The sequence below is a fragment of the Enterococcus sp. B2E4 genome (assembly GCF_030499455.1).
GTDB classification, from domain to species: Bacteria; Bacillota; Bacilli; order Lactobacillales; family Enterococcaceae; genus Enterococcus_D; species Enterococcus_D casseliflavus.
This window is the reverse complement of sequence record NZ_JAUKPK010000011.1, coordinates 173,015-260,535: the sequence shown is the minus strand read 5'-3', so window position 1 is coordinate 260,535 and position 87,521 is coordinate 173,015. Positions and strand designations below refer to the sequence as shown.

67 protein-coding genes and 1 riboswitch (1 of these 68 cut by a window edge) are annotated in these 87,521 nt (G+C 42.4%); of the genes, 10 read left to right on the top strand and 57 right to left on the bottom strand.

What is annotated here, in order from left to right; translation table 11 throughout:
- Window positions 1-64: 64 nt before the first annotated feature.
- The 5 genes from pepF to Q1X33_RS09230 form a co-directional block, all read right to left on the bottom strand.
- Window positions 65-1,882: an oligoendopeptidase F gene (gene pepF, locus Q1X33_RS09250; protein WP_005229703.1), complete on the bottom strand. Its 1,818-nt coding sequence runs from the start codon at window positions 1,880-1,882 to the stop codon at window positions 65-67.
- Between the two features lie 68 nt (window positions 1,883-1,950).
- Window positions 1,951-2,940 (bottom strand): competence protein CoiA, encoded by a 990-nt coding sequence (locus Q1X33_RS09245; protein WP_005229700.1) that lies wholly within the window; start codon window positions 2,938-2,940, stop codon window positions 1,951-1,953.
- A 100-nt stretch (window positions 2,941-3,040) separates the two neighbouring features.
- Window positions 3,041-3,691 (bottom strand): adaptor protein MecA, encoded by a 651-nt coding sequence (locus Q1X33_RS09240; RefSeq protein ID WP_005229698.1) that lies wholly within the window; start codon window positions 3,689-3,691, stop codon window positions 3,041-3,043.
- A gap of 152 nt (window positions 3,692-3,843) precedes the next feature.
- Window positions 3,844-4,242 carry a transcriptional regulator SpxA gene (gene spxA, locus Q1X33_RS09235; RefSeq protein WP_003127030.1) on the bottom strand — a complete coding sequence of 133 codons (399 nt, stop codon included), beginning with the start codon at window positions 4,240-4,242 and terminating at the stop codon, window positions 3,844-3,846.
- A gap of 709 nt (window positions 4,243-4,951) precedes the next feature.
- The gene (locus tag Q1X33_RS09230; protein WP_270787833.1) at window positions 4,952-6,688 is read right to left on the bottom strand and encodes an ABC transporter ATP-binding protein; all 1,737 of its coding nucleotides are present in this window, start codon (window positions 6,686-6,688) and stop codon (window positions 4,952-4,954) included.
- A gap of 244 nt (window positions 6,689-6,932) precedes the next feature.
- Here Q1X33_RS09230 and Q1X33_RS09225 point away from each other — a divergent pair, with 244 nt between their 5' ends.
- A complete protein-coding gene (locus tag Q1X33_RS09225) occupies window positions 6,933-7,667 on the top strand; it encodes an HAD family hydrolase (protein ID WP_270787834.1) in 735 nt (244 codons plus the stop codon).
- A 45-nt stretch (window positions 7,668-7,712) separates the two neighbouring features.
- Here the strand turns inward: Q1X33_RS09225 and Q1X33_RS09220 are convergent, their stop codons facing one another.
- Genes Q1X33_RS09220 through Q1X33_RS09210 form a run of 3 tightly spaced genes read right to left on the bottom strand, consistent with a single transcriptional unit; the run spans window position 7,713 to window position 15,146 of the window.
- The gene (locus Q1X33_RS09220; RefSeq protein ID WP_005229690.1) at window positions 7,713-10,877 is read right to left on the bottom strand and encodes a DEAD/DEAH box helicase; all 3,165 of its coding nucleotides are present in this window, start codon (window positions 10,875-10,877) and stop codon (window positions 7,713-7,715) included.
- Window positions 10,878-10,893: 16 nt separating this feature from the next.
- On the bottom strand, window positions 10,894-14,022 hold the full coding sequence (locus tag Q1X33_RS09215) for an AAA family ATPase (RefSeq protein ID WP_005229689.1): 3,129 nt from the start codon (window positions 14,020-14,022) through the stop codon (window positions 10,894-10,896).
- A 2-nt stretch (window positions 14,023-14,024) separates the two neighbouring features.
- The gene (locus tag Q1X33_RS09210) at window positions 14,025-15,146 is read right to left on the bottom strand and encodes an exonuclease SbcCD subunit D (protein WP_005229687.1); all 1,122 of its coding nucleotides are present in this window, start codon (window positions 15,144-15,146) and stop codon (window positions 14,025-14,027) included.
- A gap of 254 nt (window positions 15,147-15,400) precedes the next feature.
- Here Q1X33_RS09210 and anmK point away from each other — a divergent pair, with 254 nt between their 5' ends.
- From anmK to Q1X33_RS09195, 3 genes are all read left to right on the top strand, one after another.
- On the top strand, window positions 15,401-16,561 hold the full coding sequence (gene anmK, locus Q1X33_RS09205) for an anhydro-N-acetylmuramic acid kinase AnmK (RefSeq protein WP_005229685.1): 1,161 nt from the start codon (window positions 15,401-15,403) through the stop codon (window positions 16,559-16,561).
- Between the two features lie 21 nt (window positions 16,562-16,582).
- The gene (locus Q1X33_RS09200) at window positions 16,583-17,878 is read left to right on the top strand and encodes a PTS sugar transporter subunit IIC (RefSeq protein WP_005229683.1); all 1,296 of its coding nucleotides are present in this window, start codon (window positions 16,583-16,585) and stop codon (window positions 17,876-17,878) included.
- A gap of 117 nt (window positions 17,879-17,995) precedes the next feature.
- Window positions 17,996-19,087, top strand: a complete 1,092-nt coding sequence (locus Q1X33_RS09195) for a DUF871 domain-containing protein (protein ID WP_201689510.1) — start codon at window positions 17,996-17,998, stop codon at window positions 19,085-19,087.
- A gap of 53 nt (window positions 19,088-19,140) precedes the next feature.
- Here Q1X33_RS09195 and Q1X33_RS09190 read toward each other — a convergent pair whose 3' ends face one another.
- Window positions 19,141-19,776 carry a 1-acyl-sn-glycerol-3-phosphate acyltransferase gene (locus tag Q1X33_RS09190; protein ID WP_005229679.1) on the bottom strand — a complete coding sequence of 212 codons (636 nt, stop codon included), beginning with the start codon at window positions 19,774-19,776 and terminating at the stop codon, window positions 19,141-19,143.
- A 137-nt stretch (window positions 19,777-19,913) separates the two neighbouring features.
- Here Q1X33_RS09190 and Q1X33_RS09185 point away from each other — a divergent pair, with 137 nt between their 5' ends.
- Both Q1X33_RS09185 and Q1X33_RS09180 read left to right on the top strand, forming a co-directional pair.
- On the top strand, window positions 19,914-20,648 hold the full coding sequence (locus tag Q1X33_RS09185) for a tRNA1(Val) (adenine(37)-N6)-methyltransferase (RefSeq protein WP_005229677.1): 735 nt from the start codon (window positions 19,914-19,916) through the stop codon (window positions 20,646-20,648).
- Complete coding sequence (locus Q1X33_RS09180) at window positions 20,638-20,916, top strand: GIY-YIG nuclease family protein (protein WP_005229675.1); 279 nt, start codon at window positions 20,638-20,640, stop codon at window positions 20,914-20,916. Before Q1X33_RS09185 ends, Q1X33_RS09180 begins: the two co-directional genes overlap by 11 nt.
- Window positions 20,917-21,002: 86 nt before the next feature.
- Here the strand turns inward: Q1X33_RS09180 and Q1X33_RS09175 are convergent, their stop codons facing one another.
- Window positions 21,003-21,695, bottom strand: coding sequence for a hypothetical protein (locus Q1X33_RS09175; protein ID WP_005229673.1), 693 nt, complete (start codon window positions 21,693-21,695; stop codon window positions 21,003-21,005).
- A 231-nt stretch (window positions 21,696-21,926) separates the two neighbouring features.
- A riboswitch (Fluoride riboswitch) is annotated at window positions 21,927-21,999 on the top strand.
- 93 nt (window positions 22,000-22,092) lie between these two features.
- On the opposite strand from Q1X33_RS09175, the gene Q1X33_RS09170 reads away from it, so the two are divergent.
- Window positions 22,093-23,304, top strand: coding sequence for a chloride channel protein (locus Q1X33_RS09170; protein ID WP_034869329.1), 1,212 nt, complete (start codon window positions 22,093-22,095; stop codon window positions 23,302-23,304).
- A gap of 58 nt (window positions 23,305-23,362) precedes the next feature.
- Here the strand turns inward: Q1X33_RS09170 and efp are convergent, their stop codons facing one another.
- The 18 genes from efp to parE all read right to left on the bottom strand — a co-directional run bounded on the left by efp (window position 23,363) and on the right by parE (window position 49,604).
- A complete protein-coding gene (efp, locus tag Q1X33_RS09165) occupies window positions 23,363-23,923 on the bottom strand; it encodes an elongation factor P (RefSeq protein WP_005229668.1) in 561 nt (186 codons plus the stop codon).
- Between the two features lie 74 nt (window positions 23,924-23,997).
- Window positions 23,998-24,957, bottom strand: a complete 960-nt coding sequence (locus tag Q1X33_RS09160; protein ID WP_016610815.1) for a cation diffusion facilitator family transporter — start codon at window positions 24,955-24,957, stop codon at window positions 23,998-24,000.
- Between the two features lie 82 nt (window positions 24,958-25,039).
- Window positions 25,040-25,609, bottom strand: coding sequence for a DUF2179 domain-containing protein (locus Q1X33_RS09155; RefSeq protein WP_005229664.1), 570 nt, complete (start codon window positions 25,607-25,609; stop codon window positions 25,040-25,042).
- A 363-nt stretch (window positions 25,610-25,972) separates the two neighbouring features.
- Window positions 25,973-28,963 carry a WxL domain-containing protein gene (locus Q1X33_RS09150; protein WP_301969638.1) on the bottom strand — a complete coding sequence of 997 codons (2,991 nt, stop codon included), beginning with the start codon at window positions 28,961-28,963 and terminating at the stop codon, window positions 25,973-25,975.
- Window positions 28,964-29,387: 424 nt separating this feature from the next.
- Complete coding sequence (locus Q1X33_RS09145) at window positions 29,388-30,149, bottom strand: hypothetical protein (RefSeq protein ID WP_005229660.1); 762 nt, start codon at window positions 30,147-30,149, stop codon at window positions 29,388-29,390.
- A gap of 81 nt (window positions 30,150-30,230) precedes the next feature.
- Window positions 30,231-32,684, bottom strand: a complete 2,454-nt coding sequence (locus Q1X33_RS09140) for a glycogen/starch/alpha-glucan phosphorylase (RefSeq protein WP_005231919.1) — start codon at window positions 32,682-32,684, stop codon at window positions 30,231-30,233.
- A gap of 117 nt (window positions 32,685-32,801) precedes the next feature.
- A complete protein-coding gene (gene glgA / locus Q1X33_RS09135) occupies window positions 32,802-34,235 on the bottom strand; it encodes a glycogen synthase GlgA (RefSeq protein WP_005229657.1) in 1,434 nt (477 codons plus the stop codon).
- Entirely contained in the window at window positions 34,232-35,383 is a 1,152-nt protein-coding gene (gene glgD / locus Q1X33_RS09130; RefSeq protein WP_301969637.1) for a glucose-1-phosphate adenylyltransferase subunit GlgD, read from the bottom strand. Before glgD ends, glgA begins: the two co-directional genes overlap by 4 nt.
- A complete protein-coding gene (locus tag Q1X33_RS09125) occupies window positions 35,373-36,515 on the bottom strand; it encodes a glucose-1-phosphate adenylyltransferase (RefSeq protein ID WP_016610807.1) in 1,143 nt (380 codons plus the stop codon). The genes glgD and Q1X33_RS09125 overlap by 11 nt, the downstream gene beginning before the upstream one ends.
- 31 nt (window positions 36,516-36,546) lie before the next feature.
- Window positions 36,547-38,493, bottom strand: a complete 1,947-nt coding sequence (glgB, locus tag Q1X33_RS09120) for a 1,4-alpha-glucan branching protein GlgB (RefSeq protein WP_005229652.1) — start codon at window positions 38,491-38,493, stop codon at window positions 36,547-36,549.
- 178 nt (window positions 38,494-38,671) lie between these two features.
- The gene (locus tag Q1X33_RS09115) at window positions 38,672-39,079 is read right to left on the bottom strand and encodes a hypothetical protein (RefSeq protein WP_005229650.1); all 408 of its coding nucleotides are present in this window, start codon (window positions 39,077-39,079) and stop codon (window positions 38,672-38,674) included.
- Between the two features lie 98 nt (window positions 39,080-39,177).
- Complete coding sequence (locus Q1X33_RS09110; protein ID WP_005229648.1) at window positions 39,178-39,624, bottom strand: hypothetical protein; 447 nt, start codon at window positions 39,622-39,624, stop codon at window positions 39,178-39,180.
- Between the two features lie 197 nt (window positions 39,625-39,821).
- A complete protein-coding gene (locus Q1X33_RS09105) occupies window positions 39,822-40,631 on the bottom strand; it encodes a DUF1803 domain-containing protein (RefSeq protein ID WP_005229646.1) in 810 nt (269 codons plus the stop codon).
- A gap of 88 nt (window positions 40,632-40,719) precedes the next feature.
- Complete coding sequence (locus Q1X33_RS09100) at window positions 40,720-41,649, bottom strand: manganese-dependent inorganic pyrophosphatase (protein ID WP_005229644.1); 930 nt, start codon at window positions 41,647-41,649, stop codon at window positions 40,720-40,722.
- A gap of 94 nt (window positions 41,650-41,743) precedes the next feature.
- The gene (pflA, locus tag Q1X33_RS09095; RefSeq protein WP_005229643.1) at window positions 41,744-42,499 is read right to left on the bottom strand and encodes a pyruvate formate-lyase-activating protein; all 756 of its coding nucleotides are present in this window, start codon (window positions 42,497-42,499) and stop codon (window positions 41,744-41,746) included.
- 104 nt (window positions 42,500-42,603) lie between these two features.
- A complete protein-coding gene (gene pflB / locus Q1X33_RS09090; protein WP_270787837.1) occupies window positions 42,604-44,832 on the bottom strand; it encodes a formate C-acetyltransferase in 2,229 nt (742 codons plus the stop codon).
- Between the two features lie 270 nt (window positions 44,833-45,102).
- Window positions 45,103-47,565: a DNA topoisomerase IV subunit A gene (gene parC / locus Q1X33_RS09085; protein ID WP_201689539.1), complete on the bottom strand. Its 2,463-nt coding sequence runs from the start codon at window positions 47,563-47,565 to the stop codon at window positions 45,103-45,105.
- An 11-nt stretch (window positions 47,566-47,576) separates the two neighbouring features.
- Entirely contained in the window at window positions 47,577-49,604 is a 2,028-nt protein-coding gene (gene parE, locus Q1X33_RS09080; protein WP_034869325.1) for a DNA topoisomerase IV subunit B, read from the bottom strand.
- A gap of 284 nt (window positions 49,605-49,888) precedes the next feature.
- On the opposite strand from parE, the gene plsY reads away from it, so the two are divergent.
- Window positions 49,889-50,527, top strand: coding sequence for a glycerol-3-phosphate 1-O-acyltransferase PlsY (plsY, locus tag Q1X33_RS09075; protein ID WP_005229637.1), 639 nt, complete (start codon window positions 49,889-49,891; stop codon window positions 50,525-50,527).
- Between the two features lie 52 nt (window positions 50,528-50,579).
- Here plsY and Q1X33_RS09070 read toward each other — a convergent pair whose 3' ends face one another.
- The 15 genes from Q1X33_RS09070 to Q1X33_RS09000 form a co-directional block, all read right to left on the bottom strand.
- On the bottom strand, window positions 50,580-51,455 hold the full coding sequence (locus Q1X33_RS09070; protein ID WP_005229634.1) for an aldose 1-epimerase family protein: 876 nt from the start codon (window positions 51,453-51,455) through the stop codon (window positions 50,580-50,582).
- Window positions 51,456-51,466: 11 nt separating this feature from the next.
- Window positions 51,467-52,258, bottom strand: a complete 792-nt coding sequence (codY, locus tag Q1X33_RS09065) for a GTP-sensing pleiotropic transcriptional regulator CodY (protein WP_005229632.1) — start codon at window positions 52,256-52,258, stop codon at window positions 51,467-51,469.
- Window positions 52,259-52,271: 13 nt separating this feature from the next.
- The gene (hslU, locus tag Q1X33_RS09060; RefSeq protein WP_301969636.1) at window positions 52,272-53,669 is read right to left on the bottom strand and encodes an ATP-dependent protease ATPase subunit HslU; all 1,398 of its coding nucleotides are present in this window, start codon (window positions 53,667-53,669) and stop codon (window positions 52,272-52,274) included.
- A 14-nt stretch (window positions 53,670-53,683) separates the two neighbouring features.
- Window positions 53,684-54,226, bottom strand: a complete 543-nt coding sequence (gene hslV, locus Q1X33_RS09055; protein WP_005229630.1) for an ATP-dependent protease subunit HslV — start codon at window positions 54,224-54,226, stop codon at window positions 53,684-53,686.
- A 22-nt stretch (window positions 54,227-54,248) separates the two neighbouring features.
- Entirely contained in the window at window positions 54,249-55,187 is a 939-nt protein-coding gene (gene xerC, locus Q1X33_RS09050; RefSeq protein WP_080544137.1) for a tyrosine recombinase XerC, read from the bottom strand.
- 195 nt (window positions 55,188-55,382) lie between these two features.
- The gene (locus Q1X33_RS09045; RefSeq protein WP_301969635.1) at window positions 55,383-56,819 is read right to left on the bottom strand and encodes a flotillin family protein; all 1,437 of its coding nucleotides are present in this window, start codon (window positions 56,817-56,819) and stop codon (window positions 55,383-55,385) included.
- Window positions 56,820-56,832: 13 nt separating this feature from the next.
- Window positions 56,833-57,258, bottom strand: coding sequence for a hypothetical protein (locus tag Q1X33_RS09040; RefSeq protein WP_010749390.1), 426 nt, complete (start codon window positions 57,256-57,258; stop codon window positions 56,833-56,835).
- A 119-nt stretch (window positions 57,259-57,377) separates the two neighbouring features.
- Window positions 57,378-58,679 (bottom strand): FADH(2)-oxidizing methylenetetrahydrofolate--tRNA-(uracil(54)-C(5))-methyltransferase TrmFO, encoded by a 1,302-nt coding sequence (trmFO, locus tag Q1X33_RS09035; protein WP_005229622.1) that lies wholly within the window; start codon window positions 58,677-58,679, stop codon window positions 57,378-57,380.
- Window positions 58,680-58,830: 151 nt separating this feature from the next.
- The gene (topA, locus tag Q1X33_RS09030) at window positions 58,831-60,909 is read right to left on the bottom strand and encodes a type I DNA topoisomerase (RefSeq protein ID WP_005229621.1); all 2,079 of its coding nucleotides are present in this window, start codon (window positions 60,907-60,909) and stop codon (window positions 58,831-58,833) included.
- 142 nt (window positions 60,910-61,051) lie between these two features.
- A complete protein-coding gene (dprA, locus tag Q1X33_RS09025) occupies window positions 61,052-61,930 on the bottom strand; it encodes a DNA-processing protein DprA (protein WP_005229619.1) in 879 nt (292 codons plus the stop codon).
- Window positions 61,931-61,998: 68 nt separating this feature from the next.
- Window positions 61,999-62,763, bottom strand: coding sequence for a ribonuclease HII (locus Q1X33_RS09020; RefSeq protein WP_005229617.1), 765 nt, complete (start codon window positions 62,761-62,763; stop codon window positions 61,999-62,001).
- Window positions 62,747-63,613 (bottom strand): ribosome biogenesis GTPase YlqF, encoded by an 867-nt coding sequence (gene ylqF / locus Q1X33_RS09015; protein WP_005229614.1) that lies wholly within the window; start codon window positions 63,611-63,613, stop codon window positions 62,747-62,749. Before ylqF ends, Q1X33_RS09020 begins: the two co-directional genes overlap by 17 nt.
- A 420-nt stretch (window positions 63,614-64,033) precedes the next feature.
- The gene (locus Q1X33_RS09010) at window positions 64,034-64,930 is read right to left on the bottom strand and encodes a class C sortase (protein WP_005229613.1); all 897 of its coding nucleotides are present in this window, start codon (window positions 64,928-64,930) and stop codon (window positions 64,034-64,036) included.
- 22 nt (window positions 64,931-64,952) lie between these two features.
- A complete protein-coding gene (locus Q1X33_RS09005; RefSeq protein WP_201689541.1) occupies window positions 64,953-66,821 on the bottom strand; it encodes a SpaH/EbpB family LPXTG-anchored major pilin in 1,869 nt (622 codons plus the stop codon).
- Between the two features lie 64 nt (window positions 66,822-66,885).
- Window positions 66,886-70,461: a SpaA isopeptide-forming pilin-related protein gene (locus tag Q1X33_RS09000; RefSeq protein ID WP_301969634.1), complete on the bottom strand. Its 3,576-nt coding sequence runs from the start codon at window positions 70,459-70,461 to the stop codon at window positions 66,886-66,888.
- Window positions 70,462-70,802: 341 nt separating this feature from the next.
- On the opposite strand from Q1X33_RS09000, the gene Q1X33_RS08995 reads away from it, so the two are divergent.
- A complete protein-coding gene (locus Q1X33_RS08995; protein WP_034869322.1) occupies window positions 70,803-72,296 on the top strand; it encodes a helix-turn-helix domain-containing protein in 1,494 nt (497 codons plus the stop codon).
- Between the two features lie 128 nt (window positions 72,297-72,424).
- Here Q1X33_RS08995 and lepB read toward each other — a convergent pair whose 3' ends face one another.
- From lepB to Q1X33_RS08960, 7 genes are all read right to left on the bottom strand, one after another.
- The gene (gene lepB, locus Q1X33_RS08990; protein WP_005229602.1) at window positions 72,425-72,973 is read right to left on the bottom strand and encodes a signal peptidase I; all 549 of its coding nucleotides are present in this window, start codon (window positions 72,971-72,973) and stop codon (window positions 72,425-72,427) included.
- A gap of 31 nt (window positions 72,974-73,004) precedes the next feature.
- A complete protein-coding gene (locus Q1X33_RS08985) occupies window positions 73,005-74,435 on the bottom strand; it encodes a S41 family peptidase (RefSeq protein WP_005229601.1) in 1,431 nt (476 codons plus the stop codon).
- Window positions 74,436-74,503: 68 nt separating this feature from the next.
- On the bottom strand, window positions 74,504-74,725 hold the full coding sequence (locus Q1X33_RS08980) for a YozE family protein (protein WP_005229600.1): 222 nt from the start codon (window positions 74,723-74,725) through the stop codon (window positions 74,504-74,506).
- On the bottom strand, window positions 74,718-75,239 hold the full coding sequence (gene msrA, locus Q1X33_RS08975) for a peptide-methionine (S)-S-oxide reductase MsrA (protein ID WP_005229599.1): 522 nt from the start codon (window positions 75,237-75,239) through the stop codon (window positions 74,718-74,720). Before msrA ends, Q1X33_RS08980 begins: the two co-directional genes overlap by 8 nt.
- A complete protein-coding gene (locus Q1X33_RS08970) occupies window positions 75,239-75,889 on the bottom strand; it encodes a YpmS family protein (RefSeq protein ID WP_005229598.1) in 651 nt (216 codons plus the stop codon). Before Q1X33_RS08970 ends, msrA begins: the two co-directional genes overlap by 1 nt.
- Window positions 75,886-76,872 (bottom strand): SGNH/GDSL hydrolase family protein, encoded by a 987-nt coding sequence (locus Q1X33_RS08965; protein ID WP_010749380.1) that lies wholly within the window; start codon window positions 76,870-76,872, stop codon window positions 75,886-75,888. Before Q1X33_RS08965 ends, Q1X33_RS08970 begins: the two co-directional genes overlap by 4 nt.
- A 212-nt stretch (window positions 76,873-77,084) precedes the next feature.
- Window positions 77,085-77,927 (bottom strand): DegV family protein, encoded by an 843-nt coding sequence (locus Q1X33_RS08960; protein ID WP_026008095.1) that lies wholly within the window; start codon window positions 77,925-77,927, stop codon window positions 77,085-77,087.
- Window positions 77,928-78,053: 126 nt separating this feature from the next.
- Between Q1X33_RS08960 and Q1X33_RS08955 the strand changes: the two genes are divergently transcribed.
- Complete coding sequence (locus Q1X33_RS08955) at window positions 78,054-78,707, top strand: hemolysin III family protein (RefSeq protein WP_005229593.1); 654 nt, start codon at window positions 78,054-78,056, stop codon at window positions 78,705-78,707.
- Window positions 78,708-78,770: 63 nt separating this feature from the next.
- On the opposite strand, the gene Q1X33_RS08950 is transcribed toward Q1X33_RS08955, so the two are convergent.
- The 7 genes from Q1X33_RS08950 to Q1X33_RS08920 form a co-directional block, all read right to left on the bottom strand.
- Window positions 78,771-79,259 carry a dihydrofolate reductase gene (locus Q1X33_RS08950; RefSeq protein WP_005229592.1) on the bottom strand — a complete coding sequence of 163 codons (489 nt, stop codon included), beginning with the start codon at window positions 79,257-79,259 and terminating at the stop codon, window positions 78,771-78,773.
- 5 nt (window positions 79,260-79,264) lie between these two features.
- Window positions 79,265-80,011, bottom strand: a complete 747-nt coding sequence (locus Q1X33_RS08945) for a hypothetical protein (RefSeq protein ID WP_005229590.1) — start codon at window positions 80,009-80,011, stop codon at window positions 79,265-79,267.
- A 44-nt stretch (window positions 80,012-80,055) separates the two neighbouring features.
- Window positions 80,056-81,003: a thymidylate synthase gene (locus Q1X33_RS08940; RefSeq protein ID WP_005229588.1), complete on the bottom strand. Its 948-nt coding sequence runs from the start codon at window positions 81,001-81,003 to the stop codon at window positions 80,056-80,058.
- A gap of 16 nt (window positions 81,004-81,019) precedes the next feature.
- Window positions 81,020-82,927, bottom strand: a complete 1,908-nt coding sequence (locus Q1X33_RS08935; protein ID WP_005229586.1) for an ABC-F family ATP-binding cassette domain-containing protein — start codon at window positions 82,925-82,927, stop codon at window positions 81,020-81,022.
- A 202-nt stretch (window positions 82,928-83,129) separates the two neighbouring features.
- Complete coding sequence (locus Q1X33_RS08930) at window positions 83,130-85,166, bottom strand: sodium:proton antiporter (protein WP_005229585.1); 2,037 nt, start codon at window positions 85,164-85,166, stop codon at window positions 83,130-83,132.
- Window positions 85,167-85,169: 3 nt separating this feature from the next.
- A complete protein-coding gene (locus Q1X33_RS08925) occupies window positions 85,170-85,451 on the bottom strand; it encodes a hypothetical protein (RefSeq protein WP_015510017.1) in 282 nt (93 codons plus the stop codon).
- A gap of 188 nt (window positions 85,452-85,639) precedes the next feature.
- Window positions 85,640-87,521: the 3' portion of a penicillin-binding protein 2 gene (locus Q1X33_RS08920; RefSeq protein ID WP_005229581.1), read on the bottom strand. 239 nt of this gene lie beyond the right edge of the window; only the last 1,882 of its 2,121 coding nucleotides appear in the window; the start codon falls outside the window, past its right edge — the gene reads right to left on this strand; the stop codon is at window positions 85,640-85,642.

Here is an 87,521-nt window from a genome sequence, read left to right as displayed (position 1 = left end):
GATTTGATTTTACACAACTCATCAGTCCTTATTGACAAAGAGCCCGGATTGGTTCGCTTTTCAATTATGCTTCAATTTCTTTGACGAGTTCTTCCAATTCATTCAAGCGTTGCTCAAATACTTTCATCGCGTCTTCAATATAATCTGCTTTTGTCATATCGACGCCCGCTTTTTTCATGACTTCGATTGGATAATCACTGCGTCCAGCTTTCAAATAGTTCAAATAGTTGGTTAAGGCATCTGGTTCACCTGCTAAGATTTTCTTCGCTAAAGCAGAAGCTGCCGAAAATCCGGTTGAATACTGGTAAACATAGTAATTGTAATAGAAATGCGGAATGCGTGACCACTCAAGACGAATCTCAGGATCTTTTTCAACAGAAGGTCCGTAGTATTTTGCATTTAACTCGGCATAGTTCTCGCTTAAGAACTCACTGGTCAACGGCGTTCCTTTCGCATCTTCCACGTGCATGAAGTGTTCAAACTCGGCAAATTGCGTTTGACGGAAAATCGTTCCTTTGAAGCCATCAAGAAAATGATTCAAGACATAAGCTTTGACCCGTGGATCTGTTTCAGTCTGCAGCATATACTCTGTCAAAATATTTTCATTGGTGGTTGAAGCGATTTCTGCTAAGAAAATCGAATAATCGCCATAGGCATAAGGCTGGTTATTACGTGTAAAGTAACTATGCACACTGTGTCCCATTTCATGAACAAGAGTAAAGAGTTGATCCAATCGATCATTCCAGTTCATCAGGATATATGGCAGCGTATCATAGGCACCAGAAGAATACGCGCCACTGCGTTTGCCTTTGTTTTCAACGACATCGATCCACCGATTGCTGAAGGCTTCTTCAACCACCGCAAGGTATTCTTCACCTAATGGTTTTAACGCTTCTTTCGCTTTTCCGACTGCTTCTTCATAGGTATATCGAATGGGTGCTTCCCCTAAAATCGGCGTATAAACATCATACATATGCAACGTATCGACAGCCAACAGGCGTTTTCTTAATGCCATGTAACGATGCAACAATGGCAGGTGCTGATTGACGACATCCACTAATGTATCGTAGACACTTTCAGGAATGTGGTTGGCACTCAAAGCGGCTTGCCGTGCCGAATCAAATTTGCGGGCTTTTGCTTTAAAGTTATGGGCTTTGATATTGGTGCTTAATGTTTGGGCAAAGGTATTGCGGAATTGCTCATAGACACCATAAAGACCTTTAAAGGCTGCTTCACGGACAGACCGATCCGTGCTTTCCATCAACTCACCGTATACACCATGAGATAACTGTACTTTTTCCCCGTTTTCATCTTCAACTACTGGAAAATCCAAATCAGCATTGTTTAAAACAGAAAAAATGTTGCCAGGTGCCCCAAAAATTTCGCCAGCACCAGCTAATAACGCTTCTTGCTCCGCTGGCAAGACATGTGGACGTTCGTTGATGGTTTTTTCGATCATATGACGATAAACAGCTAGTTTCGGCTCTTGATCGAAATAGCCCCAAATCGTTTCATCAGACATTGTCAATAGCTCAGGATCAAACCAAGCAACGGCTTCACTTACTTGCGCAACTAAGTTACTTGCTTTTGCATACAAGCCTTGATACGTCGTATTGGCAGTATCTTGATCGTTTTTCAAATGACTGTATACATAGAGTTTCTCTAAACGACGAGAAAGCGCTAAAACAAATTCTAATGCGGATAAGAAGGCTTGCGGCCCATCGGCTAAAGTACCTTGGTAACGACTTGCTTCTTTGACTTGTGCTTGGATCTCTTGAAATTCTATGTCAAAAGCCGCATCATCGGCATAGATTTTCGTTAAGTCCCACGTTTTTTCGACTGGAATCGATTCACGTGCTGGTAATTGTTTTGTTTCTGACATTCCCTTCACTCCTTGTTCATTGGTTAAAAATATCTTATCATACTTTTCAGTGAAACCAAATCATTGGCTTAAAAAGAAACCGAATTTACTAAATATTGGCATTCTTGAAAGAGCCCGCGCAAAATTTCCCGTTGATCCAGTAACGGGAACTGCCATTGCCAATCCAGCTGCCGCAGCCGTGCTACCCATTGATCAAAACGAAGTGGACAGTCACTTAAATAAAGAAAGCGAAAAACCAATATTCGATGCTCAAATAAAATGCCAAAGCTGCTTGCACAATAGCACCACATAGGCAGCTGGGAGACATTGCCTTTTAACGGATACAATATTTCTTGGATCACACGGATTTTTGGCAGGTTCTTTCGCAGTTTTTGTATCAACCAGACCTGATAGTCTGCAGCAAGCCATTCAGGAGGACGGTGATGGTTTGAGCTTTGTCCTTTGCACAAAGGGCGAAGAGTTTCTTTATGGTAAGGCGCCCCTTTTCGAGCATCGCTTTGTTGACTGCTGACTCCTTCTTGATAGTGCCAGTTGATTTGATCTAACTTCATTAAGGATTGATTTTGCGTATCAATCAGCCACAAACAAAAACCAGTTGCCTGATAACTACAGCAGGCTTTTGCCAAAAGTGACCATTGGCGTTTCGGATGCAATTTCTCCCCTAAGATCCACCATGGTCGATAGCCGTTTGCTAAATACGTGCTGGTTCTTTCAAGAAATCGTGAAAACTTGAGGGAAGAACACTGTACTTCAATGGCGATATTCTTATAACAAAGGTCAGGACGCTGTTGGAGTTTAGGCAAAAAGGCTTCGATCTCAATCCCTGTATCTTGAAACCATTCAACCAATAGTTGTTTGGCTTCCAAGTGTTCCTTCGTCTCCCCTTCGCTGTAAGTCTGACAATCAGCAGTTGCTTGATGGGCAAAGTGGGGCTGTCGTTTGGTTCCTTGCCGCAAAGTCACTTCTTGGTGACACCCTGGGCAATAAAAAGGACCTGATGCTTTCTTTCTCCCTTTCGCTGCAATGACTTCTTTTCTTTGGTTCAATGCTTTCAGCATCTAACTCACCTCAATAAAAGATACGCCATTTTTATCAAACACAATTGAAAAAGCCAAGAACATTAGCAACATGTTCTTGGCTGGAAATGAATTTCATTCATTAATCATTCTTGAAGTAGAAACGAGTCAATTCAAGTGCATCGTTTTCCATGATCAACTGACCATATTCAGATAAAACCTCTGGCGTCACTGATGTCCGTTGGGCAAATTCCATCAAATAAGAAAGTGCATTTTCCACTTCAATATCAGTAACCTCTGCATCCATGAATCGAATTTCAATATAATAATGGTTACCCATTTGGTAAAGATTGGTTGCAACGGAATCCAAATATACTTCGGATGCCAATTGAATCATATCTTCGAATCGCAACAACTCGAATACAAAACGATTGCCGATGTCTTCTGCTTGCTCCGACTCTTGTAATTGAGCCGCCACATGCTTTTTCAACATGTCGGTAATGTCTTCATTCGCTTCATCGTTCATCTCATCAAAATTTTCCATTCCTTCTGGTGGAAGATTTTTGCTAATAAACAATTCTAACCCATCGCCTTTAGGCAAGACTTGGAAAGTTACAGCTTCACTGCCCTTAAATTCTTCGTCAATATCAACTTCTTCAAGAATACTGTAAAAGAAGTTTTCAATTTCATTGTGATTTCCTAGAAGGTCAAGAAAAGTGATGCCTCTCGCAGCTAAGTCTTCACTTTTGATCAATACACGAATGGTGTTCTCATTGATATGTTCCATTTCCATATTAGCTACACCTCACTTTTGCTACTCACTATAGGTTCATTGTATCGAAACCTGATAAAAAGTAAAGAGAAAACGAATATCCTCTTAAGAAAAACATAAAAACTCAAAAAAAGACTCACTTTCAAAGAGAAAGCGAGTCGATGAAGTCAAATTTATAATCCTGCCATTAATTGCGCTTGTCTTAGTTCCAGTTGGCGAACATCCCTAGGTAAGAACCGACGAATTTCATCTTCGTTGAACCCAACTTGCAATCGTTTTTCATCAATCATGATCGGACGACGCAATAATCCTGGGTTTTCTTGAACAAGTGTCAATAAATCTTTTAGGGGCAGGTCATCTAGATCCATATTCAACTTTTGGAATACTTTGGATCTGGTGGAAATAATTTCTTCTGTGCCATCTTCTGTCATTTGTAGAATTGCCTTAAGCTCAGAAATATTTAACGGTTCTGAAAAAATATTTCTTTCAACAAAAGGGATTTCGTGCTCTTGTAACCACGCACGAGCTTTGCGACAAGATGTGCAACTTGGGGAAGTGTATAGTGTCAACAACGTGCATCTCTCCTTTTTAATTTTCAATCAAGCAAGTCCTGTTCCCTCGCTTGATTTCAATTATACAGGTTTAACTAAAAAAAATCTAGTCTAAATCTCATATTTTTTAATAAAACTCGAAAGTTATATTAAAAGCGAAACCTTTAAGGCAAAAGGTTTCCTTCAAAAAGTTTATTTTTAAATGAGAAAACTCAAATTTTTTTTTAATATTACTCCTTTTATACAACAGTGTGTCAAAGGTGTATCAAAAAGATGTCAGAATATTAAAATATTCTTTTAACAGAAGGCAACGTTTTTTAATTTTACTACGACAATTACAGATGTAATCAAAAACTGAGAGAAAAACCAAGGCAGTCGCTCAATCGTTTTCAAAAGAACTTTTTCACGATCCTTCCTTTGCCGAGAAACGATCGCGCTACAATGAAAATGAATGTTATTTTTTTGTGCTAGTAATCGCAACCACTCTCTCTCTTCTTGGTTTTATTGTATCACATTCCTTTTTAATCAGAAAACCATAGAAGCATTTCTGTCATAATCTGCTATAAAACAGCAGCAGAAATGAACATCTGCTTATAAATGAAAAGGGTTTCTCACAAAAAACTCAGTAAAAAATGATCAATCCAAGAAGCCAGCCAATTTGTTGCTTGGTCACTGACAAAGCATAATAGACTGTACTATTCTTGAACTGATCGTTTACCATGTCTTTCTTCTAAGCGAGTGTTGGTTCTCGGTCACGAGCAAATTGAGCATCATGCAATGCACGATAATGCCCTTTTCTCGCCATCAACTCTTCATGGGTTCCTTCTTCTAAGATCCCCTTCTCACTAACGACAATGATTCGTGTCGCATGTTTGATCGTTGCGAGGCGATGGGCAATGATCAAGGTTGTACGCCCATCTGCCAAAGAATTCAATGATTCTTGGATCACTTGTTCCGTTTCGGTATCTAACGCTGAAGTTGCTTCATCTAGAATCAAAATCGGCGGGTTTTTCAAGAACATCCGAGCAATCGCTACCCGCTGCTTTTGGCCACCCGATAATTTGATGCCTCGTTCACCGATGACCGTATCCAAGCCATCCGTCATTTGATCAATGACTTTTTCTAAGTGTGCCAATTTGACTGCCTTTAAAATCTCCTCTTCTGTTGCATCAAGTTTGCCATAAGCAATATTTTCTCGAATCGTTCCTGGGAAAAGAAAAACATCTTGCTGCACCGTACCAATCTGCTGACGTAAAGATGCCAAGGTCATCTCCTGAATATTGATGCCATCAATCGTAATGGCGCCTTCCGTGACTTCATAAAACCGCGGCAACAAGTTGCATAACGTTGTTTTCCCTGAACCACTTTGCCCAACGAAGGCGATCGTCTCACCCGCTTTGATCGACAAGTCGATGTGATTCAAGACTTTCGTCGCATCCGCATAGCAAAAAGAAACATCATGGTAGACGATGTCTCCCTTTAAGGAAGTTACTGCCCGTGCCCCTGGCTTGTCTTTGATCGTCGGTTCTTTATCCAACTCTTCGGTCAAGCGTTTGAAGCCAGCGATTCCTTTCGGATAGCTTTCGATCATCGTATTAACCTTCTCAATTGGTCTAACAAAGACATTTGACAATAAAATAAACCCTACGAACTGACCGTTCGTCAGTTCACCACGAATCACGTAGTAGGCACCAAAGATCAGAGCAAACAAGTTGATCAACCGAATCAAGAAATAATTGTACGCTGAACTGATTGCCATTACCTTATAAAAAAGGATCTTAGACTGCCGATAAATCTCACTTAACCCGTCAAAGCGTTTATGTTCAAACGTTTCATTGGCAAATGATTGTGTCACTCGAATGCCACTGACAGATGCTTCCACTCCGGCGTTGAACTCACCGAGATTATCATAGATCTGTGTGTTGACTTTGGTCATTTTCTTATTGAAAAAAACCAAGGCGATCGTGATCAAGGGAATCAACGCAAATGTTGCCACAGCTAATTGAACATGCATATTTAACATCAATAGGAATGAACCGACCAAAGTCATGATGGTAATAAAAACATCTTCTGGCCCATGGTGAGCGACTTCAGAAATCTCAAAGAGATCCGTAGTCAAACGACTGATCAGCTTGCCAGTTTTTTGATTATCATAATATTCAAAAGATTGCGTTTGCAGATGTCGAAATAACTCTTGACGCATATCAGTTTCAATATTGACCCCAAGTTTATGACCATAAAAAACCACGATATATTGCAACACAGTATTGATCACATAAAACAAGAACAAGCCTAAGCAAGCCAACAGTATTAGGCGAAAGTTGTTCTGGGGCATGATCTTATCGATTACTTGGTTGACGGCAACTGGAAAGGCTAGTTCCAATAAACCAGCAAATACCGCACAAGTAAAGTCGAGTATAAATAGTGACCGATACGGTCGATAATAACGAAAAAACCTTTTTAACACATTTCCCCCTCCTCAATAGCTTTCATTATAAGCAACTCTCAGAAGAAATGCAAAATGAGAAACATGTGAAAATGGGTAAAATTCACTATAATTTTGAAAACCTATGAAGACGCGGATTTCTAAAAACAGTAAATAAAACCTTTATTTTACAGGAGTTTTCCTCTTTTTTTTACAGGAATAATGGCTTATGATTGATTCGAAAACAAACTGAAAATTTTCACTAACTCTGAAAGGCGTGTCTTTTTTGATCACTAGTATTCTTTTTGATGTCGATGATACCTTATATGACCAGCAACAACCATTTCGCAATGCCGTAACCTCATGTTTCCCACAAATAGCCCACAAAGATTTAACTGCTCTTTACTTACGGTTTCGGGTGCACAGTGACGAGCAGTTTGGACGGGTATTGGCAAATGAATGGACGCTAGATCATTTTCGTTATTATCGACTGACCCATTCATTAACGGATTTAGGGTACTTACCTATTGCAATGGAAGAAAGCTGTAAATTTCAGCTGTGTTATGAACAAGAACTAGATGCCATCACGCTGCATCCTGAAGTTGAGTCAACTTTGAACTATTTGTCCACATTGCCAGTCAAACTAGGAATTATTACCAATGGTCCCACTGACCACCAGCAAAAAAAATTGGATCAGTTGCAACTGACTCGATGGATCAAACCAGAGCATATGATCATTTCCCAAGCAACTGGTTATCAAAAGCCGCAACTTGAAATCTTTCAATTGGCAGAAACCGCCTTTGCTCTTGATCCGGAAACCACATTGTACGTTGGTGATAATTTTGATAATGACGTGGTTGGCTGTAAGAAAGCCGGGTGGCAAGCTTTGTGGTTCAATCATCGTCTCCGTCAAGCGCCTAGTGGATTGGAAGACTTACCAGATGCATCGATCACTGCTTTTTCACAGCTGCAAGACAGTATTGACAGACTGATGCAAGTGCCTGCATACATGTATAACTAAAAAGATGGACCTTCGCTCCTGCGGCAGGTCCATCTTTTTGAATGGCTAACTTTCTTCGCCGATACTCAATATCAAGCGAATATCTTCTTCTGTCATTTGTTGAAGCTGTGTTTCATTGCCTTGGATCACTTTTTGGAAAAGCTCACGTTTTTCTTGTTGCAACGCATCCATTCGTTCTTCAATGGTTCCTTCAGCAATCATTCGCCAGACTTCGACAACATTTTTTTGACCGATCCGATGGGCTCGTCCAGCGGCTTGTTCTTCCACCGCCGGGTTCCACCACAAATCGTATAAAATCACGGTGTCTGCGCCGGTCAGATTCAGTCCTGTTCCTCCTGCTTTTAACGAGATCAAGAAGACGTCCTTTTCTCCACTATTGAAGGCATCGACCATCGTCAAACGATCTTGCGGCGGTGTGCTGCCTCGCAAGTAAAAGGACTCAAACCCTTCTTGTGCTAGCTCTTCTTCAATGATCGAAAGCATGCTAGTAAACTGAGAAAATAACAGCACACGACGCCCATTTTCTTTGGCTGCTAAGAGTAAATCTTTGACCTGTTCAAGTTTCCCAGAAGACCCTTCATAATCCTCCACGAATAATCGTGGGTCACAACAGATTTGCCGCAGTCGAGTCAAACCAGCTAAGATACTGATTCGATTTTTACGAAAAGACGTAGAATCCATTTGCGCGATTTCTTCCCGCATTTGCCGCAAGTACGCCAAATAGATTTTCTTTTGTTCTTCTGTTAAAACACTGTAATAATTTGTTTCCAATTTTTGCGGCAAATCATGCAGCACGGATTTTTTGTCTCTTCGCAAAATAAAGGGTTTGATCATTTTCGCAATTTCTTGCGTAGACAGCTCTTTAAATTTCTGCTTGTTCGGGAAAAAGCCTGGCATGATCATTTGGAACAAGGACCACAATTCTTCTAAATTATTCTCGATCGGTGTGCCGCTGAGGGCGAACCGCTGTGGAACTTCCAAGGAGCGCAAGGCCTGTGCCGTTTTGGTCGCACTGTTTTTGACCATTTGCGCTTCATCTAAAATCAAACAAGTCAGATCTAGTGCTTGATAAGCATCAATGTCTTGCCGCAAGCTTGCATAAGAAGTGATGCGGACGTCCGCTGGCTGCGCCATCTGCCCTTCGCGCTCTTCTTTCGTTCCGCTGATGACAGACGCAGAAATCGTCGGCGCAAACCGTTTGATTTCTTGTTGCCAGTTGAATGTTAGACTCGCCGGTGCCACGATCAATGCATTCAATTTTTGTTTCTCTTGTTTTTCTGAAAGTAAATAGCTGATCGTCTGAACGGTCTTCCCTAACCCCATTTCATCGGCAAGGATACCGCCAAATTGATAGTGGCTCAACATTTTTAACCAACGGAAGCCAACTTCTTGGTATTGTCGCAACTCAGCATGCAAGTTTTCTGGCAGCTGCGCCTCAAAGTTTTCTGGGTGGATCAAGTCTTCCGTCATTTGCTGAAAACCGGCGCTAAAGCTGGCTTGATCAGCAAACTGCTCTTGCAGGAGCAGCCCTTGATTCAAAGGAACTTGGATCGCCCCATCTTTCGCTTCTAATGAAAGACGCAATTTTTTCAGGGCAGCACTTGCTTCTTGAAACTCTTCCGATTCCAATGAAAGGACTTGCCCATTTTCAGTGGTATAAAATTGTGCAGACTGTAACAGGCTGCGCAAGACCTCATTGATCTCTGACTCTTGAATGCCGCTGACATCAAACTTGATATCCAACCAAGAACCATTTTCTTCGATAACGATTTCTGGTCGATGGTGTTGGGCGTCAAGGTAAAGTTCCCGCAGCTTCTTGCCGATACGGACTTCACCTAATTGCCTTAAAACAGGGATCTCCCTTGTAAAAAAGGTATAAAGTTGTTCCCCCGCAGGTAAGCTTTTTTGCCAATTTTTAGTGCTCGCTTGATAGCCAAAGGTTTCAATAATCGCTTCAATTCGTGCTTCTTGTTGAAAATCACGTAAAATCTCGGGATGATTTTCTGGCATATAGTGATGTTTTTCATCACTTGAAAAAACGACTTCTCCATAAGTGAAGTCTACTTGTAAATCGACTTGTCCTTTGATTTTCCGTAACGAAAAGACGGCTTTCAATTCAGACTCTTCGATTTCATTTTGAACTTCTGGTGCTACTTGGACACGCCCGATTTTTCGCAAATAAGGCAATACTTTCATAAAGAGATTCGCTAGTTCTTCTTTCGGATAGTCGATGACTGGCTGTTCAAATCGTTTAAACAACTGTTGCATCGTGACATAGATTTCCTTTTGTTCGACAGTCAGTTCATAAAAGGTTCCATCCAGCAGACCCCAATTATAATAGCTAAGTAAATGGTCAAAATCTTTCACGAATTCCAGCGGAAAATGATCCTCCTGTTTTGTGACTGAAAACGACAAAGGTTCACCGATTTGAAAATCGGCTTCATTGACTTTTGTTTCACCAATGGTTATTTGCGTATAGACTTCGTTTAACTGTAACAACAATTCTTTGCCGAACTCAACTGGTAGCAGCAAATACTTTTTGTCAAGTTTACCACTGATCTGAATGCCTGCTTGCCCGATTAACTGTTGCGTTTGCGCGATTCCTGCCAATCGATTCAACAAGGCTCGATTTTTCTCATCAAAGGCATCCGCAGATAGAAAGAAGGTCTGCTGCTTATTCGCTGCGTACTGCTTGTTTTCTTGGTACATCTGCAAAAATTTATAAATGTTTTTAACGACATAGGTCCGTGCGGTGCCACGATTGCCGACTTTGAGGGAAATCCCTAAGATATCCATTTCTTGATGGTAAGGATTGGTGGCGATGGTATCTATCCGAAATTCAACCTGTAAGGGTTGGCTCGTTTCTTTTTCGCTCCCTAAGCGGGCAAAGCCGTTGGAAAACATCTCTGAAGCAGAAAAGGCTTTTTTGATGGGGGTTTGCTCATTGATTTTTCGTGTTTTCCCTTGTTTGCGTAGATAAAGTTCGACTGCCACCGTGTGTTTGCAATAATGATGCTCTTCCCAGTACGGACATTGGCAATAATCTACCTCTTTGGCTGTAGCATCTAAGGTCACTAAATACAATTCTGTCCCCAATACTTCTGCGTGCCACACATTTTTTTCTTTGTCTGGTGTGACAGATAAGACGCGATCTTCGTTGACATACGTTCTGCCACGCTCAATTACTTTTTCTGGAATACTCCACTTCATAAGAGCCCTCCTCTCCTTATTCTTTTATTCGGATCCGGCTTTGCCCGCTGCCGTTAGTTTCTACGAAAACTTGCTGCAGGATTCTTGCCCGCAGTTCTCGAACATGACTGATGATCCCAATCATGCGCCCTTCATTTTCGATCATTTCTAATGCTTCCATCGCCATTTCCAATGATTCTTCATCAAGCGATCCAAAGCCCTCATCAATAAAGAGGGCTTCGATCTCGATCCCACCAGCTCGTTGCTGGATCACATCCGCCAAAGAGATCGCCAACGCTAAGGCAGCAATAAAGCTTTCGCCGCCTGAAAGTGTATGAGCTCTTCTGACTTGTCCCGCATTATCGTCATATATGTCAATTTCTAAGCCTGTTGAGCTTCGATAGCTCCCGACTTTATCCGCTAATTCAAATTGATAGCGGCCACGAGTCAACCGAGCCAAGCGTTCATTGGCGACTTCTAAGATCTCTGTCAGAAATTGCTGCAGTACATACCGTTCCAAGCTGGTTTTTTTGACGTTTTCGCCGTTGATGGTTTCTGCCAACTGCTGAAGTTGGCCTAATTGGGCCAGTTCTTCGACATTTTGCTGATAAATGACCTGCAGCTCGTCAAACAACCGTTGATTGCCGTTGACTTTCTCCTGTTTGCGAACTGTTTCTTGCTGTAGTTCCTCCATCACGGTCTGCAACTGAAGGTAGTCAGCTTCCAATTGGTTTAAATCTATCGCAGCTTGCTCTTTTAACTGTGCATCTAACAATGCTAGCCGTTGCTGAACAAACACCGTTTCTTGCTCATAGGTTTTGATTTCTTCTGAGAGAACGGTTGTTTGAGCGGCTTGGGCAATCAATTCCCGCATCGTTTCTTCAGTCATACCAGCTTCTTGGAGCCGCTGCGTCAGTCGTTGTTCTGCTTTTGTCTTAGCCGCTTGCTTTTCTTCAAAAAATTGCTGCAGATTTTTCAGCTTCTCTGAAAGAATCGCTTGCTGTTCGTTTAGCTGCGCTTCTTGTCGGGCATCAGCCTCAATTTGTTGCGTATATTCCCTCAGTAAACCATTGGTTTTTGCTAAATCGGCTTGTAATTGTTCATACGTTGCGCCTGCAAGTTGTTCCTGTAAAGAAGCCAATTTCCCCTCCGCAAGCTGGCGCGCTTCTTGGGCTTTTTTCGCTTGCTCACTGACTTGCTGATAGGACTCATTTAACGTTGCTAATTTCTCATTTACTGCCTGATGTTTCTTCTGCGCGTCTTCATAAGAAGCGGCTTTTTGTTGATTGAAAGATTGCCGTTTCTTTAGTTCCGCTACCGTCGTTTCCTCGGTAATCGTCTCTTGGTTTTCTATCGGCTGCAAGGCAGCAAATGCCTGTTGAACTGTAGTCCAAGCGAATGCCACTTGCTTCTGCGCAGCAGCACTGGTGGCTTGCCATTCGCTGATTCGCAATGTGGCTTGCTCCTGCAGCGTTTGATTTGCCGATACTTGCTGCTGGATCTTCGTCAATTTTTCTTGTGTTTGCTCAAGTCTTTGTTCACTGGCAATGATGTCTTCGATGCGATAGGTCGTGTGCTCCTGTGTATTCGGATGATCCAAGGATCCGCAAACCGGACAGGGTTCATTTTCTTCCAGCAAAAGACGAAGCCGAGCAATTTGCATTCGAGCATTTTGACTGGTTTCTTGTTTTAACGTTTTTTGCAGCTCCAGCAAGGATGCTGCTAATTGCTGTTGTTCAAGAACCAACTCCGAATGAATTTGTTGCTGTTCCCCTGCTTTTTGCTCGGCTTCACGAAACTGCGCTTTTGCTTGCTGCCATTTTTCTACCAGAGCCTGCGTTTCTACCAATTTCACCGCTTCTGCTTGAAACCCTCGCAATGCTTCGATTTCTTCTGCCAGATGCTGCGCTTGCGCTTTGGCACTTGCTTGCGCTTGGTTTATCTTCGTTAATTCGGTGGTCTGTTGTTGTGCGGCTTTTTCAAGTTGCACCACTTCTTCTTGCTGCGCTTGTGTGCGCTGTGCTAGCGGGATCTGCTGCTGGATTCGTTGAACTTTTTGACTAGCAGCTTCCTGTTTTTTCTTGATGCCGTCAATCAACGCTCGTTGGTCTTGCCAGCTTACTTGTTGCTGCTGAATTTCTTGCAGCTGCTGCTTTGTTTCGTTGATTTGCTGAGTAGCTTGCTGTGCTTCTTTCACTCGTTCTTCTTTTTGCTGCATGATTTCTTGATGTTCAAGCGCCCACACCAACTGGTTCAACTGTGCTTTTTTCTGAGCGATCTCGGTTTTTTTAGCATGCAGCTCTCGGGCTTTTTCTTGTAGACCTTGCCATTCGATCCGTGCATTTTCAATTTCTTTTGCACGGTAAAAAGCGTCTTGCGCTGCTTTCATTTCTTGGATCGCTTGGTCTTTTTTGTGCAATAACTGCTGAAGCTGCGCCTGTTGTTTTTCTAAATCCTGCGCCCACAAAGTCAGACCTTCCGCAACCGTTAAAACCTCCTGCGCTTCTTCCCATTCAAAGCGCTCCATGATTTGCGAGGCGAGCAGCTGCTGATGCTCAAGCTTTTTACTTTGTGCTTTGACTTGCTCTTTCAACCATTCATTAAATTGTTGATACATTTCCGTGCCAAATAAATTCCGTAAAACGCGTTCTTTCTCATTGCTGCTGGCAATCAAAAAATTACGAAATTCTCCTTGCGGCAACATCATGATTTGAAAAAACTGTTTGGCATCCAGCTGCAGCAGATCCTTGATAAATGCATCAACTTCTGTGCGTTTACTGATCTGCTTTTTCTCTTTGCCTTCGGCGTCAAAAATCGTCAGCTGGACTTTTGCCGTTTGGTTGGTGACCCCGTCACCACGTTTTTTTGCTAAGGTCTGTTCCGGTTTCCGTTGGATCTGGTAGGTAAAACGCTGATGTTCAAAAGTAAAGGTGACGCTGGTCTCTTCGGTTGGTGAAGCAAACATCGAGCGCATTTCTTTGCCTGAGCGCAGATTCCCCGATGTTTCACCGAACAAGGCAAACGTCATGCCATCGAAAATCGTCGTTTTTCCTGCACCCGTTTTGCCGCTGATCAAAAACAAACCGCCAGCTTGCAGCTGACTAAAATCCAATTTTTCATCAATGAATGGACCAAAATTTTTCATTTGTAAAGACTTCGGTTGCATGACTATTCCCTCTTTTCCACGACAAATGCTTCATTTAATCCTTGTTCGATCCACTTGGTTTGTGCATCGAGCAATGAATCTCCCGTCATCTCTTGAAAAAAATGACTGATCAAGGCCTGCGGGTCGGTTTCTCGTGTCGTTAGCTGTCTTTTTTTCGTCTGTTCTCGACCATTCAACCGTTCGACAGACAAAATAAATGGATAGATCTTTCGCAACTGATTCATCATATTTGGAATCACAGCACGATCCGTCAGCAGAAAATGCCAAAACGCCTCACGATCCAGCTCACGGTAAAAAACCGGATCGATCAACTCCTCAAAGGAGGCTGTCAGTTGCTGGATATCCCTTTTTGGTGTCAGGGGAATAAATTCATTGGTATCTTTTACGGTATCAACAAGATAGACCCCTTTTTGGTTCGTCCGTTCAGAAAGGGAAAATTTCAGCGGAGAGCCACTGTACCCGATTTTCGGATGTTTCAGGGCGGTATTGGCATGTAAATGCCCCAAAACGACTCGATCAAAAGGTGCAAAAGCTGTGGTCGGCACGCTGTCCAATCCGCCAACTTGAATTTTCGTTTCAGAATCCGTTTGGCTAGCACCCGCCACAAAAAAATGGGTCACTAACACTTGTTTTTTTGACGAATCAAAGTGCTTGGTCATCTCCTCGATCACTCTTTGGACACTATCTGAAATTTTCGTTAACGGTTCGTCAAAAAATAAGCGCGCCTCGATCGGTTCAAAATAAGGCAGCAAAAAGAATTGTGTATCGTCAAACTCGACCGGTTGTAAACTTTGTTCGATGCTGGTGGACAGATAAAAACGTGTTTGCTGAAACCACTGACTACCAGTTTCTAGCCGCGTTGGGCTATCATGGTTTCCTGAGATAGCCAATAAAGGCAGTTCATTCGTTAGATTGATTTCTGCGATTTTTTCATTCAATAATTTGACCGCATCGACAGCGGGAACGGAACGATCATAAAGATCACCTGCAATGACGATGGCAGCGGCTTTTTCTTCTAAAGCGATCGCAATGATTTGATCGATAATTGCTCGCTGGTCCTCCAGCAGATCATAGCCATGTAGTTTTTTTCCGATGTGCCAATCAGCTGTATGTATAAAGCGCATTTCTTCACCTTCTTAAAAAATATCCTTCCAACCATTATACCACTTTCCCTGATCGTTAGACATCTCTCTGCCAGCGAAATTTCACTTACCACCCATTTTTGATAAAAAGAGCGAACACCTGACATCATTATGTTGAAATGTTTTTTCAATTATAAATTTATATCTTGAAATATAATTACACTTCATTTACAATGATTGTGAAATCGAATTCAACAATCGCTTTCATCACTATTCTAAAAGAAAGGAGAAACGCTATGCTTGCAATAGGACTAATGTCAGGAACCAGTTTGGATGGGATCGACGCTGCTTTAGTAAAAATCAATGGCTACGGCACCGAAACTGTTGTACAGCTGATGGAAATGGTCACGCTACCCATTGGTGAAGAATTGAAGGAACAAATAAAAACCGCTTGTGATCCGGTGGAATCAAATGTTCCCCTCATCTGCCAATTAAATACTGAACTAGGGTATCAATTTTTGAAAGCGTGTCAAATCCTCTGCCAAAAAGCTGGTATTGAAGAAAAAAGCATTGATTTTGTTGCCAGCCACGGACAAACGATCTGGCACTCCCCCGATTCTGATCCAGCGAAAAACAGCACCTTGCAAATTGGCGAACCTTCGATTATCGCTTATGGCTTACAAACGAAAGTCGTCGCCGATTTTCGAGTGATGGATATGGCTGCTGGCGGTCAAGGCGCCCCTCTTGTTCCTTATACAGATTATCTGCTCTATCAATCAGACAGCAAAAATCGTTTGCTGCAAAACATTGGCGGCATCGGCAATGTTACTGTACTACCAAAAAGTGGCAGCTTAAACGAGCTGTATGCCTTTGATACAGGTCCAGGAAACATGGTCATCGATGAATTAATGGTTCAGTTATTCGGCCAGCCTTATGATGCGTTTGGTGAAACAGCCCGTGCGGGAGCAATTATACCCACCTTGCAAAAGGAATTAAGAACTCATTTTTATTTGTCCCAGCAACCGCCGAAAAGCACCGGGCGTGAGCTTTTTGGAAAACATTTTGTGCAGCAGTTATTGACCAAGTATCCCGAAGCAGCCCCTGAAGACTTGGTGAGGACTTTAACCGATTTCACCGCTTTTTCCATCGCTGACAGTTACCAACGGTTCATTTTTCCTCAGTTGGGAACAAACGATCTGGAAGTGATTCTCTCGGGCGGTGGTGCCCACAATCATCTGCTGATTGAACTGATCCAAGGCTATTTACCAGAATCAGTAGCCGTTGGAACACAAGATGACATTGGCGGTTCCAACGATGCCAAAGAAGCGGTGGCTTTTGCCATCTTAGGAAATGAAACCCTTCACAGCCGTGTCAATAATGCCCCTGCAGCAACCGGGGCAGCCCAAGGCGTGATTTTAGGGAAAATCATTCCGAATCCATGGGAAGCAAAAATGTAAAACACCTTAGGAGGATAAACCATGTTAGATAAATTCACTCAATTCATCGAGCGCCATTTGGCAGGACCGATGGAAAAACTTGGCAGCCAGCGTCACTTGCGGGCGGTTCGTGACGGGATCGTTTCAACCTTGCCATTGATCATCGTCAGTTCGTTCTTTATGATTTTAGCCTTTCCACCGCTGCCTCAAAGTTGGGGCATCTATCAATTCTTGTCTAGCAATGCCACAACGATCTTATTGCCTTATCGAATGACGATGTACATTATGAGCTTGTATGCGGCATTCGGGATCGGATACAGTCTTTCTCGCTCTTATAAGCTTGATGGTCTTTCTGGCGGGATCCTAGCTACGACCGCCTTCTTACTGACCTTCACCCCTGTCAATATCCCAGCAGAAGCCTTGGATGCTGCTGGAACGGTCGGCTTTGTCTTGCCAATGGCCAATTTAGGGAGTGCTGGTATGTTCGTGGCGATCATCACCTCGATTCTTGCCGTTGAAATCTATCGGTTAACGGACAAATCGAAATTTAAAATCACGATGCCAGAACAAGTCCCACCTGCAGTCGCTCGTTCTTTCGAAGCCTTGACCCCTACCTTAGTCATTATTTTAGGAATGGGTGCGATCACTTACTATATCGGCTTTGACTGGCACACGATCGTGGCAAAAGTCGTTGATCCTTTAGTCAGTGCCGCAGACACCTTGCCAAGTGTGCTTTTGATCACCTTCTTGACGACCTTCTTCTGGTCATTCGGGATCCATGGTGCTTCTATCGTTGGTTCACTGGCTCGTCCATTATGGTTGCAGTTATTGGAAGGAAATACGACTGCGCTTGCTTCAGGAGATATGATTCCCAATATCGCAGCCGAACCATTTTATCAATGGTTCATCTGGATCGGTGGGGCTGGTTCAACGATTGGTTTGGCTATCTTGTTAGCGTTTCGCACCAAATCGGAATTCGGTTCAAAACTAGGAAAAACAGCCTTGATTCCAGCTATTTTCAACATCAACGAACCACTGATTTTCGGTACACCGATCGTTTTGAACCCAATCTTGATCCCACCTTTCATCATTGCACCACTGATCAATGGCGTCATTGCGTGGGTCGCTACCTCAGCTGGTTTAGTCAATGCAGTTACGGTCAATGCCCCTTGGACATTGCCTGGACCAATTGGCGCTTTCTTAGCGACTGGCGGCGATTGGCGTGCGATCGTGCTGAATGTTCTTTTGATTCTTTTATCGATCCTGATCTATTACCCATTCGTAAAAATCTACGACAAAAACGAATTGGAAAAAGAAAATCAACCAGTCGCACAATAATGTGTAAATAAAGGTCGTACGAAGCACCCACCAAGACAAACAGAAGAAGCCTTCCTCACCAGCTTTTTCCAATGCCAAGAGGTGTTTCGTGCGGTTTTTTAGAAAGAAGGAAAACCATTGAAACGAGAAATTGGCCTTTCGATTTACCCCGACCATAGTGATCCTTTACTGGATCAAGACTATTTAAAAAAAGCTGCTGCCCTTGGTTACTCTCGCTTATTTATGAGTATGCTAGAAGTCAGTGAAGGCAAAGAGACCGTCAGAAAAAAATTCTCTTCGATTATCGGCTTTGCCAAGAACCTTGGCTTTGAAACGATATTAGATATTTCGCCTGCTGTTTTTAGTGATCTGGCGATCTCTTATGACGATCTTAGCTTCTTTGCAGAATTAGGCGCGGACGGTATCCGCTTGGATCAAGGGTTTGATGGCAGTAAAGAAGCCCAGCTGACCTTTAATCCATTTGGCTTGGCGATTGAATTGAATATGAGTAATGATGTGAACTATTTAGAAAATATCCTTTCTTATCAAGCCAATGAACCTTTTTTATATGGCTGCCACAATTTTTACCCCCAACGAGGCACAGGCTTAACGGATGCTTTTTTCCGCAGCTGCAGTCAACGTTTTAAAAAATATGGGTTGAAAACAGCCGCCTTCATCACTAGTCAATCAGCCAAAATCGGCCCTTGGGAAGTCAATGATGGCTTACCGACCTTAGAATCTTGTCGAGATTTACCATTGGCGCTGCAAGGGAAGCTGCTTTTTGCTTCTGGGTTGATCGATACCGTGATTATCGGCAATGCTTATGCGTCGGATGCAGAGCTGAAAGCTCTGGCGGCGATCGATCGTTACAAGCTGACCTTTGGCGTTCTCGTAGAAGCAGAGGCCAGCGAAATCGAACGAAGAATATTAGCCGAAACCAATCATTTTCGGCGTGGTGACAGTAATGCGTTAGTCGCTCGTTCCACACAATCACGGGTGAAGTACCGTCCCATCGAAAACCTCCCTCATACAAACCAAGAACCTTTTGCCTATGGGGACATCGTTATCGGCAATGATACCTTTGGCCAATACAAAAACGAATTGCAGATCGTTTTGACCCCTCACCAAGACACACGGAAAAACAAAGTCGGCGCCATTTCAAGTGACGAGCTGCCTTTGTTGGAATATTTAAAACCGTGGACCAAATTTGCTTTCGAATTATTGGATTAACTCTTTAGAAAAAAGCCGCTGATCACAAAAGGATCAGCGGCTTTTCTTAGGTATTAATCTTCTCTTTTGGACTCATCGATTTGATAAACAAATGACGGATCAATCGCTTGATCCAGTGTGTCAAATGCACCCTGGATGCGCCGTTCGACTTCCGCCAAGCCCTCTTTGTCCATCTTTTTGATGTCACTGATGTCAATGGGCTCCCCAAAGCGGACGGTTACTCGCTTGCGTTTAAAAAGATCTTTTAACGTCAGCGGTCCTTGATAAACAGAGGGAACGATCTTGACCTTAGCCATTTTTGCGATCAACGCCATGCCGCCTTTTAAAGCCGTTGCGTGTCTCGTACCACTTGGAAACATGATCAAGCTAAGATCCGTTTCCTTCAAAATTTTGACTGGCGTCTTTACCGCGCTCGGTCCCGGTTTGTCTCGTTTAACTGGAAAAGCATTGGCATGGATCAAAATGAACCGTAAAATCGGGTTTTTGAACAGCTCTTCTTTCGCCATAAAACTAAATTTCTTTGGTCGAGCAGCCACTGCTAGGTACAATGGATCCCACCAGGTTCGGTGAGGAGCCACTAAAATGTAGTTTTCATTTTTAGGTAAAACCTCTTTGTTTTGATAACGAGCATTGCCGTTGATCAAAAATAATACTACGCGAACCACACCGCGCATAAAGCGAAAAAACATACTCATTTTCCTTTCTATTTCTCTCCTATTCAAGTATGCAAAAAAACGGTTTAAATGACAAGCATTTTTTAGCGTTTCCCATTATTCTTAATCGTAGTATAATACATTGAAATGAATTTAGAACAGGAGTATGCTTCATGTTGCAACCAAACGAACGCATCGACCAATTGTATGCCGATGACATCAAGATCATTCAAAGTTCCGAAGTTTTTTCTTTTTCATTAGATGCTGTGTTATTAGCAAATTACGCTAGAGTGCCAAAAAGAGGCGTAATCGTTGACCTTTGTGCAGGGAATGGCGCAGTCGGTTTATTTATCAGCAAAAAAACGACCGCTCATATTTATCAAATCGAATTGCAAGAACGCTTAGCGGATATGGCGCAGCGCAGTATCGAATTAAACGACTTGCAAGACCAGCTGACGGTCTATCCTTTGGACTTGAAGAACCTCTTTCAAAAAATCAAGCCTGATTCCGTCGATCTATTGGTCTGCAATCCCCCTTATTTTAAAAATGTACCGACGGCGATCAAAAACCCGAATCCCTATTTAGCGATCGCTCGGCACGAGATCACCACAACTTTAGATGAAGTGATCCAAACCGCTAGCAAAGCGTTAAAAATGAACGGACGGTTTGCGATGGTTCATCGCCCGGATCGCTTTCTCGATATTTTGGACCATATGCGCGCACATCGAATCGCACCAAAGCGCGTCCGCTTCGTCTATCCGAAAGTAGGCAAAGAGGCCAATATTTTATTGATTGAAGGAATCAAGGATGGCAAGGCGGATGGCTTTAAAATTGATTCCCCTCTCATTACCTATGATGAAACGGGTGCCTATAGTCCCGAAGTGAAGGCGATGCTCTATGGCTGCTGAGAATCATTATTTTTATGTGTTGCGTTGCAACGATCAATCCTTCTACGGTGGTTATACCACTGATTTGAGCCGCCGCTTATTAGAGCACAACAAAGGGATCGGAGCAAAATATACCCGTCCTGCTAGTCGCAGACCATTACAAATGATCCATGCGGAAAGCTTTTCCACTCGCAGTGAAGCCACTCAAGCAGAAGCCGCCTTCAAAAAATTGTCTCGCAAAAAGAAAGAGGACTACCTGAGCAGCCATAGCGAGAGTAATGTTATCTGAGCAAGCATACAAAAAAACTACCTGCGCACGGAAGATTCCTGCTTGAAGGAGCTTTCTTTCGTGACTTAGGTAGTTTTCTTTTATGGTTATTCATTCCTATTTGGTAACGCCCATTGGGTTTGACTTTTCCCAAATTCTTTCGGGATCACAGAATCGACGGATTGATATTCGAGGGTTTCTTGAGACTTTGGAATCGTAATTGCCGTCAAATAGTTGTTGGTTTCGGAATAGAAGCCGATCGTTTCAAAGGAAGGATCAGTCAAATGGTATTGAACCCCCTGCAGCTTAGCCGTTGTTTCCTCTTCCACAAATGTCGGTTGATAGCGAGCATAATAAACCTGGGCGCCCATTTTAAAATATACGGAGTTATGAGCAGATCCAAGAAATTCAATCGCCCGTTCCACTGGTACTGCTTGATAGATCCCTAAGGTTTCAATCGCTTTATTGCTTTGGATGCGCTGATAAACTGCTGTAGTATCAGATTCGTAATATTTATAGCCTAAAAACATTTTTTCGCGGTCTCGGATATTCGGTGTGATCAGCGCATTATACGTTTTGAATTCACCATACACTTGATCTCCAATAAAAAAGCCTAGCAGACACGCAACGACTATGCCGCCAAGCAATAGCGTCACTTTCGGGTTACGGTTTTCTCGATAAAGCAGAACCATCAGGAACCCTAATAATGCGATCAGACCAACCACCATGAGAATTGGTAGGATCACATAGTAAAAACGCTCACTTTGCAGCCATTTTTCGATCGTCATAAATGCAATCATTCTTTTTTCCCCTTCGATTCCTCACTACCCACTGTTTTCCCCTTGGTCAACCAGTAGAAGGATCGTCCTTTCATCCCTTTTCTTGCCATTGACTCTTCCGACGCTCAATTCACATGTAAATTCTTATGAAATTAATTTTACCATAAGTATGTATAAAAGATAAGTATTCGTTGGATTGCTTTTCACGACCAGCATCCATTGACAAAACGAGGGTTTTATCAGATAATATTGATGCTAATAGGGAATGAATGTCTCCCTCAGTTCTTACTGAAACCGCAATTTTGCTAATGACTTCTACCACTTTTTTTTTAGTGTGTAGTAGTCATTTTTTATTTTCACTCGTTCGTCATAGTTGCAAGAGCATTATTCCTATCTTTTTTAAAGGATCGTGATAGAAATGAAGAAACAAGAAACAACGTATTTTGAACTGACTGCATTAGGTTTGCTCAGTCTGGTGATTGGGGTGCTTGCTGGAGCTGTTGACACTTTCTTTGGCAAAATTTTACTGTTCTTAAGTGCCTTCCGTGAAAGTCATTTTTTGCCATTGATTCTCTTCTTACCAATTATCGGTATTTGCTTTACTTACCTTTTCCAAAAGTATGGCGATCGGAGTCCTCAAGGAATGAACTTAGTGTTTTTAGTCGGGCAGGAAGAAGAAAAAGATATTCCGCTGCGTTTGATTCCTTTTGTAATGGTGGGAACCTGGCTGACGCATTTATTTGGAGGAAGCGCAGGCAGAGAAGGAGTTGCGGTTCAGTTAGGTGCCACCATCGCCAATCGTTTAGGAAATTGGGTGCGACTAGAAAAGTACGCCAGCACCCTGATCATGATTGGGATGGCTGCGGGATTTGCTGGTTTATTTGAAACCCCCATCGCTGCGACGTTCTTTGCATTGGAAGTGCTTGTCATCGGTAAATTCAGTCATCATGCCCTCTTACCTGCTTTGCTGGCTGCTTTCACTGCTAGTACGACTTCTCAATGGTTAGGCTTAGAAAAATTTAGTCTTATGTTGCCTCAATCCGTCGATTTGACGATACCTGTTTTTCTGAAATTACTTGTGATTGGGTTGATTTTTGGTATGGTTGGCGGCAGCTTTGCGGGATGTTTAGAAACGATGAAACGCATCATGAAGCGGCGCTTCCCGAATCCACTGTGGCGTATTGGGATTGGCGCATTGGCGTTAGTCTTGCTTTTTGTTTTGTTGTATCAAGGGCGTTATTCAGGCTTAGGAACAAATTTGATCAGCGCGAGTTTCACGAATCAACCGATCTATTCTTATGATTGGCTGCTTAAGTTGGTGTTGACCGTATTGACCATCAGCAGTGGTTTTTTGGGTGGAGAAGTCACCCCTTTGTTTGCGATTGGCTCTTCTTTGGGGGTCGTGTTGGCGCCACTGTTCGGACTGCCTATCGAACTGGTAGCAGCACTAGGCTATGCCAGTGTTTTTGGCAGCGCCACTAGCACCTTATTTGCACCGATCTTTATTGGTGGAGAAGTCTTTGGCTTTCAAAATCTACCCTTCTTTGTGATCGTCTGCTCCGTCGCCTACTTTATCAGTAAACCTTATAGTATCTATCCTTTACAAAAAACATCGGCAATGGGACAATGAGCCACTTCTGAACACAACAAGAGCAAAGAAAAAACCGCGAACAAGTCGCGGTTTTTTGCTATTTTGCACGTTTTAAATAGGTACCTTCAGCTGTATTGATTTCTAGCATTTCGCCTTCTTCAACAAAGTCAGGAACATTGACAACTAAGCCCGTTTCCATCGTTGCTGGCTTACCAGAACCAGTCACAGTTGCCCCTTTGATCGATGGCTGTGTTTCAACAACTTTCAAGATTACGCTTGAAGGTAATTGCACGCCAATCACTTCGCTGCCGAAGAATTGGATTTTTACTTCCATGTTTTCTAGAATGAACTTCATTTCTTCTTCAACCACTTCAACTGGAATTTCATATTGTTCATAGGTTTCCAGATCCATAAAGAATGCGGTATCGTCCATTGTATATAGGTATTGTACAGCTTTCGTATCGATATGCGCTTTTTCAAATTTTTCTTCTGGACGGAAGGTTGTATCGTAAGTCGAACCAGTCCGAACGTCACGTAATTTCATACGCATAACCGTATTTCCTTTACCTGGTTTGTGGTGGCTGGCATCTAATACTTTGATAAGTTTGCCGTCTTGAACAAACGTCATTCCAGCTCTTAAGTCACTTGCATTGATCATAATTTTGAAATCTCCTTCACTATGTGATAATCCTTGTCTATTGTATCAAAAAAAACAGCTTTATTCTAGCTAAATCAGTGGGAAGGTCGCACAAGTTTGCGCCGCTTCTCCATGTAGTGAGGATCGTACTCATCCGTTTCAATATAAATATAGACTTTTTTATCTGCCATTTGATGTCGGATCTCGGCTTCGATCTCATTAATGATCTCATAGCCGACCTCTTCTTGTTTTGCGGCAATATCGACTTTCGCTGCAATCAAAATTTCAGCTGGCCCTAAATGGACTGTTTTCACATCGATCAAGCGATCAACATCGGGACGTTCAAACGCTTGTTTGATCACCGCTAAATCACGTTTGGTAACACTTTCCCCAATCAGTAGACTGTAAAATTCGCGGGCTAAGAAGATCGCTGCTACCATCAATAAAAGGCCAATCAATAAGCCGCTGAAGGCATCAAAAAATGCGTTCCCGGTAATCATTGTTAAAACCGTTCCGATCAGTGCGATCATCAGACCGATCACCGCACAAAAGTCTTCTGTGAAAATGATCAAAATCTCACTATGCCGACTTTCTTTCAAAAAACGATAGATTGGTTGACGTTCGACGTTTAGCTCGCGGATCTCCTTGATTGCGATCCACAACGAACTTCCTTCAACGATCATCCCGAAAATCAAGATAGCGATCACTAACCAGGTATTGCCGACTTCATGGGCGGGATGCAGCAGCTTTTCCACTGCTTCCATCACGCCTAATGCGCCCCCACCAAAGAAGAGCATCATCGCAACGATCGTGCTGAAAAAATATTTCGCCCGACCTTCACCAAACTGATGCAGTTCACTTTGTCCCTTTGTTGCCCGTTTATCACCGATCAATAAAAAGATCTGATTGCTGCAATCTACGACACTATGAATGCTTTCATTCAGCATGGCCGCACTACCGCTCAAGGCATAACCGACAAACTTACTGATCGCCACCAAAATGTTTGAGATCAGTGCAGCGATGACCGCCATCATGCCATTTGCTTTCTTTTCCACACCTAACGCTTCCTCTCATCAATAAACTCCCTGCTTATTATGCAACTATTCTTCACGAATGAATCAAGCTGCCTCTAGTTCCTCAATCAACAGGTGCTTGCTTTTTCAACTTCGCCTCTCTACGACTGATTTTTTTGGTCCAAAAACCACCCGAGATATACTTGGGTTCATAGCTGATGATAAACGCTCGCTCTTCCACCGCTTTGATCGTTTGATAGAGCTTTTTCTCACTTTTTCTTTGGGAAAGAATCTCTAAAATCAGTCGCGGGCCTTCCAATCCTTCACCAAAGCTTTGTGTCACACCATAGCCCTCTTGTCGCAAAATCTTCGGCAAACTCTTTTCTTCATCTGTATTACTAGGTAGGATCACTGTGACCATTGTATAGCCGAGAGCCAGCTTATCTTCGATTTTGATCCCGATACTGACTCCTGCAGCATAACCTAATGCATAGAACAAGAGATTCAGTGGGTTATCCAAACGATCCAATACCATAGATAAGCCTAAAATATAGATCGTGATTTCGATCATACTCACTAATGGGGCAATCACGCGATACCCTTTCATTGTCAATAAAAATCGCAGTGTGTTCAATGTAACATAGGCGAGATTGATAAAGAAAATCATCGCCAGCATTTGTAGATCAACTTCCATCTTTGATTCCCCCTTGTTCTTAGCATATCAAAACGCAAGCGAAAATTAAAATATTTGAGCAGGATTTAATTACTAAAATAACTAAATTAAATTTATTCTGCAGAAGGCAAAGTGCTTAGGTGATTTCGTTGATGACTACCGTGTCATGATTTTGCTCATCGATCCATTGCCTGTGGTTTCACTCACTTCTATTGATTGAAAAGCGTATCCACCAAAGTGGGAAAAGTAGTGTAAACCACTACTCGTTTGTTTCAGACAAAAAAAGAAGCCCAATGGCAAATGGACTTCTTTTTGTCTGATCAACTTTTACAGTGTTCGATCATATTCACGATTGCAGAACATGCTTACTTGTTTTCCAAGGGGTTATTCGTCAGCACTAGGTACGAAACTCAGCTCCCAATGGATGGTTCCTTGATAACTTGTTGCTTGTGGCCTCGCGCCAATAGGGATTTCCAGCTCGACACTTTTTTGCATGGTATGCTCGTTTCCATAGCGTTGAATCCAAGTTCCCGCCCCTTGCTTTTCATTGGCACGTGCAATCACTTGGTTCTGCGGTCCCAGCTCAATTGCTTCAAAGTAGTCTGGTGCTTCAGAGGGATTTTCTCTAGAGGTAACCATTTCAATATTATTCAAATGCACACTCGCTCCTTTTAAGTTGTGCTTAAACGCATCCGTGCTAACGAACCCTTCCTCAGATAAACGGGCACTCAAGGTCCAGCCATTTGGGAGAAATCGACGATCGGAAACCTGAATATAGTTTGGCCGTTCGGTTGATTCATGATCATCCACTGAAGAAATTCGTTGCGAACGCGCCGGATAGCGGCTTGTCGACGAGCGAATCGGTACTGTACCAAAATCGAATTGTGAAACAAAGTCTATGCTGACAAACCCGCGATTTTCTGGTATCAATGGTGGATTTTCAGGAAGAATCGGTTGATCAGGATCAAGGGGATCTTTTGGGTCAACGTCACCAATGGGTTCCACAGTGGTTGATGCTTCTGCCCATTTACCATCAAGAAATGCCTGTGCGGTGACCACCTCACCTTGTGTAAAATACTGGAAAGGTTCTAAATCAGATAGATCAAGTAAATAGTGCCCGTTTTCATCCGCTTGTGTGTGAAAATACCCGCTATTGCCAGCACTATCGACTGTCGTTTCAAGCGTCGGTTCTGGCATCAGCCCCTCTCTTTGAAATCGAAGGTAGCTACCAGGATTGGCAGTTCCCGAAATCGTATAGGCATTAGGTAAGGTTCTATCTTCTGTCAAAGTATCGATGGTCACCGTGATGTCTGGTATTCTCTCAAATAATAGACGTTGTGAACGAGAAGCAAACTGCGCGGCAACCCCTCGACTTGTTTCCTCATTCAGTGAAGATACATTGGTCACATTGGTATTGGTTCCTGAAATCGCCGCAGTCATGGACAGAATCGGTTGCCACTGAAAATCAGATGGGTCTCCTGTATTTCCATGCCGCCACTGGCGAATCGCCTGGTTCTTTGCAGTGATTCCTCCCCCTTCAATTAGACCATTTGTTGTGGTCGTTATTGGGCGGGTTCTTTGCAAATTGACACGCTTGGCATCGTCGATCGTCAATCTTGCGGGATTGTTGGCACCGCTAAAGAAAAGTAGGCGTTGGACAGGTTGAGGGCTGTCCGAACGAATATCTAAGGTAGCATCTTTGCCAACATTGAGATTGCCAGTCGTGCCAGAGAAGTGGAAGATATTTGCGGTTGTATTTTGATTTGTTGCTTCAACCTCTAAGGTGCTGCTGTCTTCTAAGGTTACATGAGTATTGGCACTCAACCAGAAAATATGACTATACAATGTTCGGTTTGCAGCAGTAACCGACAAGCGACTTTTTTCCATTAAGCGAATATCATGAGGCGTGCCTGATGTGATGACTGCCGGACTGTTGTTTTGTGTATTTAATGCCAATTCCGCACCTTTTCCTAACTCAATGCGTCCATTGCCAGCGACAAACCGAATATTGGCACCACCTGCTTCACCAGCTGAACCGTTGGCATTTAATGAGAGTCGGGCATTATCCCCTAGTACGAGACGCGCATTCGTATTATAAAAATCAAGATTTCCTGAGCTGATCGTCGACATTTCGACGTTTGCTCCCTCACGAAGTTCTATTTGGTTGATTTCAAAATTCGCTTGGATGTTCGAGTGAATCATCCAAGAAGCATTGAAGTCTGATGTATATCTAGGCGTTTGGTGTGAAACCGAATGTCCAGAAAAGCTTGCTCGAGAGTGCAAACCGTAAAACAACTGATTGCCAGTATGGTTGAGATTGTGGTACCGAATGATTGAACGCTGCTGATTTGTCATGTTCAAATCATGGTATTCAATTGCCCCCCAAAAGTTTCCATGGTAGAGTTCCAAATTTTGCAAGGTAATGTCCCATGGGGAATCAGGATTGACACTCGAATCGCGGAAACAGATCGCAACGGCTCTAAGATCCATCTGATAGGTGTCGAGACCATCAATGATTAACGTTCTTGAAACTCTCGAGGCATTGATATAAACATAGGCTAATCCGCCATTAGGATTGGCGCTGCTGCTCCAGCCGTCAATTCCCGTAATACCTAAACGAGGATTATCGTTCGTTTGAAAACTGGCTGTCAAATAAATATAATTGACCGTCGGATCGACCATTGCAGCCATAAATTCGACCCAGTTAGCAACCCCTCTCTTTTTTACGTCGTCGCCTAAAAGATACAGATTGCCAGGATCAGAATCTGATGCCTCAGGAAGCTGGCTTTCTATTTCCTTCTCTTCTGCTACTTGATCCTCTTGATCCAATTGATCAGTGGAGTCACTCGAATCAGTTTGGTCATCCTCTTGTGTATCCGTAGGGTTTGTCTCCCGTGCTTCTTTTATCTCAAGTATTATCATTGATTCTGCTACCTCAAATGGAAACGACCCTGCTGTATCAACTACCACTGGAACCAAGAAATCACTTCTAGGGGTATCGGTCGTTAGTTTCCACCCATTCTCTTCAGTGGTTGGTGTAATTTTGACTCCCTTTGGCAACTCCTCTTCAGCAATAACCGCAGATTGCGGCAATCGGATCGCTATTTCACTAATGGGACGGTCCGTATGAAATGCGACTAGCAACATGTCTCCTACAGTCCCAGCTTTCGTTGATTCATCAAAATAAATGGCAACTCTTTCCTCGGCTTCTTTCTCTCGTATCGGTTCAAATGCTTCACTCGCATCCGTGTCTTCCTCCAGCTGAGCAGCAAAGAAAATGTTTGAAGAAAACACACTCATGGTTGAAAAAAAGTAGAGTCCTCCAAGTAAGCCAATAATGATAGTGAAATATACCTTTCTCTTTTTCTTGTTCATTTGTTGATGCCCCACCTTTCAGCGTATCTTTCCCTTGAAATCGATCATGGATCAGTCCTTCCCAAAGAGCAGCTTTAGCCATCAGGACGCTTGCTTCCCTTTTTCAATTACAGCTGATTAGAAAACCACAATCCTGTTACCGTTTGACCTGCCATCGATTTTAAATGACAAAAGAAATCGCCAATTAAAATAACAAACATTATAAATAACGATGGTTTTGATCGTTTCACTTTATTCTATAGCCCACGCTATCGCTTAGTAAAATCAGAATATTCCTCAGCCGGTGAAAAATGTAATTCGACTAAGCATTTTGTGAAATCGGCAGTTTCGGCACACAAAAAAAACAGCTAGATGTTAGCCATCTAGCTGAAATCATTCATCGTTATGATCAAAGGACCACTTCTATTAAGAGTAACTGTCACTACTATTTAGAACGAAAATAGCCATTTGAAGATTCTTCTTGTTGATCGTCTTCAATCATTCCTTTTAATGATCGATCTAAAACGGAACGTTTTTTCTCACCATTTTTTTTGTTATTGGCGCGAAACTCACTGCGCGTCATCCCAACAGAGGGATGGCGATTGAATTTTTTGACGGTTGGATCATTTTCTTCTTTGACTTGATAAGCTGCTGGTTCCGTATCAAACAACAAATAACTTTCTTGTTTTTTTGCCATTGCATCCATCAAATCGTTCGGCGTAATTTCAGGTTTTTGCTCATCTGGAATAATTGATGCAGGAATATATTTAGGTACGAAGTAAGAGCGCCCCGAATATTCTTTTTTCGAAGAAACAGGAACCTCAGCTTTTTCCTTCTTACTGGTCACTTGATAAGAAGAATGGTTCGCCTCTTTGCCAAAAAAATTGGTTTTTCCTGTTGGCATCTGTTCTTTCACCGGACGTTTTCCGTACTGAGGCAAGTTGGCACGGTGATTGGCAAGCTCTTCTTTTTGACGAACATTGTGCCCCCGATCGCGTTGGCTGGACTGCACTTTACGCTGCAAAGATTGATTTTCTTCCTTGTGAGAATGACTCACGGAATCTTTGATTTCGGTTAAAATCCAATCATCTGCTTTACTGAATGCGGGGCGATGCTCGGATTGCAGCTTCACACCATCTGTATCATCATAAGCAGGAAAACGGAAGTGTTTTCGTTTCACATCTAAATAATTTGCCACTGTACTCATCCTCTTACATGCATTTTTTTCATCATACCATAAATTAAGGAGAATTTCACGAAAGACTACACCATTTCAGATGAGGACACTTCAGCTAAATTCGGCTAGAGGCACCGTCTCAGTCAAGCTTGCTGCATTCGGTTCTTTGACATGGGCAAATAATGGATCGATCTGCCAAATATCTGCAGCATAATTTCGCACCGTTTCATCTGCCGAAAATTTGCCTGCATTCGCAATATTCATTAGGCTGACTTTACGCCAGCGCTGCGTATCCTGATAGGCACTATCTACCCGATGCTGCGCGTCACAATAGGCATGAAAATCCTTTAATAAAAAGTATTCATCATTGTATTTCAAAAGGGAATCAAAGATTTCTCGACCTTCTACTTGAATATTGGGGATCGTCCCATCAATAAAAGCATTGACCACCCGTTGCAAGACTGGATCTGACTCATAGTAGGTGTAAGCAGAATAATTATGCTGGGCGTAATACTGATACACTTCTTCTTCCGTCAACCCAAAGATCGCAATGTTTTCATCACCGATCGCATCTCGAATCTCAATATTGGCACCATCTAAAGTCGCGATCGTTACTGCCCCATTTAGCATCAACTTCATATTGCTTGTCCCTGACGCTTCTTTAGAGGCCAATGAGATTTGTTCACTGACATCCGCTGCTGGAATGATTTTTTCTGCTAATGAAACGTTGTAATTTTCTAAAAATATAACCTTGATTTTATCATTGATGGTTTCATCATGATTGATCAGATTCGCCACTTCATTGATGACTTTAATGATCGATTTTGCGTAGTGATAGCTTGGTGCTGCTTTGGCACCAAAAATAAAGACTCTTGGATGAAACGCTGCAGTCGGATCGTCTTTGACCTCAAAGTAGAGCTTCAAGATATGCATTAGATTCAGCAGTTGTCGTTTGTACGCATGCAGGCGTTTGATCTGCACATCAAAAATTGCCGTTGGATCTACTGTAATGCCCGTTGCTTTTTGAATGTACTTTGCCAGTGCACGCTTGTTACTCATTTTTGCGTCGGCAATTTGTTGCAGAACGTTTTCGTCATCATAATAATTTTTGAGCAGCTGCAGATCCAAGGGGTCATTGCGCCAACTCGTACCGATCGACTGATCCAGCACTTTGGCTAATGGTTGATTGGCTAGCTGAAGCCAACGCCGTTGTGCGATGCCGTTGGTCTTATTGTTGAAACGGGCAGGATAAATGAGATAGAAGTCATGGAGTACCACTGATTTTAGTAAATCAGAATGGAGCTTGGCTACCCCATTGACACTATGGCTGCCGATGATGGCTAGATGTGCCATATGGACTTGATCATCAATAATGATTCGCGTCCGATCCAGTAAGGCTTGCGGATGGACCCCTTGCATTCCTTCGACAAAGCGCCGATCAATTTCTTTGATGATCTGATCCATTCTCGGTAACACTTCTTCAATCATGCGAACTGGCCATTTTTCTAAGGCTTCCGCCATGATCGTATGGTTCGTATAACTCATGACTTTCACGGTGATCGCCCACGCTTGTTCCCAAGCAAGGCCTTCTTCATCAACTAAAATACGCATCAGTTCTGGGACACAAAGCGCTGGGTGCGTGTCGTTGATATGGATTGCTACTCGTTCACTGAGCATCGCTAAAGGCAGATTCGATTTTTTATGATAGCGAATGATACTTTGAATGCCTGCAGAAACAAAAAAGTATTCTTGCATCAATCGTGTGCGTTTGCCGATCTCGTTTGAGTCATCTGGATATAAAACAGCAGTCAAATTTTCTAAGGCTTGCCGTGATTCCAATGTCGCATAATGCGCCTCATCTTCAGCAGGCACTTCGACACTCCACAAGCGCAGTGTGTTGATGTGTTGATTCTGATAGCCAACCATCGCGGTGTCATACGGAACTGCCCGCCAGGTAAAGCCGCCTTCATAGACTGGCGCTAGTTTTCCGTCCTCTCCCGTAACGAGATAGACCTGCCCACCAAATCGAATAGGCACCGCTTTGCTTTCTTTGCGGACTTCCCAGACATTCCCAGAACGTAACCAATCATCTGGTAATTCTACTTGATGGCCGTCAATAAATTTTTGTTTAAATAATCCATAGCGATAGCGAATCCCGTTCCCATTTCCCGGCAAGCTTAATGAAGCCAGCGAGTCCATAAAACAAGAGGCCAAACGACCGAGGCCCCCGTTTCCTAAAGCCATGTCTTTTTCTGTATCCGCAACGTCATCAAGGGAAACGCCTAACTCTTCAAAAACGGCTTCCGCTTGCTCCAACAGCTGCATATTCAACAAATTGCTTTTTAGCATTTTGCCAGGCAAAAATTCGATTGAAAAATAGTACGCTTGTTTTTGATCCTCCAGCAAGAGATTTTTTCTGGTTTGACGCCAGTCTTCTGAATACATTTGCTTCACCACATTGGCTAGTGCTTGAAACAATTCCTGCGGTGAAGCTTCATCCACTTCAATCGCAAAGAGTTCATGAACACTGATTTCTAGCAGTTCACGCAGTCGTTCTTTTGTCATAGGGTTACACTCCTTTTTGCATTCAATTTATAAAAAAGAAGAATCCTTGCCGCCAAAATTGCTAGTCATACAACTAGCAGTTCTGTTGCAGACAAGGATTCTTCTGTCTTAAAACAATCAAACTTTGATAGTATTATACAACTGGATATAAAGATCGGAACTTTGATTCCAGCTGAAATCTTTTGCCATTGCTTGCTTGACCAATACGTTCCACGTTGCCTGATCAGATTGATACAATTCGACCGCTTGCTTCAAGGCATTCATCAAGTAAAATGGTGAAAACTCTTGAAAGCCAAAGCCGGTACCTTGTTTCGTGATCGCATTATAGGAATCTACCGTATCTTTCAAGCCACCGATTTCGTGAACGACCGGTAATGTACCATAACGCATCGCGATCATCTGTGACAGTCCGCATGGTTCGAAGGCGGAAGGCATCAAGAAAAGATCCGCTGCTGCGTATAACTTTTGCGCCAATGCAATATCAAAAGAAATCGCGGCAGCACATTTGTCAGGATATCTCTGAGCAAAATAGCGAAAGCCTTCTTCAAAATCATGTTCGCCAGTCCCTAGTAAGATGAACTGAACATCAAATTGCAAGAGATTTTCCATTTCTTCAAGGACCAAATGGAACCCTTTTTGAGTGGTCAAACGGCTAACAACAGAAATCAATGGGACATCTTTACGGGTAGGCAAACCAAATTGTTCTTGTAGCGCTCGCTTGTTTTTAGCTTTTCCTGATAAATCTTCGACACTGAAAGGATAGTCCAAATGAGGATCGGTTTCTGGATCGTTCATTTCGTAATCAATTCCGTTTAAAATGCCGCTGAGTTTGCCGCTTTCCATACGTAAAATCACTTCAAGCCCACAGCCGAACTCTGAGGTTTTGATTTCTTCACTATAGGAAGGACTGACCGTCGTGATGCGGTCCGCATACAAGATTCCTGCTTTCATAAAGTTCAAGCAATCGTTTAAACGTAGTGTGCCATCATCGTATCTCTCAGTCCCCATACCAAAAAGATCGGGTAAAATATCGCGACTATACCACCCTTGAAACCCAATGTTATGGATCGTCAAAACGGTGCGTATGTTTTGATACGCTTGAATCCAATGATATTTTTCTTTGATCAAGAAGGGAATCATCGCCGTATGGTAATCATTGACATGAACGATGTCTGGAATAAATTCAATGCGTTCCATCATTTCGATCACGGCTAATTGGAAGAAAGCAAAGCGTTCCCCATCATCATAAAAATCATAGAGCCGTTCGCGGCCAAAATAGTAGAGATTGTCTATGAAATAATAGGTCACAGAGCCTAGAACTAATTTTTTGATCCCACAATATTGCTTGCGCCAACCGACCGCCACTTCAAAGGAAAAACAATCTTCCATTTGCTCCTGGTATTCAGCAGGCATTTTCGTGAAATAAGGTAAGACAACAATCGTCTCGACGCCTTTTTTGACCAATTCTTTTGGTAATGCCCCTGCAACATCCCCTAATCCGCCTGTTTTAAAAAATGGGGCGCATTCCGCTGCTGTAAACAGAACCTTCATGCGCTTGCCCCTCCAATAACGTCTTGGGTCACATGAGAATTTTTCTTAATGACGATTGGCGTTTCTTTGGTTCCTTGCACTTTGACACCTTCTGCGATGGTCACATTTTTATCTAGGATCGCATAAGAGACTTCGGCACCTGCTTTGATCTCATTATTTCCGAAGATGATCGCTCCTTTGACTTTTGCTTCAGGATGGATCTTCGTGCGGCGGGCAACGAGTGACTGTTCGACCGTTCCTTCCACGATGCAGCCAGAAGCAAAGTGGCTATTTTTCACGTCAGATGTTTCTGAATAATACGTTGGCACTTCGTTTTTCAGTTTGGTATAGATCTTTTGATTCGAATAAAGCAACGACGTAAATTTATGCACATCGAGCATATCCATATTTGTTTGATAGTAAGAAGAGATGTCATAAATGTTACTTAAGTAACCAGTGTACTCATATAGACCTGTATTTTCAACAGCGATCATTTCTCGTAAAAATTGACCGAGGTCTGCCGTTGCGCCAACTTTTTGCCCCTCTTTTAGCGCAGCGATCAGACGATCTGTTTGAATGATAAAAATATCCGTACATAAGTTGACAAGGTCACTGACCTCACCTTTTTTCGCTTGGATCGCTTCTTCTAAGTGACCTTCACTGTCTACATTGAACAACAGATCACTTTCGCAAACATTGTCACTGCTGATGCGTTTGTATACGACGGTCATTTCATTGCCTTGTAGCTGATGGATTTTCAGCAAGGCACGCAAATCAATGTTGCATAAGACTTTGCTGCCCATAAATACGGTATGATCCGATTTGGATTTTTCCAAATAGTCGATGACATTATAATAATACTCTTGTCCTTCTGCTTGCTTTTTCAATGAGTCTTGGAACAGGTGAATAAAGAAACGGTTTTGTATGCCGTCCAAGTTCCACTCTTTTCCGCCACCGATATGATCGAAGACCGACTGCGTTTCTCCTTCATTGAAAATCATATAGACTTGTTTGATATTGGCATTTTCGATACTTGAAAGATTAAAATCTAACAAGCGATATTTGCAGTCAAACAATAAAGTCGACAGCGGACGGTTTTCTGTTAATGGCATCAAGTCTTGGTATCGTTGCAGATTCCCTAAAATCGCACACATTTTATTAGTTCTCATCAATCGTCACCCCTAAAATTTCAGAATAGCCGACTACGGCAATTTCGTCTGTTCCATCGATCTCTGCATCGTCACCAATCACTGCATTTTCCCCTACGATCACTCGGTTTAATTTAACATTTCTACCGATCACCGCTCCAGGCATGATCACGCTGTCCTTGATCGTCGATCCTTCTTTCACCTGCACATTTTCTGATAAAATACTGTGCTCGATTTCCCCTGCAACATAACAGCCATCCATCACGAGAGAGTTTCTCGCAGCCCCGGTCTCAGTCACAAAATGTGGTGGTGCGATTGGGTTTTTAGAAAATACTTGCCAACTTTTATCCCGAATATTCAACTCCATTGCTGGATCAATAAATTCCATATTGGCTTCCCACAATGAATCGATCGTTCCTACGTCTTTCCAATAGCCAGAGAAGCGATAGGCAAAAACGTTGTCGCCGCTTTCGAGATAAGAAGGAATGACATGTTTCCCAAAATCGACCATTTCGCCGTCTTTTGTATAGTTACTCAACAGCATGCTGCGCAAACGACTCCAATCAAATATATAGATCCCCATTGAAGCGAGATTGCTTTTTGGTTCGGCTGGTTTTTCATCAAATTCAATGATACGGTCATTTTTATCGGTGTTCATGATTCCGAAACGCGAGGCATCTTTCATCGGTACTTCGAGAACTGCAACCGTCAATGAAGCATCATTTTCTTTGTGTTTTTCCAGCATTTCTTCATAATCCATTTTGTAGATATGGTCCCCTGATAAAATCAAGACATATTGCGGGTCCATCTCATCGATATAAGCGATGTTTTGATAGATCGCATGGGCGGTTCCTTCAAACCATTTTTCGCCTTCTGAATTTGAATATGGCTGTAAGATCGTCACACCGGTACTGATTCCATCCAATCCCCAGCTCGCACCATTTCCGATATGGTTGTTTAGTGCTAATGGCTGGTACTGAGTGACAACACCCACATTTTTGATTCCTGAATTGACACAATTACTCAACGTGAAATCGATGATCCGATATCTGCCACCAAATGGAACCGCTGGTTTAGCAATATTCTTTGTTAATTTCCCTAATCGAGTCCCTTGTCCCCCTGCGAGGATCATTGCTAACATCTCTGTTTTCATTTTGTTTGGTGATCTACTCACCGTTCCCCCTCTACTCTTTTTTTTGTGCTTTCTTTACTGCTTTTTTTCGAGTCATTTTGATTTTTTCTGGTTTGATGATTAAAGCCCCAAGTGCAGGCAAAATTGTTTTGATTTGATAGTCGTATTGCTTAAAAGGGGTATTACTGGTCTGGCAGTCTGGGTTATTCGCCACCCAAGTTCCACCAAATACATCCCGTTCCGTGTTTAAAATCTCGCGATACGTTCCTTCGTATGGCACGCCGATCGCAAAATCGTGACGCTCCACTGGTGTCAAATTGACAACCACGATCAAGAAATCTTTTTTCGTTTTTCCTTGTCGTAAGAAAGTCAATGTCGTTTCATCTAAGTTGTCTGCATCGATCACCATCAATGAATCTTCTTGATCATCCAATTCCCAAAGGGCTCGTTCTTCTTTGTATAATTCATTCAAGGTCCGGGTGAAGAACTGCATTTTTGCATTGAATGCGTCGTTTAAATCGACCCATTCAAGACCATGATCATATTTCCATTCTAAAAACTGTCCCCATTCACTACCCATGAATAACAGTTTTTTCCCTGGATGCATCATCATGTACGTATAGAGATTTCGTAGTTGTGAAAACTGTTTGTAGCGGTCTCCCCACATTTTGTGCATCAAACTTTTTTTGCCATGAACCACTTCGTCATGGGAGAGTGGCAAGATATAATTTTCTTGCATCCGATACATGAAAGAAAAAGATAAAAGGCTTAGATGATCTTTACGGAAAATCGGGTCCATTTCGTAAAAACGCAGGACATCATTCATCCAGCCCATATTCCATTTGTAGTCAAACCCGAGCGCGCCTCCTTCGACCATTCCTGTTATTTTGGTCTCGGAAGTACTTTCCTCTGCAATCATGACAACTGCAGGATGGGCTAACTTGATGACTGAATTGAGCTTTTGTAAGAAATAGTACCCTTCAAAATTCCGATTGCCCCCTTCGTGATTCGGTTCCCATGGACCTTCATCATAATCGCGATAGAGCATGTTGGAAACGGCATCTACCCGAATACCATCAATGTGGTAAAATTCGATCCAGAACAATGCACTTGAGATCAGAAAGCTTTGGACTTGCGGTTTGCCTAGATCAAAGTTGATCGCACCCCAGCGAACATTTTTCGCACGGTTTTCATCCATGTATTCAAAGGTCGGCGTGCCATCATAATAGGCAAGACTGTCATCATTGACACAAAAATGTCCTGGCACCCAATCAACGAAGACACCTATATTTTCCAAATGACAAGCCTCTACAAAGTCTTGAAATTCTTCTGGTGTCCCATAATAGGAGCTAAGTGCAAAGTAACCAGTCAATTGATAGCCCCAGGAGGTTCCTAAGGGATGTTCCATCAAAGGCATAAATTCGATATGGGTGTAGCCCATTTTTTTCACGTAAGGAATAAGTTCATCTTTTAATTCGGAGAAGCGATAAGGGGTGCCATCTTCGTGGTGCTTCCAGGAGCTGGCATGAACTTCATAAATATTAAGAGGTCGATTAAATGTTTTTTGTCTTTTTTTCCGTCCTTGCCATAACCCATCCCGCCATTTTTTTTGTGGGATCGAATGCAACACGGCAGCAGTTCCTGGTCGAGCTTCAAAATGGACAGCAAAAGGATCGATCTTCAATACTTCTCGTCCATTTGATTGTTTTACTTTGTATTTGTAAAGCTGTCCTTCTTTTACTTGGTTGGTCTCAATTTCCCAAACACCGGATTCCGTCCTTTTGTTCATCGGCAAGGTATCCGTCCATTGGTTGAAGTCGCCAACAAGCCAAACTTGCTGAGCATTTGGTGCCCAAACGCGAAACACGTAGCCATCATCTACTTGATGGGCGCCTAAGAAATGCTGTACATAAAAATTTTCACCACTCAGAAAGTCTTTTTCCGCAGTCAGTACCTGTTGTTTGGTAACCACTCTCTCATCAGTCCTCCTCAAATTCATTTTGATCGTTGACTGAAATGCCAACGAACTTGTTACGCTCTTTCATCTTTTAGAAATCGTTTCAAAATCAACTACATCTCTATATCTAGCATAGCATAAAACACTGCGCTAGTAACGCAATAACCTTAGTTGCCAGCAAATAATCTTTGACAGAAAAAAACAGCTTGAACGTATCTGTTCAACCTGTTTCAGCTCTACTTTTTAGCTTTTGGAAAATGAAGTATGTGACTACCCATAACTGAAACAAACTTGCTAAAACAAGAATGAAAACTACCATCACTGGAAGTGTTTCAGTTAATTCAAAATATGCCAACAGTGTCCCAAATGCAGAAGAGGCGGAGCAAAAACACCAAAATCGAAACCCATAAAAACTGGTCACCACGGTATAAAGACTGATGATCCCCAACAAGAAGAGCTGAGTAAATCGGTCAAATACCGTATCGGTATAATAAATTTCACCTAACAAGGCTTGGATCGCACCAAAACTTGTCGGTACTTTATAAAGCGTCAGCAGAGCGCCGAGCAAGCTGAATGCACCAATCAGAAGATGACTGCCAGCTAAGCCGATTCGAATGTTTAGTTTCACGCGTCTTTCACAACCTTCAATCTAAAAAAATCCTTTTTCCGCTAACTACTGCTTACACAGCCGTTTTCCTTATTCACTAGAGCCGAAATCATCTGTACTTATTTTGCCTGCCAAAGCTCTTTTACTTGTCCATCCGTGTAAACTTTATAGACTTTATTTGCCGATGAGGAGGTGTTTGTTCGAGCAATCAAGTAATAGTTCCCGTCACAATCAAACTCACCCTCACTTAATAATTTGTAACTCGTCACTGGCCCATTTGCCATTTTCTTTGCTAAGTAACGCATGGCATGAGCTGGATTCACCAGATAGTTTTGATTGATGAGCCAATCAATGATCACGGAAACGATCGTATTTGCCCCAAACCGTTCCTGTTGTTTTAACGCAAGAATGAGATCGCCATCAGAAAAACGCGTTTCATCGATCCCCGCTTTTGTAATTGCTTGCCGAGCAGCTTCTATTTCTGACATTGATACGAACGTGATCATTTCTGCTTTCGTTTTGTTTTGTTCCAACTGTTCAAAATCAACCGTTTTATATCCTTCCATTTTTATATCCCCTTTCAAAGTTCTAGAATCATCATATCATCAAGAAATCAAAACTCCAAACAAAACGATTGTTGTTTTTTAATTTTTATTCATCAAATTATCATTTGAAGAAATAAGAAAAAAAGCTGCTAGAATCGAATCTAGCAACTTTTTAATAGTCAGAAAATTTAAAACAAATAACATAATTATTAGAAATTTTAATTATTATTGAAATAAAGTGTATTGTATGAACCTGATTTGTTTGCCAAGTGAGCGATCACAAGGCGTTGGACGAACAGATCCTTTTCAGAAGACGGATAACGCTCGTTTTTTAGATTATCACAATTTATTTCTTCCAGCAACAAATGTAGCTCAGGACTTATGATCTCGAACCGTTGAAGTGACTCCAGAAAAATACTCGGACGGACTTTTTTATTTTTACGAATGCGTTCAAGGATCACACTCACTTGGTCTAAGTAATAGACTGGATCGACATCACCGATCAAATCCATTAATTCATCATAGATCGCAAGGGTGCGCAACTGTTCATTCGCTTCAAAAAAAGCCGGCAGTGTTGGTGGCCACTGTGTTTCTGAGTAAGAGATCAACTGAAATTGTTCATGACTCAATGCATAGACCGCTCCTTGTTCAACTCCTTGCTGACAACCGTAAAAGTATTTATTTTCAACACTTGACGCAGCAAAACTTTTGATAAAACCAGCGATTTCTTGTGTTGACCAATTGCGCGCTGCTTGATAGAAATCATCACTTACTTGTATCTGCTGTTGATCATGTTCAGTATAGATGGGGAAGCCTAAATAATAGCGTCGTTCTTGACGGATGATCAACTTTTCTGCGATCAAGCGGTCAAGAATTTTATCAAAAGAACCATCTGTAAACTTCGATTTTAATGCTCGTAGTGTCGGCGGCTCTTGGCTATTTAATAGCTCCTCTACCAATTCATGGAATTTCGAAGATTCCAGTATCGGTTGCAATGAGCGAAAGTGGGGACTATAAAAAAATTTCACTGCGTGTACTCCTTATCCAAACAATCATGAAAAATGCTGGCTTGATCTACCAAAACAGATCTCACCAGCATTCAGACAGTTAGCTTAATTATCCTTCAAAAACCTCTGTTAATTGAGGTACGATTTGTTTTTTACGAGAAACGACACCAGTTAAAAACGCACGATTGTTGGTTAATGTCGTTTTAAAGGCTGCTTCTACTGGGGCAGTTGGTTCACCAACGACTAGCAGCTCAGAATTACTATCTAAGATATCAGTGGCAACCAGCAAGAACAGATCATAGCCATTTGCTGCCATTGAATCCTTCATAGCCGCTTCCAACTCTGCTTGACGGTCAAAGACTTCTTTTAGATCAACCGTGTTGACTTGTCCGATACGGATGTTTTTAGCACCCATTGGGAAGCTTTTGGCATCTAGGTCCAGCAATTCTGCTGCTGATTTCGTTCCAAGATTCGTACCAGCTTTTAACATATCTAATCCATAGACTTCCAGTTCTACATCTGCTATAACGGCTAGTTCTTTGGCTGCTGTTACGTCTTCGTCGGTACATGTTGGTGATTTAAACAACAATGTATCAGAGATGATCGCTGAGAGCATGATTCCTGCGATCGCTTTTGGAATTTCCACTTGATTTTCTTTGTATAATTTCAACACGATCGTACTTGTACAACCGACCGGCTCTGCACGATAATACAGTGGATTTGCCGTTTCAAAGTTAGCGATACGATGATGATCAACAACTGCCAACACAGTGACATCCGCAATATCCGCTACACTTTGTTGAAATTCATTATGATCCACTAACATTACTTCTTGGGTTTCCTTTGCCACTGAATCGATCACCCGAGGGGCAGTTAGGCCAAAGGTATCTAACGCAAATTGTGTCTCTTCATTCGGTGTACCAAGCGCTACTGCTTCACAATTTTTTCCAAGTTGATTTTGTAAATTTGCAAAGGCAATTGCTGCACCAATGGCGTCGGTATCAGGATTTTGATGACCGAATACTAATATTTTCGACATTTCTTCATCGCTCCTATTTCAATTGATATTCACTTTCTAATCATAGTAAAAAAACAGGAAAGAAGCAATAGCAATCTCTTCTTTCCTGTTTTGATCAACGGGTTAAGTAGCCTTTATAGTCATCTACATGGAGCAAACGTTTGGCATTTTTCACCCGATCTTCGGTTGGTGGTTCGATCCCTTCAAGGGGATATTTCAAGCCTAGCTCATCCCACTTGTATTTCCCCATCGTGTGATAAGGTAAGATCTCAACTTTATCGACATTCTTCAACGTCTTGATAAATTCATCCAAACGGATCAAGAAGTCATCATAATCGCTTCTAAAAGGAACCAGGACGTGACGAATCCAGACAGGTTGATTGATCTCTGAAAGATAATTCGCCATATCCAAAATATTATCATTGGATTGCGTGGTTAGCTCTTTATGGGCTTTGTTATCGATATGTTTGATATCAAACAACAGCAAATCGGTCACAGTCATCAACTCTTGAAACTTACTGAAAAAAGGCTCTTCTCGTGTAAATGGTTTTCCGCAAGTATCCAATGTTGTGCTGACCCCTTCTGCTTTGGCTTTACGAAACAGATCGATCAGAAAGTCCATTTGAAGTAACGGTTCCCCGCCACTAACGGTGATCCCACCTTTTTGTCCCCAGAATTCGCGATATTTCAACGCCTCTTCTAAGACGTCATCGGTCGTTCGTTCGACACCCGTGCCAATCTTCCAAGTATCTGGATTATGACAAAACTGGCAACGCATGCGGCATCCTTGCATGAATACAATAAAACGGATACCTGGTCCATCTACTGATCCAAAACTTTCTGTTGAATGTACTTGTCCTGTTACTGCCATAATGCTCTTCCTTTCTTCGAAACGACGGATGACCATGCTCCGTCTGATACTCTCAAAACAAGAGGCGGCGGATTTTCCCGTCCGCCGCCTGAAGTTGTTGCTTATTACATTGCTTCGTGCATTGTACGAGCAATGACATCATCTTGTTGTTCTTTGGTTAATTTAATGAAATTAACCGCATAACCAGAAACCCGAATCGTTAATTGTGGGTATTTTTCTGGGTGAGCTTGCGCATCAAGTAATGTATCACGGTTAAATACGTTGATATTTAAGTGGTGACCACCTTTTGCTGCATAGCCATCTAGCATTGTTGCTAGGTTTTCTTGTTGTGTCTCATCGTCACGACCTAATGCTTTAGGTACGATTGAGAAGGTGTTTGAAATACCATCTAATGAGTAATCATATGGTAATTTCGCAACTGACGAAAGACTTGCTAATGCACCATGCGTATCGCGGCCATGCATTGGGTTTGCACCTGGAGCAAATGGTGCACCTGCACGACGTCCATCAGGCGTGTTCCCTGTTTTCTTCCCATAAACCACATTAGAAGTGATTGTAAGGATCGAAGTTGTATGCTTTGCATCACGATATGTTTTTGTGCGTTTTACTTTCTTCATGAAAGCTTTCAACAAGTTGACTGCGATATCATCTACACGGTCATCATTGTTTCCGTATTTAGGATAATCGCCTTCGATTTCGTAATCTTCAACAATGCCGTTTTCATCACGAATCGTACGAACTTTGGCATATTTAATCGCTGATAATGAATCAACTGCAACAGAGAAACCAGCGATACCAGTAGCCATCGTACGTAGAATATCTGTATCTTGGAGCGCCATTTCAATGCGTTCATAAGAATATTTGTCATGCATGTAATGAATGATGTTCAATGTGTTCACATACAGATCACAAATCCAGTCCATCATTGTGTCATATTTTTCCATTACTTCGTTGTAATCCAAGTATTCAGAAGTAATTGGTTGGAATTTTGGTCCAACTTGTGCTTTTGATTTTTCATCGACCCCACCGTTGATTGCATACAACAATGTTTTCGCTAAGTTGGCACGAGCACCAAAGAATTGCATTTGTTTCCCGATGCGCATTGCAGATACACAACAAGCGATTCCGTAATCATCGCCCCAATGTCCACGCATCACATCATCGTTTTCATATTGAATCGCTGATGTTTGGATCGACATTTTCGCACAGAATGTTTTGAAGTTATGAGGCAAACGTGTTGACCATAAAACAGTCAAGTTTGGTTCTGGTGCTGGACCTAAGTTTGCTAGAGTGTGTAAGAAACGGAAGCTGTTTTTTGTTACCATGTGGCGTCCATCTTCACCCATACCAGCGATTGACTCAGTTACCCAAGTTGGGTCACCAGAGAACAATGCGTTGTAATCAGGCGTCCGAGCAAATTTCACAAGACGTAGTTTCATGACGAAATGGTCAACGATTTCTTGTGCTTCTTCTTCAGTGATCACGCCATTTTTCAAATCGCGTTCAACATAAATATCAAGGAAAGTTGACGTACGTCCCAATGACATTGCTGCACCATTTTGCTCTTTGATAGCTGCTAAGTAACCAAGATATAACCATTGGAATGCTTCTTTCGCCGTTTGAGCAGGTTTAGAGATATCAAATCCGTAAATGTTTCCTAATTCTTTCAATTCGCTTAAAGCACGAATTTGTTCACTCAATTCTTCACGTTGGCGGATAATGTCTTCAGACATCGTTCCGTTTCCGCAATACAATAGGTCTTGTTGTTTTTCTTTGATCAAGAAGTCCACACCGTATAATGCCACACGACGGTAGTCACCAATGATTCGGCCACGGCCATAAGCATCAGGAAGACCTGTGATTACACCAGAACGGCGCGCTGCTCTGATTTCAGGTGTATAAGCATCAAAAACTCCTTGGTTATGTGTTTTACGGTAGTCACGGAAAATATGTGAGACTTCCGCATCAATTTCATAGCCGTAAGATTCTGCTGCTTGTTCTGACATGCGGATGCCGCCAAATGGTTGCAAGCTGCGTTTAAATGGTTTTTCCGTTTGGAAACCAACAACTGTTTCTAAGTCTTTGTCTAAGTAGCCAGGTCCATGAGAAGTGATCGTTGAAACGACTTTTGTATCCATATCCAATACGCCGCCAGCTTCACGCTCTTGCTTGTTCAGTTCCATGACTTGATCCCATAGCTTCGTCGTTGCTTCAGTAGCATCTGCTAGGAATTCATCTGTTCCGTCATAAGGTGTGTAGTTTTCTTGGATGAAGTCGCGTACGTTTACTTCTTCTTTCCAAGCTTTTCCTTTAAATCCATTCCATTGTTCCATCTGATGGACCTCCTTAAATTTTCTGTTCACTAATGTAACAGCTTTACGTGAACAGTATAACACACACCCTAATGATTGCAAGTGTTTTCAAGAATTATTTTGAACAATTTAGTTTTTTTTAAGATTTTTATTATTAAAAACGTTGATTTATAAGCATTTATCAAATGTGAATCTTTTATTAAAGTGCGTTTTTTATTAATGTGAAAGATTAATTAAGAGGCAAAAAAACAACCATTCTGTACTGGTACAGAATGGTTGCTTTGTTATAATTTATAGTACAGAATCCTCTGCGATTGCAGGACTGATTTGTGTTTTCACTTCGTAGATTTGCCCCCCTGTTTTCTCATCCATGATAAATGAGCCGTTGGAGGTCCGATCATTGATCGGGATTTGATTCGTGATGACTTCAAAGGCTTGTCCTTTTTGGTTGGTTACCAGTAGCTGCTGGTTCTCTCCATTCCCCATATAGACTACGCGATGAGGGTTTTTCTTCAATTCCCGTAAGACCATCAATCCACGCTTCGCCCGTCCTAATTGGGTGATCTCTTGGGCTAGCATGCGTTTTGCTGCGCCACGTTGGGTAATCAGAACGATCGGTGTATCCCCTTCTGAATAAACTAACAACCCATTGATAAGATAATCATCCGCTTTAAGGTTCATCGCTTTGACCCCAGCTGCTTTTGGTCCCACAACGGGCACTTCATTAAGCGAATACCGTAAGCCAAAGGCAAGATGACTGACTAAAAAGACATCCATTTCTTCTGTTTGATCAGTCAAAAAGACATTGACCAATTCATCGGTTTCATCTTTCAGCTTCATGATCGTCATTGGCCGTGTCTTATAGGTGCGCCAAGGTTCAAATTCCGTCATTCGTGTTTGTTTAATCATGCCGTTTTTACTGATCAGCACGAAATTTTTCAATGGATCGATCTCTTTGTAGGCAAAGACCCCAATGATCATTTCATCTTGCGCCAGTGTCATGACTGTTTGCGAAATATGTTCCCCTAAATCTTTCCATTTTAAATCAGGTAATTCATGGACCGGTCGATAGATCGTGTTCCCTTTATTAGTAACCAACAACAGGTGATCCAACGTGTTCATTTGATTACTGTAAAGTAAAGAGTCGCCTTCTTTCATGCCGATCTCTTCTGGTTTTGAAGCACCGTAAGAACGCAAGCTGCTGCGTTTGACATAGCCGTCTCTTGTGACCGTCACGACGACTTCTTCTTGGGTGACCAAGACTTGTGTTTCGATCTTGATTTCTTGAATTTCTGCTTCGATCTCAGTCAACCGCGGCGTCGTATATTTTTTCTTGATCTCTCGCAGTTCTTTCTTGATCACTTTCAGCAATTCATTTTCTTCATTCAAAATCGTTGTCAATTCAGCGATCGTTTCTGCAAGTTCTTTTGCTTCTGCTTGCAATTGTGTAATGTCCGTATTGGTCAAGCGATACAACTGTAAGTTCACAATGGCTTCTGCTTGTTCTTCGGTAAAACCATGTTGAACCACCAGATTATTTTTGGCATCTTTTTTGTCTTTACTACCGCGAATGGTAGCGATCACCTCATCAAGGATCGACAAAGCTTTGATCAGCCCATCAACGATATGCTGTCTTTTTTGCGCTTTTTGCAGCTCAAAACGACTGCGTTTTTCGATCACTTCACGGCGATGTTTGATGTAGCTTTCTAAAATCCGCTTTAATCCGACTTGCTGAGGACGCATATTGTCGATTGCCACCATGTTGAAGTTGTAGTTGATCTGCAATTCGGTATTCTTAAATAAATAATTTAAAATCCCTTGCGCATTTGCTTCTTTTTTCAGCTCGACAACGATCTGCAGTCCAGTACGATCTGTTTCATCTCGTACTTCAGCAATCCCATCAATGCGTTTATTCAAACGGATCTCATCCATTTTTTTAACTAAGTTGGCTTTATTGACCTCATACGGGATCTCATTGATGACGATTTGCTGTTTGCCGCCTTTGATGTCTTCGATCTTGGTTTTCGAACGCAGGATCACTTTGCCTTTGCCTGTTTCATACGCTTTTTTGATTTCTTCTTTCCCTTGTAAAATGCCCCCTGTTGGAAAATCAGGGCCAGGAATGTACTTCATCAGCTGATCCAAAGAAGCTTGCGGATGGTCGATCAAATAGATCGTTCCATCGATGATTTCCCCTAAATTGTGGGTAGGGATCTCCGTTGCATAGCCAGCTGAGATCCCAGTTGAGCCATTGACTAACAGATTCGGGTATTTTGCTGGTAGAACAGTTGGTTCTTTTTCAGTATCATCAAAGTTCCAAACCAATTCCACGGTGTTTTTTTCAATATCTTTTAATAGCTCACCACTTAATTCCGAAAGCCGTGCTTCCGTATAACGCATGGCAGCTGGCGGATCACCATCCATACTCCCGTTGTTCCCGTGCATTTCAATCAAAATCTGACGTAGCTTCCAGTCTTGACTCATGCGGACCATTGCTTCATAGATACTCGAGTCCCCATGGGGGTGAAAATTCCCCATGATATTTCCGACAGATTTTGCTGATTTGCGGAAGCCTTTGTCATACGTATTGCCGTCTTGGTTCATGGCAAATAAAATCCGCCGCTGAACCGGTTTTAACCCATCACGAATATCTGGTAGTGCCCGTTCTTGAATAATGTATTTGGAATATCGACCGAAGCGATCTCCCATCACTTCTTCCAATGTCAATTCTTGTATATTGCTTTTGTGTTCCAAGAGACCACCTCCTATTCCTTAACTAACTGTTTGCTGTCTGCTTGTTCGGTATCCATTAACTTTTCATCAACTAATTCCGGTACCGTATCTTCTTTTTTATCCAAAATACTGCCATCTTCTTCTAAACTGAATTGAACATGGTTTTCGATCCACTTCCGACGAGGTTCTACCTTGTCCCCCATCAAAGTGGTGACGCGACGTTCTGCTTGGGCAGCATCATCGATCCGTACCCGAATCAGCGTCCGCGTTTCTGGATCCATCGTCGTTTCCCACAATTGATCGGCATTCATTTCCCCTAACCCTTTGTAGCGCTGAAGCATATAGCCTTTTCCGATTTTTTGGGTCAGTTTGCTTAGTTCATCATCGGTCCAAGCGTATTCGACTACTGCCTTTTTCCCTAACCCTTTAGACACTTTGTACAAAGGTGGCAAAGCAATGTATACTTTCCCCGCTTCGATCAAAGGTTTCATATACCGGTAGAAAAAGGTTAAAAGCAGCACTTGGATGTGCGCCCCATCGGTATCCGCATCGGTCATGATGATCACTTTATCATAGTTGCAGTCTTCAATTGAAAACTCTGGGCCAACACCGGCACCGATAGTATAGATCATCGTATTGATTTCTTCATTTTTCAAAATATCCTGCATCTTGGCTTTTTCAGTATTGATGACTTTGCCTCGCAATGGCAAGATGGCTTGGAACTTGCGGTCTCGTCCTTGCTTTGCTGAACCACCCGCAGAATCCCCCTCCACCAAATACAATTCATTTTTCTTAGGATTACGAGATTGCGCAGGTGTTAATTTACCAGAAAGCAGTGACTCGCCTTTTTTGCGTTTCTTTCCAGTACGGCTTTCTTCTCTCGCCTTTCTGGCAGCTTCACGGGCCTCTCTTGCCTTGATCGCTTTACGAACCAGCATTTGACTCATTTCACTGTTTTCTTGTAGATAATAGCCTAGCTGCTCACCAATCACATTGTCTACCGCATTTCTTGCTAAGGGTGTCCCTAATTTCCCTTTGGTCTGTCCTTCAAATTGCAAAAGATTTTCTGGCACGCGGATCGACAGAACTGCCGCTAACCCTTCACGGAAATCACTGCCTTCAAGGTTCTTATCTTTTTCCTTCAACAAATTGACCTTGCGGGCATACTCATTGAAGGCTTTGGTCATTGACGTCTTCATCCCAACTTCATGGGTACCGCCATCTTTGGTACGTACATTGTTGACAAAGGACAAGACGTTTTCTGAATACCCATCATTGTATTGAAAGGCAAGTTCTACTTCGATGGCTTCTTTGGTGCCAGAAAAATAAACCACTTGGGTCAAGGTATCTTTTTCTTCATTTAAATAATCAACAAATTCTTTGATGCCTTCCTCATATAAAAAGACTTCATGAATCGGTTCTTCCCCACGTTCGTCCGTCAGGGAGATTTTGACCCCTTTCAACAAGAATGCTGATTCTCTCAAACGTTCAGCGAGAATCTCATAGGAGAATTTGGTTGCCGAAAAGATCGTATCGTCTGGTTTAAACGTAACGGTTGTTCCCGTTGGTTTACGGGTTTTACCGATTTTTTTCAAAGTACCTGCTGGTTTCCCGCCGTCTTTGAAGCTCTGTTTGTATTCGATACCGTCACGAACGATGACCACTTCTAGCCAGCTGGATAAGGCATTTACAACACTGGCACCAACCCCATGAAGGCCGCCAGAAGTTTTGTAGCCGCCTTGGCCAAACTTTCCGCCAGCATGTAGCACGGTGAAGATCACTTCAACAGTTGGGATTCCCGATGCATGTGTCCCGACCGGCATTCCTCGGCCATTGTCTCGAACACTGATACTATTGTCTTTATGGATCGTAACATCGATTTCATTGCCGTATCCTGAGAGCGCCTCATCAACCGCATTATCGACGATTTCATACACTAAGTGGTGCAAGCCGCGGCTATCGGTCGAGCCGATATACATTCCTGGCCGTTTTCTTACTGCTTCGAGGCCCTCTAAGACCTGAATGGAAGCATCATTATATTCTGTGGTTTTCTTTGCCAAACCCACCGCTCCTTTAATCTTGATCAGTCCTTTTCTAATCCTGAAAGGACTGCAAAAAAAATCTTAACACAAAATACGCTTTTTTCAAGCGAACATTTTTCTAAACTATCTTATCCTTTTTCCTTTGTTTGCACAAGCTAGAGTCGCAAAATGGCTTGTTTGTGTTTCACAGCTCTGAGAAAAGCTGTTTTTCTTCTTTGTCTGACCAGCGAAAGATTTTCTTATTGTTGGAAAGGCGTTTTCATGCTAAAATTGCCCTAGCCTTGCAAAGAAAGTTGGTTATTATGAATACGATTCTTTTATTTATTGTTGCTTACCTTTTAGGTTCGATCCCCTCTGGTGTTTGGATTGGCCAACTGTTTTTCAAAAAAGATATTCGCCAATTCGGCAGCGGCAATACGGGAACGACCAATACATTTCGCGTCTTAGGAAAAAAAGCCGGCATCGTTGTTTTATTGATGGATATCTTAAAAGGAACTTTGGCGACCAGCTTGCCAGTCATCTTTGGTCTCCATACTGTCAATCCGCTCTGGTTTGGGGTCTGTGCGATCTTAGGTCATACCTTCCCGATCTTTGCCAAATTTAAAGGCGGCAAAGCAGTGGCGACAAGTGCTGGGATGCTCTTAGGATACAATCCGCTCTTTTTCATTTATTCTTCATTGATTTTCGTTATCTGTCTTTATGTGACAAGTATGGTGAGCCTGACCAGTATGATCGCGGCGTGTTTGATCACCTTATCGACGATCGTCTTGCCTTTTATCGCTCCTGCGATCTTGCCTGAGCAAAATTGGCTGCTGACCTTCATTGCGATCGGCGTAACGATTTTTATCTTTATTCGCCATCGTGAAAACATTACCCGCATCAAAGATGGGACCGAAAGTCGGGTACCCTTTGGACTGAATAAGCATCAAACGAACAAATAAGCAGAAGCTGAGAAAAGTCATTGCGCTTTTCCCAGCTTCTTTTTTCATACGTTTATTTAACTGTGATGGAGTACTTTGTTTCAAATAATTCTTCAGGTGGAAGTGCTTGAATCCCCAGCTTCTCTGACAGCTCACCGGAGGCTTCTAGCGTATCTGCGATGCCGCACCATGGTTCAATACATAGAAATGGCGATTTCACTGGATACGTGGACCAAAAACCGACATACGGCATATTATTGTAGCTTAACGTGACACTATGAGGCGATTTTTCACTGCGAATCGAGTAGGAATGTAATCCTTTCGTTTCATAAACTAGCGCATCATTTGCAAACATGTCATGGGTCAAGCGTAGATCCGTATTCGTTTGACCGAGTGTGCGTTGCTCATAATCAATATAGTTGCCTTTTAACGGCAATTTCACTCGTGATTTCTTTGGAGAAAAAGAAAGATAATAGTCTTCAAAAGTCAGCCCTTTTTCAAGTGGGACGTTGAATGCAGGGTGTCCACCAATGGAGAAGAATAGTTCTTTTTGACCGCTATTCTTCACTTGGTATTTGACGACTAAACCATCACCGCCTAATTCATAACTGACATACAGCTGAAAATCAAACGGATACTTTGCTTTGGTTTCAGTCGAACTTTCTAGTAAAAACAAAGCGTAATCTGTGCGTTGTTCAACGACAGTAAATAACATGTCTCTGGCAAATCCATGACGAGGCAAATGATAACTCTTGCCCTCATGTTGATAGGTGTCCTCTTTTAACGCACCCACGATCGGAAATAAGATCGGTGCATGCTTTCCCCAGTGGTTTGGATCAGCTTGCCAAATATATTCAAGGTCATTGCTCGTATCGACTAAGCTTTGCAGCTCAGCCCCTTTTTCTGCAACCTTTGCTTGCAGATGACCGGCCGTGATGGTAACTGTCATGGTCTCATCTCCTAATATTGATGTTTCGTCAATTCCTCTTTAAAGCGGCTGTTAAGCACTTTTAAATAGGTGCCTTTCATCCCCAAAGAGCGGGATTCAATAATACCGGCAGACTCTAATTTACGCAAAGCGTTCACGATCACCGAACGGGTGATGCCGATACGGTCAGCGATACTTGATGCGGTCAAACGACCTTCGTCTCCTTCTAATGCCTCAAAAATTGCTTGAACAGCTTTTAGCTCACTATAAGAAAGCGTGTTGATCGCCATTTGAACAGCTGTGGTACTGCGAACATCTTCTTCGATACTACGGGATTTTTGGTACAAGAATTGCATACCAACAACTGTCGCACTGTATTCCGCTAATACCAAATCATCATCATCAAAGGATGTATCGATTCTGGAAAGAATGATCGTCCCTAAGCGTTCTCCTGCACCGTAGATTGGTACGATGGTTGTTAGACCATTGGGATACAGCTCTCGGCCTTCCACAGGAAAAGCCGTCATATCGTCACTGATCGGCACATTGGCTTCTGTGGAAGTCAGGTGATCGACTAAATCTGTATAATTTTTAGGAAACTGTTTTTCGACAAACATTTTTTTGATGCGCTCATTATTGACATCATGGTTCTCAACAAAACCTAACACGCTGCCGTCGACGCTAATAATATACGCATTGCTGTCTAGAATGTTTCCTAAAATGACAGCCATTTTGTCGTAAGGCAAATCAGAAGCTAAATTAAAGGTGTTTTTTTGCTGCAATAATTCGTTGATTTGTCTTGTCTTTTCTAATAATGTTTTCATTGGTCCGCTCCCTTTATAAAATATACCGGCTTAAGTCTTCATCTTTTGCGATTGACGCAAGTTTTTCTTCCACATACGCTTCTGTGATTGTGATTTCCCCCATTTGCATCTCAGATGCTTCAAACAATAGATCTTCAAGTAGTTTCTCTAGAATCGTATGCAAACGACGGGCACCGATATTGTCGGTATCGCGATTCACTTGATACGCGATTTCGGCAATTTTTTCGATGGCTTCCATCGTAAAGACCACTTTGACATTCTCGGTTCCTAACAAGGCAACGTATTGTTTGACTAAGGCATTGTTTGGTTCCGTTAAAATTTTAACAAAGTCTTCCTTCGTCAAGTCATCCAGCTCCACGCGGATCGGGAAACGCCCTTGCAACTCAGGGATCAAATCGCTTGGTTTCGATAGATGGAATGCGCCTGAAGCGATAAAGAGAATATGGTCGGTTTGTAACGTTCCATATTTCGTATTGACTTGTGAGCCTTCAACGATCGGCAAGATATCTCTTTGCACCCCTTCACGAGAAACTTCTCCTGATTGCTGCGATTTCGAAGATACTTTGTCGATTTCATCAAGAAAAATGATGCCGCTAGATTCCGCCAAACGTAATGCTTCGCTATGAATATCCGCGTCGTTGACCAGTTTGGAGGATTCTTCTTGAATTAACAATTCCCGCGCTTCTTTCACGGTTACTGTGCGTTCAATTTTCTTTTGCGGTTTCAATGCACCTAATGTTTCATTCAAATCAATGCCCATTTGTTCTAAGCCATTGTTCATCATTGGCGCTTTATTTTTCGGTTCATCGACTTGGATCGTCACTTCTCGGTTATCCAAAAGGCCTTTTTCTAATTGTTCGAAAATCGCTTGGCGATTGCTGCGAATCTCATCTGTCAATTCTTCTTTTGGTTCTTCTGGTTGTTGTGCGGCGTTGAACATATCCATCATTTGTTCATAAGGATTGGTGTTCTTTTTCTGTTCCTTTTTAATACCAGGAACTAAGACTTTTACTAAACGACGATTGGCTTTTTTCTCCGCTTGGATGCGTACGTTTTTATATTGTTCTTTTTTCACGATTTGGATCGCGTTTTCTACAAGGTCACGAACCATCGATTCTACGTCTCGACCGACATAACCGACTTCTGTGAATTTCGTTGCTTCTAGCTTAACAAAAGGCGCATCAACGATTTTCGCTAACCGTCGCGCAATTTCCGTTTTCCCAACACCCGTTGGTCCAATCATCAAAATATTTTTTGGTGTGACATCTTGCTGCATTTTTTCATCTAATTGCAGTCGGCGGTAACGATTTCTTAATGCAACCGCCACTGATTTTTTGGCATTGGTTTGTCCAACGATGTATTCATCTAATTCTTTCACGATCTCTCGTGGTGATTTGTTTTGGTTTGTCATATCGTCATCCCTCTTTAAAACTCTTCTACAATGATATTGTGATTCGTAAAGACACAAATGTCTGCTGCGATATTCAAGGCACCTTCAGCGATTTCTTTGGCAGATAGTTCACCGCCATAACGTTTCATTGCACGGGCTGCCGCCAAGGCATAGTTTCCACCTGAACCGATAGCTAAAATCCCTTCATCTGGCGAAATGACCTCACCTGTCCCTGAGACTAAGAGCATCTCCTTGTCATTCATGACGATCAGCATCGCCTCTAATTTTTGCATCGATTGCTGCGTCCGCCATTCTTGTGCCAATTCTACTGCAGCTCGTTGCAAGTTTCCGTTGTATTCATTTAGTTTTCCTTCAAATTTTTCTTCCAAGGTAAAGGCATCTGCCACACTACCGGCAAAGCCAACAATCACTTCACCGTTGTAAATTCGACGGACTTTCCGAGCGGTTCCTTTCATAACGACCTGTTCTCCCATCGTTACTTGACCGTCACCAGCCATGGCAAACTTGCCATCTTTTTCAACCGCACAGATGGTGGTTGAATGAAATTCTGACTTCATTTACGTTCCTCCTGTACCAATTTTACGCACGTGGATGAAATTGGCGATAATTTTTTTGTAAACTGTCTTTGGTGACATGCGCATAGATCTGTGTCGTAGATAGATTGGCATGCCCCAACAATTCTTGAACGGTCCGCATATCGGCTCCGTTGTTTAATAGATGGGTCGCAAACGTATGCCGCAGCATATGAGGATGGATTTTACTGTCTAAACTGCTTTTTCGGATGATTTGATTCAACACATACTCGATCCCTGTTGCAGTGATCCCATCACCTAGATGATTCACGAAGAGGACCTCGTGTTCCTTGTTCTGCTTTTCCATCAGTTGCTTGCGTCCTGAGGAAAGATAGCGCTTGACTGCCGCTTGTGCGTAACTGCCGAAAGGAACATAGCGATCTTTGTTGCCTTTTCCGTGGATCAGCAAAACGCCGCTTTCCCAATCGATCGCGCCCAGCGTCAGACTGCTACACTCGCTGACCCGCAGACCTGAACCGTAAAGGACTTCTAACAATGCTTGATTGCGCTGTTGTAATGGCTCATCACCAGCGACACTTTGAAAAAGAGCATCCATTTCCTTTTCATAAAAAAAACGCGGCAATTTAGCGTTTTTCTTTTTTAAATGAATGTAGGCGAAGGGATTCTCTTTGACGATCTCATGCTTGGTTAGAAATTGGTAGAATGAACGCAAGCTAGCCATTTTCCGACTGATGGAATTACGGCTATACCCTCGTTCCGTCAAGTAGCTCAAATAGACACGAACATCACGATACTCCACCGCTAACGGGTCTTCATTGCCAGACTCTTTCAAGAAGTGAAAAAAATCGTTCATATCTTCTTGATACGCTTTTTTTGTCTTTTCCGAATACCCTCTTTCAACAATAAGATAACGAAAAAACTCTTCTTGTAATTGATCCGTTTGCAAAGTAACCCCCCTTTTCATGATTCGAAATAACTTTAGCATAGACCACAAAAAAAAACAAATGAATTGTCAGAATTTAATCAATATTTCAAAGTTTAGACATAATTGTGAAAACTTTCTAAGAATCTTCGTAAGATTCTTATCATTCTTCAGAAAGATCACTCAAAAGAGCCATAAAAACGTACCCGTCCCTGTCTCAAAATAGAGAGGGACTGGTACGTTTCCATTTATTTCCTTTTATTCGATCCGCTCCGTTGTTGGCTGAGGCGAACCATTGCTTTGTGAAACAGCCTGAACTAGCTCTCTGTTTCCTTGTTTTGTGGACATGGTGTCATTGATCAACGCCACTAAGTCTAATCCGGTGGTTTCTTTGATCGTATCAAAGGTTCGAGCTAAGCCAGCTTCTCCCATTGATTGAAGCCCATCGTTGCCGCCAAAGCTGACCACTTTATCGATATTGCTAAGGGGTGCATTGACTTCTTTTGCGATTTCAGGTAGCACTTTGATAAATTCCATCAAAATACCAGCTTCGTTCAGTTTGGTCAAAGCGATCGCCATTTTTTCTCGGCTTTCCGCTTCGGCTTGACCGACTTTTGCGATTCGTTCCGCATCGGCACTACCTAATTTTTCAATTCGTTCCGCTTCCGCTTGTGCAGCCAATTTGACTTTTTCCGCTTCGGCTTGTGCTCGGGCGATTTCACGTGCTTTGTCTGCTAATGCGTTTTGTTCAACGACATATTTATCTGCTTCGGCTTTTTTACGAACAGTTGCATTCAATTCTTTTTCTGTCAATTCCGCTTGTTTCTCTTGTATCTCAATATTTTTTTCTTGCTCGATCAATTGCACTTTCATTTGTTCACCGACCGCGATTTGTTCTGCTTTCGCATCCGCAACTTCACGTTCTTGTTTGTACTGCGCTTGTTTCAACGCCATATCTTTTGTCGCTTCTGCGATTTCTGTTTGGCGACGGATCTCTTCATGCTGTGCCAACTGTTCATTCTCCGCTTGCTTGATCCGCGTTTCTCTTAAGGCATTGGATTCTGCTACTTCAGCATTCTTCTTCACTTCAGCAATCTGGGGACGCCCTAAAGCATCCAGGTACCCATTGCTGTCGCTAACGTCTTTGATCGTAAATGAAACGATCTCCAGCCCCATTTTTTTCAAATCCGTAGAGGCAACTTCTTGTACTTGTTCCGCAAAATCATCGCGGTTTTTGTAGATGGCTTCCACCGTCATCGTTCCTAGAATTGCCCGTAAGTGACCTTCTAAGACTTCTTGCGCTTCATCTTCCAGTTCACAAGTGGATTTGCCTAAGTATTGTTCAGCGGCTGTCTTGATCGACTCGGTACTGTTGCCGACTTTCACTAATACCGTGGCACTGGCTTTGATCGGTACGCCTTGTTCTGTATAAACTTCTGGTGTCCCAATCTCTAACTTGTGGGTCAGTAAACTTAATTTATGTGCCTTTTGAACAATAGGAATCACAAACGTCCCACTGTTTTTTAAAATCTTGATGCCTTCTTTTCCTAAAAACGATCCCGTGACGATCAACGCTTCATCGGGTTTTCCGATTCGGTAGCGTATCATCAAAAAGGCGATCAATAAAACTACGAGGACAACGCCCCATAAAATCGGATTACTTAAAAAATCAACTGCTGATCCTGTATCCACCATAACCTAACACTTCCTATTCTATAAAATTTTTACTTTCAACCACCAACGCGATCCCTTTTTTATCAAAATCGACAATGATGACTTTGGTGCCGACTGGCAATCGAACATTGTTTTCACGATCTTCTTCTCGAAAAAAACGAGCAGGATAAACAGAACGTGCACCTTGACTCCCTATTTCCATGACTTCGCCGATTGTATCTCCGACAATCTTTTCCGTCAGTTCGCCGATCACAAACTCATTGCGGCTAATGACATTGCTGCGGTTTTTGTCTGTGATGCGATTGTAGAGCCACATAAAGGGCCCCAACAGCAAACTAAATGCAACAAAAACAACGAAAATGACCCCGACCAAGAGGATCAGCCAACCTAAAAATTGGATCACTGTAGGAAAACGCTGTAAATAGTTTTGAATCAAATGAATCCATTCTCCGATCACCATCTTCACCACCTTCTGTCATTGTTACTGTCTATCATAAGTCACCTTGATTAAAGTTTCAAGACAAATTAAAAAAAAACTTTCTCACCAATTATCAGTAAGAAAGTTTTCAATCATCGTGCTTATAATTGTTCCTTGGCTTTTTCTAAAGCAGCTAACGCTCGATTTGCCAATGCTTCATAACGGGATTTCTTGTCTCTGATTCGCTCTGGAAGTTCTGGCAACAACCCAAAGTTTGCATTCATTGGTTGGAAGTGTTTGCCTTCAGCATGGGTGATATAATACGCCATACTACCAATCGTCGTTTCTTGTGGCATAATGATCGGTGCTTCGCCTTTTGCAAGTTTGGCAGCGTTGATGCCAGCCATCAACCCGCTGGCTGCACTTTCCACATACCCTTCGACCCCAGTCATTTGTCCAGCAAAAAAGAGGTCCTCACGTTTTTTCGATTGATAGGTTTGTTGCAAAAGCTCAGGTGAATTCATAAAACTATTCCGATGCATCACGCCATAGCGCACAAATTCAGCCTCTTCCAAGCCAGGGATCATCCGGAATACCCGTTTTTGTTCGCCCCATTTCAAATGTGTTTGAAAGCCAACGATGTTGTAAAGAGAAGCCGCCGCATTGTCTTGACGCAGCTGAATCACTGCGTAAGGACGCTTGCCAGTTTTCGGATCTTCTAACCCAACTGGTTTCATCGGACCAAACAACATGGTTTTCGGACCACGACCAGCCATGACTTCGATCGGCATACACCCTTCAAAGAATTTTTCTTTTTCAAATTCTTTCAAAGGAGCCACCTCTGCATTGACCAAGGCCTCACGAAACGCATAAAACTCCTCTTCATTCATCGGACAGTTCAGATAGGCTGCTTCACCTTTATCGTAACGAGATTTCAAATAAACTTTATCCATATTGATGGTTGATTTGTCAACGATTGGAGCTGCGGCATCATAGAAATAAAATCCTTCAGATCCGTTAAACGCTTGGATCGCTTTTGAGAGCGGTTCAGAAGTCAATGGACCTGTTGCGATCACAGTGATGCCTTCTGGAATTTCAGTGATCTCCTCTTCGATGACTGTAACTAAAGGATGCTCCTTGACACGTTTGGTGACCAACTCTGAAAAATCATCGCGATCCACAGCTAAGGCACCACCTGCTGGAACCGCTGTTTTGTCTGCAGAAGTGATAATCACTGAATCCAAGCGACGCATTTCTTCTTTCAAGACACCGACCGCATTCGTTAAATTGTTGCCTCGTAGTGAATTGGTACAAACAAGCTCGGCAAAATTATTTGTGTGATGAGCTTCTGTCGACTTCTTAGGACGCATTTCATAAAGATTTACTGCGACACCTGCTTGCGCTGCTTGCCACGCAGCCTCGCTTCCGGCTAAACCGGCACCAATAACATTGATTTCTTTCATAGTGCTCTCCTTTTATTTCAAAAGCTCGTCTCTTTTCATAAGAAACAGCTTGTATTAATCAAAAGGACCGGCGCTTTCTTTTGTCAGCCAACGATGAGGCTGACCGTTCAAGAGAATACGCCGATTCTTTTTTAACAGGATATCCTGCTAGTTATTTTTGCACATTTTCTTCATAGTCGCCTTTGATACAAACGACTTGTTTCCCGCCTTTGACTTTCTTTTCGACTAAATAATTATCACACTTCGGACAATTACGACCCACTGGTTTGTCCCAAGAAGTAAAGTCACATTCAGGGTAGCGGGTACAACCATAAAACAACCGGTTTTTCTTCGATTTGCGTTCAACGACTTGCCCTTGATGACAGACAGGGCACTCAACGCCGATTTCTTTCACGATTGGTTTTGTGTTGCGGCAATCTGGGAAATTACTGCAAGCATAAAACTTTCCGTAGCGGCCTAATTTGATCACCATCGGATGACCACAAAGATCGCAATCAAAGCCTGCAGGTTCATCTTTGATTTGAATTTTTTCGATACTTTCTTCTGCAGTTGTCAATTCTTTTTCAAATGGGCGATAAAACTGATCGACAACTTTGACCCATTCTTCTTTCCCAGCTTCAATGCTATCCAAGCTATTTTCCATTTCAGCAGTAAAATGCATATCAACAATTTGCGGGAAGAATTCCTCGATCAACGAATTGACGATCTCACCAAGTTCAGTTGGCTCAAAACGTTTTTGCGTCAATTTCACATAATAACGCCGCTGAATGGTTTCTAACGTCGGTGCATAGGTTGAAGGACGACCCACACCGTTTTCCTCAAGGGTTTTGATCAACGTTGCTTCGCTGTAACGAGCAGGTGGTTGGGTGAAATGCTGTTTCGGTTCGATCGATACGGATTGAACGACATCTCCTTCGACTAACTCTGGCAAGATGTTCTCTTTGTCTTCTTTGCCATCATCGCGTCCTTCCACATAGACCTGCATAAATCCTTTGAATTTGATCTTTGAACCATTGGCAATAAAGATGACACCATTTTGATCCAAAGTAACTTTCATCGTATCCAAAATGGCAGGCGTCATTTGACTAGCCACAAAGCGAGACCAGATCAAGCGATACAATTTTAATTGGTCTTTGTCTAAGAATTTCTCCATGGCTTCTGGCGTACGCAAAACACTGGTCGGTCTTACTGCTTCATGGGCATCCTGCGCCCCTTGTGCATTGGCGCGTTTTTTGCCACCGTGAGCGGAGAACTCTGAACCATAGGTGTTTTCGATAAATTCGGCTGCTTCCCCTTTGGCTGTGTCAGCGATTCGCGTCGAGTCGGTACGCATATAGGTAATCAAACCGACAGTCCCTTGTTTGCCAAGGGCGATCCCTTCATAGAGCTGCTGTGCGACCATCATGGTTTTCCGTGTTCGAAAATTCAGTTTGCGGGCTGCTTCTTGTTGCAAACTACTGGTGGTAAATGGTGCAGATGGATTCCGTTTGCGTTCTTTCTTTTCAACCTTTGTCACTTGAAAGTCTTTACCAGAAAGGCGATCGGTGACTTCTTTAATACTTTCAGCATTCGGTAATTTTTTCTTTTTGCCATCTAAGCCCCAAAAATTGGCTTTGAATTTCTTCGTGGCTTTTTTAAAGTTTCCATCAATGCTCCAATATTCTTCAGGAACAAAATCACGGATCTCTTTTTCACGATCAATAATGATCTTAAGCGCCACCGATTGAACACGTCCAGCACTTAACCCTTTTTTGACTTTGCGCCAAAGGATCGGACTCAATGAATACCCGACTAATCGGTCTAAGATCCGCCGTGCTTGTTGAGCATCGACGAGATCCACATCGATCGTTCTTGGCTCTTTGAAGGCTGCTTTGACCGCATCTTTAGTGATTTCATTAAAGACGACACGATTTTTATCTTTTAAATCTAGTCCAAGTAGAAAAGCTAAATGCCAAGCAATGGCTTCTCCTTCTCTATCCGGGTCACTTGCGAGGTAGACTTTTTCAGCTTTTTTCGCAGCAGAACGGAGACTTTTGATCACGTCACCTTTTCCACGGATCGAAATGTAATGAGGCTCATAATCATTTTCGACATCGATCCCCATCTTACTTTTAGGGAGATCACGAATATGACCGACACTTGCGACGACTTTGTAATTTCGTCCAAGGTATTTTTCAATGGTTTTCGCCTTTGCTGGCGATTCCACGATTACTAAATATTTATATGCCATATAAAGAATGGCTCCTTCCTGAATTTTTCCTACTATTATATTCTATCAATCAGTGAACCTATCGTATGCAGATGAAACATACAAATCGTAGCTTATCATAGCTTTCAAGAAAAGGTTTGTCAAGGAAGGTTGATTGGAAAAATCAAAAAAAGGCTAACTCTTGTAAAATATCCGACACGCTAATCGTACATTTTGCACCATCTTGAATCAAGCGGTGACAACCTTTTGACTGATCCGAAATCATTTCACCAGGCACTGCAAAAACTTCTCGTCCGTTTTCCATCGCTAACTGTGCCGTAATCAAAGAACCGCTTCTTTCCTTGGCTTCAATTACGCAGACCCCTTTTGAGATCCCAGCAATAATGCGATTGCGCAGCGGAAAGTGGTATCTTTGCGGTTTGGTATCGTGGGGATATTCGCTTAGCACCAGATGTTCTTGACGGATCTGTTGGAACAAACGGTAGGAAGATGACGGATAACAATGGTCCATCCCAGAAGCAATCACAGCAATGGTTTGTCCACGATTTCTGATGGCTGATTCATGGGCAAAGCTGTCGACACCATTGGCCAATCCGCTAACGATGGTATAATTTTCCGTCACTAGAGGTGGAATCAGCTTTTCGCAAACTTTTCGTGCGTATAAGGACGCCGTTCTTGCACCAACAAAGCCAATCATGGTCGTTTGTAGCAATTGCAGATTCCCTTCATAAAAAAGCATCAATGGCGGGTCCGCGATTTGTCGTAAAAGCATCGGATACTCCGCCGAGAAGAAAGTGAGGTAGTTTTGTGCGCCCATCTTTTGTGCGATGTGTTCGTCTGTCAATCGCTCCCATGATCGCCGAAAAACCGCACGGTGCTGTGGAAGGACCCCGATGGCAATCATCTCTTCCAGCGAACAATTCATCTCTTTTGTTTCCAACCAATGCCAAATGATCTTCCAACAACCTTGCAGACCAATTCCCTGACAGTAGTACAGTTTTATCAACTGTTTTTCAAAATCTGTTGCTTGTTGATACTTCATAAACAAAGCCCTCTTTTCTTAGTAATCTTACTTATAAGATTCGCTAAAAAAAGAGGGATGGATGAAATTTATAGATATTGTTTTACTGGCGCAAATGTTTTTCGATGAATAGGACAGATTCCGTGGGCAGCTAGCCCTTCTAAATGGACTTTGGTTCCATACCCAGCATTTTGATCAAACCCATAAAAAGGATAGACTTCATGAAAATCTTTCATTAAATTGTCTCGATATACCTTGGCGATGATACTTGCTGCGGCAATGGAAATGGAACGGGCATCTCCTTTGATCAAGCTTTGTTGAGGGATTTCCGTATCGATCGTCATCGCATCGATCAGTAAATACTCGGGCTTGACTGCTAAGTCGATCAAGGCTTCTTTCATTGCTAGACGACTGGCTTGATAGATATTGATCCGATCGATCTCTTCTGGACTGACCACACCGATACCGACAGCAACGGCTTTGTTTTGAATTTCGATAAACAGCTCTTCTCTTTTCTTGGCAGAAAGCTGTTTGGAATCATTTAGACCTAAGATCTGACATTCCTTAGGCAAGATGACCGCAGCTGACACAACGGGTCCTGCTAATGGTCCGCGCCCCACTTCATCTAAACCAGCAATAAAACGGGCGCCTTGCTGAAATGCTTCGTTTTCAAAACGCATCATTTCTTCGTATTTTTCCTGCAATAGCTGGTGTTTCACTCGCTGTTTCTCGTATTGTTGCAGCAGCTTTTGGACCCCCGCTCGTTCATCTGCTTGCAGCGCCTGCAAATACGCTTGGTCATTGAAAGCTGGATCAAATAATCGCTCTTTGATTGTCTTAATCGGTTGTTTCATCTTGGCTTTCCATTTCCTCCACTCGATCTAGTGTATATCGGCCCAATTTCCCTTGCCGAATGTCGAAGACAACGAGTTCGCTTCCTCGATCGTAATTGTCTTTATAGCCACGTTTTTCCGTGATTTTCATCAACAGATCGGGCGCTAACAACGCCTCTTCTTCCGCTTTTAGTTGGTAACGATTCGCGATTCTTTCAGGATAATAGCGGGCAAAAAAATCAAGACCATACAATGCGATATCATCCAAATGGATCAGCTGGTCTTTGATCGCTCCGGTCAATGCCAGCTTCTTGCCGATCTCAGGATCTTCAAATTTTGGCCATAAGATCCCAGGCGTATCTAGAAGCTCTAGATCAGTCCCAAAACGCAGCCATTGCTGCCCTTTCGTCACGCCGGGTTTATTGCCCGTCTGAGCGATTTTCTTCCCTACTAAGCGGTTCATCAAGGTCGATTTTCCGACATTCGGGATGCCGATCACCATTGCTCGAATCGCACGAGGCTTCAAGCCTCTCGCTTTGTCGCGAGCAATTTTTTCCTTCAAGACTTGTTTTGCTGTAGGAACAATGGCTTTAACCCCTTGATTGTCTTGGGCGTTGATTGCCAGTGCTAGATAGCCTTGTGCTTGGAAATAATGCTCCCATTTTTTGGTTTGAACGGGATCTGCGAGATCCGCTTTATTGATCAAGATCAATCGTGGTTTTTGTTGTAGTAATTGATCTAACATGGGATTACGGGATGAAATCGGCAAGCGTGCGTCCACGAGTTCAAAAACGATATCCACGAACTTTAATTTTTCACTTACTTCACGTCTGGCTTTCGCCATATGGCCTGGAAACCATTGAATGGTCATTTGAACGTTTTCCTCCTTGGTACTTCTTCGAATTGATAAAAAAGACAGTCGTTTTTATATTCGTGTAGTCTATAGGTGACAAGAACGAAGGCTACTTGCTTTTTTTGGGTCTGAAAAACCCATCAGTGCAGCAAACTAGCTGAACTGTTTGCGGATCAAGGTTCTTTTTCCAACCTGATGCATAGGAAAAGCTTCGAGCGCGTTTGTTTCAACGCTCCTTGACTTTTAATTTTGGGGAAGTGGTTGAATGAAGCATCCTTACCGCTTTATTTTGGTTTTTCCTAACACACTTACAATAGTCTGACTGCTTTTTTGCTATCTTTTATCTTAGTTATTGTACCATATTTCACACGACATGTTTCATTCTGACTTAGGTTAAAAAGTCATTTTCTTCTACTTAGTTAGAAAAACAAACGATCCTTACTTTTCATCAATGGAAGTATTCGAATGAAGACGTTTTTTCCGCTGAATCCTATTACTAATCAACAAGAGGAGGATAAGAACAGTGATCACGCCTAGCATCAATCCTACTTTTTGCTGCTGTGCTTTTTTGGCCGCGGCTGTTTCTTTTTCTTCAACATAAGGAATTCTTTTGCCCCGTACCAATAAACGATGGCTATTGACCATATAGGGGGTACAGGTCAACAGCGTGACGTAATCGCTGCCTCTCACAATTTTTAATGCCTGAGTATCATCAGGGTCGACCGTTTTTATCTGATCTACTTGATACGCCAATGTATCATCAAACGTTTCGATATAAAACTCATCACCGATCTGCAACTTAGGCAGATCAGTAAAAAGCGTTGCACTCGTTAACCCACGGTGCCCACAAAGAACCGCATGGGTATCTTCACCACCTATTGGATACGAAGCGCCCTCCAATAATGTTGCGCCTCTTTTTAACAACGTATCGGTGGTTTGATCAAAAATCGGGAGAGCGACACCAATCACGGGGATCTTTAAGACGCCGATCGTATGTCGTTCATAGTAATCAGGTGTATCAACTGATTCTGAGTCCCTTGTTTCTGATAAATCTTGCGTTTCTTTGATTCCAGGATTGCTGGGCTGCTGTGCTAGCTCTTGATTTGCTCGTTCCAACTGGTTCCTTTTTTGTTGTTTTTCTATTTCACTCATTTTTTTGGCTTGGCTTTGGTAGTAACTGATCAACTGTTGATCCAAAATCGTGTTGAGCTGATTACTTACAAAAGGATAACTGATGATCAAAACCCCTAGCAGCAGCAGAACACCCATCAAAAAATCCAATAAAGTTACTTTTCTAGTTGGTGCTTTTACGCCATTTCTTCGTCTGATACTCATCGTGCTTTTTCATCTCATTTACTTACCCTTTCCGTTTTACAAAATAACCCCCTGCTAAACCAACGATCATCACTCCGATTGCGCCCATTAAATACGTGCCGACACCACCAGTTGCTGGTAAGGTTCCTTTGCGGCGGTTAGGAACTTTTTCGGGCTCTCCCAATTGCTCTTTCGTTCCATAAGACGTTTCATGGACTTCAAAAGCGATGCGATTTGTTAGCAGCACGTAATTTTTCGGTGCTTTTACTTCTTCCAAATAGTACGTGCCAAATTTCAACCCGATGATATCAACCAATCCATCTGTACCTGTGGTAAATTTCGTCGCTTCATCCGCTGTTTGCACCCAAGATACCTGTTTGGTTCCCTCTTCGATTTTCAAGTAGTTGGCATCATCACGGTCTTGATCTCGTACAACAAAAACTGCATCTGCCAGCGCTTCGGTAGCGGTCACAGCCCCATCGACTTTTAAGAAGCGTTTGCCCCCTGTCAAAACTTCCACGCTTGGCGGCGTTTGATCCGTCATGAAATCTGTTTCTACATTTGCTTCATTCTTAAAGCCATTGATAGGCATAGCCTGTTCATTTAAATACATATAATACACAAAGCGCAATTGATTTCCCGGCGTTAATTGCGGCACAAATTCTGGATTGATGGTTACCGTAAAGCCATGCTCTTTTTCCGTTACTTGATAGTTCGTTGAATCGATTTTCTTTTCTCCATCATACAACGCATAGCCAGTTTCTCCCTCTGCTGTGTTTTCAAAAGTCAATGCTGGATCGTGCGCATCGATCAATTGGAAATGTTTGTATTTGTTTTCTGCTCCTACTTTGTCTTGGATACCTAATGGGATATTGACCGTTAGGTGATATTGAATTCTTTCGCCGATTCCCACGTCTTTGCCGTCTAATTGTGGTGTTGTTTTGGTAACATTTGTCGTGTCATTCTTGACTGTTAACTCAACCGTGACGTCATTGCCTGCTGCGATCGAAAAATCCTTGATGGTTTCTTGCTCGATCAAGGCGGCTTGACTTGGGGCTTTCGTTTCCTCTAATTGATAGGTGCCTGCTTCTAACTGCTCAACTTTTAACTGTCCTTTTTGGTTTTCTTCAACATCGATGGTCGTTTCTCCAGCAGCATATTGTTTACCTGTTAAAAAGCGGTACGCTGCTTGTTTGTCAGTCGTCCACGTATAAAGTCCATCGGCTGCACTTAAAATATATTTCTTGGTCTGTGCGTTTCCTTCTTGCTTTGAGATGACAAATTCCGCATCATTCAGTGGTTCGTTTTCCCCCGTTCCTCGTTTATTCACAAGGAGAGTTCCTTCATTTGTGACAGTATTTTTAGGATAAAGATGAATCGTGTCTAATTCTTCTTCCCCGTAAGCATACGACCCGTCTGCTTGTTGGATCATTTCGTAAACAGGAAAGGCGATCACCATGTTCTCAGCAGTGGTAACACCATCTTTAGGGTCTTCTACAATGGTGTAAACTGCATCCCGATCGGCTTGTTTTTTCGGCAATTCAAAAACCAAATCACCGGCTGCATCTGTTTTCCCGCTAGCTACAGGGGAACCAGGCGTCAAGGTTTGGACTTGACGCTTCGCTTCTTCAACGGATGCCCCTGCAGATCGTTTTTCATAAAATGCTGTGGTCACATCATAGACAGAAAAAGTGACATCGGCTAAGCCTTGGTATTGATCAAACTCTGCCATCTCAGTCCCACTATTTTGAATCAATGAACCTGGCAAATTGACCATTTTCTTTTTATGCAGATGGACCTGTGCCAAATTGCTCTCTGCGGATACTTGCTGATTTTTCGTTCCAAAAAAGACAAATGGCAGAAGTAAAAATAGGAGACAAACCATTTTCGTATGATTAAAAATCTTTTTCATTGTTCTTTCCTCTCTTCTATGTTTGATATGTTTGATATTTTCGTTTATTTCACGAATGGTCAAATTACTTTAATGAGGGCTTATCTTTGCGCGTAACGTACAGATAGCTACCTGTTAAAAGGACTAGTAGACCTGCTGAAAGAATCGCCAGCCACCCATGCCAATTCCCTCCTGTTTCAGGAAGAGACACTTTCACTTGATTGGTGACGATCAATTCTATTTGATTGTTCTTTTCTCCAGAAACAAGAAGATTCGGCTGCAATTTTTCGTCAATCAAGACACTGCCATCCTCTTCAATCCTGATTTTCACAGGTGCTGTTAAACCAGCATAGCCTGTAGGCGTAACAATTTCTTCTAAGGTATAGCTGCCTGGTGTTAGATCATGGAAATGAAATACCGCTAGCGATTCTTGGGATTCTGGTAATTCTATCGTCTGACCGTTTCCGCTTAAGCGAAATTTGGCTCCCTCAAGCGCTTGTCCCAGTTCATCCTGTTTATTGACCACCAAATCAAAAGGTTTTAACTGATTGCCATGGGTAAGAGTCCAACAGTTGGCATCTGCAGCGACGTTTTCCCCTTTATACTGGATCTTTCCGTCTGAACCAACGACAAACTCATAATCACCAGCAATCGTATCGTATCCAAGCGGACCGGCTGTTTCTGAGATGCGATAAGCGCCCGGCTCAAGGATCGTAAATTCAGCCATCCCCACGTCATTCGATGTTTCTGAGGCAATTTCTTGATAATCCCCCGCTGCTGTTTTTTGTTGCAGAGAAAAGACAGCCCCAGCTAACAGTATTTGCTGCTCTTTTTGTACCGTATATTTTCGAATAGCAACTGGAATTTCTGTAAACGGATTGGTGATCTCCAGCGTAATCGTATGATCGTCCACTGTGACGGGTTGCCCATCGATCGTCGTATTCCCTTGCGCATCGATATGAATTAGCCACTCTGTCTGCTTAGACAAATGATGTCCCGCCGGTGCAGTGACTTCCTCCAAACGATAGGTCTGATCTTTTTGCAACACAGTATCTGCTGGCAGCCCATACGTTCCATCCCCTTGATCCACAAGGGTCACTGTCTCTCCTGCCCCCGTTAATTCAAAAACGGCACCTGTCAGCTTCACCTCTCCTACAGCGGATTTTTTGATCAGGTTTAATGCCAAGGGCACAAACGCCTTTGTGTTTTTCCATGTATAAGCGTCCACTTTTGTCGCTTCATAACCTGCCACTGCTCGTTCATTTGTGACTTGATAATCAAAAGTTTCTCCTTGATTGTTATACAGCGGTAGTAAACGGGTTTCTTCGTACTCCGTCCCATCCTTTTCAGAAAGCGCGTAAACCTTGCTTCGTTCCCAAGTTGTCTGGTCTTGGGCATCGGTCTCAGTAAGTTTGAGATACCCTGTTTGCCAGCTTTTCTCATTGCTGACAGGACTCCTGCTTATTTCAAAATAGATCGTTTCAGGACGACTGGAGGTATCGCCATCGTATTCTTCCCAGTGCTTTTTGATCGTCACCTCCTTCCCAGGTGCTTTGGCGGATGGCACACCAAACAATGCCTTTTGATCGGACTGATGATTCGGATAAAATACCGTTTCGCCATTCATTTGATACCAAGTATCTGGTTTAAAATCCGCTGCTTCTGTTTGAATCCGCACTTGATAATGAATTTGCAGTTCTTGCCCTTCGCCTAAATAAAGACCTGAAGCATGGATTGTATTGTCAGACATCGAAATGTCAGGCTGCACCGTTAGAGCAGCAGACCCGACACTTTTGACGGACAAGCTATTTTCTTCGTAGACAAATGGCTGCGAAATGGGGTCAGTAATCTCGCCATCGGTGACTGTTGTCGAAATGTGAAGGGCTTTTTTCTCGAGATAGTCGGCAATATCCGCTGCTTCATTCGCTGACTCATAATAAAGATGGCCGTCTTCATCAGCAGAAACCATCTGTCTCATTTTTTTCTCGACATCGGTCTTTGTATACCCAGCGGTTTGATCTCCTTGCAGTTGAATCCCCAACCCATGAATCTCGATGCCGCGTTCTTTTAACGCCATCGCTTCACCAATCGTGGCGATAAAGGTATTGTTGATCCATTTATAATTGTTCTGTTGATCAAACGCAAAATAGCCATTGTAGAGAAACGATGTATTCATCGGCTGGTCTTGAGTAAGAGAAAAGACGGTTCCATAATAACTGCCGTCTGCCTGGGTATGCACTTTAGACACATGATAACTGTAGGTCGGTACACCATCTGTTAGCAAAACGATGACTTTCTTATGTCCGTTTTGCGTCGATAGCATATCCCCTGCTTGACGTAGCCCCCTTTGAGTAAAAGTACCCCCAGCTGCTGTTTCTGGCGTCATCGATCGGATCGTCTCTTTGACTTCAGAAAATTTTCCTAATTGGCAGGTTTTGTTTTGATAATTGCTGCCATCACTGGAATAACCGACATAGCCCATGTAGACACTATCCTGAATGCCGCTTCCTTCAATTTGATTCAAAAAGCGATCCACGCCTTTTTTCACTTCTGCGATCCGTCCCATCTCATTCATACTGCCTGACCAATCCACTACCAACACGACATCGATGGGATCAATTTGACGTTGAACATTCCCTCGTACATTTAGGTAGACATCAAATAGTCCTGGGGTATTCGTCTCTTTGGCAAATTTTCGTAGCGCGAAATCTGCTTCGTCTCCTACACCACCATATTCAATATATGAATGGGTCAAATTTGCTGGATCGCCATTCCATGTAGTTATGCCGTCCCACGTTTCGCCTGCATCCTTGTTCCCCTGATGATTTAAGACGTTACTGTTTTCATCAGTTTTCCAGTTCGCCACAGGATACGTCCCGCTTTGGTCTGTCGTATAATCTGGTTCAATCGAAGCAAAAGTTTGTGAAACGGTCGTTTTTTGATAAAGACGTTCTTGTTTAAATGGTTCAATGAGCGTTTCCTCTTCAGAAGCACTTGTCGCCGTTCCTGTCTCGTTTGTCTCTTCCTTCGTTTCTTCGTTCGAAACTTCTTTTGAACTTTCAGTCGACGCTTGCTCCGAGGTCGACTCACTCACGGCTTCTGAAGAGGATCCAGTGCCAGAATTGACTTCTGATGTTTCTGAAGAAGCAGAATTTGTGGCAAGTGGGATTTCAAAAACTGATTCATTCGAAGACAGTAGGTTGTGCGATTCTTCACCTTCCTTGTCATATTCTTCGATCTGAATCATCAATTTTAGCTTTTTCGTTTCTTCAGGCAGCTGAAAGATTAGTTCTTGTTCCGTTGGTGTTTGCAAGAAAGCTTGGGTTGTAAGCCAAGACTGTGCGGAATCATCCTTGACTTGAGTCATCTCTTCATTGCTTGTTTTTAGTAACAACTGTTCCTTCGTATCATCGATCGCGTATAGTTGTACCCAGAGACGCTGCTGTTTGTTTTTTTGCGGTAGCTGATAGCATAAAGAAAATTGAGTGCCCTCTTGGTGACCAGTCAGTTTGATCTGCTTCGTTTCAGCAATAGTGATCGTATGTTCTTCTTGTGCACTTGCAGTCCCGTTTGTTTGCAAACTCGAATAAATGAAAAATAGTATCCCCCCTAACATACAGAAAATGAAAGAGAACCAGTGGTGTCTCTTTGTCAAAAACATAAAAAGACCTCCTTTCAAAGAATCAAAAATTACAAGCTGATCATAAAAGAAAGAAGCAAAAGACACCTCTTTTTTTTATTTTCTGAAAAATAGAACTAATTGGCACACCTGTAGTTATTCATAAGAAAAAAAGTTGGTTATTTTAAAGTTAATTCATTATCGATATGTTATTTAATAATGTAAAAAAATATCGTTTTTCACCTGCGATTTCTATTTTTGTTCTTTATGAGACAGTTCTATGAAAAATTTGTCTCAATTTTTCTAAAAAAAAGCAAAAGTTTTGAGACGTGTCTTTACACCGTTATATAAATACGTTATTAATAAAACAAGAAGGTGATCATTTGATTGAAAAAATACTCTTAGATACCCGAGCGTTAGACAAAATCGGACTCTACGGAAAACTATTATCAATTGCTCCGGGTGAATACAACCTAGAGTTCGTGAAAAATCTGACCCACTTAAGTGCAACACGATTGAAAAGTTTACTTTCCTCGATCCAAATCGACTTGCAAAACCTCTCCCCAGTGAATCTTTCATTACATAAAAACACCCTGAATCTTCCTAAAAATTTGATTGAATACAACCAATATCAGCAATTTTTAGCGCAAGAAAGCATTTCTTACAAATTATTGTTAAGCATCTTGACCAATCAAGATGAAAGTTTACTGGCATTTTGCCAAAGAAACTATATCAGTCGTTCGACTTGCTTTCGGCAAACAAAGAAGCTGCAAGACCATTTGAAAGAATTCAACGTGACGTTAAATCAGTCCGCTATGGCACTTACAGGTTCGGAGATGGTGATTCGCATCTTATTGTTTAATTTTATCTGGCACATTTCTTTAGGAGATAGTTTGGCGAGGGCATTTGATCAAGAGATCGAAGAACTTTTTGTGACTTATGAAGGAACGAAGTACAAAAGCAAGTATGAGATTGGCAAAAAAGAAGCCTTGCTTCATTGCAAAATCTGTCTATTTCGTATCAAGAATGGTCACGCGACAAATCTTTATCAGTTAACGAACCAGTCCTTTATTCCCAGTGGTGAAAATCTTGATTTCTTTTCAGCGTTTTTTGAAATCATTGATTCAGCGATAGATATTCTTGAGATCAATGCTTTGTTTTTCCTTTTTTATTACTGGCCGATGCTAACTTCAGCGGCAGACGTGCGCCTTCCGATCATTCAAGACTGTTACAAGCATGAAAAATCGGAGTTAAAGGAACTGATGGCTGAATTTGAAGCACACTGCCAAAAATTTCTCTGTGATTTTGATTTCGACCATCAATCGTTTCTTTATATGAATACATATCTTACATTGCTGAAGTTCTGCATATTCAAGCAAAAAGTCCCTCTTTTAAATTTTTTCGAAACAACTGTAATCAAAGATAAGTACCCATTACATACGATTTTGACAAATACGATTCAGAGTTTTTGGCGTAAAATAGCAAACCGCAAAGGCTACGAGTGGTTAAAAGCCTGTTATACGGATCTTGCTTTTTATCAAGCGTGTTTGCTTTACCCCATTTACATCGAAAAGGAACAGAAATATAAGCTTAAAGTTGCTTTTGTCTATGTATCCAATTACTTGGTCTCAATGGAAGTGTTTAATATATGTGAACGATTGCCCTATGTTGAAATTGAACGGATCACGCTGCCCACAAAGGAACCCTTTGACTTTTATATTCTGAGTTCCCCACAGCTTTTACCTCCTTTTACAACCGAGGAAAACACTGCGATCATTGATTTTTGCCGCTACCGTGATTTTGAAACGAATCTATGTCAGAAACTCTTGGCTGCTTTTAATGAAAAAATACAAAGAATAACTGCCAATAGCGCCTAAGTCCACCCTTTTCTCGATACAAACCACATCCTTTTGAAAAGGGATCATTGCTATACAAAATCCCCCCTTGGAATCAACAGATGATTCCAAGGGGGGATTTTTATTAAGAACATTCTATTTTTCTCAATCTAAATCAGCCGAATATGAGTCAATGGATAATAAACAAAGCGGGCATTGCCTAAAATCGCATCGCCTGATATAGGACCAAAGGAGCGGCTATCTTTAGAGGCACGTCGATTATCACCAATGACAAAATAACTGTCTTTGCCTAATTTCTCCACGCCCAATAAAGATTCCAAATCAAAATCATTGGTATAAGAGGCAGACTCATGATCGTTGCTGCGGTTTTTCACTAGAAAATCTTCATCTACCGGTTCATCATCAATGTAAAGCTGATCATTGACATATTTCACCGACTCACCCGGCAAGCCAATCACCCGCTTGATATAGGTCGAACCATCTGGCAGCTGGAAAACAACGACATCAAAACGCTGGATCGGTGAAATCTTTTCGATGACTACCATATCTCCTTGTTGCAACGTTCCTTCCATGGAGTTCCCTTCAACAGGAACCGGAATCAGTAAAAATGCCCGAATCAAGAAGGCTGTTGCAAAGGCGATCAAGGCATATTTTACGACTAGCCAAAAACGATCGATCCACTGTTTCTTGGCATTCACAAATCTACCTCCTCTCCGATTTATTCCTTACTTATTTTTCTGAAAGCAAGGACAGTGCTTTTAAGTACGCTGGGTCCTCTGCTTTGAGTTTTTCTGCTACTTCTTTTTCAATTGCTTGGGCAGTGTCGGCATCGACTTCACCAGTTGCCTTTAGGTTATGAGCTTCTTGGAAGGCTTTCACAGCTGCAGTCGTCTCGTCATTGAAGGTATCGCCGCTCGTGGCGTACCCTAACGCTTTAAGAAATTGATTCAGATTGTTGACAGCCGTTGACGATTGTCCAGCTTTTAAGGCATTATCACGAGGTAATGGCGGGAAATACGCATATTCTGGATAATCCTCTTCATAGTCTGGCATCACACCTTGATCGTTGACCCAATTTTCATTCGGTGTCAGCCATTTCATGACTGTCATTTTTAATTCACTATTATCCCCCAGATCCTTCACATTTTGAACGGTCCCCTTACCAAAGGTTTCCGTACCAACAACTGGGATATCCGCTGATTCTTGCAAGGCTGCGGCAAAAATCTCAGCTGCGGAGGCACTGCCGCCGTCGACTAAAACAACGACTGGCTCTGTGACTTTGAATCCTTCATCCAATGCTTCGCTCGCTTTGGTCTCACTGACAACCCCTTGATTGTTGGCAAACTTCACGATCGTTTGACCGTTTTCTAAAAACATACTTGCCATGATCTGGACTTGATCCAGCAATCCACCAGGATTTTGTCTTAGATCAAGAACAAACGACTTCGCACCGTCTTCCCGCAACTCGGTGATCGTTTCTTTCAACTCAGCTGCTGTGTTTTCGGCAAAGGAGGTAATATCAATTCGACCGATCGTATCATCATTTTCAACCAGTTCACCATGGACCGTTTCGATTGGGATCACGTCCCGAGTGATTTCCACATCAAAGGTATCTGCTCCACGCTGAATCGTTAAGGTCACCTGCGTGCCTTTTTCCCCTCGAATCTTACTCACGACTTCAGACAATTCCTGTCCTTGCGTATCTTCCCCATCAACTTTGACGATTCGATCATTCATGCGCAGACCACTTTTTTCTGCAGGGGTGTTTTTGATTGGCGCTTGTGCGACCTCGGGATAGTCTTCCACGATCGACAAAGTAGCACCGATCCCTTCAAAACTTCCTGAGAGGGACTGATCCAAGTTATCCGCATCTGATTGGTTCAGATACGTCGTGTAAGGATCGTCAAGTGCATCGGTCATCCCTTGAAGAGCACCCTCAATCAATGCATCCTCATCGACTTCTTGGTAATAATTCGCAAGAATCTGGTCATACAACGACTGGATTTTCTCCATCCCGCTGGCTTCTGTCGACGTTTCTGTCGCCGGCTGTGTCGTCTGCTGATTTTGCTGGGCTGTTTGCCATAAGTAGACACCGCCTCCCGACAAAATCGCGACACAGACAAGAGAAACGATATATCGGCTTGTCGTTACATTTTTCATTCACAACACCTCTCTGAGAAAAAACAACTTCGTTCTGAGCATTTGTGCAGGCAAAACGAAGGACGTTTTTATTTGTTATTTTCGAGATACTCTGCCCAGATACGATCAAAAATATCCATGGATGGCAAATAATCAACGTTTAGTTCCAGATAAGAAGAGACTTCATCATAATCATCACTGTGCTTTGGAAACTGAATATCATGACTCGCATGAGTGGCAAAGATCTGAGCCTCATCTGTATGACTCGGACCTTTGACTGCCATTAAATAGCTATAAAAACTTTTACGCATGTTCTTGCTCCCAATGATCTTCTAAAAAGGCTGCTCGACGGGCATGATTGCGAGCAAAATTTTCAGGATTCTTTTTGTAGTACTCTTGATGTTCTTCTTCCGCTAAATAAAAGGGTTGCGCTGGTTCGATCGTAGTCACGATCGGATCGGTAAAGCGACCGGAAGCCTGAAGTGCTGCTTTGCTGGCTTCGGCTTTTTTTCGCTGCTCTTCGTTAAAATAGAAGATAACCGGACGATAATTGTCGCCGCGATCTTCAAATTGGCCAAAAGCATCGGTTGGATCTGTTTGCTGCCAATAAATCGTCAAGAGCTCCTCAAAACTGATTTTTTCTGGGTCGAAAATGATTTCTACTGCTTCGGTATGCCCTGTTTGATGGCTTTTGACTTCTTCATAGGTTGGATTTTCGGTATGTCCTGCGGTATAGCCAGAAAAAATCGAATGCACCCCTTCGAGTTCATCAAAGGGCTGGATCATACACCAGAAACACCCACCTGCAAAAATTGCTCGTTCCATTATTCATCCTCCGTTTCAGCTGGTAAATATAAGCTCATTTGAATTTCATCATCTACAAGATTGATTTTGTTTGCCTTGATGAACAATCCGTTTTGCATGCGGAATTGATCCAATCGTATCAGTATAATTTGTTCATCGGCATTGACATCGATCCATTCGGGAAATTTAAAACTACGTTTGATCATTTTCATTACTTCACTGGTGGGCAAATCCAAGGTGCCAATCGATAAACTTTTGGCTTTTAATTGGACATTGCCTTCTTCTGTCACATAAGGATCAAAATAGAGATAAAACGTGATAGGAAACCCTAATACTTGAAACTCGCCTGTTAAGAGTGCTTCGTTTCTCAGCTCAAAATTATATTTTACCTCTTGATCCTTTTGAAAATCAGATAGATAAAAATCAATCAATTGATTGACTTGGCTTTTGTTGCTGTTAACGGTCAGAACAGGACTGCCCTCCCGTTGAACAAGTTCAGCACTTTCATTTAAGCCAGTTTCTCGCTGCTGAAAAATTCTTGAAGCAAAGAAAACCGTTGTCCCCAAAAGGATGCCGACCAGAACTAGAAAAGCAATTTTCCAGTAGTTGATCGATTTTTTAGTGCTTGCAGCTGTTTTTTCCAGCTGCTTCTTTGATTCGCTTGGTTTCATTTTGCTTCCTCCTCTAGCAACCAATAGTTTTGTGTTTTGATCACTTCATCGCGAACGGCATTCGCCATCAGTTGATACCCAAGATTATTGGGATGGAAGCGGTCGCCTTCATACAAAACATTGTTGGTGATATTATTCCCGACAGCTTGCGATGAGTCGGTAGTCGCCGACGTGCTGCTTTGTGTCTCATCAGCATTTGGTGCCGATGACTCAGGTAAACTTCCAGTGTCGGTTGTTTGTGTTGTTTCCTCAGTTGCGTCTTCTTCTGTATCCGCAATACCGACCTCATCGCTTAACCCTTTATAGAGCAAATCGTTGATAGGAATAAAAAAGGCATTTTCTTGCTGATTGACGAACGTTTCCGTCTGTTTATTCCAGTTATCAATGATCGTCTGCATGTCGGTGATCTCTGGAAAGTTCAGATAAAATGGATTGTAAATACCCAAAACATAGATTGGGGCATCGCTATTTAGTTCACGGATTTGAGCGAATAAATCTTTTAAGCGTTCATTATATTCTGCCATCGGTTCCGTAAACGTCTCGATACTCAGACCGAAGAAATTGCTTTGAATCACTTTTAAGACGTCATTTCCGCCGACGGTCAAAGTAATCAGGTCCGCTTGACTAAGGTCTTGGCGCAAGTCTTCATCATTTTTGACTCGTTTTAAAATCTGGTCGCTTCGTTCACCAGCGACCCCATAATTTTTGGTTACTAAATTGCTCAGATCATAGCGGTCCTCTAGATCTCCTGCCAAAATAGGCACAAAGCCGCCCCGAGCTGTTTCATCCCCAACACCCTCTGTCAATGAATCCCCAAGAGCGAGGTATTCAATGGCGGATTTTTTCGAATCATTGGCTGCTAGCTTATCCACAGGGGTCAGCAGTGGTTGCGCTTTGGGAACAGCTAAATGAAACAGTACACCCGTTCCAACGGCTATCAGTCCCACAACGATCAAATAAGTTACTAATTTCTTCCATTTCACAGGTATTCAAACTCCTTTGTAATCTTTGCTATTTTAACAAAATTCTCATAAAATTCCTAGTCGCAATCCTTCAAACTTAAGAAAGAAAACAGCTCCCTACTCTCTGAATAGACAAAGAATCGCAGCTTCATTCTGCTTTTTCTTCCTTTCAGCTTTTCATACACCAAAAAGCGATTCGTCGTCAAACGAATCGCTGAAAGGAAGCACCTTTTTTATTCCGTACTGTAAGTGATCGCAAACGCACCTCTACCTGTATGAGTGGCGATGATCGGTGTTGTGTGAAGCAATGGGATCTCCAAGTCAGGAAACAATTCTGCTAGTTCTTTTTGGAAACGTTCCGTGATTTCTAACCCTTCTGCATGAGAAATACCAATTTTCGTCACTTTTGGCATATTCTTCAATTCTGCTTTTAATTCCTCAAACCATTTATTGAACGTCTTGACGCCGCGTCCTTTGACGACTGGAATCAGTTCTGAATGATCAAAATCCATGATCACTTTCATGTTCAGTAAGCTCGATAAAAGACCTTTGGCACGACTGATGCGCCCACCTTTTACTAAGTTTTCTAACGTTGAAACGCCGATAAATAATTTCGTATGCTCACGCACCAGATCCACTTCTGGTAAAACTTCTTCTAGTGTCTTACCGGCTTTAGCCAATTCTGCTGCCCGAATCACTTGAAAAGCCAACGCTTGGTCTGTCGTGTCGCTATCGATCACGGTGACTTTGGCTTTTGATAAATGACTGGCTTGACGAGCCGCTTCCACAGTTCCACTAAGACCTTTGGTCATATGGATCGATAGTATTTCACTGCCATCTTTGCCTAATTCGTCATACAGTTCTACAAAATGACCAATCGGCGGCTGACTAGTTTTAGGTAATTCTTTGGCTTGCGCCATCATTTGCATAAATTTTTCTCCCGGCAGCGTTTCATCATCTGGATAAACGACACCATCGATCATTACAGATAAAGGCACGACATGGATAGCCAAAGCATCACGGACACTTGGTTCCATCGTACTGGAAGAATCTGTCACAATTTTAAGATTTGCCATCATATATTCACTCTCTCTTTAAATCAAGTCTTTTTTCGTGGTAAAATAACCACAGACCATTTATACTAAGTATAACAGAGAGAAAATTTTTTTTCATCTAATTTCGATTCGAAAGGACGGTGCCGAATGCAGCACATGAAGTTTAGTCGCAGATATTTGATCGTCAATGAAGTATTAAATGCAGTAACCCACGGGATCGGATTAGGACTGAGTATCGCAGGACTGGTCATCCTCTTAATCAAGGGGGCAAATCTAGGGTCACCTATCCACATCGTTTCCTATGCCATTTATGGGTCGATGATGATTTTGCTTTTCCTCTTTTCTACCTTATTTCACAGTTTGATTTTTACCAAAGCAAAAAAGGTCTTCCAAGTCTTTGATCATGCCTCCATTTTCTTGCTGATCGCTGGAAGTTATACACCTTTTTGCTTGCTTAGTATCCAAGGCTGGCTTGGCTGGTCACTCTTTGTCTTGATTTGGCTACTAGCAATTAGCGGCATCGTTTATAAGTCACTGACTCTTCATAAAAAAGAGACCGTCTCAAAAATCTCCACCCTGATCTACATCATCATGGGCTGGTTATGTGTTATTGCCTTTAAACCTCTGATCGAACATTTAGGCTACTGGGGAACATTTTTACTAGCAAGCGGTGGTGTTTCTTATACTGTAGGTGCGCTATTCTATAGTTTAAAATCCGTTCGGTTCATGCATGTGGTTTGGCACTTATTCGTTATGTTAGGTGCTGGACTGATGTACTTTTCCGTCTTGTTGTATACCTAAAAATGAAGCACTGCTTATAAAAAAAGAACAGGAAACTTTCGCTGCAGAAAGCTTCCTGTTCTTTTATTTTCTACGATAAAATTCAAATTGATGGGGATAATGGTTCTTTTCATCGACGATCCCATCAATCACATGATCAAGTTTCCATTGCGTCCAATCAATCTCTGGGAAATACACATCTCCGTTAAATTCCGCAGCGATCACTGTACGGTACAATTGATCGCAATCGTCAATCATCGCTTCAAAAACACCTGCTCCACCAGTTAAAAAAACGGGATGCTCTTGCTGCTTCACATACGCCAAAATTTCCTCACGGTCATGCATCACTAAGGCGCCGTTGGCTTGATAATCCCGATCACTCGTCAAAACGATAGTCGTACGCTGTGGCAGTAATCTTTTTCCCATGCCTTCAAAGGTTTTGCGTCCCATTATAATCGTATTATTGATGGTTTGCTCTTTAAAAAATTTCAAATCATTCGGCAAATGCCACGGCAGTGTACCATCCGCTCCGATCAACCCCTTTTGATCTTGTGCCCAAAGTGCGATCAACATAAAAATTACATCCCTTCTGTATAAAATGATTCCGAAATAATAGCAGCAACCTGCAGCCGCTGCATCAGCTGAAAAGCTGATTCATGCTCAAATGGATCTTTGTTGCGCTCCTCAAAGCGCAAGCCATCACAGGCTTGGTAAACAATTGTGCCGCCGCTTCTTTGGACATTTCGCGGCCATTCCCCATCGTTTAAATGCGCGTTGTTGTTTTTCAGCAAGGTCGGTATCAGGGAGATTGGAAAGAGAGCACTACCAGCTGCGATATCAACTTCTTCTATTTGAAAGAAGTCAGCAGCGATCTCGTTGATCAAGCGCTCCGTTCTTTGCCACGTTTGCGGATGACTCGCAAACGCCCTTGCAGTTCGTCCTAGGATACAATACGTATTCGCAGATAAAGGCTTTTTGCTTATTGCCACTAGTTCTTCGGGATAGGTCTTCATCCACGTCACCACGCGATCAAAATCACAAATATGCAGCGAATCCAAAGCTGGCAGGTGGTGCTGGGCAGCAAAAACAAGCCTTCTGCGGGCATCCGCTGCTCCTTTTGCTGGTATAAAAATGGCAGTACACTGCTGATTTGATCGAATGGCTTCCTTTAGCTCTGGCACTGTTTCTTCGGATACGGATAGCCAAACTGCATCATAGTGCTGATGCAAGAAATCGATGACTTGCTCAATGAGCGCTACAGTAATCGATCCAGCATGTCTCTGATGAAAGGTCGCCGCAAAGCCTCGCTTGTGGGTATTTACCATTACGCCTCATTCCTTTCTTTATGAAATGAAACCCAAACAACCACTTAAACTGCGATCGGTGCTTTGATCGTTGGATGCGGATCATACCCTGCCAAGGTAATATCTTCCATTTCAAAATCAAAAATCGACTGTTTTTCAGGATTTAACTGTAAGGTTGGCGCCGGACGTACCGAACGAGTCAACTGTTCCTTCATTTGTTCCATATGATTGCTGTACAGATGAGCATCGCCTAATGTATGGACAAAATCCCCGACTTCTAGTCCAGTTTCATGAGCAATCAGGTGCGTTAATAGAGCATAACTAGCAATATTGAAGGGAACGCCTAAAAAGACATCGGCACTGCGTTGATACAGCTGACAGCTTAAGCGACCCTTATGAACATAAAATTGAAACATTGTGTGACAAGGTGGCAACGCCATCGTCGGTACATCTTCAGGATTCCATGCGGAGACGATCAGACGGCGAGAATCCGGCGTCGTTTTGATCATGTCGATCACTTCTTTGATTTGATCGATAAACCCGCCGGTACTTTTTTCCCAATGCCGCCATTGATACCCATATACATGGCCCAAATCGCCGAAAGTTTCAGCGAAAGCATCATCGGCTAAGATTTTTTCACAAAATAGTTTCAACTCATGTTGATACTGTTCATTGAAAGCTTCATCCACTAAGGAACGGCGACCAAAGTCTGTCATATCAGGACCTGTATAAGCATCACTTTTAATATAGCGTTCAAACGCCCATTCATCCCAAATGTGGTTATTATGTTCCAGCAGGTAGCGGATATTGGTATCTCCCTTTAGAAACCACAATAATTCGCTCTTGATCAAGCCAAAAGGAACTCTTTTTGTTGTCAGCAAAGGAAAGCCTTGGGACAGATCAAAACGCATTTGATGACCAAAGACACTGCGTGTTCCCGTTCCTGTACGATCACTTTTATCATTGCCTTCTGCTAATATTTTTCTTCCTAGATCTAAATATGCTTGTTCCATCGTTCTCTCCTTTACTCTACACAAATTCGCTCAAATATTCCCAACGATCCATTTTTTCTGCCAGTTGCGTTTCAACCTCGCTGATTTCTTGCTGTAATTTTTGCAGCTTAGTAAAGTCCGCGCCATGATGATTCATTTCTTCGGTCAAAGCGGCTGCTTTTTCTTCTAATGCCGCGATATCATCTTCAATCGTCGCCCACTCTTTTTGTTCCATATAACTCAGTTTCTTTTTGACAGGCGCTGCAGCAGACGCCTCACTTTCAGCAGAAAGTGAATCGGTTTTTGTTTCTTTTGGCTCTAGTACACTCGAACTAGCTTTATTGGTATTGGCTGCTAGATATTCATTGATGGAACCAAAGTAGGACGTAATCCTACCATTTCCTTCGAAGATCAGCAATTTTTGGGCAACTTTATCTAAAAAGTAGCGGTCATGGGAAACAGTGATGACTGCACCTGGAAATGTTTCCAAATAACTTTCCAAAATCGTCAAGGTATCAATATCCAAATCGTTGGTCGGTTCATCTAACAAGAGAACATTTGGCTGTCCAATCAATAGCTTGAGTAAAAATAGTCGTCGTTTTTCCCCACCAGACAGCTTGCCGATCTTGGTGCCATGCATGGATCGCGGAAATAAAAACTGTTCCAGCATTTCGGCGACACTGACTTGGGAGCCATCCACTTTTTGCACTTCCTCGGCTGCTTCTTGCAAATAAGCAATCATTCGCTGATCAGGGTTCATCGCTTCAATCGTTTGCGTATAATAAGCCATTTTCACAGTCACGCCCATCGTACGCTCCCCTTCTTCTAAAGGCAGGCGACCAGCTAAAATATTGAGCAACGTCGATTTGCCCGCACCGTTTTCTCCTGTGATCCCTAAGCGTTCTCTTGATTGAATCAACAAATCAAAGTGAGACAAAATCGTTTTGTTTTCAATCTGATAACTCGCATCTTTTAGCTCTAAGACTTGCTTGCCTAAGCGTGTCGTAGCAACATCAATGGCCACTTCGCCGTTTCGTTTTACTTGATGTAGGTTTTCTTTTAAATCATCGAAACGATCGATCCGTGCCTGTTGTTTCGTTGTACGGGCCTTCGCTCCAGTGCGAATCCAAGCCAACTCATGTTTGTACAACTGCTTGCGCTTGTCTTCTTGCGTCTCCTCCACACGTTCTCTTTCTGCTCGAGCATGAAGATACGTCTCGTAATTGCCCTGATATTCATGTAGCTTGCCAAAAGACAATTCAAAGATCCGATTAACGACTCGATCCAAAAAGTAGCGATCGTGGGTCACCATCAATAATGCACCCCGATAATTTTTTAGATAGCCTTCCAACCATTGGATCGCATCATAATCTAAGTGGTTAGTCGGTTCATCCAATAACAACAAGTCTGGTTCATCGATCAATACTTGAGCCATAGCCACTCGTTTCTTTTGACCTCCAGATAACTCACTGACCTTTTTTTCTAACTCATTGATCCCAAGTTTTTGTAAAATGATCTTGGCAGTTGTATCTGTATTCCAAGCATCGGCTTTATTCATCGCTTCTTCTGCCAACTGATAATTCCGTTGCGTTTGTTGATCCAAGCCATTATTCTCTAAGGCAATCAGCGCTTTTTCATAGTCACGAACAACGCGAATCAGCGGACTGGTGCCTTGAAAAACAGCATCTACAACAGATAATTCTTCTTGTAACTGATTGTCTTGAGTCAAGAAACCGATGCGATAATCTTGGGCGGCAAATACCGTTTGGCGATCGCCATCTCCGCGATCCAAACCGGCCAAGATCCGTAACAAACTCGATTTACCCGTGCCATTGACACCGATCAAACCGATTCGATCTTTTTCATGTATCAGAAAAGAAAGCTGATCAAACAGTGTTTTTTCACCATATGTTTTGGTTAATTCACTTACTTTTAATTCTTTCACAGAATCCCTCCTGAGTTTTTTCTTCGCTCATTGTACCACATTTCATCAGCGGAAACGATGAGAGAAAAAAATCAATTTTTGTAAAAAAGAATGCCTTCGTCAGTCTACTCCTTCTGATCATCGATGTTGATCATCTTTTAGGAATAACCTGACGAAGACACTCCATAAAACGTGCCTCAAGTTGTGCGCCTCTTGAGACGTATTATCGGCGAAACATTCGCTGTTTCGGCTGTTCTTCTGCTCGAGACATCGCATACGATTCTAACAGATTGACATTGCGTCGGTATTCATTTGCCGAAATCGTTGAGATTTTCTCAGCCACTTCATATTCATCGATCGTCTTGCGCTCAAGGTAATAGCCCCAAAGGACTTTCTTAACAAAAATCGGGTCTTGCTCGATCATGATCGTTTCAATGAAATTGCTGTGTTCAAATCGTTTTATGCTCATTTCTCGTTGACGAATAAAGAAATTGATCAGCGAGGAATCATAGACATCTTCTAAATTGCTCAAACTATGAAAAATATATTCACTGTTCTTTAAGTAAATTTTTTGTACTTCAGAAATGTCTCGTTGCTTCAAGGCAGCTTTTAGCTGCTGCTGTCTTTGTAAAAACAAGCGAGGATGAATCAAAATACGGATAAATCGCTGAATAAAGAAGAGCCAAAAACTAAAGAATGAGAGAATTTGTTTTGCGAGGGAATGCTGTTGCTGAGAAATAAACCGTGAATAAAAACGGTAGCCATTTAAGCTGACTTTCCCATTTCGATACGCTTCATCCAAGCCGTCTTGTTCGATCGATAGGATCAATCCTTGAATTTCTTGGATTTCTTGTTTTTCTGAATCAGTCAAACTATTGCGATACAACTCCCAGCGCCGATTTTCATAGGAATTGATGACAGCATCGATCGCTAAACGGCCTTTATCCGAGAGTTCCTGCTTTTCTTCTGCTTCCAATTGTTCGATGACGTCTTCTAAGATCAGCAAGTGATTGAAGTCGACGCTTTCGGCAGCTTCCCCATCTGCCAAGTATGGCAAGACCATCACGCTGATGATCAATGTCAGTAAGATCACACAAGCGGTCAAAAACAGAAGCAAGCCTCTTTCATGAAAGGGTGCATCATGCACCATCACAGGCAAAATAAAGATGGCTGCCAAACTGACTGTTCCCTTGACTCCGCCAAAAGTCAACAAGGCGACTTGATTCATTGATACTTGTTTTTTTGACTGTAAAAACCAATAGTAAAACAACAAAAAGAGAAAACGAACAAGGAAGATCACCGCCGTGATCACCAAAATCGTAATCACTAGATGCCAGTTTGCATAATTATTGCTCTCCCAGATTGGTGAAAATACTTGTGACAACTCGATTCCTAGAAAAAGAAACACCAATGCATTCAATGTAAAGACAATGGTCGACCAAGTACTTTCTGAAATGTTCGCCAGCTCTGCATCAAACAACGAGATCCGTCGTTTTCTTTGGGCTTGGGCTACACCTGCCACAACGGCTGCGATGATCCCTGAGACCCCGATCATTTCGGCCAGCAAATAGGCAGCAAATGGCAAGAGCAGTTCGATCAATAAGTATACTGTGACATCTTGTGCCGAGATTTTTTCAATAAAGCGCAAAATTCGACGTTTCAGCCACACGATCAAGTAACCGACAAGCCCGCCGCCGATACTAGAGAATAGGAGCTGGAACCCTGCGTTGGCTGCTGAAAAGCTCCCGGTGGTCAAAGCTACGATAGCAAACTGCAATGCGGTAACCCCTGAAGCATCGTTCAGTAAGCCCTCGCCTTCCAGAATGTGCATAATGTTTTTGGAAATTTTCAAACGTTTTGCTAATGAGGAGACTGCCACTGCATCAGTTGGTCCTAACGCAGCACCAAAAGCGAAACAAGCAGCCAGAGGAATCGTGGGCATCAACCAATGGAGCGTTCCGCCGACAGCAAACAGTGTCATTAAAACGCCGCCAAAAGCCAAAAACAACACGATCTTGCTGTTTTTGAGGATTTCAGGTACATCTGCTCGTTCTCCTTCACGAAACAGCAATGGTCCAATGATCATTACTAAAAACATTTCCGGTTCAAAAGCGATTTCCTGTCCCATTTCTGTTAAACCTAATAAAATTCCTAAGATGATTTGAATAAAAAAGATCGGTACCGAGGGTAATATTTTGCTCGCCACATTTGATAACGTGACGAGAATTGCAATGATAATGACGAGTTCAATAAATTCCATCCATTACCCTCTTTTCTTTCGAATAGCTAATAACAGCTCAAGAAAATCTTCTTTTTTCAAAAGGATCTTATCGTTTAGAAGACCTAACTCCTTTTCGTTATTTTCAATTTCGCATTGGACACGCCGTGATTCCAAGCGGTAAAGATCGTGTTTCATTCGCTCAAATTTACGAAAAAGCAATGGATTTTTCCGTTGCAAGTACTCACGAATCTCTTTTTTTTCAGCTGGTGTAAATTGTCCCAACTGTTTCATCAGTTCTTGTTTGCTTAAACATTCCTTGTTCATGATTGTGCTTTGGGCCCCTTTTATTATCAGTTTATCTTTTTATTTATCGTATAAATCAAAATTATCTCTTGACCGCTAGTATTCTAAGCCAATCATTCAAAAATAGCAAGTCTTTCTCACTAAAAGATGGTTTTCTATCCGCATTCTTATAAACTAAAAAAACCGCAGCTTTCACTGCGATTTTTTGTTTATTTCATATACAAGTCGTAATAAGCATCCATGATCTCTTTCGCGATTTGAATATTGGGATGCGTATCGGTGTCTCCTTTTAATTGAGGCATCACGATCGCAATCGCAATATCCGCATCACTGCTTGGACCGTAGGCAACGATGTTTAAGTTAACTAAGCTGATGGTATTGCCATTACTATCCACGATGGGTGTTTCGGCAGTACCTGTTTTGGCAGAGACTTCCATTTTCGCAGAAGCCAAGCCTTTGGCAGTTGCCCAAGCATCCGTTCCATGAACCGCATCGTAAAAGCCATTTTGGATAATTTGCATTTGGGCATCTGATAAACCAACCTCGTTCAATACCGTTGGTTCGATGTCCTCAATCAGCGAACCTAGTCCGCCTGTTTCATCATTGTCGTAGATTCCGTCAACGATGTGAGGCTGCAATCTTTTGCCACCATTAGCAACAGTTGCTGCATATTGTGCCAGTTGCAGTGTCGTATAAGTATCAAACTGGCCGAATGCTAAGTCGAGGATCTTTCCGCCATCACTGACAGGGTCCATGTTCTCAATGGATGTGCTGATACCAGTTGCTTCTCCTGGTAAATCGATACCTGTTTCAGTTCCCATACCAAAAGAGGCAAAAGAGGAACGGAGTTTTTCGTAGACATCCCCTTGACGATCCACTGTTGGAATCGAGATGCCTGACTGATAATTGATGCCCATCAAACGTAAAGCGACTTGCATCATATAGGAGTTAGAAGAAACTTCTAACGACTGCTCTGCAGAAAGATTGCGATTATTTGCCCCAGTTGGGTTGAAAATAGAAGCTTTTACATCGGAGCCGATTCTGATTGGCTGATCCAGCAGCACTTCATTGCCGTTTAAGACGCCGTTTTCCCAACCGGCAGCCAAGGTTCCTGCTTTGACGACGGACCCTGGTACAAAGGAATTAATAAAGGTACCAATGGCATTTTCCTGCATTTCATTTGATCCCGTGTCATGATGATACCCGGACATGGAAAGGACACCGCCGGTTTTCGGATTTAACGCCACTGCGTATACCCCTGGGGAATACTCTGCTGCACCAGAATCAATCAGTTTTTGAAAATTGTCTTGCAAAATCTTGTCAACTTTCGCTTGAAATTCAGCATCGAGTGTTAAAACCAGATTATCCCCCTTTGCACCTGCAAAGGTTTCTTTTTGACTTTCAATATTGTTGTTGTTGTCAAGCGATATTTCAGAGATGGATTTTGTTCCTTGTAAAACTTCTTCATATTGTTGTTCCAAATAACTACGGCCAACGCGATCATTACGTGCGTAACCTTTTTCTAAGAATTCGTCTAGAACTTCTTCAGGTATTCCTTGTTCTTCACTAGTCACCGTTCCGATCAAACTAGCCAGAGAACTTCCTTCAACGATCTTTCGTGTCCAATCGGTCCCGGTGGAGATTCCTGGTAAATCGACCATGTTTTCAGCAACAACTGCCAATTCTTGGTCAGACACATCCGACGTCTTTATAAAGACCGTACTCAAGGATTGTGCGCTGTTCATCCGCTTGAAAATCGTGGCTGCTTCTAATTCGGCATCGGAGAAATTGATTTCTTCCTCGGTCACTTTCTCAACGGTTGCCGTATATTGTTCAGAAGTACCTAAAGAACGCTCTTCATCACTCAATCGTTCAGTTGCTTTTTCAAGATTGTCTTCATCTGCCAACCAAAAGTCCTTAAGATCTCGATCAGACAAGTTTTTGTCGACTGGCATTTCGATCAACTCGCTCAATTTTTTGGCCGTTTCTAAAAGATCTTGAGCGGTCATTTTGTTTCCCCGGGTAAAAGTGATTGCTGCATTGGCTTGATTTTCCACTAAAGCTTTCCCAGAAGCATCGTAAATCATCCCC

Coding starts and splice junctions, on each gene's coding strand:
- pepF (WP_005229703.1), bottom strand. CDS start 1,882: ATGTCAGAAACAAAACAATTACCAGCACGTGAATCGATTCCAGTCGAA.
- Q1X33_RS09245 (WP_005229700.1), bottom strand. CDS start 2,940: ATGCTGAAAGCATTGAACCAAAGAAAAGAAGTCATTGCAGCGAAAGGG.
- Q1X33_RS09240 (WP_005229698.1), bottom strand. CDS start 3,691: ATGGAAATGGAACATATCAATGAGAACACCATTCGTGTATTGATCAAA.
- Q1X33_RS09220 (WP_005229690.1), bottom strand. CDS start 10,877: ATGAAGTGGAGTATTCCAGAAAAAGTAATTGAGCGTGGCAGAACGTAT.
- Q1X33_RS09215 (WP_005229689.1), bottom strand. CDS start 14,022: ATGCAACCGAAGTCTTTACAAATGAAAAATTTTGGTCCATTCATTGAT.
- Q1X33_RS09210 (WP_005229687.1), bottom strand. CDS start 15,146: ATGCGCTTTATACATACAGCTGATTGGCACATCGGAAAAAAACTACAT.
- anmK (WP_005229685.1), top strand. CDS start 15,401: ATGCTTGCAATAGGACTAATGTCAGGAACCAGTTTGGATGGGATCGAC.
- Q1X33_RS09200 (WP_005229683.1), top strand. CDS start 16,583: ATGTTAGATAAATTCACTCAATTCATCGAGCGCCATTTGGCAGGACCG.
- Q1X33_RS09190 (WP_005229679.1), bottom strand. CDS start 19,776: ATGTTTTTTCGCTTTATGCGCGGTGTGGTTCGCGTAGTATTATTTTTG.
- Q1X33_RS09185 (WP_005229677.1), top strand. CDS start 19,914: ATGTTGCAACCAAACGAACGCATCGACCAATTGTATGCCGATGACATC.
- Q1X33_RS09180 (WP_005229675.1), top strand. CDS start 20,638: ATGGCTGCTGAGAATCATTATTTTTATGTGTTGCGTTGCAACGATCAA.
- Q1X33_RS09175 (WP_005229673.1), bottom strand. CDS start 21,695: ATGATTGCATTTATGACGATCGAAAAATGGCTGCAAAGTGAGCGTTTT.
- Q1X33_RS09170 (WP_034869329.1), top strand. CDS start 22,093: ATGAAGAAACAAGAAACAACGTATTTTGAACTGACTGCATTAGGTTTG.
- efp (WP_005229668.1), bottom strand. CDS start 23,923: ATGATCAATGCAAGTGACTTAAGAGCTGGAATGACGTTTGTTCAAGAC.
- Q1X33_RS09155 (WP_005229664.1), bottom strand. CDS start 25,609: ATGGAAGTTGATCTACAAATGCTGGCGATGATTTTCTTTATCAATCTC.
- Q1X33_RS09150 (WP_301969638.1), bottom strand. CDS start 28,963: ATGAACAAGAAAAAGAGAAAGGTATATTTCACTATCATTATTGGCTTA.
- Q1X33_RS09145 (WP_005229660.1), bottom strand. CDS start 30,149: ATGAGTACAGTGGCAAATTATTTAGATGTGAAACGAAAACACTTCCGT.
- Q1X33_RS09140 (WP_005231919.1), bottom strand. CDS start 32,684: ATGACAAAAGAACGACTGCGTGAACTGCTAGAAATCAGTGTTCATGAA.
- glgA (WP_005229657.1), bottom strand. CDS start 34,235: ATGAAGGTTCTGTTTACAGCAGCGGAATGCGCCCCATTTTTTAAAACA.
- glgD (WP_301969637.1), bottom strand. CDS start 35,383: ATGAGAACTAATAAAATGTGTGCGATTTTAGGGAATCTGCAACGATAC.
- Q1X33_RS09125 (WP_016610807.1), bottom strand. CDS start 36,515: ATGAAAACAGAGATGTTAGCAATGATCCTCGCAGGGGGACAAGGGACT.
- glgB (WP_005229652.1), bottom strand. CDS start 38,493: ATGAATTTGAGGAGGACTGATGAGAGAGTGGTTACCAAACAACAGGTA.
- Q1X33_RS09110 (WP_005229648.1), bottom strand. CDS start 39,624: ATGGAAGGATATAAAACGGTTGATTTTGAACAGTTGGAACAAAACAAA.
- Q1X33_RS09100 (WP_005229644.1), bottom strand. CDS start 41,649: ATGTCGAAAATATTAGTATTCGGTCATCAAAATCCTGATACCGACGCC.
- pflA (WP_005229643.1), bottom strand. CDS start 42,499: ATGGCAGTAACAGGACAAGTACATTCAACAGAAAGTTTTGGATCAGTA.
- pflB (WP_270787837.1), bottom strand. CDS start 44,832: ATGGAACAATGGAATGGATTTAAAGGAAAAGCTTGGAAAGAAGAAGTA.
- plsY (WP_005229637.1), top strand. CDS start 49,889: ATGAATACGATTCTTTTATTTATTGTTGCTTACCTTTTAGGTTCGATC.
- Q1X33_RS09070 (WP_005229634.1), bottom strand. CDS start 51,455: ATGACAGTTACCATCACGGCCGGTCATCTGCAAGCAAAGGTTGCAGAA.
- codY (WP_005229632.1), bottom strand. CDS start 52,258: ATGAAAACATTATTAGAAAAGACAAGACAAATCAACGAATTATTGCAG.
- hslU (WP_301969636.1), bottom strand. CDS start 53,669: ATGACAAACCAAAACAAATCACCACGAGAGATCGTGAAAGAATTAGAT.
- hslV (WP_005229630.1), bottom strand. CDS start 54,226: ATGAAGTCAGAATTTCATTCAACCACCATCTGTGCGGTTGAAAAAGAT.
- xerC (WP_080544137.1), bottom strand. CDS start 55,187: ATGCTAAAGTTATTTCGAATCATGAAAAGGGGGGTTACTTTGCAAACG.
- Q1X33_RS09045 (WP_301969635.1), bottom strand. CDS start 56,819: ATGGTGGATACAGGATCAGCAGTTGATTTTTTAAGTAATCCGATTTTA.
- Q1X33_RS09040 (WP_010749390.1), bottom strand. CDS start 57,258: ATGGTGATCGGAGAATGGATTCATTTGATTCAAAACTATTTACAGCGT.
- trmFO (WP_005229622.1), bottom strand. CDS start 58,679: ATGAAAGAAATCAATGTTATTGGTGCCGGTTTAGCCGGAAGCGAGGCT.
- topA (WP_005229621.1), bottom strand. CDS start 60,909: ATGGCATATAAATATTTAGTAATCGTGGAATCGCCAGCAAAGGCGAAA.
- dprA (WP_005229619.1), bottom strand. CDS start 61,930: ATGAAGTATCAACAAGCAACAGATTTTGAAAAACAGTTGATAAAACTG.
- Q1X33_RS09020 (WP_005229617.1), bottom strand. CDS start 62,763: ATGAAACAACCGATTAAGACAATCAAAGAGCGATTATTTGATCCAGCT.
- ylqF (WP_005229614.1), bottom strand. CDS start 63,613: ATGACCATTCAATGGTTTCCAGGCCATATGGCGAAAGCCAGACGTGAA.
- Q1X33_RS09010 (WP_005229613.1), bottom strand. CDS start 64,930: ATGAGTATCAGACGAAGAAATGGCGTAAAAGCACCAACTAGAAAAGTA.
- Q1X33_RS09005 (WP_201689541.1), bottom strand. CDS start 66,821: ATGAAAAAGATTTTTAATCATACGAAAATGGTTTGTCTCCTATTTTTA.
- Q1X33_RS09000 (WP_301969634.1), bottom strand. CDS start 70,461: ATGTTTTTGACAAAGAGACACCACTGGTTCTCTTTCATTTTCTGTATG.
- Q1X33_RS08985 (WP_005229601.1), bottom strand. CDS start 74,435: ATGAAAAATGTAACGACAAGCCGATATATCGTTTCTCTTGTCTGTGTC.
- Q1X33_RS08980 (WP_005229600.1), bottom strand. CDS start 74,725: ATGCGTAAAAGTTTTTATAGCTATTTAATGGCAGTCAAAGGTCCGAGT.
- msrA (WP_005229599.1), bottom strand. CDS start 75,239: ATGGAACGAGCAATTTTTGCAGGTGGGTGTTTCTGGTGTATGATCCAG.
- Q1X33_RS08970 (WP_005229598.1), bottom strand. CDS start 75,889: ATGAAACCAAGCGAATCAAAGAAGCAGCTGGAAAAAACAGCTGCAAGC.
- Q1X33_RS08960 (WP_026008095.1), bottom strand. CDS start 77,927: ATGGCAAATCTTAAAATTGTGACAGATTCTTCCAGTACGATGGAACCA.
- Q1X33_RS08955 (WP_005229593.1), top strand. CDS start 78,054: ATGCAGCACATGAAGTTTAGTCGCAGATATTTGATCGTCAATGAAGTA.
- Q1X33_RS08950 (WP_005229592.1), bottom strand. CDS start 79,259: ATGTTGATCGCACTTTGGGCACAAGATCAAAAGGGGTTGATCGGAGCG.
- Q1X33_RS08945 (WP_005229590.1), bottom strand. CDS start 80,011: ATGGTAAATACCCACAAGCGAGGCTTTGCGGCGACCTTTCATCAGAGA.
- Q1X33_RS08940 (WP_005229588.1), bottom strand. CDS start 81,003: ATGGAACAAGCATATTTAGATCTAGGAAGAAAAATATTAGCAGAAGGC.
- Q1X33_RS08930 (WP_005229585.1), bottom strand. CDS start 85,166: ATGGAATTTATTGAACTCGTCATTATCATTGCAATTCTCGTCACGTTA.
- Q1X33_RS08925 (WP_015510017.1), bottom strand. CDS start 85,451: ATGAACAAGGAATGTTTAAGCAAACAAGAACTGATGAAACAGTTGGGA.